98 protein-coding genes and 7 pseudogenes (1 of these 105 running past the window's edge) are annotated in these 115343 nt (G+C 60.2%); 46 read left to right on the top strand and 59 right to left on the bottom strand.

The features are described from left to right. Positions 1 to 1851, top strand: partial view of an FUSC family protein gene (locus JMY24_RS33250; RefSeq protein ID WP_201703660.1) — the 3' portion only. 195 nt of this gene lie to the left of the window's left edge; the window shows 1851 of its 2046 coding nt (coding positions 196-2046); its start codon lies beyond the left edge, outside the window; the stop codon is at positions 1849 to 1851. A gap of 560 nt (positions 1852 to 2411) precedes the next feature. On the opposite strand, the gene JMY24_RS33245 is transcribed toward JMY24_RS33250, so the two are convergent. Continuing rightward, a complete protein-coding gene (locus tag JMY24_RS33245; RefSeq protein WP_128597183.1) occupies positions 2412 to 3788 on the bottom strand; it encodes an FAD-binding oxidoreductase in 1377 nt (458 codons plus the stop codon). A gap of 433 nt (positions 3789 to 4221) precedes the next feature. Further along, entirely contained in the window at positions 4222 to 5241 is a 1020-nt protein-coding gene (locus JMY24_RS33240; protein ID WP_201703659.1) for an SGNH/GDSL hydrolase family protein, read from the bottom strand. A gap of 690 nt (positions 5242 to 5931) precedes the next feature. On the opposite strand from JMY24_RS33240, the gene JMY24_RS33235 reads away from it, so the two are divergent. Both JMY24_RS33235 and JMY24_RS33230 read left to right on the top strand, forming a co-directional pair. After that, entirely contained in the window at positions 5932 to 6237 is a 306-nt protein-coding gene (locus tag JMY24_RS33235; RefSeq protein ID WP_201703657.1) for a hypothetical protein, read from the top strand. Between the two features lie 408 nt (positions 6238 to 6645). Continuing rightward, positions 6646 to 7185 (top strand): DUF4142 domain-containing protein, encoded by a 540-nt coding sequence (locus JMY24_RS33230; protein WP_128597188.1) that lies wholly within the window; start codon positions 6646 to 6648, stop codon positions 7183 to 7185. A gap of 500 nt (positions 7186 to 7685) precedes the next feature. On the opposite strand, the gene JMY24_RS33225 is transcribed toward JMY24_RS33230, so the two are convergent. Both JMY24_RS33225 and JMY24_RS33220 read right to left on the bottom strand, forming a co-directional pair. Then, positions 7686 to 8651, bottom strand: a complete 966-nt coding sequence (locus JMY24_RS33225) for a nitrilase-related carbon-nitrogen hydrolase (RefSeq protein WP_268960832.1) — start codon at positions 8649 to 8651, stop codon at positions 7686 to 7688. A gap of 110 nt (positions 8652 to 8761) precedes the next feature. Continuing rightward, on the bottom strand, positions 8762 to 9271 hold the full coding sequence (locus JMY24_RS33220; protein ID WP_128597191.1) for a lipocalin-like domain-containing protein: 510 nt from the start codon (positions 9269 to 9271) through the stop codon (positions 8762 to 8764). Positions 9272 to 9598: 327 nt separating this feature from the next. On the opposite strand from JMY24_RS33220, the pseudogene JMY24_RS39710 reads away from it, so the two are divergent. The 4 genes and pseudogenes from JMY24_RS39710 to JMY24_RS33205 form a co-directional block, all read left to right on the top strand. After that, positions 9599 to 9820: pseudogene (locus tag JMY24_RS39710) on the top strand (bacterial transcriptional activator domain-containing protein); the annotation flags it as partial. Positions 9821 to 9968: 148 nt separating this feature from the next. Beyond that, positions 9969 to 10247 carry a hypothetical protein gene (locus tag JMY24_RS38720; protein WP_236597639.1) on the top strand — a complete coding sequence of 93 codons (279 nt, stop codon included), beginning with the start codon at positions 9969 to 9971 and terminating at the stop codon, positions 10245 to 10247. A gap of 34 nt (positions 10248 to 10281) precedes the next feature. Further along, on the top strand, positions 10282 to 10917 hold the full coding sequence (locus JMY24_RS33210; protein ID WP_128597193.1) for a tetratricopeptide repeat protein: 636 nt from the start codon (positions 10282 to 10284) through the stop codon (positions 10915 to 10917). 398 nt (positions 10918 to 11315) lie between these two features. After that, positions 11316 to 12359, top strand: coding sequence for an AraC family transcriptional regulator (locus JMY24_RS33205; protein ID WP_128586583.1), 1044 nt, complete (start codon positions 11316 to 11318; stop codon positions 12357 to 12359). A 488-nt stretch (positions 12360 to 12847) separates the two neighbouring features. On the opposite strand, the gene JMY24_RS33200 is transcribed toward JMY24_RS33205, so the two are convergent. The 6 genes from JMY24_RS33200 to JMY24_RS33175 form a co-directional block, all read right to left on the bottom strand. Then, positions 12848 to 13972 carry a porin gene (locus JMY24_RS33200; RefSeq protein ID WP_128597199.1) on the bottom strand — a complete coding sequence of 375 codons (1125 nt, stop codon included), beginning with the start codon at positions 13970 to 13972 and terminating at the stop codon, positions 12848 to 12850. A 49-nt stretch (positions 13973 to 14021) separates the two neighbouring features. After that, complete coding sequence (locus JMY24_RS33195) at positions 14022 to 15638, bottom strand: 3-(methylthio)propionyl-CoA ligase (protein WP_128597201.1); 1617 nt, start codon at positions 15636 to 15638, stop codon at positions 14022 to 14024. Positions 15639 to 15742: 104 nt separating this feature from the next. Then, the gene (locus JMY24_RS33190) at positions 15743 to 17077 is read right to left on the bottom strand and encodes an MFS transporter (protein ID WP_128597203.1); all 1335 of its coding nucleotides are present in this window, start codon (positions 17075 to 17077) and stop codon (positions 15743 to 15745) included. Between the two features lie 109 nt (positions 17078 to 17186). Further along, complete coding sequence (locus JMY24_RS33185) at positions 17187 to 17948, bottom strand: carboxymuconolactone decarboxylase family protein (RefSeq protein ID WP_128597204.1); 762 nt, start codon at positions 17946 to 17948, stop codon at positions 17187 to 17189. A 35-nt stretch (positions 17949 to 17983) separates the two neighbouring features. Then, positions 17984 to 18805, bottom strand: coding sequence for an SDR family NAD(P)-dependent oxidoreductase (locus tag JMY24_RS33180; protein ID WP_128597205.1), 822 nt, complete (start codon positions 18803 to 18805; stop codon positions 17984 to 17986). A 41-nt stretch (positions 18806 to 18846) separates the two neighbouring features. Further along, on the bottom strand, positions 18847 to 19902 hold the full coding sequence (locus tag JMY24_RS33175; RefSeq protein WP_128597206.1) for a beta-keto acid cleavage family enzyme: 1056 nt from the start codon (positions 19900 to 19902) through the stop codon (positions 18847 to 18849). A gap of 373 nt (positions 19903 to 20275) precedes the next feature. Between JMY24_RS33175 and JMY24_RS33170 the strand changes: the two are divergent. After that, positions 20276 to 20895, top strand: a pseudogene (locus tag JMY24_RS33170) (tyrosine-type recombinase/integrase). 268 nt (positions 20896 to 21163) lie between these two features. Further along, positions 21164 to 23428, top strand: a complete 2265-nt coding sequence (locus JMY24_RS33165; protein ID WP_201703655.1) for a two-partner secretion domain-containing protein — start codon at positions 21164 to 21166, stop codon at positions 23426 to 23428. A 1198-nt stretch (positions 23429 to 24626) separates the two neighbouring features. Here the strand turns inward: JMY24_RS33165 and JMY24_RS33160 are convergent. From JMY24_RS33160 to JMY24_RS33140, 5 genes are all read right to left on the bottom strand, one after another. Beyond that, positions 24627 to 25121 (bottom strand): hypothetical protein, encoded by a 495-nt coding sequence (locus JMY24_RS33160; RefSeq protein ID WP_128597207.1) that lies wholly within the window; start codon positions 25119 to 25121, stop codon positions 24627 to 24629. 271 nt (positions 25122 to 25392) lie between these two features. Beyond that, positions 25393 to 25581 carry a hypothetical protein gene (locus tag JMY24_RS33155; protein WP_128590417.1) on the bottom strand — a complete coding sequence of 63 codons (189 nt, stop codon included), beginning with the start codon at positions 25579 to 25581 and terminating at the stop codon, positions 25393 to 25395. A 598-nt stretch (positions 25582 to 26179) separates the two neighbouring features. Then, positions 26180 to 27052, bottom strand: a complete 873-nt coding sequence (locus JMY24_RS33150) for a hypothetical protein (RefSeq protein WP_128597208.1) — start codon at positions 27050 to 27052, stop codon at positions 26180 to 26182. A gap of 630 nt (positions 27053 to 27682) precedes the next feature. Beyond that, entirely contained in the window at positions 27683 to 29161 is a 1479-nt protein-coding gene (locus JMY24_RS33145; RefSeq protein WP_201703653.1) for a YncE family protein, read from the bottom strand. Beyond that, positions 29161 to 29655 carry a DUF305 domain-containing protein gene (locus JMY24_RS33140; RefSeq protein WP_128597209.1) on the bottom strand — a complete coding sequence of 165 codons (495 nt, stop codon included), beginning with the start codon at positions 29653 to 29655 and terminating at the stop codon, positions 29161 to 29163. The genes JMY24_RS33145 and JMY24_RS33140 overlap by 1 nt, the downstream gene beginning before the upstream one ends. A gap of 253 nt (positions 29656 to 29908) precedes the next feature. Here JMY24_RS33140 and JMY24_RS39290 point away from each other — a divergent pair, with 253 nt between their 5' ends. Continuing rightward, positions 29909 to 30031, top strand: coding sequence for a hypothetical protein (locus tag JMY24_RS39290; RefSeq protein WP_268960831.1), 123 nt, complete (start codon positions 29909 to 29911; stop codon positions 30029 to 30031). Between the two features lie 718 nt (positions 30032 to 30749). Here JMY24_RS39290 and JMY24_RS33135 read toward each other — a convergent pair. The 4 genes from JMY24_RS33135 to JMY24_RS33120 all read right to left on the bottom strand — a co-directional run bounded on the left by JMY24_RS33135 (position 30750) and on the right by JMY24_RS33120 (position 34444). Then, positions 30750 to 31643: an NAD(P)-dependent oxidoreductase gene (locus tag JMY24_RS33135; protein WP_201703651.1), complete on the bottom strand. Its 894-nt coding sequence runs from the start codon at positions 31641 to 31643 to the stop codon at positions 30750 to 30752. Next, the gene (locus JMY24_RS33130) at positions 31640 to 31951 is read right to left on the bottom strand and encodes a putative quinol monooxygenase (RefSeq protein WP_128597754.1); all 312 of its coding nucleotides are present in this window, start codon (positions 31949 to 31951) and stop codon (positions 31640 to 31642) included. The genes JMY24_RS33135 and JMY24_RS33130 overlap by 4 nt, the downstream gene beginning before the upstream one ends. Positions 31952 to 31996: 45 nt before the next feature. After that, positions 31997 to 33355 (bottom strand): NAD(P)H-dependent oxidoreductase, encoded by a 1359-nt coding sequence (locus JMY24_RS33125; RefSeq protein ID WP_128597755.1) that lies wholly within the window; start codon positions 33353 to 33355, stop codon positions 31997 to 31999. Positions 33356 to 33535: 180 nt separating this feature from the next. Next, positions 33536 to 34444, bottom strand: coding sequence for a LysR substrate-binding domain-containing protein (locus JMY24_RS33120; RefSeq protein WP_128590286.1), 909 nt, complete (start codon positions 34442 to 34444; stop codon positions 33536 to 33538). Positions 34445 to 34640: 196 nt separating this feature from the next. On the opposite strand from JMY24_RS33120, the gene JMY24_RS33115 reads away from it, so the two are divergent. The 6 genes from JMY24_RS33115 (at position 34641) to JMY24_RS33090 (ending at position 42618) form a co-directional block, all read left to right on the top strand. Continuing rightward, positions 34641 to 35669: a TRAP transporter substrate-binding protein gene (locus JMY24_RS33115; RefSeq protein WP_128597756.1), complete on the top strand. Its 1029-nt coding sequence runs from the start codon at positions 34641 to 34643 to the stop codon at positions 35667 to 35669. After that, positions 35666 to 37555, top strand: coding sequence for a TRAP transporter large permease (locus JMY24_RS33110; RefSeq protein WP_128597757.1), 1890 nt, complete (start codon positions 35666 to 35668; stop codon positions 37553 to 37555). The genes JMY24_RS33115 and JMY24_RS33110 overlap by 4 nt, the downstream gene beginning before the upstream one ends. A gap of 785 nt (positions 37556 to 38340) precedes the next feature. Continuing rightward, the gene (locus JMY24_RS33105; RefSeq protein WP_128584822.1) at positions 38341 to 39543 is read left to right on the top strand and encodes an efflux RND transporter periplasmic adaptor subunit; all 1203 of its coding nucleotides are present in this window, start codon (positions 38341 to 38343) and stop codon (positions 39541 to 39543) included. Between the two features lies 1 nt (position 39544). Continuing rightward, entirely contained in the window at positions 39545 to 40267 is a 723-nt protein-coding gene (locus JMY24_RS33100; protein ID WP_128584821.1) for an ABC transporter ATP-binding protein, read from the top strand. Between the two features lie 21 nt (positions 40268 to 40288). Next, positions 40289 to 41443, top strand: a complete 1155-nt coding sequence (locus JMY24_RS33095; protein WP_128597758.1) for an ABC transporter permease — start codon at positions 40289 to 40291, stop codon at positions 41441 to 41443. A gap of 8 nt (positions 41444 to 41451) precedes the next feature. Then, complete coding sequence (locus JMY24_RS33090; RefSeq protein ID WP_128597759.1) at positions 41452 to 42618, top strand: ABC transporter permease; 1167 nt, start codon at positions 41452 to 41454, stop codon at positions 42616 to 42618. A gap of 275 nt (positions 42619 to 42893) precedes the next feature. Here the strand turns inward: JMY24_RS33090 and JMY24_RS33085 are convergent, their stop codons facing one another. The 4 genes from JMY24_RS33085 to JMY24_RS33070 form a co-directional block, all read right to left on the bottom strand. After that, entirely contained in the window at positions 42894 to 43220 is a 327-nt protein-coding gene (locus JMY24_RS33085) for an SDR family oxidoreductase (protein WP_268960833.1), read from the bottom strand. Between the two features lie 145 nt (positions 43221 to 43365). Continuing rightward, positions 43366 to 44670: an MFS transporter gene (locus JMY24_RS33080; RefSeq protein ID WP_128597760.1), complete on the bottom strand. Its 1305-nt coding sequence runs from the start codon at positions 44668 to 44670 to the stop codon at positions 43366 to 43368. Positions 44671 to 44748: 78 nt separating this feature from the next. Continuing rightward, a complete protein-coding gene (gene ydiJ, locus JMY24_RS33075; RefSeq protein ID WP_201703649.1) occupies positions 44749 to 47799 on the bottom strand; it encodes a D-2-hydroxyglutarate dehydrogenase YdiJ in 3051 nt (1016 codons plus the stop codon). 223 nt (positions 47800 to 48022) lie between these two features. Further along, positions 48023 to 48829, bottom strand: a complete 807-nt coding sequence (locus JMY24_RS33070) for a phytanoyl-CoA dioxygenase family protein (protein ID WP_201703647.1) — start codon at positions 48827 to 48829, stop codon at positions 48023 to 48025. Positions 48830 to 48933: 104 nt separating this feature from the next. Between JMY24_RS33070 and JMY24_RS33065 the strand changes: the two genes are divergently transcribed. After that, complete coding sequence (locus JMY24_RS33065) at positions 48934 to 49842, top strand: LysR family transcriptional regulator (RefSeq protein WP_128597762.1); 909 nt, start codon at positions 48934 to 48936, stop codon at positions 49840 to 49842. A 718-nt stretch (positions 49843 to 50560) separates the two neighbouring features. Here the strand turns inward: JMY24_RS33065 and JMY24_RS33060 are convergent. The 9 genes and pseudogenes from JMY24_RS33060 to JMY24_RS39445 form a co-directional block, all read right to left on the bottom strand. Continuing rightward, positions 50561 to 51328, bottom strand: a complete 768-nt coding sequence (locus tag JMY24_RS33060) for a hypothetical protein (protein WP_128597763.1) — start codon at positions 51326 to 51328, stop codon at positions 50561 to 50563. 563 nt (positions 51329 to 51891) lie between these two features. Further along, positions 51892 to 52728 (bottom strand): c-type cytochrome, encoded by an 837-nt coding sequence (locus tag JMY24_RS33055; protein ID WP_128597764.1) that lies wholly within the window; start codon positions 52726 to 52728, stop codon positions 51892 to 51894. Between the two features lie 425 nt (positions 52729 to 53153). Next, entirely contained in the window at positions 53154 to 54047 is an 894-nt protein-coding gene (gene rarD, locus JMY24_RS33050) for an EamA family transporter RarD (protein ID WP_201703646.1), read from the bottom strand. 157 nt (positions 54048 to 54204) lie between these two features. Then, positions 54205 to 54405, bottom strand: a pseudogene (locus JMY24_RS38715) (carboxymuconolactone decarboxylase family protein); the annotation flags it as partial. A gap of 463 nt (positions 54406 to 54868) precedes the next feature. Continuing rightward, positions 54869 to 54991 (bottom strand): annotated as a pseudogene (locus tag JMY24_RS33045) (IS6 family transposase); the annotation flags it as partial. A gap of 148 nt (positions 54992 to 55139) precedes the next feature. Next, positions 55140 to 56651, bottom strand: coding sequence for an acetyl-CoA hydrolase/transferase family protein (locus JMY24_RS33040; protein ID WP_128593973.1), 1512 nt, complete (start codon positions 56649 to 56651; stop codon positions 55140 to 55142). A 671-nt stretch (positions 56652 to 57322) separates the two neighbouring features. After that, complete coding sequence (locus JMY24_RS33035) at positions 57323 to 58294, bottom strand: glycosyltransferase family 2 protein (RefSeq protein ID WP_201703644.1); 972 nt, start codon at positions 58292 to 58294, stop codon at positions 57323 to 57325. A gap of 432 nt (positions 58295 to 58726) precedes the next feature. Beyond that, complete coding sequence (locus tag JMY24_RS33030; protein WP_236597636.1) at positions 58727 to 59392, bottom strand: class I SAM-dependent methyltransferase; 666 nt, start codon at positions 59390 to 59392, stop codon at positions 58727 to 58729. A gap of 931 nt (positions 59393 to 60323) precedes the next feature. Beyond that, a pseudogene (locus tag JMY24_RS39445) lies at positions 60324 to 60416 on the bottom strand (Fis family transcriptional regulator); the annotation flags it as partial. Positions 60417 to 60695: 279 nt separating this feature from the next. On the opposite strand from JMY24_RS39445, the gene JMY24_RS39440 reads away from it, so the two are divergent. Beyond that, positions 60696 to 62447 carry a methyl-accepting chemotaxis protein gene (locus JMY24_RS39440; protein WP_128593970.1) on the top strand — a complete coding sequence of 584 codons (1752 nt, stop codon included), beginning with the start codon at positions 60696 to 60698 and terminating at the stop codon, positions 62445 to 62447. Between the two features lie 86 nt (positions 62448 to 62533). Here the strand turns inward: JMY24_RS39440 and JMY24_RS38700 are convergent. Next, a pseudogene (locus tag JMY24_RS38700) lies at positions 62534 to 62656 on the bottom strand (LysR family transcriptional regulator); the annotation flags it as partial. A gap of 306 nt (positions 62657 to 62962) precedes the next feature. Between JMY24_RS38700 and JMY24_RS33015 the strand changes: the two are divergent. The 11 genes from JMY24_RS33015 to JMY24_RS32965 all read left to right on the top strand — a co-directional run bounded on the left by JMY24_RS33015 (position 62963) and on the right by JMY24_RS32965 (position 73848). After that, positions 62963 to 64108, top strand: a complete 1146-nt coding sequence (locus JMY24_RS33015; protein WP_128593969.1) for an alpha-hydroxy acid oxidase — start codon at positions 62963 to 62965, stop codon at positions 64106 to 64108. Positions 64109 to 64241: 133 nt separating this feature from the next. Continuing rightward, a complete protein-coding gene (locus tag JMY24_RS33010) occupies positions 64242 to 65450 on the top strand; it encodes an ABC transporter substrate-binding protein (protein WP_201703642.1) in 1209 nt (402 codons plus the stop codon). Positions 65451 to 65512: 62 nt separating this feature from the next. Next, the gene (locus JMY24_RS33005; RefSeq protein ID WP_128593967.1) at positions 65513 to 66454 is read left to right on the top strand and encodes an amidohydrolase family protein; all 942 of its coding nucleotides are present in this window, start codon (positions 65513 to 65515) and stop codon (positions 66452 to 66454) included. 33 nt (positions 66455 to 66487) lie between these two features. Continuing rightward, positions 66488 to 67264 carry an SDR family NAD(P)-dependent oxidoreductase gene (locus tag JMY24_RS33000; RefSeq protein ID WP_236597635.1) on the top strand — a complete coding sequence of 259 codons (777 nt, stop codon included), beginning with the start codon at positions 66488 to 66490 and terminating at the stop codon, positions 67262 to 67264. A 79-nt stretch (positions 67265 to 67343) separates the two neighbouring features. After that, entirely contained in the window at positions 67344 to 68123 is a 780-nt protein-coding gene (locus JMY24_RS32995) for an enoyl-CoA hydratase/isomerase family protein (RefSeq protein ID WP_128585698.1), read from the top strand. Between the two features lie 23 nt (positions 68124 to 68146). Continuing rightward, a complete protein-coding gene (locus JMY24_RS32990) occupies positions 68147 to 69376 on the top strand; it encodes a CaiB/BaiF CoA transferase family protein (protein WP_128585697.1) in 1230 nt (409 codons plus the stop codon). A gap of 61 nt (positions 69377 to 69437) precedes the next feature. Then, positions 69438 to 70292, top strand: a complete 855-nt coding sequence (locus JMY24_RS32985; RefSeq protein WP_128585696.1) for a phytanoyl-CoA dioxygenase family protein — start codon at positions 69438 to 69440, stop codon at positions 70290 to 70292. Between the two features lie 93 nt (positions 70293 to 70385). Continuing rightward, positions 70386 to 71156, top strand: coding sequence for an ABC transporter ATP-binding protein (locus tag JMY24_RS32980; RefSeq protein ID WP_128593965.1), 771 nt, complete (start codon positions 70386 to 70388; stop codon positions 71154 to 71156). Beyond that, positions 71156 to 71914 carry an ABC transporter ATP-binding protein gene (locus tag JMY24_RS32975; RefSeq protein ID WP_128593964.1) on the top strand — a complete coding sequence of 253 codons (759 nt, stop codon included), beginning with the start codon at positions 71156 to 71158 and terminating at the stop codon, positions 71912 to 71914. The genes JMY24_RS32980 and JMY24_RS32975 overlap by 1 nt, the downstream gene beginning before the upstream one ends. A gap of 14 nt (positions 71915 to 71928) precedes the next feature. Further along, positions 71929 to 72807 carry a branched-chain amino acid ABC transporter permease gene (locus tag JMY24_RS32970; protein WP_128585694.1) on the top strand — a complete coding sequence of 293 codons (879 nt, stop codon included), beginning with the start codon at positions 71929 to 71931 and terminating at the stop codon, positions 72805 to 72807. Positions 72808 to 72819: 12 nt separating this feature from the next. Beyond that, the gene (locus tag JMY24_RS32965) at positions 72820 to 73848 is read left to right on the top strand and encodes a branched-chain amino acid ABC transporter permease (protein WP_167375345.1); all 1029 of its coding nucleotides are present in this window, start codon (positions 72820 to 72822) and stop codon (positions 73846 to 73848) included. 62 nt (positions 73849 to 73910) lie between these two features. Here the strand turns inward: JMY24_RS32965 and gcvA are convergent, their stop codons facing one another. From gcvA to JMY24_RS32950, 3 genes are all read right to left on the bottom strand, one after another. Further along, complete coding sequence (gene gcvA / locus JMY24_RS32960; protein WP_128593962.1) at positions 73911 to 74822, bottom strand: transcriptional regulator GcvA; 912 nt, start codon at positions 74820 to 74822, stop codon at positions 73911 to 73913. 120 nt (positions 74823 to 74942) lie between these two features. Continuing rightward, positions 74943 to 75986, bottom strand: a complete 1044-nt coding sequence (dmpG, locus tag JMY24_RS32955) for a 4-hydroxy-2-oxovalerate aldolase (RefSeq protein ID WP_128593961.1) — start codon at positions 75984 to 75986, stop codon at positions 74943 to 74945. Between the two features lie 19 nt (positions 75987 to 76005). Beyond that, entirely contained in the window at positions 76006 to 76971 is a 966-nt protein-coding gene (locus JMY24_RS32950) for an acetaldehyde dehydrogenase (acetylating) (protein ID WP_128593960.1), read from the bottom strand. A 261-nt stretch (positions 76972 to 77232) separates the two neighbouring features. Here JMY24_RS32950 and JMY24_RS38695 point away from each other — a divergent pair, with 261 nt between their 5' ends. After that, complete coding sequence (locus tag JMY24_RS38695; protein WP_236597634.1) at positions 77233 to 77709, top strand: porin family protein; 477 nt, start codon at positions 77233 to 77235, stop codon at positions 77707 to 77709. A gap of 262 nt (positions 77710 to 77971) precedes the next feature. Here JMY24_RS38695 and JMY24_RS32940 read toward each other — a convergent pair whose 3' ends face one another. From JMY24_RS32940 to JMY24_RS32910, 7 genes are read right to left on the bottom strand one after another with little or no spacing between them, the layout of a single operon-like run. After that, positions 77972 to 79549 (bottom strand): tripartite tricarboxylate transporter permease, encoded by a 1578-nt coding sequence (locus JMY24_RS32940; RefSeq protein ID WP_128585689.1) that lies wholly within the window; start codon positions 79547 to 79549, stop codon positions 77972 to 77974. Between the two features lie 3 nt (positions 79550 to 79552). Further along, entirely contained in the window at positions 79553 to 80023 is a 471-nt protein-coding gene (locus JMY24_RS32935; protein WP_128585688.1) for a tripartite tricarboxylate transporter TctB family protein, read from the bottom strand. Between the two features lie 40 nt (positions 80024 to 80063). After that, complete coding sequence (locus JMY24_RS32930; RefSeq protein WP_128585687.1) at positions 80064 to 81047, bottom strand: Bug family tripartite tricarboxylate transporter substrate binding protein; 984 nt, start codon at positions 81045 to 81047, stop codon at positions 80064 to 80066. 47 nt (positions 81048 to 81094) lie between these two features. Next, positions 81095 to 82249 (bottom strand): mandelate racemase/muconate lactonizing enzyme family protein, encoded by a 1155-nt coding sequence (locus JMY24_RS32925; protein ID WP_128593959.1) that lies wholly within the window; start codon positions 82247 to 82249, stop codon positions 81095 to 81097. After that, positions 82246 to 83274 carry a hydroxyacid dehydrogenase gene (locus tag JMY24_RS32920; protein WP_236597633.1) on the bottom strand — a complete coding sequence of 343 codons (1029 nt, stop codon included), beginning with the start codon at positions 83272 to 83274 and terminating at the stop codon, positions 82246 to 82248. The genes JMY24_RS32925 and JMY24_RS32920 overlap by 4 nt, the downstream gene beginning before the upstream one ends. Next, positions 83271 to 84410: a mandelate racemase/muconate lactonizing enzyme family protein gene (locus tag JMY24_RS32915; RefSeq protein ID WP_128585684.1), complete on the bottom strand. Its 1140-nt coding sequence runs from the start codon at positions 84408 to 84410 to the stop codon at positions 83271 to 83273. The genes JMY24_RS32920 and JMY24_RS32915 overlap by 4 nt, the downstream gene beginning before the upstream one ends. 17 nt (positions 84411 to 84427) lie before the next feature. Further along, positions 84428 to 84772: an NIPSNAP family protein gene (locus JMY24_RS32910; protein WP_128585683.1), complete on the bottom strand. Its 345-nt coding sequence runs from the start codon at positions 84770 to 84772 to the stop codon at positions 84428 to 84430. Between the two features lie 187 nt (positions 84773 to 84959). On the opposite strand from JMY24_RS32910, the gene JMY24_RS32905 reads away from it, so the two are divergent. Continuing rightward, on the top strand, positions 84960 to 85718 hold the full coding sequence (locus JMY24_RS32905) for a GntR family transcriptional regulator (protein ID WP_164853360.1): 759 nt from the start codon (positions 84960 to 84962) through the stop codon (positions 85716 to 85718). Positions 85719 to 85887: 169 nt separating this feature from the next. Here JMY24_RS32905 and JMY24_RS32900 read toward each other — a convergent pair. After that, positions 85888 to 86157: pseudogene (locus tag JMY24_RS32900) on the bottom strand (transposase); the annotation flags it as partial. Positions 86158 to 86442: 285 nt separating this feature from the next. On the opposite strand from JMY24_RS32900, the gene JMY24_RS32895 reads away from it, so the two are divergent. Then, positions 86443 to 86751, top strand: coding sequence for a type II toxin-antitoxin system RelE/ParE family toxin (locus JMY24_RS32895; RefSeq protein WP_128593956.1), 309 nt, complete (start codon positions 86443 to 86445; stop codon positions 86749 to 86751). 674 nt (positions 86752 to 87425) lie between these two features. Here JMY24_RS32895 and JMY24_RS32890 read toward each other — a convergent pair. The 4 genes from JMY24_RS32890 to JMY24_RS32875 form a co-directional block, all read right to left on the bottom strand. After that, positions 87426 to 88202 (bottom strand): amino acid ABC transporter permease, encoded by a 777-nt coding sequence (locus JMY24_RS32890; protein WP_201703640.1) that lies wholly within the window; start codon positions 88200 to 88202, stop codon positions 87426 to 87428. Between the two features lie 74 nt (positions 88203 to 88276). Then, entirely contained in the window at positions 88277 to 89035 is a 759-nt protein-coding gene (locus JMY24_RS32885; RefSeq protein WP_128589725.1) for a basic amino acid ABC transporter substrate-binding protein, read from the bottom strand. A 1003-nt stretch (positions 89036 to 90038) separates the two neighbouring features. Beyond that, complete coding sequence (locus tag JMY24_RS39705; protein WP_413231287.1) at positions 90039 to 90326, bottom strand: DUF3331 domain-containing protein; 288 nt, start codon at positions 90324 to 90326, stop codon at positions 90039 to 90041. 88 nt (positions 90327 to 90414) lie between these two features. Then, entirely contained in the window at positions 90415 to 90999 is a 585-nt protein-coding gene (locus tag JMY24_RS32875) for a BON domain-containing protein (protein WP_236597632.1), read from the bottom strand. A gap of 417 nt (positions 91000 to 91416) precedes the next feature. On the opposite strand from JMY24_RS32875, the gene JMY24_RS32870 reads away from it, so the two are divergent. The 4 genes from JMY24_RS32870 (at position 91417) to JMY24_RS32855 (ending at position 94351) form a co-directional block, all read left to right on the top strand. Continuing rightward, positions 91417 to 92622 carry an alcohol dehydrogenase catalytic domain-containing protein gene (locus tag JMY24_RS32870; RefSeq protein WP_201703638.1) on the top strand — a complete coding sequence of 402 codons (1206 nt, stop codon included), beginning with the start codon at positions 91417 to 91419 and terminating at the stop codon, positions 92620 to 92622. Positions 92623 to 92760: 138 nt separating this feature from the next. Further along, positions 92761 to 93093: a hypothetical protein gene (locus JMY24_RS32865; RefSeq protein ID WP_128593953.1), complete on the top strand. Its 333-nt coding sequence runs from the start codon at positions 92761 to 92763 to the stop codon at positions 93091 to 93093. Between the two features lie 51 nt (positions 93094 to 93144). After that, positions 93145 to 93711: a type 1 glutamine amidotransferase domain-containing protein gene (locus JMY24_RS32860; protein ID WP_201703637.1), complete on the top strand. Its 567-nt coding sequence runs from the start codon at positions 93145 to 93147 to the stop codon at positions 93709 to 93711. A 307-nt stretch (positions 93712 to 94018) separates the two neighbouring features. Beyond that, on the top strand, positions 94019 to 94351 hold the full coding sequence (locus JMY24_RS32855) for a Rossmann-fold NAD(P)-binding domain-containing protein (protein ID WP_201703635.1): 333 nt from the start codon (positions 94019 to 94021) through the stop codon (positions 94349 to 94351). Here JMY24_RS32855 and JMY24_RS32850 read toward each other — a convergent pair. From JMY24_RS32850 to JMY24_RS32840, 3 genes are all read right to left on the bottom strand, one after another. Beyond that, positions 94313 to 95599 (bottom strand): MFS transporter, encoded by a 1287-nt coding sequence (locus JMY24_RS32850; protein WP_128593951.1) that lies wholly within the window; start codon positions 95597 to 95599, stop codon positions 94313 to 94315. The two genes, JMY24_RS32855 and JMY24_RS32850, sit on opposite strands and share 39 nt — an antisense overlap. Further along, on the bottom strand, positions 95556 to 95984 hold the full coding sequence (locus tag JMY24_RS32845) for a chromate resistance protein ChrB domain-containing protein (RefSeq protein WP_128593950.1): 429 nt from the start codon (positions 95982 to 95984) through the stop codon (positions 95556 to 95558). The genes JMY24_RS32850 and JMY24_RS32845 overlap by 44 nt, the downstream gene beginning before the upstream one ends. A 72-nt stretch (positions 95985 to 96056) precedes the next feature. Beyond that, a complete protein-coding gene (locus tag JMY24_RS32840; RefSeq protein ID WP_128593949.1) occupies positions 96057 to 96248 on the bottom strand; it encodes a hypothetical protein in 192 nt (63 codons plus the stop codon). 172 nt (positions 96249 to 96420) lie between these two features. Here JMY24_RS32840 and JMY24_RS39285 point away from each other — a divergent pair, with 172 nt between their 5' ends. Then, a complete protein-coding gene (locus tag JMY24_RS39285; protein ID WP_268960830.1) occupies positions 96421 to 96549 on the top strand; it encodes an HU family DNA-binding protein in 129 nt (42 codons plus the stop codon). 24 nt (positions 96550 to 96573) lie between these two features. Here JMY24_RS39285 and JMY24_RS32830 read toward each other — a convergent pair whose 3' ends face one another. After that, a complete protein-coding gene (locus JMY24_RS32830; RefSeq protein ID WP_128585613.1) occupies positions 96574 to 97491 on the bottom strand; it encodes a LysR family transcriptional regulator in 918 nt (305 codons plus the stop codon). Between the two features lie 115 nt (positions 97492 to 97606). Between JMY24_RS32830 and JMY24_RS32825 the strand changes: the two genes are divergently transcribed. Together JMY24_RS32825 and JMY24_RS32820 are read left to right on the top strand one after the other, a co-directional pair. Further along, complete coding sequence (locus tag JMY24_RS32825; RefSeq protein WP_128593948.1) at positions 97607 to 98890, top strand: MFS transporter; 1284 nt, start codon at positions 97607 to 97609, stop codon at positions 98888 to 98890. 50 nt (positions 98891 to 98940) lie between these two features. Beyond that, positions 98941 to 100431, top strand: coding sequence for a M81 family metallopeptidase (locus tag JMY24_RS32820; protein ID WP_128593947.1), 1491 nt, complete (start codon positions 98941 to 98943; stop codon positions 100429 to 100431). 134 nt (positions 100432 to 100565) lie between these two features. On the opposite strand, the gene JMY24_RS32815 is transcribed toward JMY24_RS32820, so the two are convergent. The 7 genes from JMY24_RS32815 to JMY24_RS32785 all read right to left on the bottom strand — a co-directional run bounded on the left by JMY24_RS32815 (position 100566) and on the right by JMY24_RS32785 (position 107494). Beyond that, complete coding sequence (locus JMY24_RS32815; RefSeq protein ID WP_128593946.1) at positions 100566 to 101723, bottom strand: fumarylacetoacetate hydrolase family protein; 1158 nt, start codon at positions 101721 to 101723, stop codon at positions 100566 to 100568. 46 nt (positions 101724 to 101769) lie between these two features. Continuing rightward, positions 101770 to 102993 carry a glycoside hydrolase family 88 protein gene (locus JMY24_RS32810; protein WP_128593945.1) on the bottom strand — a complete coding sequence of 408 codons (1224 nt, stop codon included), beginning with the start codon at positions 102991 to 102993 and terminating at the stop codon, positions 101770 to 101772. A 145-nt stretch (positions 102994 to 103138) separates the two neighbouring features. Next, positions 103139 to 104032, bottom strand: a complete 894-nt coding sequence (locus tag JMY24_RS32805; RefSeq protein ID WP_128593944.1) for a helix-turn-helix domain-containing protein — start codon at positions 104030 to 104032, stop codon at positions 103139 to 103141. A gap of 162 nt (positions 104033 to 104194) precedes the next feature. Further along, a complete protein-coding gene (locus JMY24_RS32800; RefSeq protein WP_128585608.1) occupies positions 104195 to 104638 on the bottom strand; it encodes a MaoC family dehydratase in 444 nt (147 codons plus the stop codon). Continuing rightward, positions 104635 to 105828, bottom strand: a complete 1194-nt coding sequence (locus JMY24_RS32795; protein ID WP_201703633.1) for a CaiB/BaiF CoA transferase family protein — start codon at positions 105826 to 105828, stop codon at positions 104635 to 104637. The genes JMY24_RS32800 and JMY24_RS32795 overlap by 4 nt, the downstream gene beginning before the upstream one ends. A gap of 45 nt (positions 105829 to 105873) precedes the next feature. After that, entirely contained in the window at positions 105874 to 107019 is a 1146-nt protein-coding gene (locus tag JMY24_RS32790) for an acyl-CoA dehydrogenase family protein (protein ID WP_128593943.1), read from the bottom strand. A 49-nt stretch (positions 107020 to 107068) separates the two neighbouring features. Next, positions 107069 to 107494 carry a MaoC family dehydratase gene (locus tag JMY24_RS32785; RefSeq protein ID WP_128585606.1) on the bottom strand — a complete coding sequence of 142 codons (426 nt, stop codon included), beginning with the start codon at positions 107492 to 107494 and terminating at the stop codon, positions 107069 to 107071. 423 nt (positions 107495 to 107917) lie between these two features. Here JMY24_RS32785 and JMY24_RS32780 point away from each other — a divergent pair, with 423 nt between their 5' ends. The 7 genes from JMY24_RS32780 to JMY24_RS38690 all read left to right on the top strand — a co-directional run. Continuing rightward, positions 107918 to 108949 (top strand): TRAP transporter substrate-binding protein, encoded by a 1032-nt coding sequence (locus JMY24_RS32780; protein ID WP_128593942.1) that lies wholly within the window; start codon positions 107918 to 107920, stop codon positions 108947 to 108949. A gap of 12 nt (positions 108950 to 108961) precedes the next feature. Further along, complete coding sequence (locus JMY24_RS32775; protein WP_128585604.1) at positions 108962 to 109495, top strand: TRAP transporter small permease; 534 nt, start codon at positions 108962 to 108964, stop codon at positions 109493 to 109495. 11 nt (positions 109496 to 109506) lie between these two features. Next, positions 109507 to 110778 carry a TRAP transporter large permease gene (locus JMY24_RS32770; RefSeq protein ID WP_128585603.1) on the top strand — a complete coding sequence of 424 codons (1272 nt, stop codon included), beginning with the start codon at positions 109507 to 109509 and terminating at the stop codon, positions 110776 to 110778. A 108-nt stretch (positions 110779 to 110886) separates the two neighbouring features. Next, complete coding sequence (locus JMY24_RS32765) at positions 110887 to 111720, top strand: enoyl-CoA hydratase-related protein (RefSeq protein WP_201703631.1); 834 nt, start codon at positions 110887 to 110889, stop codon at positions 111718 to 111720. 178 nt (positions 111721 to 111898) lie between these two features. After that, complete coding sequence (locus tag JMY24_RS32760; RefSeq protein ID WP_128598272.1) at positions 111899 to 113134, top strand: CaiB/BaiF CoA transferase family protein; 1236 nt, start codon at positions 111899 to 111901, stop codon at positions 113132 to 113134. A gap of 66 nt (positions 113135 to 113200) precedes the next feature. Continuing rightward, on the top strand, positions 113201 to 114925 hold the full coding sequence (locus JMY24_RS32755) for an FAD-binding protein (protein WP_128585601.1): 1725 nt from the start codon (positions 113201 to 113203) through the stop codon (positions 114923 to 114925). Positions 114926 to 114955: 30 nt separating this feature from the next. Beyond that, positions 114956 to 115343 (top strand): mannonate dehydratase (locus JMY24_RS38690; RefSeq protein ID WP_236597630.1); only part of this gene is annotated, 388 nt, incomplete at its 3' end.

Below are 115343 nucleotides of genomic sequence, written 5' to 3'. Positions count from 1 at the left end.
GGCGCGCTTGCCTCCGTCGCCCTCGTGCCGCCATTCGCGGAGACGCCTTATCTGTTGAGCGCGCTCATAGCGCTATGGACGAGCGTGTTCGTGTACATTTCGATCTCGACGCGAGCCGCGCGCAGTTACGTGTTCCTGCTCGCCAGTTATTCGCTGTCCGTCATTGCCCTGCCAGCCTTGTCGAACCCATTGACCATCTTCGATGTTGCAGTGGCGCGGACCGAAGAAATCACGCTTGGCATCGTCTGCGCGAGCATCGTCGGCAGCGTTCTTTTCCCGAACCGGCTCGCGCCAACGCTGATCGAGCGAACCGACTCGTGGTTCCGCGAGGCCACCCTCTACCTGAAAGAGTCGCTGGCTGGCCGAGTCGCGGGAGCACTGGTTTCGGGAAGCCGTCAAAACATGGCGACGAGTGCGCGCGGCTTCGAGTTGCTGTTGAGCCAGCTGGCGTACGATCACGTCAGCCCCGTGATACTCGCTCGCAGCGAGGAACTTCAAGGCCGGATGGAGCTGATACTGCCGATCACGTCGGCGCTCGCGGACATACTCGCGGCCGCGCAGAAATCGGGCTCCGACACGCCCGCAGGCATCGGCGAACTGCTGCGCGATATCGGACGCTGGATGGACGCGCCGCTCAGCGAGGAGCCGGAGCGCGAGGCGCCACTATTGCGGATGCGTATTGCGCAACTGGAATCGGCCCGTAACGAACTGACAACCTGGCAGGCCGCGTTGTTATCCAGCGCGCTCTGGCGGTTGCGGCAGTTGGTGGATCTTTGGGTCGATTGCCGAACCCTGCGCCTTATCATCGTTCACGAACGAGGGAACTGGCGGCCGCGCTTCCGACATTGGCGGGTCGGCACCCGGCACGCGTTTCTCGACCGTGGCCTTGCCTTGTTCTCCGCCTTCTCGGCGGGACTCGTCGTTTTCGTTTTGTCGTGCCTGTGGATCGCTTCCGGCTGGCAGGACGGTGCGGCGGCTGTCTCGTTGGGCGCTATCGGCGTCTGCTTTTTCGCCGCACTCGATGAGCCCGTGCCCATGATGATCACTTTCGTCAGGTGCGCGACGGTGAGCGTTATCATTTCAGCCTTTTATCTGTTTGTCGTGTTACCGAGTGGCCAGGACTTTCCGCTGCTGGTCATTTTCTTTTCTTTCGTCTTTGTTCCACTTGGACTATTGATGCCTCGCCCGAAATGGGCGTTGAGATCGACCCTTGTTTCGCTGACGACCGCGACCTTTCTCGGTATAGATAGCGCCTATGACGCGAACATTCTCAACTTCCTGAATGCCAATCTGGCAGGGCTGGCCGGGGTGCTCTTCGCTTCATTGATGACGGGGGTCATCCGCCCGTTCGGAGCAGATGCCGCGGCGGCGCGACTGACCCGGTCCAACTGGAGGGATGTCATTTTGAGCGGGTCCAAGTTATCAGTCGATCAGCAACGCGAACTGAACGCGCGCATGCTCGACCGGCTCATGCAGCTTATTCCGCGCGTGGAGCCAAGCGAGGACTACACCCATCCGTCGATCGAAAGCCTGCGCGACATGCGCATCGCGCTCAATACACTTGACCTGCGCAGACTCTCGGGCAAGTTTCCCGGAGAGTTGCCAGTCGTGTTAAACCGGGTGCTCGACGACGTTCGGTCGCACTATGAACGGTGCGTCGAATCGGGTCACCGTCAAAGCGTACCGCTGACACTTGCAATCGACGTTGATGCCGCCATCGGGCGGATCATGGCCAACTTCGCGGCCGAGCCGGATGCACCCGGCTACAAGCTGCGCAAAGGTGCGCTGCATGCGCTCATTGGACTCCGGCTGTCGCTGTTTCCGGGTGCGGCGCCTGGCAACGCTTCCTGATCGGCGAGCGGTTAATGGGTGATTGTTGTTCCGCGGGAAGCAGCCTCCTGTCTGGCAGAACCTCGTATGACCGAAGAGGGTCGCGTACAGCTGATCGCCCTTCGCCCGCTGCGCTACCTCGATAAGCAGCAGGCACCAGGCGCTGATCGGCCAATTCTTGCCGCTCGACTATCCCACGAAACGGTCATCCGAACGGCTGGTGCACTTCGAAACCTGCCAGATGCCCTACGGAAGAATCGGCCAAACCTTTCGCGCTGCGCGGCCCCAAGCCATCTCTGAATGTCCGGTTTCAAGGAGGCGGAATAGGGGCCATCCGCCCCTATGTGCAGGTCGTACCGGAGGGGAGGGGCGTGGTCGACCCAGCGGGGGCGCGGTTTACAGCGAGGTCGATCAGCGTAGTTCTGAACGTAGTTTCCGCTGCCGCACGAGGCGGTAGTCGCTTTGGCTTGGGCCACGAGAGTCACCACGAACACTCACGGCCACGTCGAGACCACTCTTTCGATGAAAGAGGTAGCGCTGCGCGCGCTGGTCAGTAGATGACCGGCATCGGGACGATCCCGTCAGGCCAGCGGCCGGATGTTCTGGTTCATGCGGAAGAAGTTCGTCGGATCGTACTTGGCCTTGATCTGCTGAAGCCGTCGGTAATTGGGACCGTACGCAGCTGCAATTGATTCGCCCGTCTCGTCGTCGTCCAGGTAGTTGACATAGCGACCGGCGGCAAAGAAAGGTCGCATCGCTTCGTAGGTTTCGCGAGCCCAAGCGACGCAGGCGCCGGTCTGCGCCGGCTGCATCCATTGAGCGAGCACGAGGAAGTTGTAGCCTTCGCTGCGGTGCGGAAAGGCCGCATCGCTAACATCTACCCGGGTAACCGCACCGTGGAAATGTTCGAGGAGCAGTTGGCCCATTGTCGTCGGGCACCGCGCGAAGCAGCTAATCATGGTGTCAATCGCAGCGTCGCTCAGATCTGTGAGGAAGTTGGACTTCCAGTAGTTGAGAGCTCCTTTCGGGAACGCGGCGTCGAGCATGCTGTTGAGCTGGGTGTAAGGGATCGGCCCAACGGCATCCAAAATGGGAAGCGCGAACTGTTTCAGCGGCCGCATGGCCTTTTCGGCGTCTTCCAACGGCCCGCAATGGCAGGTGACCAGGGCGGCCACTTCCGTGCCGGACCCGTCCGGCGCATGCGTCAGCGATGCGAACAGTGTGTGCTCATCAGGTAGCGATCGTGTGCTGTCGCGGAAGAATTCGAGCAGGGCGCGGGAGCGTTCGATCGGGTGGACGATCGGGCCGCCCGTAATGGTCGGCCCAACCGGGTGGAGTTCATACTCGAAGCTCGTGGCGACCCCGAAGTTTCCGCCGCCGCCGCGAAGCGCCCAGAAAAGCTCGGGCTCCTGGTGCTTGCTCGCCCGCAAGACCTTGCCGTCAGCCGTGACGAGCTCCACCGCGCGCAGATTATCGAGTGCGAGGCCGTATTTGCCCATCAGCCAGCCCACACCGCCCCCGAGGGTAAGCCCGGCAATGCCCGTGCTGGAGACCACGCCCCCGGTGACGGCCAGGCCATGCAACTGCGCCTCGCGATTGAGTTCGCCCCAAGTGACGCCGCCTTGCGCCCAGACTGTTCTGCTCTCCCAATCGACCTGGATGCCCTTCATCGGCGAAAGATCGACCATCACCCCACCATCAATCGTCGCCCGTCCCGCCACGTTGTGGCCGCCGCCGCGAATTGCGACCTCGAGGCCGAGCCTGCGGGTGAGATCGAGGGCTCCGACGACGTCGGCCACGCCGTGGCACCTGGCGATCAAGGCGGGCCGCTTATCGACCAGGCCGTTGTGGACCCTTCTCGCATCCTCATAGCCGGCGTCCGTGGGTTTCAGGAGCTGCCCTCGGAAGGTGGCAGCAAGCTCGGCCGCAGCGTCGGCCAAGGATCCAATCGGCAGCATGACGTTTTCTCCTCGAAGTCGCCCCCAGTCGTCTGCGTTCGCATTGAGCTTGTGTAGCTTGGTTTGTTATACGGCGGCGCCGATAGGACATGCAGACTAATGCGAGGCGCAATCCGCCACGCATTTCTCTGCTCTCAACTTAATTGGCTTCCGTCGAGCAGCAGGTAGTCTGTCCAAAAACCGACAGCGTGCGTGTTTGCGTCGGGCGTAAAAGCGGATATCTCGCTTCCGTGAATTGGCCGGAAACTGCGGTTGTACGTCGAACTTGCAAAGCAGGTACGCGCGCTGAACCTTGCTATAAACGGGAGGACGAAACATGTGTCGGATATCGTCTCCCCGCGATCATTCGCTGCTCGGCGCGATAGCCCAGGCGCGATAGGACAGAATGGCGGAGAACCCGACGATGCTGTCGGTGAGTCATCATTCTCCCGGCTCAGTGACCCAGACCGCGGCTGGCGATCTGCTGCTCCACGTACTGGGCGAACAGCGCGTGCAGATGCGTCGTCGGATGAAGGTCGTCGGCGAACATGTATGTCTGGTCCGCGTTTGCGGTCACGTAGGTCGGCGGCGAGCACAGCAATGCCGTGGCATGGGGCGTTTTCCTGGGGTCGCAGGCGACGCTGGTGTTCGACACGGCGAAGCCATTGGCCTGGAAGTTCGCGACGATCTGGTTCAGCCAGCTGTAAGAATCGATCTGGATGACCTTGCCTTGCAGGCCATTGCTTTGCAAGGCCGCGTTCAGGCTACCGTTGAAGAGTTGCGACAACTGGGCAAGGTTGGCCCCACCGTCGGCCGAGGCAAGCCCTCTGGGCGACAGACCGATGTTTGGAACATTGACCACCACGATATGCGCGGCGCCGTTCTGTGCAATCTGCCCGACAATCCCAGCCAAAGTGGTAGCCGCCGTCTCCACGGTCTGCGCACCGGCCGGCAGCGCCCCGGCGCGAAGCACATCGTTCGCGCCGGCCCAGACGAGCACCAGTTGATTGGCGTTAAAGCTCCCGTGAGCGGCCAGATAGCGCGACACCTGCTGATTGACGGGCATTTCGACGTCGCCGATTACGTCGGCTAGAAAGTCGGACTGGTTCGCCGGCGTTGCCACCGTGGCACCACCTTCCGCATAGCCGAGGCCGCTCTGCGCACTGAGCTTATGCGTGAGGTCGATCGTGTACGCAGCGCTTAGCGTATTTCCGTAGTATTGCGCAACATCCTGAGTCCACACTTGTCCGGGATTGGTCGTGAAACGCCCCCCGCCAACCGCGCTTGCGATCGGTGCATAGGTCCCGACGTCCGAAAGACTGTCGCCGAAAGAGACAATCTGCAGATTAATGCCGCCTGCAGGTGTGGCCGCGCTGCCATTACCCGAACTGCCACCGTTCCCGCCGCATGCCGAAAGCAGTGAGATCGCCACGGCAAAAACTGCAGCACGTACCTTGTCATTTATTCCTCGCATCGCTACGCCTCCTTAACGGCTCGGGGAACTGCGGCCACGTCGCGCCTTATCGCGCGTCGCTCTCCCGATAAGCACTCTGGGAGCAAAAAGTGTGCGCTATCGCGGTTGGACTACCGGCGTGCCACACAAGATGTGAGCCTGGCCGTGAAGGTCGATGCAGAGCAAGACATCATTGCTCGCCGTAAAGCCGAAACGCTGTGAAATGAAACAGGTGCTATCGAAGAGGGACAGGTCGGGGACAAGATCCGTATCAATCTCGCGGGCGGTGAAAAAGGCATTCAACAAGCTTGCGTTGAGGTGTGTTTTCACAATAAACACTGCGCCACAGCCCTGGCGCTTTGCACTGAAAGCGGAAACGCGCACGTCAGCATCATGGTAGGCGCAAGAATGTCGGCTAAGGCAGCATGCGGCGACATGCGTCGGTGTCGCTGAAAGGCCGTTTCTCGAGATGCGCGGACGCCCGAATGTCCGCGAGCTTGCACACGCGAATGACGCCCGCTGGCCGGGTCCTGCCCGTTGGAGATCGGCAGGACGCGACCCGTTCGAGTCAGTGCCGATTCGCAAAATCACACCTCCGATTCAAGACAATCATCTCGGCGGAGTGGTAACGTGGTGTCGACAGGACCCCGCGTTTGTAAGGTCGGTGTGTAACACTTTAATGTCAACCTATCGTCGACGCAGGTGAATGCGATGGATCAGCCACGGACTGTCATTGCCGCCCCCATTCTTTGCGCCGACTCGGCGGTGTGGTTTTCCGCCTATGGGTTCGGCTGGGGATACCGCGCCTTCGCGCTACCATTTGAAGTTGTTTGCGAAGAGCTTGGCGCTGGCAATGAGACCGTACAGCAGGTGCGACTCGCGTTCGAGTTGAACAGACGCCGAATTTTAAGGGCCGTACAACAATATGGCGCGGCATCTGCAACAGGCGAGCGCATAACGCTCTCGGTCGCAGATCTTCAGCGGGTGACGCCCGAACTCGACTACTTCGGAGCATAAATGTGGACAGGTCGCCCTTGGCCCACCTTTGCCTGAAGGTGATCGGCCGCACGCGTTAAGCGTTGTTCGACGCCTGCCCATGTCTGCCGCCGCGTGAGTACACGATGACGCATGCGGGCAGGAGTCGAACAACGCTTAACGAAAGTAGGCCATCCCAGCAACCCTTCCCCGCGAGAGTCGAACCACTGAATATGGCGGCGTCGAGCAACGAACGGACGTACCTGCCGATCCATGCCAGGTAGGCGAGATGCACATCGCGTTTTTGCGTCGACGATCTCGACGCGGTGCTCAAGCGCATCGCGCCTACTGGACGGCATCGGCAGGGGTGCTGCAACTCATTCCTACTGTGGTGTAGACGCGCTCAGTGAACGCTGCGTTAAAGACCGGAACGCGAATTTGAGGAGAGCAATGAACGTTAAACGTACCACTGGAGCGCTGTTGCTGCTCCTCGCATCGACAATTTGCGCATTTGGCGAGGAGGCGGGTCTGACCGATGCACAAATCGTCGGCATCATCCTTGTTGCGAATCAGGCGGAAATCGCGGCCGGCCAAACAGCCTTGCGCAGAACGCAGTCGAGAAGCGTACGATTCTTCGCAAATCGGATGGTTGACGAGCATAAACGGGTCAACCAGGAAACCGCTGGATTGATGCAGAGACTTGCGGCGACTCCACAACGAAGTGCGATTAGCGATGCGCTCGCGCAGCAGAGCTACGACGACCTTGCGAGGCTCAATGCAGTCGAAGCTCACGAGTTCGACGAGGCGTACCTTGATCGCGAGGTGATCTTCCTGCAGCACCTCGTCAATTTGGTAAACACCTTCATTCGGTCCACGACAAACGCGGAATTGAAGGCACTGCTCGTCCGGTCTCGCCTGTCTTTTATTTTCCATCTCGACCAAGCTCACCAATTGCAGTTGGCGCTGGAACACCCGAGGTTTGTACGATGATCCGCGCGACAGGATCAGCGTGAGGACGATTCGATCTGGAGGTGGCGTCCGACGTTCTCGCTCGCTTATTAAGTTTCCGCAAGGGTCGCACGCGTCGGATATGTACGACCGGTTGAATCCGCAGCCAACAAGGGACGTTCGTCTGATGCGTCGCTGTGACATTCGGATAACTGGTGCACTCAACTATCGACCAGTCGCTCGCCGAAGAACGGCATGGCACCGAGATGTCACGACTTACTCTGTCGAGGCAGACCACCTGTCGTAGAGGACCACACCTCGGGCGGCGTTTGTTGCTGAACCCGGGTGAGCGGTTGGCCGTCGTTTGCTGACGCACAATGTTGTCGTAAACGCGCCCAGAATTTGAATTTCAGTGTTTTATAAAGGTTTTGCCGCGGCCTTCACACGTCGCCTTTACTCCTTCTTGAGTGTCTGCATCGCTCTTGCGATGGCGTCTTCATTCAACAACTCGCCCTTTTGTCCAGAGGAAGTGCGAGGTAAAGTCACCGGGTCTGCTCGAAAACGACGGGCACCGTCGCCCCCTCATTCACATGGAGGCGGAATATATCCGGACGTGCATAGTGGCCGACGGCGTCGAAGTCGTATTTCCCCCTTGCGAGGTCTCCAAGATCGAGTTCATGGACCAGTAACGCATCTTCATCAAATACGGGGCCGGCAAGCACTGTACCGAGCGGCGCCACGATGCAACTGCCGCCGCGCATCAGAACGGTGTTCGGGTCATTGCCTTGTACGGCGGCGTAGTTGGCCGGAGCATCGCTACGTCGCAAATGCTGGCACGCGGAGAGAACGAAACAACGGCCTTCCATCGCAATGTGCTGCATTGAAGATACCCATGTCGGTCGACTGTCGGCTGTCGGTGCACAGTAGATCTGGATACCCTTCGCGTACATCGCCATGCGCAATAGCGGCATGTAATTCTCCCAGCAGATCACTGCTCCCAGACGGCCGAAGGGCGTTTCAAATACAGGCAGTGTCGATCCATCTCCGAATCCCCAAATCAACCGCTCAGCCGCGGTGGGCATCAGCTTTCGGTGTTTGCCAAGCAGCCTGCCATCGGGCGCGAGGAAGATCACGGTACAGTAAAGCGTGCCGCCGTCCCGCTCGATCACACCGATGATCAGGTATTGCTTCAGGTCGCCCGCGATCTGGCTGAGCCTGTTTGTCGAGACCGACGGCACTTCGATGGCGCTCTCAAAATAGCGGCGATAGTCCTCTCTGCCCTCAGGCGTCCTCTCGCCGACGGGAGCGCCGAAATGCAGTCCCTTCGGGTAGGCCGAGACAAATGCTTCTGGGAACACGATCAACTGCGAATCCTGTTTCGACGCCGCGACTACGTTCCGCTCGACCTTGGCCAGCGTGAGCTCGACATCGAACATAGCGGACCCCGTTTGTACGACGGCTGCGCGCAAAGCATGCTCCATTCGGACCTCCGGCTCAATCGCGTTCATGCGCTACCTCAAGGGAGCGGACCATTGCTCTGCGATCATCCAGCGCAACTTGTCGTCGGCGCTAAGTGCAGCTGTTGCAATTCGATCCTCCCGTAGCCAGTCCTCGTGCGCTACCTGTTTCTATCGCGCTGCCAAACGGCGGTAGACGCGCCGTAGCCAAAGCTGCCCGGTGTGATGTACGTGAGCCGGTCGCCATCGAGGACAAATGGCCTGGCCTGTGTTTCACCATCCCAGTTTGGGAAAGTTCCCTTCCGAATATGGAATTCGATTTGGTGCGTCGCGAGTTGCACTACGTAAGTTCCGAAATGCGCGACACTTCCCTGCAAAATCCGTTGGCTTTCGTCCGGCGACGCTGAAAGGCGGTTGCCCGAAGCCAGCTTAGGCAAGTTGGAGCGTACAGCGATCAAGGTGTAGCGCCCATCGTCGCCAAACACAAGTTGACCTTCGGCATGGTCGCCCAGAATTTCCACCGGGCTTCCACTTTTCATGACCGTCAGTGAAACGAGCTTCCAGGTGCCAACGACGCTCGTTGCATCTTGCGCGCCGGCATATGGGAAGGCGAAAAGTGTGGAAGCCCCTAACGCGGCACTAGCGATCGAAGCGATCCGGCGACGTTGCATGAGTATCTACCTTTGAAACATTGACGCTCAACGGAATGGCAAAAGCGGGGCATTGATTTGCTAAATTCGCGCAACGGCAAGGCAGCGATCCGCTTACGAGGGAATGCGGGAAGGAAATCTCACGATTCTGATGGCAACAGTCTGAGTCTAGACACGACGACCCACGATGCGATATGCCGTTCGTCATATGTACGGACGACTTGAGCGAGCAACAACGATATAGTGTCGCGGCGAAATGTGCGCTACTCGGAACCGCTCTTGCTCGATCCAACACAACACGGATAGCCAATTCACCCGCACCATTGCCAGCGTCGGGCTCGAACTCCAGTGCCTTCGCAACTGGTCCGCCCTGACCAGCCTTTCGCGACGAGCCGTCGAGAACGACCTGTCGAGGACGACCCGCTCAATGAGGAATTTCATTGTTCGCTGATCTTCTCGCTCAGTGAGCAAGGCCGCATCGCAGAAGCGTTGGACGCATATCGGCATTGCCGGCACATTCTGCCGGTAACACTGGGAATCGAGCCCTCTGAACCGACCCAGACTCTGTACCGGTCGCTCAGACGCGATAGACGCGCCGATAGTCGGCTGCGCTTCAGCGATCGGAAGGCTATCGGAAGGGCGTTCCGGCCGAATCTCCGAGCATGGATGACGGGACTGCTGCAACGACGGCACTCACGGCAAATCGGGAGACCCGGCAATGAAGATCAACGCGTATCAGCTGACAGCGCTGTCGATGGCGGTCGTCGCGGCGTGCGGGTCGGGATTGGCGCACGCCGGCGACATGCCGATAACGGGAGAAGACTCGCTCGATGTCAGCTCGCTGCGGCCGACGGCGGTCAGCGTCTATCGCGCCGTGCCTTCAGTGCGGCTGCCGTCGAGCAGGGCGAGCCTCAGGGATAATCCGGCTTTTGCTCAGTACATGCCCGATCTGTACTGCGCCCTCGCGCCTGCGGACGATAAATCCGGCGCACATTGACCGGCCGCCGCGCGACAGACCCTCGGAAAACGACATGACTCACTCTCTTTATCCGTGGATCACCGCGATGTTCCTGGTCTGGAACGGTGCGCGCATTCTCGCCTCGAACCAAGGTCAACCGAACGCGATGTTCTGGATGAACGCGGGGAGTACGGCGATATGCATGATCGTCTTTGCACTGGTGCTGCGCAAGAAGTACAGCTTACGGTCGGAGCGGGCCATGGAACGCGAAACTCGCGTGCCGCTGTACCCCGAATACGAGCGGTCGCGGGAAGAGGGCAACATGTTGATGCAGCGTCGCCGATATGAAGAAGCCGTCCGTGCGTACGACGTTTTTCTCACCCACGTTCAGGACAATGCCACCGCGTTGAATGAGGCGCTCTGCCTGGAGAAACTTGGCCGCCGTGCAGAAGCGCTGCCGCTGTATCAACAACTTGCAGAGAACGATGTGATACCGGGGCTCGTCAATGGCAGCAACTGTTTGCGGAGTTTCGGCGACATCGCGGGGGCGTTGGAGTATGCGAACCGCGCCACCCGGCTGGCGCCGGACGATCCTGCCGCCTGGATCGACTTGACGTTTCGGTCACCCCCGTCCCGACGGGCCCACGCGCGGCAACCGATGCGTGTTTTCACACAGCCTCGGCCGGCTGCTGCCCGACGGGACTGTTAGGTAAAAGCCGTCGGCGGCGACCCAAGCTGCCGTCGGAAAGAACTGCCGAAACATCCGACATCATGGGCATTCGTCTGCTCTGACAGAGCGACATGTGTAGCTTTTGCAGCCGTAAATGTTGACTCGACCCAAAGGCCGCCGCGCCGACCCGGCACACGAAGGTTCCCGCGATGACTCTCACTTCCCGCTACACCGAAATCCCCGATCTCAGGTTTTTCACCGTTCCTTCGGCGTTAATGGGCGAGTGCGGCTTCCCTGTGGTGATCCTGTGAAAATCTAGGGATGGTGTCACAACAATAAGGCTTGTTCCGCGATTAGACGCGGGACCTGACAGCGGTAAAATGGTGTGAAGTGACGTCAGATTATTCGCCATTCAGCATTGCTCAAAGAGTCAGAACATGAAGCGGGCACCCAAAGCGGAAAAGTCCATCCCGATCGGCGCGCTCAAATCGTTGCCAGCTGTCTTGCGCGAGCATGGTGCGGACCCTTGGGCACTTCTTGAGTCCTTCGGCGTGACAGACGAAGCGTTAGCTTCACCGCTGAGCCCCTTGTCGACCGTCTCACACGGCCGCATTCTCGAATCCGCAGCGAAGCTGATTGACTGCGAGCACCTCGGCCTTCTACTGGGACAAAGAGCGACACTTGACAACGCGGGGCCTCTTCGCTTTCTCGTACTCAACGCAGCCACGGTGCGCGAGGCCGTCGAAAGCCTGATCCGCTTTTGCGGTGTCTGGTATCGCGGGCTGCATGTCAGCATGACGGAAGATGAAGGCTACGCCTGTATGTCGCTGTCGATCGATGGCGGCATTCCCGGCGCGCGGCATCTGCTTACCGCGTATCTCGCGGCGAACGTGAGGATTCTGGAGTTGATTCTCGGTCGCACGTGGCGGCCAACGCTGGTGCGGATCGCATATCGGAAGCCAAAAACCAGCGCGCTGTACGAGCAGTATTTTCAAGCACCTGTATGGTTCGGCCAGGCGCACTACGAGGTCTTGTTTCCGCAGTCCTTGCTCGATCAGCCGAGGTCTAGTCACGACCAGCAGCTTCGCCACTTCCTGCATCAACACATGACCGAGTTGGAGGCGCGCCAGACCGACGACTTCAGCGCGCGGGTCAGGCAGGTGATCGAAACGCTTCTTCCAACCGGATGTACATCGCAGAAAGTCGCGGAATTTTTTGCAGTCCACCGTTTCACGCTCTATCGCCATCTCGACGAACAACATACAAGCTACGAGAAATTGCTCGAAGACGTCAGGCGCGATCTGGCGAATCAGTTGCTGTCGCAGACCGACCTTCAGATTGCCGACATTGCGACGCGGCTCGGCTACGAGAGTCAGGGCAATTTCACCCGCGCGTTCAAACGATGGAATGGACGAACGCCGACCGACCTGCGCAGAAACGCGGCCCGACTAAAGGTAATCAATGCGCATGGTGAGATGTGATGAACAGGTTATGGGATCGCCGGCTTTTGGCGCCGCTAAAGAGAAATCCAAGGCTGACAGTCACGAACCTTTATGAAAGACAACTGGCGATACGCCCGATCAGTTTTCGGGCGAACCGTCGTCGAGTGGTTTCGGACAAAGTAGTTCGGCGACCTGTCGCAGAAGTCCCGTGCGTCGCCAGACAAGAAACTTCGCGTAACAGGTCTGTGGCGATGGGAAGGTCAAGGGAAGGCGATGCCACCTCTCGGAGTTCTACTTAATCCAGAAATGCCATTCAGGATAAGACGAACGTCTCGCCGGGGGCGGCCACGTGTTGGGCCAGGCGCGGCGGATAGATGTTTCACTCGATGCCAGTCAGCGTCTGAAAGAGGTAATTCGATCGACGACTCGAACTGCTGCATAATAAACCTGGTCTTCAAACCGGAGCTCCGTCCATAGACAATGCCACAGACCAGCATCCGTCGAGGCCATCGCCAGCCTGTGCCTGTTTAGAAGTTGTGCCGCAGTCCTATCATGGCTGCAGTCGTCCCCATACCTGGCGCAACAGGTTGTCCGTAGGTGATGGTTTGCGTCATGTCTCCGTGGTTGTTCACCCAACCGACCTGCGCATACAACACACTGGCCTTCGAAAGGCTGTATTCCGCTCCTGCTGCGATCTGCAGTGACTTGTTCGCTGAAACGTTTTTGTCTTTGATGTAGTAGAGACCACTGGTGATCTGGAAGTCGGGGGCGAAGCGATACCCCAACCCGAACGAGTACAGATCCAGGTCGACCAGATTCCTGTGCGCGGGATTCGATCCATTGCTATATGAGCCAGAGATCGAGAACCCTTCATACTTATACAGCGCGCCCAGATACCAGTAGCGGTTGTTGTTGAGCCCGGTCGGGACAGTGGTCGGGCCGGGGTTGGTATCGTGGCCGTTGTAGTAGAGCGCGGAAAGTCGCAGCCCGTACCCCGCATACTTCAGCACGACCGACTCGCGCGTATTGCCCTGCGGCTGCCCCGCAACGCCGCCGAGCGCATATTCAAGTTCAGTGCTCAATCCATAGAAGACCGGCGACCGATAGACCAGCGCGTTACTGTCATACAGCGCGCCAATCGGACCGTTTGTGCTAGTACCTGGCCAGCCTGCCGCCGTGTTCAATCCGAGCCACGCGCTCAGAATGCTGCCGAAATACTGCGATGCGCGGACATCGGTCTCCGCCATCGCATAGATCATCGGCACGATCTGGCGGCCCGCGTTGATCGAACCAAAGGGGCCGCTGACACCAACAGTCGCAATCTGGTTGAAAAAGCCCGGCACGCCCGCCGTATCCGACAGCCCAAGCTTGCCGGTTCCGGTATCGAGCACACCTTGCAATCTGAAGTTGACGGCGTAGCCGCCGCCGATATCCTCTACGCCTTTCAGACCCCAGAAGCTCGAATAGATGCCTGCATCCTTATACCGATAGATCTTGCCGAGATCTTTTGCTGTAGGGCTAAACGACGCTGCCGAGGTACTTTGATACAGCAGGCCGCCGTCGACTGCGCCGTACAACGTGACCGACCCTTGCGCGTGAACCGCTGTGCCAAATGCCATTACCGCTAACCCGACCATCAACTTCAGTCTCATGCTGTCTCCTTTTTCTATGCTGCTTTGTTTGTGAATCTGAAATCGGTGTCTAGTCGCGTATCGGCGCGAGCTGTTCGCGTAGAAGGTTCTTCTGCACCTTGCCGGTTGCGCCGAGAGGAATCGAATCGACGAAGACGACGTCGTCGGGCATCCACCATTTCGCGATCTTGCCGTCCATGAACGTCAACAGCATTTCGCGGGACACGTGGGCATCAGTTTTCCTGACAACGACCAGCAGTGGCCGCTCGTCCCACTTCGGATGTTTGATGCCAATGCAGGCGGCCGTCGCAACGGCTTCATGCGACATCGCCAGATTCTCGATGTCGATGGAACTGATCCATTCGCCACCGGACTTGATGACGTCTTTGCTTCTGTCCGTGATCTGCATAAAACCTTGCGGGTCGATGCGGGCAACATCGCCAGTTGGAAACCAGCCGTCGATGAGCGGTGCCGTGCCTTCGTGACGGAAGTAACCGGCCGCGACCCACGGGCCACGCACGAGCAGGTTCCCCGCACTCTCGCCGTCCCATGCAAGCTCCTGGCCGTCATCCGTGACGAGTTTCATGTCAATGCCGAATACCGCACGCCCCTGTTTGGCCTGTACCGCTTCGCGTTGCTGCCTGGGTTTCGTGCGTTGCGCACCGGTCAAACTGCATACCGTGCCGAGCGGACTCAGTTCAGTCATGCCCCACGCGTGCAGAACCTCCACGTCATAGCGATTCTGGAACCGGCGCAACATGGCCGGTGGACACGCCGCGCCGCCGACGACAGTGCGCCGCATGGTGGTGAATGTGAGGTCATGCTGATCAGCGCATGTCAGCAGGCTTTGCCATACAGTCGGCACACCCGCTGACAACGTGACGCGTTCGGATTCAATCAGGTTGTAAAGCGATTCGCCATCGAGTGCGGGTCCAGGAAACACCAGCTTCGCGCCGACCATGCAAGCGATGTACGGCAAGCCCCATGCGTTCACATGAAACATCGGAACGACTGGCAAAATCACGTCGCCCGACGAGCAGTTGAGCGCATCGGGCAAAGCAGCTGCGTAGGTGTGCAGCACCGTCGACCGCTGGCTGTAGACGACGCCCTTGGGCATACCTGTGGTGCCGGACGTGTAGCACATCGACGCTGCCTGATTTTCGTCGAGCATGGGCCATGCAAAATCGTGAGACTGTGAGTCGAGCAGATCCTCGTAGCACTGCAGGTCCGCGATACTGGAATCCGGCATGTGATCGCGGTTGGTCATCGCGACAAACGTTTTCAGCGAGGTGCTTCGTTTGGCGATTTCCTCCACCTGTGGAAGAAAGGTCAGGTCGAAGAACAGCACGCGATCTTCCGCGTGTTCGACGATATAGAGCAACTGGTCGGGATGCAGACGAGGATTCAGTGTGTGGAGCACGGCGCCGGAACCCGATGCGGCGAAATACAGTTCCATATGCCGATGTCCGTTCCATGCGAGCGTAGCGACACGGTCGGGAGACCTAATGCCGAGCGCGGCAAGCGCGTTGGCAAGTTGTCTCGCACGCTGTGCCAACTGTCGAAACGTCGATCGGTGCACATCGCCTTCGACGCGTCGCGAGACGATCTCCTGGTCGCCGTGATGGCGCTCCGCATGCACGAGCAACGAGGAAATGAGCAGTGGCATCTGCATCATCGAGCTATTCATTCCGTTTTCCTTGGACGAGGCGAGAGCAGCCGTTTCCCTGCACCCGGCAAAATCGCCTGGGCGCATGAGATACCGCTGATGAAGGCAATATGAAATCGAGGGTTCTAGTCCCAGCGTTCTTGAAGAGCCGCGGCTGGGATACCGGTGAGCAGCACAATCACGCCCACCAGTAGGATCACGCCGATTACGTCGAACGCGATGTAGAGACTTCCGGTGTGCATTTTGATTGCGCCGACGGTGACCGGGCTGACTACCGCGGCGATTGACCCCAGGCTGCTCACAAGCGCGATGCCACCCGCCGCTGCACCACCGTTGAAGAATGCCGGCGGAATGGTCCAGAACACGGGCACTGCCGCCAGGCAAGCCGCCGCGCCGACAATCATAAAAACAGTCGATAGCAACGCGTTCGCATGGACGAAATGCATGAGGAGAAAGCCGAATGCCGCCGTCGACATGGCCGCCGCGAGGTGCCAGCGGCGCTCCAGACGACGGTCCGAATTGCGTCCCAACAGATACATGGCGACCGCGCCGAGTAGATACGGTCCACTCGCAATCAAACCGATGCTGCGCATATCGGTGAATCCAGCGTCTTGAAGCAATGACGGCATCCAGTAGGCGACCGTGTTGGTCGCGCAATAAATCGCGAAAAATACAATGCCAGGAATGTAAGAACGGGGATCGCGCATGATGCTCCCGAACGTGCGCGCCGGCGCATTATTCGATTCACGGTCGAGCCGCAGATTGTGGACGACAATCGCCTTCTGTTGATCGGTGAGCCATTTGACGTGCGCGGGCTGATCGTCGAGCCAATACCACGCGAATGCGCCGAGCAACACCGCAGGAATGCCTTCCAGGATGAACAGTGTTTGCCATCCCTTCATCGCATGCCAACCGTCGAGTTCAGTCATGATTGCGCCGGCTAGTGGCCCACTAATCATTCCCGCGACAAAACCCGCCATGAAGAAAATCGACGTGATCCGGCCGCGTTTCCATGACGGAAACCAGTAGGTCATATAAAGAATGACGCCCGGAAAGAAGCCTGCTTCCGCAATACCGAGGACGAATCGCGCGATGTAAAGCTGCACCGGTGTCGAGACCATACAGGTGAGCGCAGTGACGAGTCCCCACAGAACCATGATACGGGTCAGCGTGGCACGTGCGCCAACCCGCTGCATATACAGATTGCTCGGGATTTCGAAGAGAATGTAGCCGGCGAAGAACGCTGTGGCTCCGATGGCGTAGGCGGCATCGGTCAGACCGAGATCCTGCGCCATGCGCAGTTTGGCGAAAGAAATGTTGATCCGGTCGATCGCATTGACTGCGTAGGCCAGGAACAGGAACGGCAGCAGCCGCCAGGTGATCTTGCGATATGTCTCCCGGACTTCGGGCGATGAACGCGATCCGCTGATCGCCTCCGCCTGCAAAGCGGCATGACTCATGGTGTCTCCAGCTGCTACATTCAGTGCGACGGCGCAGAGTCGCCGTCGCGTGGTGAAGTTCCGCGCGCGTGCCTTATGCGACACGTCGCGTGGAAGGCACGGCCCTGCCTTAAGCCGTTTTACACCGGGCTCGGTCGTGCTCTGCACATTCGGCCTGCAGTAAAGGCACGGCGAGCTCGCATGCCTCAATGCCTTGCAGGCTGACTATTTTCAGCACTTCCAGAATCTGCTCACGCGTTGCACCGAGTTCGAGCGCCGCCTTGATGTGACGCCGCGTGCCGTGTGCGTACATATGCGTGACTGCGGCGTCGCCCGCGATGCAAAGGAACTCGATCCACAACCGTGGCAGAACGTTGTCGCGCCACAGACCCAGACCCATCGCGAGAAATTTCTCGAGATATTGCGGGTCCCACCGATAGATCGTCTCCCACAGTGGATTGAACATCCCACTCGCGCGCACATGATCACAAACTGGCGTCGACGTGGCAGGCGCTGGTTCGTCCGGCAGCCCCGCACTCGCGAGTTCTTCGGCAAGAATCGGTACACCCAGCGCGCATGCGTGAATACCCACTACACTCGCAAGCTTGAACACCTCGAGAATCTGTTCTCGCGTGACGCCCAGGCGCAATGCGTCCCGAACATGACGACGCACGCCAGGGCCATACATATGCGTGGCCGTCACGTCGATGTTCAACCGGATCAGCGCCACGAGGCGCGGATCGAGCACGTCGCTGGTCTGGGCGCTCTGGCTGAGCTTCATGAATGTTTCAATCCATGCGGGATCCCAATCGGCGAGCGGGTCGAGCGCGGAGGCAACCAAACCTGCGGCGCGCATTGTGTCGTAGTTCGGTGTGGGCTGTCGATCGATCATGCTTGTTGCCATGTCTGGTTCGGGTGGTTTGGTACTCATATCACCGAGCCCCCGTTCGGGCTGATAACCTGGCCGACGAGATAGTGATTCCCCGCGAGATAGACCACTGTCGACGCATACTCTTCTACCGTGCCAAAACGTCCCAGCGGACAGCTTTGCCACAAGCGGTTGCGGGCGTCTTCGCCGATCTTGTCGAGATACTGGTTGAATGCCGGCGTGGCGACGCCGCCCGGGGCCATCGCGTTCACAAAGATATTGGCGCCGGCCACTTCGAAGGCAACCGACTTCGTGAAGGCGATGACCGCGCCCTTCGTGGCGCAGTAGTGCGGGCTGTGCGCGCTTTTAGTCGACAGTCCGGCAATCGAAGCGATGTTGATGATTTTTCCGTCGCGCTGTGGTTCCATCAGTTTCAACGCTTCACGCGTGCAATAAAACACACCGTGTACGTTGACGCCCCAGTAGCGATGCCATTCTTCGTCGCTGATTTCAGTGGTGAATTTCAGCGACTGACGTGGCATGGGCGTCTGCACGTACGCGTACAGCTTGTTGCGTCGTTCGGTATCGTTAGGACGGTTAGGTGTCAGCGCGGCATTGTTGACGAGGATATGCAACGTGTCGAAGCGCTCGGTGATCTGCGCAAACATATACCTGACCTGTTCGCTCGACGACACATCGCACCGGAGTGCAAGGCATTCAGCGCCGCGTGCTTCGACAGCAGCGCGGGCCACCGCCAACGCGTTCTCGTCGACGTCGCATATGACGACGCTGGCGCCTTCGGCGGCAAGTGCGTCCGCGCATGCAAGACCGAGTCCTGGGCCTACGCCAGTGACCAGCGCAATCCTGTTACGTAGTGTCATGCTCATTCCAGTCTAAAGGTGGAAAGATGTATACCGTTGATTCAGGCGCGGCCCGGTATCGTGAAGCCGCGTTGAGTAGGTTTGCGATTCGGCGCCATGCCGAGGGCGGCGATTGTTTCGTCGGCGCTGCGGTACTGCTCGCCGATCTGATAGATGCGCTTTGCGTCTTCGCCCGTTGCGATGTCGCGGCCGAGCTCGCGGGCGATGCGCACGGTCTGCTCTATCTGCTGCACCGACGTCATGCGCTCGCCCTTGCGGCCCCAGAGGTTGTCCTCGATTCCCACGCGCACATGCAGCCCCATCGCGATGGCCATCACGTTCATCGGCAACACGGCGCGCATTGCGCTTTCGATCGTCAGAACCGCACCATCGGGCGTGCGGCGAACGAATTCGATCAGGTCGGCCGGATGCAGACCCGCCGCGCCGCCGCCGATCGCGACATAGTTGAGCACCAGCGGACCGGTGTAGAGACCGCGGCGGATCAGGCGCTCGACGCTTTCAAGCTGGTGCACGTGGCCCAGCATGAAGTGAGGTTGAATGCCGGCCGCCTGCAGGCGGCGCAGGTGTTCGATGAAGAATGACGGCTTGGCATCGACGACCATTTCCGAGTAAGCGTTGAAGTATTCAGGCTTCTCGAGAATGGTGCCCACCACGTCGTCCGGCGTGAGCAACTCGCAGATGTTCATCTGGCTGGAGTTGATCGCAATCGTGACCTGGTCGGGCTTGGGATAGAGTTCCGCGAGCATGTGCCGCGTGTCGTAGTCGAGCCACTGGGCTTCCTGGCCCTCGCACTCCGGTGCGAACGAGATTGAGCCGCCTACCTGCAGGATCATATCGGGCACCGCTTCGCGCAACCGGGCGAGACTCTCGTTGAACTTGGACAGGCGCTTGGAACCTTTGCCGTCTTCCTCGCGCACATGCACGTGCAGCACCGTGGCGCCGGCGTTGTAGCAGTCCACTGCCTTCTGGATCTGTTCGTCCATCGTGATTGGGATGTCGTCCGAGTCGCTCGGAATCCACTGCGGGCCGAACGGCGCGACCTGAATCACAAGTTTTTCCTGAACTTCGGGGAAGAGGCTATCGTCGAGAAAATTCATTGGGCATCTCCAAACTTGATTGGTGGCCGGTTGCGCTAAGGCGAATCCGTTGATTGAAACTTTAGGGAAAGTGAGCGAACCGCCTTTATCACTTTGTCACCCGCTTTTATCATTCCGTCACTTTCGATACCGGGATTAACCCTTTCGATCGCGCGACGCGTGGAAATATCTGCCCGACTGCGTCTGAATGCACTCAGGCGGCGTTTGGCGGTGAAGAAGGCAGCGATGGGGGACTTCAGAGGGTACTTACTATGAATCGGCAACTGCTGATCCATAGCCTTGTCTTCATCTTGTTGATTTCGACATGAGCTTCTATTCCGCCGGGCTTAAGGGACCAGTGCCAATTTTCGCCTTCCGGCGATCATTCGACCGACTGGAAGCTTCTTCCGGCGCTCGCAGGGTGCCATGGAACAAAGGGAGGTTGACCGGCCTTCAACCTCCGTTGAAGCTTCGGGAAATATGGGCGATTCGAACGAGACTGCAGATGTCGTCCAACGCCCGCGAGTTGGAGATGTTCAAACTTGCGATCGACAGTAGGCTTCGGGCGGCCAATTTGACGCGGTTGCAGGTTCGAGACGTTTGCATGGGAGGTCATGTAGTCTCGCGAGCAACGTTCCTGCAGCAGAAGACGCAGCGACCAGTCCAGTTCGAAATCACGGAGCAAACCCGGCAGAGTGTCGCGGCCTGGATTTCAGCACGGGGCTGAAGCCCGCCGACTATCTGTCTCCGAGTCGCCTGCACGCTTCAGCACACGTGTCGACGCGCCGGTATGCACGCATCGTGCATCGTTTGGTCGCATCAATCGGACTGGATGACGCCGCGTATGGGACTCACACGATGCGCCGCACGAAGGCAGCCCTGATCTATCGACGCACGAGGAACCTGCGCGCGGTTCAGTTACTCTTGGGCCATACGAAGCTTGAGAGCACAGTCCGATACCTCGGTATCGAGGTGGACGACGCGCTCGAGATGGCCGAGCAGACCGAAGTCTGATAACTGTTGGCCGGTGAGCGGGCGCTTGCCTGCCCACAGCCCGTGTCATCAACCAACTGAAAAATCGGATTTCGTAGGCGCAGCATAAGTCCTGCCACACGACGAAAGTGGCACAACAGGTCCCACAGGAAGGCACAAAACGCTGAGATATCGGCGTGCATCCGCGACGCCAACTGCTCTATTCTTCAGATGCTGCCACTCACGCGTTTCCGGTCGGCTCTGCTGGTCGTCGGCAGCATTCCGCGTCCCGCGCGGAAAGGGGGGGTGTATGTCACGTCCAAAACCATCTCGGCCCGCGCGGCGCGCACTGCGTCGTCGGCAGTTAACCGGACGCATGTGGCTCGCCATCGGCAGTTCCCTTATCGGGTTGTCTTTCGCACATGCGACGCTCGCGGCGGGCGTCCTTCCAAAAGGCGGCACGTACGTGGCCGGCACCGGCGCGATAGCAAGCCAGGGCAACGGCCTCGTGATCACACAGCCAGGTTCGACGCGCGGCGTGATCGACTGGAACAGCTTCTCGATCGGCAAAACCAACAGCGTGACGTTCGACAACGGCTCGGGCGCGACGCTGAACCGGGTGACGGGTGGTTCGCCTTCGGCCATCCTCGGCAGGCTCAGTGCGACGGGCAGCCTCTATGTGATCAATCCGCAGGGAGTCGTAATCGGGCCATCGGGCGTGATTACCACCGGCGGACGTTTCGTTGCGTCGACGCTGGACATCTGCAACGACGCGTTTATGCAGGGCAGCGGCTCGCTCACGCTGTCGGGCAACTCGAACGCAGCCGTGATCAATCTCGGCAAGATCAGTTCGGGCGGCGGCGATGTGTTCCTGATTGCGCGACACCGCGTCATCAACGCAGGCACCGTCGCAGCGCCCAACGGCACGGCAGAACTGGCCGTGGGCGAGCAGGTACTGCTGCAGGACTCGGCCGGCAGCAGGCAGGTGTTTGTGCAGACAGGCAGTCAGGGCACGGTCGTCAACAAGGGGCGGATAACCGCCGCGCAGATCAGTCTGCAGGCTGCTGACGGCAACGTGTATGCGCTCGCAGGCAGCGGGACGCGCATCCGGGCGACGGGCACGGCGAGCCGCGACGGCCATGTGTGGCTGGTCGCCGACAGCGGCCGTGTCGAACAGTACGGCACGATCACCGCAAACAACGCGGACGGCAGTGGCGGAACCGTCGATACGCAAGCGGCACAACTCACTTTCGGCAGGCACGCAGCGGTTCACGCGGGGAAATGGAATCTGTCGACGCCCGACTTCACGATCGACGACTCGACCGCGCATACATTGCAGCGCAGCCTGAACGCGGGCACCTCGATCGATGTGACGGCCACAGGCGCCAACGGCGCAACGGGCGACCTCGGCGTCGCGTCGAGTCTGCGCTGGAGCGGCCCGGCTTCGCTCACGCTCGCCGCGTACCGCGATGTCTCCGTCGCGAACGGCACGACGATCGCGAACAGCGGCGCGGGCAATCTGAGCTTGCGCGCCGACGCATCCGGCATCGACAACGGCGGCAGTGTCCACAACAACGGCACCATCGACTGGTCGAAAGGCACGGGCATCGTCAGCGCGCTCTACGATATGAACGGCAGTTTCAGCCCCGGCACGCTCGTCAGCAATGCGACCTGGCAAGCGCCGCTCTACAGCGGAATCGTCACGCAGATAACAGGCTATCAACTCGTCAATTCGGTCACGGACCTTCAGAACATCGGAAACAATCTTGCCGGCAATTACGCGCTAGGCAAAGACCTCGACGCCGGCAATTCCGCGTTCCAGACGCTTGGTTTCGCTGCCGGCATTCCATTCACGGGGCAGTTCGACGGTATGTGGCATACGATTTCCAACCTCTTGCCGAGCTTCGATGCGGTGTTTGGCGATATCGGTCCAAGCGGCGTCGTGCGCGACGTGAACGTCAACGCGAACGTCGGCCAAGTGGATTTTTTCTTTGATAACGGGACCGCGATACTGGCCATTCAGAATCACGGCACCATTGCCAACGTGTTTACGTCCGGGGTCATTGCCTCAAGGAACCTTGGCAACGAGTACGCCGGGCTTGTCGCCACCAACTTCGGGTTAATCGCGCGATCGGGCAGCAGCGCTGCCGTCACGGCGGATGGTAATGTCGGTGGACTGGTTATCGGTAACGAAGGTACGATCACCGAGTCATACGCCACTGGCCCAGTCTTGGGACTTACCTCGCACGGTCCGGCGGGAGGACTAGTCGGGGGGGGCAGCGGCGGAACGATCACACAGTCCTTCGCGTCGGGCCCCGTGACGGCTGTATCGCCTCAGACCGGCGGTATCTGCGCCAGCAGCTGCGGTGGTCTTGGGAACGACGTTTACTGGAACGTCCAGACGACGGGCCAACCGTCGAGCGGCGGCAATCTGCCGGCGTCGAACGGGCTCACTACCGCCCAGATGAGCGACCCGACAAGTTTTGCCGGGTGGGACTTCGGTCCTAACGGCGTGTGGGTGATGCTACCCGGTGCGACCCATCCCGTTCTCGCCTGGCAAGTCGCCCCGCACTGAACCCTGGGTTCGTCTTGCGGAGCATCAATAGCACAGCCTCAGTCGCTTAGTCGGATTGCGGGCACCACGGTCATTGGATGAGTCGGAAATGCGGGAAGTGAAAATGCGTTCTCTCCGGAACTGGCCGGTTGACCCATCGTCTTCGACCGAATGATTGCTGCTCTAATTGAGGAGTTGTCAGGGGAAGTGGGCACGGACGAGATTGTGATAGCTTCACGGATCTCGCTCGACGGCGAAGTCATCCGAGATGACGCCTGTGTGCCTTGGCGTGATGCTCACCGAGAACGCTCTTGTGGACGCGTATCGCATCGCCGATTACCGGTCGCCGGCAGCAACGCGCGGACGTCTCAAAGACTTCGATTTTTCCCCAGACCGGTCAGTCTGCCAAATTCAAGTTTTGCAAACTGGAGCGCCACTAAGCGGCCGTCGGCGACCTCACACAATCGGCCAGTAGTGGCCGTTCGAGCAACTGAGGAAGCCGTCATTCCAGTGACCGGTTCACTTTGAAACTTGCCGGACACCTGAGGACCGAAAATCCGCCGAACCAGTTAATGGCGCTAGAGCCATCGAATGGACGGAGGTGAGGCATCATCTCGCGGAACGCCTTTCGAGTTAACACAACTCAGGTGTTGAGGGAACGCCGCGGCCGCCTCAACCTGGCAGGCCCCGCTGCCTTGAACTCATCAGACAGGGTGGAGAGCCACTTGGCGAACATTGAGAAGCCAGAAACTGCAAGGCAAGGGCAGCGTTGTTGGCGTAAATCGCATAGGGGCCGTGGACGACGCGACATTCGTTCAAATGTGGCGTCTGCGCATCTGCGGCACGGCCGCCACGCCGGGCATGCTCAGAGTTGCCAGTCCGTTTATTGCCTGATCCGATTTTAAAGGCGCGCGCCTCGAGAAAAGATCGAATCGCGTGGTCTTACTCGCCGAAGTTCGGAACGTCTGCCTCGTGGTCGCGGGAGGTGAACCCCCTCACACCTGGCCGCGAAACACTAACCACTATCCGACCTTCTATCTCTGCTCCGATATTTGCTTGGGTACCCGCTGGTCATGGCAGAGGGTACACATGGGCTACCGATCACGAGCACCTTACACGAAGTCAAGTCGCTCGTGGCTGCGGCCCTCCCGCCTGGGCGATGGAACTTATCTTGCTGTGAGACGTGATCGGGGCGGATGCTCACCAAGACGCGGCAGCCTCAGGGGTGGAAGAGGCTACGATTGTGACTGGCGCCGAGTTCGGTCATAAACAGTCGCGCGAACTTCTGGCAGTTGTTGTGCAGCAGCTTGTAGTCCGGCCCACACATCAGCCTCGTTTTGAGGAACGCCTGCTGCAGCGCCTCCGCCGTCACGGATACCGGGTTAGGGCTGTAGGTATCGCTTTGGGTGTACCACTGGATATTTTTGGCCTCGTCAGTGGCGAATTCCACCGTGTCGTTGGCGCCCATCCACAAGCCGAAGTTGAGCACGAGGAAGCCGTTGCTGCGATTGCTGACGAAAATCTGGCTGTGATGAGTAATGGCGCCGCGGGCGACTTTGCGCCACATGTGGTGGACGTTGCAAGGCGTGTTCGCGTTGACGAGCGCTTGAATGTGTCCTTCGATGCCACTCGGGTCGAGGCCGCCGCCACCAGCGTCAGAGTTCTGGCTGGACTCGCTGGGGGTCTGCGCACTTCTAGAACCGATACCAAACATGGAATACCCCTCCTTCGTGGGGTTTCAATATTCTCGCTGTACACGCTTCATTAGGCCGGTGATGCGGCGTCCAGCTAGTCTTCTCATCAGGAGTTCAAGTGTAGGCAACTTCCTCAACCAGTGCCAGACTGATCGATCCCGGATAAGGCGGCGCCACATGTGTATTCGGCGTTGAGGCGTGGGCTATTTGCACTTTTTCATCGATCTGCTCAAAGCGTTCTTCTGACTGTCCGCACGCACGCCTAAGAGTTTTACCGATGACGTGCATCGATCAACTCAGCGGAGCGGGCGTCAGGTGCCGCGCGAACAGCGGCCGTTGCGGCGGCGCGTCCCCGAAAGACGGCTCGGGGTCGGGAAGGGAAGCTCGCCGGTCGGCGCGATCAGCGGCGACGCGCATCTCACAAACTTCCGGGGTCGGCGAAAAGCAGCCAATCGACAGGCGTCCCTGGATCGTCAACATTTCGAATCGTTCCTCCCTTCTCATTCGATCCGTTACTGTCGTGGTTTCAGTCTGCGATCCTTAGGTTAGCGAGACTTGTCGAGACAGGCGAGCATTTCGTTGATCCTGGCGACATCGACGATCTCATCCTGGTGATCGTTCGCGCAAAGCCGTATCAAACCTTGGCAGGCACTTCCTGAAAGTTCGAGCGGGAGTGGCTGATCGACTAGCCCAAGCCTCACCGACGCGAGTCCTGCGGATGCGTTTCCTTCAGGTCGATTCAGGTACTTTGCCCTTGTCGGCCGTTCGATTCAACGAGTGCGACATCTTTGTCGACATCGGTAACCAGAGGGCAGAGGAAAGTGCAGCTGGCAGGTCATGTTTTCCGTTTCAATTCGGCCACACAGGTTGCGTGGATCGCACTCACAACAGGCGATCGATAGTCCAGTCTCCAGCCGTCAGTGAACAGTCTGGCGATGTATACATCTACTACGCTTTGCTACAAGCGCGTTGGCTTTACTGGAGGAGGTACATCACGGTACGGTCGCCTGCATGGGTGTTCTTCGGATTGAGCTCTCGAAGTCGCGAAACGACCCAGTCCTATTGTGAGAAAAATGCTTCAGATCACTCCAGCTAGCCACAGTGCGACGTTGACAGAGTAGCGGTGGGCGTCCCACAGGGCTTGCTGCTCGGTCTGCATCCCGTTCCCAGGAGGTTCAGTCACAAAGCTCGGGCAGCCAAGCCGCGTGTCCCAGTTGTAGTCGGCAAAATGGTGAAAGGTGCTTTGGGCGACTGCGGGGCCTCCCCGGTTCGAGGGTTCGAAAGCGACCGCAAGATTGAAACTCTTTCCTGTTACTTTGCTTTTACCTCGCGCGATCACTCGAGCCGGTTCATCGTCAGGAGCGTCAACGGCGCCCTCATGCGGGTGTGCTGGCAGGTACCGGATTGCGCCGGTGGGAGAGTCAGGGTCCGCCAATACTGGATGTGTGGGTCCGACAATAGCGACTTCCTGAAAGTCTCCGTTTGCGCCCGAGTGAAAATTAGGCCAGGAGATGTCGGTTGAGAACGGGTCGTCGATCACTCGTCTGGATTGCTCCGGGTCTAAATTGCGCGTGTGAAAGTGGTGTGCCTTGCCCACCCCGCCCAAGCTGCATAGCGAACTGCCCACATCCATGTGATCCCTGGTGACGAATAGGCCGCGACCTGCACGTCGGAATCGCGAGATTCCCCCGCAGTCCTCGGGGGTCAGACCGTCCCCTTCGTCAACGGCAAACAGCCACAACTCGTCGAACTCGGTTTCATCGAGACGAGAAAGAATCGAGTCTGGCTGCCCGAGCCGCTCACGATCCCGAGCAACGACGTTGAACATTACGCGCCCGTCAGAATCTCGATGTGTCCGCAGTAATTCTGTCAAGCGGCTGAACCGCGCAATCGACCAGTTCTCGCCCATAGGCGGGATGGTCGTTTGAAGCAGGATCTGGATGGTATGCACGATGGTCGGTTAGTCGCGTCAATCAATCACTGAGCGGAAGGAGCCGTCGGGTGGACGTTTCCAAGATAGCTGCAGGCATGAAATTGTCAAACTCGGCGTACGCTATGAGCAGTGCCATAAGACGGCAAGCGGTTGCTGGACTGGTGCTTTCGTTCACCGGACGCCGTTTCTGAAAGGAATACCGTCCGCGGGAGACGTGATCTTGTCGGAGTCGCCGATGCGAAGCCATGAATTCTCCGGCGACAAGACCTTCATATTCATTGCATCAAATCGTGTAGCGAGATGGCAATGACCGAGGATTTGCCGATCAACTCGAACGAATGAAGGCCCCTTGCAACCCTAAAAAGCCGCCGTTATTATCGCGGTCGCTCGTACGGCCGGAGTGGGGTCGCGGGCTGCCGAACGGGCCTTGCGACGGGAAGTATGTATGCCAGTCGCATGAGTCGGGAACCGGCCATGATGCGTCATTAGCTCGCACTCTCGCTCCGGCATTCAGACGACGATTCCACTCAGGAACCGGTCATTCAATACGCCGCCGGCACAGCATCGTTGCTGTGGCTGTCAGGATCAGATAGCCCTGCCGCGTGCACCTTCTGCCGTCGCGAATGACATCTGGCGGCGGCAATCCGATTACAGCGCCTGCACCTGCACGGGAGCCCCGGGCTTACCCGATACCTGGGGGGCGACCACGAGGTAGCGGCGCTTGTCTCCGGCGGTGCTCAGTCCGGGTGTGACCAGTTGGCGAATCTGGCCGAGAGCAATGACGATCGCCGAGCCGGCCGGATTGGACATGAAATTGGCAAGCACCTGCACGTCACCCGAGCCATCCGGGTTATCGGCAAGACCGAGTACGTAGGGCTGCCTCGGTTGCAGGCCGGTGACAGCGGCCTGGAGAACCTGCACGAGTCCCTGGTCGAACAGCGCAACAGTCGTAGGTGCATTTGCGACATCTGCCGTCTTGGCCGCCCCCACCAGCATCAGTGCAATATGGACGCTCTGGCCAGCCAGACCGAGTGCCTGCAGGTTCTGCGTCCCATCACCTTCCGGCACCGCATTCGGCACATAGGTGACAGCCTGCGGCGCCTGGCCGATGGGCACGGTCGCGATGACCGAGTTGGTCAGTGTGTCGATCGCAGTCATCGCATCGGCGTTCTCGAGACCGACATAGATGCGGCTGCCGTCGCCGGACGGCCATAGCCCATGAGGCAGGTTGCCGACAGGTATCGTCGCCACCTGCGAAAAGTTGTCAGTTCGAAACACCTTGATCACATTCAGGCCTCCAACGGAGACGTACGCGAACGTGCCCTTGTCGTTATGCACGATGTTCACGTGATTCGTGATTGGGCCTGTGTCGAGTGTCCTGATCAGCGCGAATGGCGGCCTTGCATCGAACACCTGGACGTTGCCGGTGTCCTTGAGCGTGAACCAGACCTGCTTGCCGTCGGGCGTCGCCGCCAGGTCGGGACAGAAGGGGCTCGCCTGCCTGACCGTGCCCACGATCTTGTGATCGGCCACGGACACCACCTCAGTCTCCGGATTGAAAGACGAACAGACATAACCATACTTCCCGTCCGGTGAGAAGATCTGCATGCCGGGGCCAGCCGGGACGGTAATGCGAGTTTTCTCCTCGTACGTCATGCCGTCGAGTACCGCGACGTAGTTTTCGCCTCGCACAGTTACCCAGACTTCCTTTCCATCGGGAGTGAAAAAAGCCTCATGAGGCGAACGGCCGACGTAGGTGACGTGCTTGACGGCATTAGTCTGCGTGTCAATGAATGAAACTGAGTTCGATCCGATCGAGACAACCGCAATCGTGCGATGGTCCGGCGAGTAACCCATGCCGTGCACGAGCAGTTGGCCTTTGTACAACGGACTGAAATTGCCGGGCGAAGGATCGCCGAGACGAATCAGGCCAACCAGCCTGTTGTCGGCCGGGTCGATCACCGACACCGTGTTCGAAAACTGCTCGGCAGCGTAGACGCGATCGTGGTGGCTTACCGGAATGTCGCGATCGGACAGCGATCCCGGGGCCTGTCCGGCCCAGGCGAACTGCGCCGCGGCCAGCGCGCCCGCCGACAACGTGATGGCAATTATCGGTTGGAGTTTCATCACTGCTCCGCGCGCACAGGGTTGGGCATGTTCAATTGCATGCCGTGGTCGGATCTGGGTTGGGCAGGTGCGGCTGGTATAGAAGCCGGCTTTTGCTGGTCCGGAGCGGGGGCCGGTAGCGGCAGTGGCTGCCTGAGGGCGAAACGCATGGCGACGATTTCCTGTTGTTGCTCGACGACGATCTCTTGCGCGATGCGGCGTAACTGTTCGTTGTGCCCGTACCGCAGTTCTGCCTGCGCCATGTCGATGGCACCTTGATGGTGAGGCACCATCATTGCGACAAAATCGAGATCGACGTCGCCCATTGGCTTCGCGGACATGCCGTCCATCATCCTCGTCATGGCGGCATTGTTCTCTGCCAGAAAGGGCGCTTCGTCGGAAGCGGCAGTTTGCAAACGCGCAGCGAAGGCAGGCGCGCGGCAAAGCGCCGAGATCGTCAGGACAATGACAACGCTCAGGACCGTCCGGTCGGTATGAGGACTTGGGGTACGCACGATGATTCTCCCGTTGTGGCAAACAGGCGTTTCATAGCAGTCAACCTATCAGGTGCGAAGTTATTCCGCGTGTCACGCAGATTTCGCGCAGATGAAGGTTCGAAGCGCGATGGGCAGCAGCGGCGTCGCCCGTCGATGATCGTCTCGGCAATGCCCGCGATGCTCCTGCACCGGCGTCGGCTTTGAGTGCCGTGTCTGAGCCGCCCCAACAGGCTGGGGACAATCGCTAGCGATCGCTGACAGGAGAACCAGTATGCCATCGAACGTTGCCCAGTTAGCTATCGCGTCAAGCTCATCAAAACCTGAAGAAATGGTGATGCGCGAGGTGATCGATATGAAGATGACCTTCCGCGGCGGTATGGCCGTTCCACTCTGATACCTGCTGTTGGAACCGCGACGACCCGACCGTCGGTAACGGGTCGACACGGGTCCTTGCTTCTTGCTGGATGATCGCGCGGCGGATCAAATACTCAGGCGGCAGGCCGATCGTCAGTATTATTCCTTTGTCGTTTTCGGTTGCTGAGGTTGATGCTGTGGGTCAGGTCCGCGTTGCGTCGGAGCCCTTGTACATGCGTCCGGGGGCGATACATAGCGCACGTCGTCGCAGCAGCAGGCATAGACCGGAAATCCGTACACGTTCGTGCGGATGATATTCGTTGGCCCGTGCAGCGGGCACACCGCTTTCATGGCGCCTCCTGAGACTCACCTATGAACTGTCTATGGTACCCGCGGCCCGTCACTTCGACACGGGCAAACACCGGTTCGCGCGTGCGGCAGCTGGTTTTCCCGAGCGACGGTGCGCGGCCATGAAGCGACGTTCGTCCGACGCGCCGCCCGGACGCTCAGAGGTCGCTTCCGCCCCGTAAGCGGCCGCGCGATTGACGGACTAGCTTCGTGGTCATTGCGGCCATCCGACGAGCCGTAGAACGCGTCCCTTATGAGTGGATGGCTTCATGAACGTTCTCCAACCGGGAAATAAGCCGCGCGTGGGTACGCGGCGCAAGCGTGCGGATACAGCTTGGTATATATCAATACCGGCCTAATCGTCCAACGACACAGGGTGCGTTTTGAATCAAAATCCGTTCGTCACAATGTCATGACACCGGCAAACCGTTGCGCCTGCGCAGTTCTCGAATAAGTGCGCTGTGGTCCAGATCGCCGTCGCCATGCTCGACCATGTCGGTGAAGAGGCCATCGACGAGCCCCAGTACCGGCAACTCCAACCCCACGCTCTGCGCAAAACCGAGCGCGGTCTTCGTATCCTTGATTTGATACTTGGCCGGGCCGCCCGGCGCAAAGTCTCGCGCGATCATGCGTGCCGCGTGCTGGCGGAGTATCGTCGAGTCGGCGAACCCGCCGAGCAGCGCCGCGCGGACTTGCGCGGGATCGGCGCCGCCGCTTTCCGCGAGCAGCATCGCTTCGGCGACGGTAGCGATCGTGCTCGCTACCATCATCTGGTTGACAAGCTTCGCGAGCTGGCCCGTGCCCGCCGGGCCGATGCGCGTCGGACGGCCCATCGTCTGCAGCACGGAGCGCACGCGTTCGAACACCTCCACCTCGCCGCCGGCCATGATCGCGAGCGTGCCGTCCTGCGCGCCTTTCTCCCCGCCTGAAACGGGCGCGTCGAGATAGCCGATTTCGCGTGCCGCCGCGGCCCCGGCGTGGCGTTGCGCCGTCTCAACAGGAATCGAGCTCATCACGATCAGCACGCTGCCCGCACGCATGTTGGCGATGATCCCGTCGTCGCCGAGCAGGAGGTCGTCGCATGCGGGACCCGAGCTCAGCATGCAGATGACGACATCCGCGTCGCGCGCGGCTTCGCTTGCATGACCGACCACCTCGATTCCCACCGAGAAGAGCGGCACCGCCTTGTCTCGGGTGCGGTTCCACGCCGCGACCCGGTACCCGGCGCCTGCCACGCGCCGGGCCATGGGCAAGCCCATGATGCCGGTGCCGATAAAGCCCACAGCAAGACTCGCGCGCATCATGCAGGCTCGCGACGGCCGAAGCGCACCGGGCGCTCCGCCACAATCAGCGCGGGAAAGCCGGCCCGAAAGCGATGGAGGTGCGGCGTCCGCAAGTGCGCGTCGAACGCGGCTCGATCGTCGTACACCTCGTAGAACATGACGCGCGCCGGCAGTTCGTCGAGCTGGACGATATCGAACTGCCGGCATCCCGGCTCGTCGGCCAGTGAGTGCCGCGCGTCGTCGCGCGCGAGCGCGAGGAAGTCACCAACACACTCGGCCTTCACTTCGAACTCGGCGACGACCACGAACGCTTCGGTTCCGCTATCCATGCTGGACTCTCCACTCTCTCGAACCGATGCCATGATGTGCGCGCCTCACGCTGCCTTCGCCGGCTTACCGAGCGCGCTCTGCTCCATCTCGCGACGCAGCGCGACGACATCGAGATCGCGTTCGAGTTCGACGTCCTCGAAGCGCACGATCGTGTCCTTGGCGACCGGGCGCTTCAGCCTGACGTTGTGCGCAAGCCCAATCGGCAGACCGCCGATAGCAAGGCTCTTCGATGCCGGGATCGCATTGGCCCAGACCGCGTATCCGCCTTCGCCGTCGAGCATCTCGCCCGGTTTGAGGTCGCGCTTGGCGGTCGCCACGGCGTCGCCGCGGAACTCCTTCGACGAGCCCGTCGCCTCGCCGCGCAGCACGGCGGACAGCACGCTCACGCTGGTTTCGAGGCCGATCATGTGGAACGGGCGCCACATCGAGCCGTACCAGCCGGTCGGATCGACGAGCAGGCCGTACTGCTTGAAGCACGCACGCGCGTATTCGTTCGGTGCCTTGAACGTGACAAAGACACCATAGCGGATGTTGTTGAACACTTCGCGGCCGTCCGGTTCCTGGCTGGCGGCGATGTCCACGAGACCGCTTCGCGAAAGGCGACCGCCGTCTTCCGCTGGCCGGAAGACGCGCGCGAGATCGTGCAGGCCTGCGGGCGGAAAGGCGAGGCCGTCGTCCGGGCAGTCGAGGCCCGTGCCGTTCGCAACCGCAGCCATTTCGATCGCGGCCTTGGTGCCATCGGTAAACGAGTTGTACATCTTCGGGTTGAAATCGCCCTTGGCGACTTCTTCGTCGGTCCAGCCGAAGAAGCTCCACACGGTGTCCGGGGTCGAGTAGCGGTAGCGCGGCTCGAAGTTCATGCCCTTGCCAGCCGATGTCAGTTCGAAGCCGCAGGAGCGCACCCAGTCCACGAGCTCACAGATGATCGCGGGCTGGTCGCCGTACGCCATGCTGTAGACGAGACCACGCTCGCGAGCACGCGCGGCGAGCAGCGGGCCGCACATCGCGTCGGCCTCGACGTTGACCATGACCACATGCTTGTTGGCTTCGATTGCGGCCAGCGCGTGACGCACGCCCGCGATCGGGTGGCCCGTCGCTTCGATGATGCATTCGATCTCGCCGCAGGCGGCGAGCGCGGCGGCATCGTCGAGCACACAGGTGGCGCCGGTCTTCGCAGCGTCGGAGAGCGTGCGTGCGCCGTATTGCTCGGCCGGCCAGCCAACCCGTGCAAGCGATGCGCGCGCCTTGCCGACGTCGAGATCGGCGACGCCCACGACGTGCAGTCCTTCGATATGGCGCGCCTGCGATAGCACCATCGAGCCGAACTTGCCGGCACCGATCAGGCCGACGCGAACGGGACGTCCAGAAGCGTTGCGTGCCTGGAGCAGACTGGAGAGATTCATTTGCAATCCTTTGTGGTCGAGACTATGGATCGTGGCCGCGAGCGCGGCGCGCGGTGAGTGGCCGGGGTGGCGTGATCGAAGGCAGAACAGCGGTGCGCCTTACTTGCGAGCAAGTGTAGTCAGGGCCTTGCGCCAGAACAATTAACATTTCCGAGTCGATTTGTTAGCCAGGCTTCAACATCACCGGGAGGCGGGAAGTTGGGAACCGGATTGCCAGGCGGTGCGCTCGGCGCGCAGCCAATCGAGGAACAGAGTCACTTTTTTCTTGTGGAGGTGCTCGAGCGGGCAGACGATCCACTGCGTCGTCAGGCGGATGGCGGGCGGCTCGCGCACAGGACAGATCAGCGTCCCGTCGCGCAGCTCCCGCCACATCATGAGCGTGCTCTCCAGCGCGATGCCCATGCCGTCGACGGCGGCATCGATTGCCATGTGACTGCGGTCGAACAGGACGCGTTGTCCGGGATCGAGCGGCGCCGCGCGCGCCAACGAGAACCAGTGCGGCCACTGGACTTGCGACTTGATCGAGTAGATCAGGCGGTGCCGCTGCAGATCGGCGGCGTCGAGACTCGCCGGCGCGCAGTAGGCGGGCGAGCAGACCGGCAGGAACGACTCCTCGGTCAGCGCCTCCACATAGACGCCCGGCCATTGCCCGGTGCCGTGACGGATCTCGATATCGACTGCTTCTTGCGCGAAGTCGGTCATTTCATTGGTGCCGTTCAGCCGCACTTCGAGATCGGGATGGCCGTCGAGGAACGAGCGCAGACGCGGCAGAAGAAACTTGGTGGAGAGCGTTGGCGTGGCTCGCACGGTCAAGAGCGTAACGGAGCGCAACCCGCGTATCCGCTGAGTCGCGTCCGCGATGCGGTCAATCTCCTCTGAAATCATCGCGAAGTAGCGCTCGCCCGCTTCGGTCAATGCAACGCCTCGCCCGACCTTAGTCATCAACGCCGTGCCCAGATGCGTTTCAAGCGACTGGATTTGCTGGCTGACGGCCGATGGCGTGACGTTTAATTCCGCTGCTGCCCGAGAGATGCTTCCCGAACTCGCCGCAGCATGAAAAACACTGATGGCCCGCAGTGGCAGATACATGATCACCCTTTAGATTGGCTACACCTTTTCGCAAAATAATTGAATTGTCCTTCACCAACAAGCCTCTTATATTTTGCACATGCAGGACCGGCGGTGCCTGGACAAACAGTCAACTAGCTAAGCATCCCGACGTGCCTCGACGCCATACCGACAAAGTGGCGCGCCACGGTAAGTTCATATAAATGGAGACAGCATCATGAGCACGTCGAACTCGCCGCGCCGCATTTCGCGACGCGCGGTGTTGAAGGCTGCGGCCGCCCTTCCGCTGGTAACGATATGGACCCGGCCTGCACGCGCTGCCGAGTTCACCTACAAGCTCGCTACCGGGCAATCCCTTAATCAACCGATCAATGCGCGGCTGAAGGAAGCCGTTGATCGCATTCGCGAGGCGAGCAGCGGCAGGCTCGAGATCCGCTTCTTCCCCGCATCGCAACTCGGCTCGGACACCGACCTGTTGTCGCAGACGCGCTCGGGCGCCGTCGAGTTGCTCAACATATCGGGCTCGGTGCTCTCGACGGTGATTCCGCTCGCGGCCATCACCAATCTCGGCTTCGCCTTCTCCGGATACGACCAGGTCTGGCGCGGCATCGATGGGGATCTCGGCAAGCTCATCCGCGCGCAGATCGACAAGAGCGGGTACGTGTCGGTGTCCAAGGCAGCGGACAACGGCTTTCGGCAGATCACGTCCGCAACGAAACCGATCAAGGCGCCCGAGGACTTGCGCGGCTACCGGATTCGAGTGCCGGTCTCGCCGATGTTCACGTCGCTCTTCCAGACGCTAGGTGCGAACCCTACGTCGATTAACTTCAACGAGCTCTACACCGCGTTGCAGACCCATCTCGTGGACGGCCAGGAAAACGGCCTCGTCACGATCGAGGCGGGCAAGCTCTATGAAGTGCAGAAGTACGTGGCCGAGACCAATCACATCTGGGACCCGTTCTGGCTGCTCGCCAATCCGCGCGCGTTCAATGCGCTGCCCGACGACCTCAAGACGATCGTGAGGCGCGAGTTCGACCGCGCGAGCGTCGAGCAGCGCGCGGACGTCGCGCGTTTGAATACGTCGCTGAAGTCGCAACTCTCCGGCAAGGGACTAACGTTCGTGCCCGCGGACAGGGAAGCGTTTCGCGCAGCGCTCTCGAAGGCCGGCTTCTATACACAATGGCGCGACAAGTTCGGTGCTGGCCCGTGGAGTGCCCTCGAAGCGGTGACGGGGAAAATATCATGAGCGCGGCACACAATCTTGAAGTGCCAGGGCCGGCACTCGTGCGCGACGCGCACGGCGAGACCGCCATCGAACGCTGGTTGCGGCGAGGGATCGAGGTGCTCGCCGCGGCGGCGGTCGTGGGCGAGGTGGCGCTGCTGTTCATCGGCATCGTTGCGCGTGCAGTGTTTCACCAACCGCTGATCTGGTCGGACGAACTCGCGTCGATCCTTTTCCTCTGGCTTGCGATGCTGGGCAGCGCGCTTGCGGTGCAGCGTTCGTGTCACATGCGGTTGTCCTTCTTCGTATCGCACGTGACACCGCGCGCGCAGGCATGGGCCGAGACGCTGGCGGTCGCTGCTGCGGCCGCGTTCTTCGCGCTTGTCATGCATCCCGCGTTCGACTATGTGCAGGACCAGGCGTTCGTGGAGACGCCGGCGCTCGGCTGGTCGGGCTCGGTCAGGGCACTGGCGATTCCGTTCGGTTGCGCGGCGGCGCTGGTGAGTTGCGGGCTGCGCCTGGCGCGCCATGATCGACGCCACATCGTCGGTGCGATTGTGCTGATGTTGCTGATTGCGTTGGGCTGCTATCTTGCCAAGGCACCCTTGACGCACATGGGGCAGGGCGCGCTGCTGGTGTTCTTCGTCGGCCTCCTCGGTGCGGGGGTGATGGCGGGTGTGCCAATCGCCTTCGCGTTCTCGCTCGCGACGAGCGCCTTTTTGCTGACGACTACATCGACGCCGCTCAGCGTGGTGGTCGGACGCATGGACGAAGGCATGAGCACGCTGATCCTGCTCGCCGTGCCGATGTTCGTGCTGCTCGGGCAACTCGTGCATGTGACGGGCGTGGCGCGCGTGATGGTGGCGTTTCTCGCGTCGCTGCTTGGGCACGTGCGTGGCGGCATGTCGTATGTGCTGCTCGGCGCCATGCTGCTGATATCGGGGATCTCGGGCTCCAAGACGGCCGACATGGCGGCGGTTGCGCCCGTGCTTTTCCCGGAGATGCGCAAGCGCGGAATGAAGGACGGCGAACTGGTATCGCTGCTCGCGGCGGCCGGTGCGATGAGCGAAACGATTCCACCGTCGCTAGTGCTGATCGCGATCGCATCGGTGACCGGCATATCGATCGCGGCGTTGTTTACCGCAGGCATCCTGCCGGCCATCGTGCTTGCTTTCGTGCTGGGCGTCGTCGCGTGGTGGCGTGCAGGGCGTGAGGACGAAACGGACGAGAGCCGCGCGGGAGCGGTGAGGGCACCCTGGTCGCACGTGCGCCGTACCTTCGTGATCGCATTGCCGGCGCTGCTGCTTCCATTCCTGATCCGCAGCGCGGTGGTCGAAGGGATCGCGACCGCGACGGAGGTATCGACGATCGGCATTGCCTACTCGCTCGTGATCGGCCTGTTGATCTATCGCGGCGGCCTGAAGTGGAAAGCCATCATGCCGATGCTGCTGCAGACGGCGGCATTGTCCGGTGCCATTCTGTTCATCGTGGGGGCGGCGAGTGCGATGGGCTGGGCGTTGACGCAGTCGGGTTTCTCGCACGACCTCGCCAACATGATGACGAGAGTCCCGGGCGGTGCTGCCGGTTTCCTGCTGGTATCGATCGTTGCGTTCATCGTGCTCGGTAGCGTGCTGGAAGGCATTCCGGCCATCGTGCTGTTTGGGCCGCTGTTGTTTCCAGTTGCACATCAGCTCGGGATACACGAAGTGCACTATGCGATGGTCGTCGTCCTCGCAATGGGACTCGGGGTGTTCGCGCCGCCTTTCGGCCTGTGTTATTACGCGGCGTGCATCATCGGTGAGGTATCGCCTGAAGCGGGACTCAAGCGCATCTGGATTTATCTCGGCATGCTGCTTCTCGGGCTGATCGCGATAGCCTTCGTTCCTTGGATTTCGATCGGCTTTCTTTGAACTTATCGAGTAGATGTGGTGTTTAGCGCTGACCACACTTGCCGGTTCCGGCGGTGTGGTTTCGCCCTCGCCCTCGCCCTCGTGCGAGTGGCGATCCGTGTTGTCTCAAGCAATTGTTGGAGGCACGCAGCGCGCTAAGTTAAGTTAGGCCGCTTCAACGCCGTCCAGATAACCGAGCTCCCGTCTCCCGGAGTGAACGCCATGGTTCGGAGCTGTAGCGATCCATGCACACGAAAAATGGCGATCCTTGCTGTGAGCGGCGCAACGTGCGAGGACCGCCAGACTTCAACATGTCGCCCTCGATACCACGTCCGATCGGCCCATCATTGCACCCGCTCGTCACCGGAACTACGGTATTGCGACGCCGATAGCCGATGTGAGAAGTGGCAGCCGTGCTCATGTCCGCCCCATGTTCTTTCAGATACCGAAGACGTGCCGGAGTTCGCGCGCGCGAGCGACCCGACACACTCAGCGCAGTGCGTACAAACTTCAGTTTAGCCAATAGCGGCGCGCGCATGGTGCCTGTTCCTCGCTTCGTCAATCATCCAGCGAGCCAGCCCTGAATGCGAACGCTCGGTCGTCGCAGTGCAGCACTGGGCGCTGACAGGGAACGCGCCGTCCGCGCAGGCGCAAGCGTCTCGTCCGCATGACGCGAGCGGGGCCAGGCACGGCGCTATACTGTGGGCCCGTCTACAGGACAAGTAGCCGGCGTGGCGAGGCGTCGCGATGCCGTTTCTGTGCGGTGTCCGCAAAGCGCGAATGCCAGCCGGCGAAGACATAAAAAATTGGCAGATCACGATCTGAAGAGGCTGAAAATCGACCGGCCCGCCGTCGCTGCCGGACGGCGGCACAACTGGTTCGCTTACGGGGTCGTCGCGCTGCTGCTCGTCGGTGCGGCGGTCGCCGGCCTCAAGCTGGCCGGTCCGCAGGCCGTCGAAACCACCACCGTGGTGTCCGCTTACCCCTCGCAGACCTATACGCTGCTCAACGCGACCGGCTACGTCGTGCCGCAGCGCAAGGCCGCGGTGGCCTCGAAAGGGCAGGGGCGCCTTGAGTGGCTCGGCGTGCTGGAGGGTACGCGCGTCAAGAAAGACGAGGTGATTGCGCGGCTCGAAAGCGCGGACGTCGAGGCCGCGCTCGCGCAGGCCAAGGCGCAAATCAAGGTGGCGCAGGCCAATCTCGCGCTGCAGGTGGCCGAACTGAAGAACGCCCAAATCAACCTGCGCCGCTCCGCGATACTCGCGCCGCAGGGCGCCATGCCCGCCACCCAGTACGACTCCGATCTCGCCCGTTACGACAAGGCCCGAGCGTCGATCGACAACAGCCGTGCGGCGATCGCGTCTGCGCAGGCCAATGCGCAGGCCGCCCAGGTGGCCGTCGATCAAACTGTGATTCGCGCGCCGTTCGATGGCGTGGTGATCGAGAAGCACGCAAACGTCGGCGACAACATCACGCCGTTCTCGCAGGCATCCGACAGCAAGGGCGCCGTCGTGACGATCGCCGATATGGAAACGCTCGAAGTCGAAGCCGATGTCGCGGAATCGAACATCGCGAAGATCACCGTGAACGAGCCTTGCGAGATCCAGCTCGATGCGCTGCCCGAACTCAGACTGGCTGGCCGCGTGTCGCGCATCGTGCCGACTGTCGACCGTTCGAAAGCAACCGTCCTCGTCAAAGTGCGCTTCGTCGATCGCGATGAGCGCGTGCTGCCCGACATGAGCGCTAAGATTGCGTTTCTGACGAAGCCTGTTCCGCCGCGGGACCGGGAGCCGGTGGTCGCGGTGCAGCCCGCGGCGATCGTCGAGCGCGATGGCCGCAAGGTCGCTTTCGTGATCAAGGACGATACCGTGCGCGAAGAGCCCGTCACGACCGGCGCGGCGCTCGGCGACCTCGTGGCCGTCAGCGGCGTGCATCCCGGCGATGTGCTCGTACGCGCGCCGAACGAGCACATCAAGGACGGCGCCAAAGTCACCGTGGCGAAGAAATAGTGTGAGCACTGTGGACAACGTGAAGCGCGTGAGCGATACAGAGCCGCTCGTCGACATCAGGCACCTCGTCAAATCGTACCGGCGCGGCGTTCAGACGGTGCCCGTTCTCTCCGACATCACGCTCTCGATCGGCGAAGGCGACTTCGTTGCGCTGATGGGGCCGTCGGGGTCGGGGAAGAGCACGCTGCTCAATCTGATCGCGGGCATCGACCGGCCGGATGGCGGCGAACTACGCGTCGGCGGACTCGACATCACGCGGCTGTCGGAGTCGGTGCTGGCGGAATGGCGCGCGGCCCATGTCGGATTCATCTTCCAGTTCTACAACCTGATGCCCGTGCTGACTGCATTCGAGAACATCGAATTGCCGTTGATGCTCACGCGCCTATCGCGCAAGGAGCGGCGCGAGCGCGTGAGCCTCGTCCTCGACATGGTGAATCTGTCGGATCGCGCGCAGCATTACCCGTCCGAGCTTTCCGGCGGCCAGCAGCAACGCGTCGCGATCGCTCGCGCGCTGATCACCGATCCGACGCTGATCGTCGCCGACGAACCGACAGGCGACCTGGACCGCACGTCCGCCGAGGAGGTGCTGACGATGATGCAGCGGCTCAACCGCGAACTCGGCAAGACCATCATCATGGTGACCCACGACGCGCATGCGGCGGGTGCGGCGAAGGCGCTCGTGCATCTGGAGAAGGGGGAACTGATCGATGGAACCACTCGCTGAAGCGCGCCACGGCCGATCGTCATGTACCTGTTCAAGCTAATCACGAGAAACGCGTTGCGGCACAAGCTGCGCACGTTGCTGACCGTGTTCGGACTCCTGATCGCGGTGCTCGCGTACGGGCTGCTGCATACCGTGGTCGACGCATGGTATGCGGGCGCCGCGGCGGCGTCGAACGCAAGGCTCGTGACGCGCAATGCGATTTCACTCGTCTTTCCGCTGCCGTTGAGCTACGAGAACCGCATACGCGGCGTGGAAGGCGTGACGATGGTCGCGCGCTCCAACTGGTTCGGTGGGGTGTATCGCGAGCCGAAGAACTTCTTCGCGCAGTTCGCCGTATCGGACAACTATCTCGACCTGTACCCGGAATTCATCTTGCCCGCGCAGCAGCGCAACGACTACGAGCGGGACCGCAAGGGCTGTCTGATCGGCCGGCAGCTCGCGAGCCAGTTCGGCTTCAAGATTGGCGACGTGATTCCGATCAAGGGCACGATCTATCCGGGCACCTGGGAGTTTGTCGTACGCGGCATTCTCGACGGTCGCGACGAATCGACGATTACGCGCCAACTGATTTTTCACTGGGAGTACCTGAACGAAGCGGTACGCAAGACGCCCGGCCGGAAAGCGGATCAGGTCGGGGTCTACGTGCTCGGTATCGCGAACCCGGACGAAGCCGCTGCGATCTCGCGCAATGTCGACAACGTCTTCAGGAACTCGCTCGCCGAGACCCTCACCGAAACCGAGCAGGCGTTCCAGCTTGGCTTCGTGGCGATGTCGAATCAGATCATTGCGGCGATCCGACTGGTGTCGTATGTGGTCATCGTCATCATCATGGCCGTGATGGCCAATGCGATGGCGATGAGCGCGCGCGAGCGCACCGTTGAATATGCGACGCTCAAGGCACTCGGTTTCGGCCCGGGGTTTCTCGCGGTGCTGATGTTCGGCGAGTCGGTGACGATCTGCTCGGTGGGCGGCGGTCTCGGCATACTCGCCACGCCGCCCGCCGCAAGTCTCTTCAAGCAGGCGACGGCAGGCGTGTTCCCGGTGTTCCACGTGTCGCGCGAAACGATGCTGTTGCAGGCGGCGTGCGCGCTCGTCGTCGGGATCACGGCCGCGATCATTCCGGCGCTGCAGGCGGCGCGGGTGCGGATCGTCGACGGCCTGCGGGCTATTGGCTAGAGGCTCACGTGGCGATCCCGCTCTCGTATATCGCTCGCAATCTGTGGATGCGCCGGCTGACCACCGCGCTCACGGCCGGTGGGCTCGCGCTTGTCGTGTTCGTGTTCGCGACCGTGCTGATGCTCGATGCGGGCCTCAAGAAGACGCTCGTGTCCACCGGTGAAGAGGACAACGTCGTGGTGATCCGCAAGGGCGCGGAAACGGAAGTGCAGAGCGCGATCGACCGCGGCCAGGCGAACGTGATCGAAATGCACCCGGCGGTGGCGATCGGTGGCGACGGGCGACGCATGGCGTCGAAGGAGTCCGTCGTGCTGATCTCTCTGACGAAGCTCGCCTCGGGCAAGCCATCGAACGTCGTGATTCGCGGAGTCTCGCCCGCGGGCATGAGCTTGCGGCCGCAAGTGAAGCTCGCGTCGGGGCGCATGTTCAATCCGGGATCGTCTGAAATCATCGTCGGCAGCAGCATTGCGAAGGGCTTCAGCGGTACGCAGCCAGGCGAGCATTTGCGCCTCGCGCAGCGCGACTGGACCGTGGTTGGGACTTTCGACGCGGGCGGCAGCGGCTTCGATTCGGAAATCTGGGGCGATGTTGATCAGTTGATGCAGTCATTTCGCCGCACGAGTTATTCGTCGATGGTAGTGCGGCTCGCGCAGTCCGACCGGTTCGGCGGCTTCAAGTCCGACATCGACGTCGATCCGCGCCTCTCCGATGAAGCGAAGCGCGAACAGACGTTCTATAGCGACCAGTCGAAGGCGCTCTCGACGTTCATCAACATTCTCGGCTTGACGCTATCGACGATCTTTTCGATAGCCGCAATGATCGGCGCGATGATCACGATGTACGCGTCCGTGGCCAACCGGGTCGCGGAGATCGGCACGTTGCGTGCGCTCGGCTTCCGGCGCACCAACGTGCTCGCTGCGTTTCTCGTCGAAGCGATGCTGCTGGGGCTCGTCGGCGGACTGGCGGGGCTGGGCTGCGCGGCGTTCATGCAGTTCGCGTCGTTTTCGACTACCAACTTCCAGACCTTTGCGGACCTGTCGTTCCGCTTTATCCTCACCCCGGCCATCGTCGTGAAGACGCTCACATTTTCGATGACGATGGGCCTCCTTGGCGGGTTTCTGCCTGCGATGCGCGCGGCCCGTATGAAGATCGTCGATGCATTGCGCGCGCGTTGAGCACATGCAGTCGCGCCGACCGACTCGGTGTGCAACCTGACGCGCGATGTAACGTCGACGCCGGTGAAGCCCGGCTTGCCCTCGAGTTCGTCGTGCCCACTTGCGCGATTCAGTTCGAGGTAGTGCGCGTGTTCCACGGCAGCCGCGGCAGGTCAACCCGGTCGTGATGGCTGAGATTAAATGAGCCGCGTTTGAGCCCACAACGTCAACCCGAACGCGCGGTATGGGTCACTTCCACAATGTTCTTCGTGTCATGGCCAAACCGCATTACTGATCTAAGTCAGCAAGCCCCCGTCGACCGTGAGAATTGTTCCAGTGACATGCCTTGCCGCCGGGCTTGCAAGAAAAGTGACGGCCGCAGAGATGTCATCCGGTGCAGCGAAGCGTCCCAACGGCGTGAGGCTGCGTTGGAATTCCGCGCTTTCGCCGCTAGCCGGGTTCATTTCGGTATCAGTCGAGCCCGGTTGAGCCAGATTGGCAGTGATGTCCTTCGGGCCCAGCTCCTGAGCCAGCCCCCGTGTGAACGACTGCAGCGCGGACTTGGTCATGTAGTAGACCGTTCCTGCTGCGCCCACGATGCGATCAGCTCCGGCGGAGCCGATCGTGTCGCTTCGGGCAGTTCTTCCACCTGATCCTTGATGAATTCCAGATCCTTTCTCGTCGTGAGGAGGCGCACGCCAAATGAAAGAAAGTCTTTCCGTGTGCCGGAAATCTTATGGAACGGTTATACCGGCCTGCGCAAACTGGTTACGTCGCGAGCGGCGGTGTCGACACGGCGACCTTCGGTTCGTCGACGCGCTTTCCAACCATCAGTGCGTAGACGAGCGCAGCCAGAAGCGCGATTCCAGCACTGATAAGGAACGCGTCGACAAACGAATGCGTCCGATCGACGACAACACCGGTGACAAAAGGCGCGAACGAGCCGCCGAAATAACCGCCGAAGTTTTGAATGCTCGCAAGGGATGCCGCCATGTGCCGCGGCGCAGCCACAGACACAAGCGCCCAACTCGCACCACATGCCATCTGGACAAAGAACATCGCTACGCTGAGATAGAGAATCGCAAGTGTCAGATTCGGCGTGAACGCGGCGGGAACCGTAAATAAAGCCCCACCAATCAGACCGATACAAATAGGCCATTTTCGGCTTCGAATCGGTGCGATACCGCGGGCCTGCAACGCATCAGCAACGAAGCCGCTCGATAACATGCCAATCGTGCCGAAAAGATACGGTATCGACACCAGCCATCCGGTGCTTGCGAGCGACAAATGACGCTCACGCTCAAGATATGCAGGCAGCCACGTCAGGTATAGCCACAGCATATAGATGATGCCCGCATTGCCGAGAATCATGCCCCAGGTGGTACGCGTCAGAAACAGATTGCGCCATTCCGACATGGTCATCTTTCGCTCGACCCTGGTGTCACTTGCACCTTCGTTCAGATAGGCAGCTTCTCTGTCCGAGAGCGTCACGTTTTTGCGGTCACGATAGATCAAGTACCAGCCGATCGACACCGCAATTCCGAAGCCGCCCATGATCATGAACATTTGTCGCCAACCGCACGACAGCATCATGACGGTCAGAATCGGCGGCGCAAGAGCCGGCCCAATCGTCGATGAAGTAATGAAGATGCCCGTCGGCCGACCTCGCTCACGAATTCCAAACCACTCGCTGACCACTTTCGCGCCAGCCGGAAAGTTTGGCGATTCACCTACTCCGAGCGCGATACGCGCAATGATGAACTGATGGAGATTAGTTATCAGCCCGCCACTAAACTGAGCGGCGGACCAGACGAACATTCCCAGTCCGAGCATCACTCGCGAACCACGTTTGTCGAGAAGCACCCCGACCGGCAGTTGCGCAAAGGCGTAAGCGAACGAAAAGGCAGACAGCAATATTCCCATCTGAGATGCCGACAACCCGAGTTCACTGCTGACGGAATGGTTCGCGATAGACAATGTGCTCCGATCGAGATAGTTGACAATCCCGGCCAGCGTCAGAAGCGCTATTGATGCCACCTGTATGCGCTTTAATTTCTTCGACTTCTCGATCATTCCGTCTCCTTATATTTTCGAAAAACAGGTATTTGCTTTCACATTGAACACTGCTAGGTCCGGAGCTACATCTAATGACTATCGGCGGTAGATATCCGCAAGCACCTGCACAGGGTGACGAAGCGTCTTGCCTCGCAGACGCTTCACCTGACAGCGACAGGAATAGCCTGTCGCCAGGACCTCTGGGCTTTCCTCGTTGCTGACCGGGCAATCGGATTCAGGAATCTGGTGCGCCCACGACAGCGCGAAGATGTCGGTCGATGTAGTCACGTTCCTCGCTTCATGGCCGTAAGTGCCTGACATCCCGCAACACCCTGTTGAGGGCATCGCCACGTCCAGACCTGCCGCGGCAAAAACCGCTTTCCAAAGCGCTGTAGCTTGCCCGGCATTGGTCTTCTCCGTGCAATGAGGTAGTAACGTGAACGACACGCGTGCCGCTTTGGGCATGTGCGACGAACTGATCGCAGTCGCGAGCCACTCCTGTGGCAACAACACGTTCGGGACATTTTCGCTCCCGAGTACTTTGGAATATTCCTGGCGATACGTCAGCGTCATGGCCGGGTCGACCCCAACCAGCGTGACACCCGTGTTTGCAATATCGAGCAGTGTCTGGGCGTTCTTCCGCGCGGCCCGCGCGAACCGTGCCAGAAAGCCCAGAACGTGGAGAGGCTTCCCATTCGGATGAAAGGGCGCGAAAAATACGCGAAATCCCAAAGCATCTGCAAGCTCGACAAATGCGGTTTCGACGTCGCCACTAAAAAAACTCGTGAAGGTGTCGCGGACCATGACCACGCAACGTTTCCGTTCGCTTGCGTTCATCCGCATCAGAATCTCAGGCGTCGCGATAGCGCATCGGTTCGACTTGCTGGCTTCGCTCCGGGTAATAATCGGTGTGTCGACTACTTCAACAACGTGCTTGAGCAATAGTCGCGCGAACCGGCTTTCCACAACGCCGTTGTAAAACTGTCGCCCCCCGGGCACGGAGACCAGCCGTGGAATCGTGTATTCGAGAGAAGCAATCATGTAGTCGCGAGCCGGGCGAAGATATCGCGTGTGGTAATGCTCCAGGAATCGTGATCGGAACTCCGGCACGTTCACCTTGACAGGACACTGAGCGACGCAAGATTTGCAGGCGAGGCAGCCGCTCATCGCCTCATACACCTCGTGCGAAAAATCATCTTTGTTTCGACCGCGACGCAGCGAATTCAAGAAACGTACGGGCAAGCGCTTCGCACGCGGTCGAGCGATCAGATCGGTACCTGCAGCTACCTGCAGACGTAGCCACTCACGCATCAACGACGCACGGCCTTTCGGAGAATGAATGCGTTGACGTGTCGCTTTCCATGAAGGACACATCGAATCGTCCGGATCGAAATTAAAGCAAGCGCCATTGCCGTTACATTGGACGGCGTCACCGTTCGCTTCCCACACAGCGTCGCTGATCTCGCGATCGAGTTCACCTCGCCAAGTGGTGGAGTCAATCTTGAGAAGTGTGCTATCCACGCCTGCCGGTACGGCGATCTTTCCGGGATTTAGCTGGTTATATGGGTCAAACGCTGCCTTGATTAGCTGCAAGGACGGGTAGAGGCTCCCGAAGAAGGCCGGTGCGTATTCCGAGCGCACGCCTTTCCCGTGCTCTCCCCAAAGAAGTCCTCCGTACTTCATCGTGAGCGCCGAGACTGCATCCGAGATGGGCCTGATCAAGGCAGCATCCTCGGGGGCTCTCAGATCGAGCGCAGGACGCACGTGCAGCACGCCAGCGTCAACATGCCCGAACATCCCATACTTCAAGCCATAGGAATCGAGCAACGCGCGAAACTCTGCGATGTACTCCGCAAGTTGCTCCGGAGGGACAGCTGTGTCCTCGACAAACGGCTGCGGCCGCCTTTTTCCGCGTACGTTGCCAAGAAGGCCGACTGCGCGCTTTCGCATTGCATAAACACGGCTAATCGCCACATCGCCCCAGGCGATCGTGTGGCCGAGACGCCGAACGCTCTGGTCCGTGCTGATGTGCCCGACAAATTCAGCGACACGGCTTTGCAGCTGACCGAGATCATCGGCGCTGAATTCAACGAGGTTGATACCTTGAGCGCTTCGCTCGTCGTTATAGTCCGGGAAGAACTCGGATATCGAAGTCCAGACAACGTCATCGCGGGCTAGCGCGAGTACCGTGGAGTCCACCGTCTCGATGGACAGCGGTCGATGTTCCATCAGAGCGCGCGCATCCCTCAGCGCATCCATGAATCCTTCATACTGGATGTTCACCAGCGCAGAATGAAGCGGTATCGGCAACACGTTCAATGTCGCCTCTACAACGAAGCCGAGCGTACCCTCTGCGCCGCAAATCAGGCTTTTCAGGTTCAGCCTTCCGTCACGTTCGCGAAGATGCACGAGATCGTAGCCCGTCAGGCAGCGATTAAGCGGCGGGAAAGTGTCTCGTATGAGTTCAGCCTGGTTGTCGGAAATCTCGCGGGCGGTTTTGTAGGCCCGTCCGACAATATCCGTCCGTGCGCAAAGCTGTTCCAGTGCTGCATCGTCGACCGGCTCGGAGACGAGCGGAACGCCTCCAAGCAACACGCTCTTCAGAGCGATGACGTGGTCGCGCGTTTTTCCATAGGTGCAGCTGCCTTGTCCGCTGGCGTCCGTGCTGATCATTCCGCCAATCGTGGCGCGATTCGACGTGGACAGTTCCGGAGCAAAGAATAATCCGTGCGGTTTGAGAGCCGCATTCAATTGATCCTTGACGACGCCTGCCTGAACCCTTGCCGTGCGTTTAACCGGATCGATTTCAATGATGCGGTTCATGTGGCGGGACAGGTCGACGACGATACCGTCGGTCAATGACTGGCCGTTGGTGCCGGTGCCACCGCCTCGGGGCGATACCACGACGCTTCGAAATCGCTCCTCGGCGAGCAGCCGCGCGATGCGCTCAACGTCAGCGGCGTTGCGAGGGAAAATCGCAGCCGTGGGTCTGCGCTGATAGATCGAATTGTCCGTTGCGAGTACCGTGCGCGTCGCATGGCTGACGTCGATCTCGCCCTCCAGTCCCGCAACCCGCAGAGCTTCGAGAAACGCTGCTTCAGAAGTAGTGTCTCGTGCTTCTTCTAGTTTTATCTTTATGACCTTCATGTCGCTTACCTTTCATGCGTCCTTGCGCGGCACTCTGCGGACGTATTGCTTCACCTGCGTCCATCAGAGCAACAGGCCTGATGCGTCGTCGTGATGGCCGCATCCGGAGAGAAAACGCGAGGTCACGCGTCGGCGACATTCAGGAGATAAGGCTTACCCTGTTGATGTGACTTGCCGCTGCTCGCCAGGTACATGCGTCCCGGCGAGCGACGCGCGCGCAAGTTCAGCCGATCTGAACTCTGTCGAGAATCTCGTCTGAGCCAACCTCGAGAGGAACGAAATTGGTCGAGCGCACATAATCCGGTCGCGGCTGCTCGACCTGTTCAGGCTTGTTCTTCACCTGGTTGTAGACGACATAGGCCTGCCATCGATCGTCCCCGGACAGGTTGTGACCCGAGGAATGCACGATGTTGGCGTCGAAGAACACGACTGTTCCCGGGCGGCCGATGATAGGCACGGCCTTGGGATGACTGGACAAAATATCGAGCATCGTCGGCTTGGGTACGACGTAGAAGCGGTAACCGGTTGCCTCATCGAACGTCGGATCGAGTGAACCAAGCTTGTGGCTTCCCGGGATGAAGTAGAGACATCCGCCCATTTCGGTCGGCTCGTCGAGCATGACCAACGCGGTTGTCATCTGCGGTTCTTTCACGCCGTCGATATGCCAGGTGCCGAAGTCCTGATGCCATTGCCAGACGGAGCCGTCGATAGCCGTCTTCAGATTGCACTTCGTGTGATAGATGTAGAGTTCGGGATCGTCGATCAGTTGTTGTGCCGGCTCGAGCAATCTGGGGGAGCGCACGGCGGAGTGAAAGACCGCCGATGCCGTCGGACTTTCGGTTTCGTGAACTTTGTAGATCGTCTTCGCGATGCCGCCCGTTTTTTCACGGACGAGATGGTCGGTGTCGATCTTCTGGATCCGGCGCAACTCGCTCTTCATATGCTCGACTTCTTCTTCCGAGAAAAGCTCCGGCAGAACAACGAATCCATCGCGCTCGTACGCTTCCAATTGTGACGCGGTAAGTTTCATGAGGGCATCTCCTGACTTATTGGTGTGATGTCATGATCCTAAGACCCGTCGCGTCCAATGTAAAAGATATAATAAGTTGCGTATCGATACCTAAAAGGTTTCAAATGGAACTGCGGCATCTTCGCTACTTTTTGACGGTGGCACGCACACTCAACTTCACGAAAGCGGCGGAAGAACTGCACATGGCCCAGCCGCCGTTGAGCCGGCAGATACGGGAACTGGAAGAGGAACTCGGCGTGGCGCTTTTCGAGCGCCGGGGCAAACGCGTTTTCCTTTCATCGGCGGGCCAGGTTTTCGAAGAACGGGCCAGGCGAATTCTGGCGGACACGAACTCCGCGATCGTGGATTCGCAACGCGCAGCAAGAGGGGAAATCGGCCGGGTGGCGGTCGGGTTCTTTGAGCACATCGCGTACACGCTGCTGCCGCCGCTCTTGCGTGAATTCCAGCAGCGTTACCCCGCGGTGACAGTCGAACTTCGATGGTTTTCCTCTGCGGAACAGATCAATGCGCTGGATCGAGGGGACGTCGATCTGGCCTTCGTTCGCTCTTTGCCGTCGGATACCAAACTGAACAGCGTCTTGTTGCTTCAGGAGCCGTTTTACGTTGCCATCGCGAAGGACAACCCTCTCGCAGCGAAGCGGCAGATTTCCATCAAGGACTGTATGCACCTGCGCGTCATCAATTACCGGAAAGATGTCGCGCCGGACTATCACGCCACCATCAACCAGTTGTGCGCACTGGCAGGCTTCTCTCCTTCCACGAGCTTCGAAATGGGACAGATCTACGCGTCCCTTGGCCTCGTAAGCGCCGGGTTTGGTGTGACGCTCGTACCTGCGTCGGTTCAACGAACGCACATGGACAACGTCGTTTATCGTCCGCTGCGTGAACAGCACGCGCAAAGCGAACTCTACCTCGCGTGGAAGGAACCCAACCCGCCCGCTGCGCTAGGCGCTTTTGTTCAACTCGCGTGCGAAATAGCCGCGCGCGCACCGGGCAAAGCGAAGGTCGAGTAAGGCAAGTGGTACGACTTCAATTGCGATGAACAGGTTAGTTTTCCGGTTGAACTGTCAGCACAACTGCTTTGATTTGTGGCCGCCGTATGTAGCGTTGATTTGACTGCTTGTCCGGTCGCGTTAGAAGGAAGTGTGAAGCCGCTGAAGCAGCTCATTTAACGTCATGTCTCGCTTTGGCACGATCCGCATTAGCTAGGACAGCGGCCAAATTATTGGGGGATATGTTCGACGCACGGAGATGTCTTGATCACAATAGCTGGGTGACGGACAGCTATACGGTGCAAAGCCGCCGTTCGGCTGCCCTTTCATGCCGTGGAAACCAACGACTGCGCATGGCCGAACCCTGCCCGATGGCGACGCGCGCCAGAACTCAAAAACCGCACGTCGCGCAGAGGACCGTAACCGACCCTGATGCGACTCGGATCGTTGTTCCAGCAGTGACCGGCTTTTATGCCCAAGGGACGTGGACTTAGGCGAGATCCACTGCCACGACTCGCTCGACTGCGTTCGTCAATCAAGTCATACAGACGCGTTTGCCGAGAGGCATCGAGAAGCCCTTCAGATAGCGGGCATGACGATGGGTTGCGATGCAATACCACACCGGTGAGAAACTTCAGCCCTTCGAGACGTCCTCCGCAAGTAGGGCGACGGGCTGTACCGTACACGAAATGGCGTAATGCAAACGCTCCACCAATCATTGCCCTAGGAGAATCGGCCTTTATTGAGCCGACAAATAGAACGCGTGGTCCCGTTGTGACGTCACGCCGACGACAGTGAGCAGGCCGTTCACGACGGTTGCTTCGACGGGCATCGACACGTTGTTGAGAGAACACAAAGCGCCAGCGAAGTTCAGCGTGCCGTCGAGCAAATGCTTGCCGGTCGAACGTGGCTTGAAGCTGCCGGTAAACGCGCAGGCGCTCTGCGTGCCCGTTGCCGTGCCGTCCGCAGCGAACGTGATCGTGGAGATCGGCGCGACGCCCGCGCCGCTGCTCCACGTGCGCGCGACGGCGCTGAGAGCGATCGGTGTGTCGTACGTGACGTTGTAGTTGCCGTTAAAGCTCGTGGCTGTCGTATCGGGACTGACGAAGAGGCTCGTCGTCGCGGTGAGCGTAGTCTTGTTTGTGAAGTTGCCGGTCAGCGTTCCCGCGCGAATCGCGCCCAAAGAATGGAAGCCGACCGTCGCCGGATCGGTGAACGCGCCGCCGGTCGCCGTCATGATGCCCTCGATCAACCAGAGGAACGAGCCATCCTGCGTATAGATGCTGAAATACTGTCCCGATTCGAGGACGATGGTTTGCGCTGCGAGCGACTGCCCCGAATTCACCGACCCGTACCAGAGACCTTCGGGCAGTGCGGGTGAGGGGTTGGTGACGCACGACTTGGTCAGCGTGCCGAGGTCGGTCGTACAGGTCTTGCCGTCGCCACCGCCGCCACAGGCGGCGAGTACGGGCAGGGTCAGCAGTACGAGCTTTGAGGACAGTTTCATGAAAGGTTTTTGTTTTCGTTGTCTTCAGAATGAGCACAGGTCGCCATTCTTTGCGGCGAACCGACACTTAGATAACGGAGTATTGCGGGAAAACTTTAGTGCAGAAAAACGAGGCGTGGATGCTCATCCGGCGAAACGTTTTCGCGACGCGCTCGATGAACGTCTTTCATCCAGATGATTGACACACAGTCTTGAAGACCGGAGCGCTGACGATCGAATAAGCGTCGGCGTGTGGGGAAAACGAAGACACGCGCATCGCTCGTCTCTTGCCCGTCCTGATGCGAGAGGCAAACTCGCGATGGACCAGTGGGCGCGTCCGACCCACTATCGACGTGATACGGTCACTGAGGATTGCCTATTTCGCCAAGCCTCGATTCGATTGTTCATCGCGGTCCGATACACGCGGAATACCGGTCGTTCGAAGGTCTATTGATCGCATGACCAGAATGTCGCCTCATGGCCCGATCTCCGCCCGCGACAGCGGCCGCCTGATGAAACAAATTCCACTTTGCGCAGGCCGGTGAAAGACTACTTCGCATCGCCCAAACCTGAACTCGCATGCCTTACCGTCCAACCTTCCGCTGCGCCATGTGCGCAAGATAAGCGACGATCAGATCGATCTCGCGATCGCTCAGCTGGTCCCGCGGGAAAGCGGGCATGGTCCGGCCGGGCCAGTCTCGAACCGATGCCGGATTGCGAATGTAGCGGCGCAATGCAGCGGGCTGGAAGTACTCGACTGGATTCATCGGCACGTTGAGGTCGGGGCCAGTGTCGGCGCTGCCCGCGTGGTTGAGCCGATGACAGGCGAGACATTGAGTGATGAACAGGCCTTGGCCCGCGCGGACCGGATCGGTTGCCGGCAGCGCCGGATCGACGGCGAGCACTGGCCAACGCGCGGATGGAGATGGTTGCGTAGCAAGTCGTGCGATCTGGTAAGGCCACTGCTCGCTGCGCACGGATGCCGCTTCCTTGCCGACCCAGACCAGGTAGAACGGTCCCGCACTGACCGCCTTGCCCGGTAGGTTCGGCCATGGCTCCACCGGGTCCTCGACCGCGAGCCATGCGACGGCTGTCGCGGGATCACGGTTACTCACAAGGTCCATCGGCAGTTGCGCGGCGAAGCCGTCGGTTGCACGTGCCTCGAGCACGCTGTTCGCAAGTAACTCGGCACTGTTGAGCAGGTCGGCCAGCGGCACTGCGCGGTAGGTCGTCGACGTACCGTAGGCGACATCTCGCGGAACGTGAATCACGGCGGCATCCGGGCGCGCCAGCAATGCCGCCCGGCTAAACGACTGGGTACTGCCGCCTATCGTAAGTTCGATCATGGGTTGCGCGGCCGCACAATGCCCAATTAAGCCAAGCGTCAGCAGCAATACCGCAAACAACACGCGTTTCGACATTTGTCCTCCGTGCATTGTTGTCGCCGGCGACGTCGGCGGCGAAATCGCCGAAGGCGCCAATTCATTCGGCACCAGTGAGCGGATTATGTCAGCTGCGGCGAATCGTCGGTAGCGCGCGCGTGCCGTCTGTGCAAGCCGGGGAGCTTCGAGCCGTGAGATGCGAGTCCCGCCACGGGTCTATCTTGCTTTCCGGCCTCGCATGACATCACAGCAGCCGCTATGCTCCACGTTCGCCGGCCGCGCCCGGACCCGTTGCCGACGGTCGAGTCGTCCGAGGCGCAACGGCAGGTATCAGAGTCAAACGACCCCTCGCTACGGCCACCCGAGGACAAGTATTCGGCCATGGCTGACATTCAGGTATCCGCGTCCACTCATCTCGCCGTCGTGAACGCTTCTTACAAGCCCTGGCGGTGGCGCCCCGCCATTCAAGCTCCCCTGCGCGCCTGCCGCGCCGCGGCCATCGTGCCGCGCAGTCCTTCGGACGAGTAGAGCGCGAGCGCCACCCAGATTGCGCCGTAGCCGATCGCGCGCACCGACCCGAACGGCTCGCCGTAGATCAGCACGCCAGTGAGGAGCTGGAGCGTGGGCGTCACGTACTGGATCAGCCCGAGCATCGAGAGCGGGATGCGTCGCGCCGCAGCCGCGAAGAGCAGCAGCGGCACGGCCGTGATAGGTCCGGCGGCGGCCAGCAGCAGTTGCAGCCCGAGCGGCGCATGCGTGAAATGGCTCGCGCCGGCCACGCCGATAATCGTCAGATAGACAATCGCCACGGGAAAGAGCAGCACCGTTTCGAGCGCCAGGCCTTCGAGCGCGCCAAGCGTTGCGGTCTTGCGCAAGAGGCCGTAGCCGCCGAACGTCAGCGCGAGCGCGAGGCTGATCCATGGCGGCGCGCCGTTTTGCCAGGTGAGCCAGGCCACGCCGAGCGCCGCAAGCGCCACCGCGCACCATTGCAGCGGGCGCATCCGCTCATGCAGGAAGGCGAAGCCGAACAACACGTTGATGAGCGGATTGATGAAGTAGCCGAGGCTCGCCTCGACGATATGCCCCGCGTTCACGGCCCAGATGTAAATGCCCCAGTTGGCCGAGAGCAGCGCGGCGCTCGCGGCGAAGCGCGCGATAAGGCGCCTGTCGCGCAGCGCGGGGCGCAGCCACGCCCAGTGGTGGCGCACGAGGAGGGCGGCGAGGATGAACACGAGCGACCACGCCATGCGGTGGGCGAGCATCTCAAGGGCGGGAATCTGGTGGAGCGTCTTGAAGTAGACGGGAAAGAGCCCCCAGATGACAAAGGCGGAAAAGGCGTAGACGATGCCGCGATTCATGGTTCGTTGTAGTTGGTCGGTGCGCGTGGTCCGTGCGAGGCGGCGTCGCTGGTAAAAATTTCGCGCCCATTTCATCCGACCCTGCGCTGATCGGCCGGTTTGCGAGAATAGCGAATTTTGCCGCCAGCCTTTGCCGCTGTCCAGCCTGACGCGACGCTTACGATGAACAGTAGGCGCGCGCAGGATACGCGTTCATTAAACCTATCGCGATGGTGAGATCCACGATTTCACGTTCGTCAAATATCTTGCGCGCGGCTTAGAACGCGTCGTCTGGAACGCCCGCGTCAGCCACACGCGTCACGGGTTCCGTCCACGCCAAGGCTGCACGCTCGCGCTCGTCGAAGAGCATGCCGGCTTCCGTAGAGCGAAGTAATGTTGTCACCGGCCAATGCCCTCCAGGACAGGCTGGAAGCTCCGAGTTGACAATATTACTTCGTTCGGCAGCGAAGTAATGTCGTCAACTCGCACCAGTGCGAAGTAAACTTGTCAATTCGCGTTCGGCCTCGACCATGAAATCCTCGAGCAGGTGACGCCGCAAGCCGTTCGCAAACGTCACATCGTTAATTCGCCTCACTACTGAGGCGAAGGGCGCTGAACCGTAGCCCAACCGGTCACTCACAAGCTTCCCTTCGTTTGAATCTCAGGTGCTGGCCCGCGACTGCTGCACCACGAACAAGGGGGCGCCCTTTCAGGTCGGGTCGTTTCGTATCGATTTACGTGACGAAATATCCGAAGGCGACGGAAACGATGAAGAAGGACCGGGAGGGTTCTGCCGCAATCATTAAAGTGCGTTGAACAATGGCAGGCATGCTGAGGCCTACTTATACCGATAACGAGTAGAACTGCTCCGCGGGAGTCTGTCCGATACCGCGGTCTTTCATCTGCCCTTTGGCGATCATATGCATAAGTTCAATGCCGCTTAACAAGATGCGCGCACAACGAAATAGGCCGATCGGCGATTTGGCGTCGACATCTCGGCAGGGGCGCTCTTTCTTCAGGTTTGTCCAACGCCGGCCGGCCGCTCCGCAGCGTGCTCACAGTCACGCGTTAAGGGCTGTAAGCGCCTTCTGCACTGACAGATGGGCTAGGTATTCACGGTTTCATCCGGCCGGTTTCGATGAACCGCTCATGCCATGACAAGGCTTCGCCAAGGAGGTGAGGCGTATGCTTTCCCGGACTGTCACGGAGCGCACGCTCGAAATAGTCATCGAGTAGCGGACGGTAATCAGGATGAGCGCAATTGTCGATGACAACGCGCGCGCGTTGTTTGGGCGACAAGCCACGCAGGTCTGCGAGCCCCTGCTCGGTGACCACTACGGCTACATCATGCTCGGTGTGGTCAACGTGGCTAACCATCGGGACGAGACAGGATATCGCGCCATTTTTGGCGGTACTCGGCGTGACGAAGCACGAGAGAAACCCATTGCGAGCGAAATCTCCTGATCCGCCGATGCCATTGATAATCGAGGTGCCTGCCACATGGGTTGAGTTGACGTTGCCATAGATATCGGCTTCGACCATGCCGTTGATGGCGATACAGCCCAACCTGCGAACCAGTTCGGCATGGTTTGAAATTTCCTGAGGGCGCAACACGATGCGGCTGCGGTAGAGCTCGATATTTCGGCCGAATTCCTCGACACCCTCGGGGCTCAGCGACAGCGCGGTCGCCGATGCGGTCAGGATGGTTCCGGTCCTGATCAGATCCAGCATTCCATCCTGGATGACTTCTGTGAAGGCTGTAAGCCCTTCGAATCCCCCATCCCGCAGCCCGCGCAACACCGCATTGGCGATGTTCCCCACGCCGGACTGCAACGGCAGCAACTGCTGTGTGAGCCGCCCCATCGCTATCTCGCGCCGGAAAAACTCGACCAGGTGATTCGCAATCCGGATGCTGGTTTCATCAGGCGGAGAAAATCGGCTCAGACGATCGGGACCGTGAGTTTCCACGACGGCGATCACCTTCGCTGGATCGACCCGCAAGTACGGCTCCCCAATACGGTCTCCAGGCCGGACTAATGGAATAGGCTTGCGGTCCGGGGGAAGGGCGGTGCCGTAATAGACGTCATGCATGCCATCCAGCCCGGCTGGTTGAGCCGAATTCACTTCGATGATCACCTTGTCAGCCAGGTCAAGCCACGTCTTGTTGTTGCCTATGGAGGTCGATGGAATCAGACGGCCGTCAGGCAATATTCCGGCAACCTCAATGATTGCCACATCCAGCTTACCCAGGAAGCCAAACCAGGTGTACTGCGCTACCTGTCCCAGGTGGATATCCATATACTCGATCTCGCCGCGATTGATTCGGGCACGCAATTCCGGATCGGACTGATAGGGCAGGCGAAATTCAATGCCTCCCACCTTCGCGAGCGCGCCATCGAGTTCAGGAGCGGTGGAGGCGCCGGTCAGTATTCGAAGTGCAAACTTTTCTCCAAGGGCATGCGCGGCTTCGATCTGTCCGGCCAATGCCAAAGGCACCGCTTTTGGATATCCCGCTCCGGTAAACCCACTCATCGCGACGGTCATGCCCGGTCGAATCAGAGTCGCCGCCTGCTCGGCCGGCATCACTTTGGATGCGAGATATGGATGATGGATACGCTTTTCCATTGCGACTCCCAGTCTAAAAAAGCTCCAGACCTGCCGACGGTCCCACGGGCTGGATCGTTTGAAGTTAACGATAGTCTCTTTTGCCTCGGAGCTTCACCGGAAAGGCGGATCTCCCGCGTCGTTGGTCATAAGGCGATCAACGGCCCTTGTTCGGCGGCCATTGCGGTCACCCGGGGCACGCCAGCTAGTTATGCGGGGCGGACGCGTGTGGTCGGCCAACAACGGACCTTCGCGCACGCTTGCGCACGGACGTTCTTGCGTCGGCTTCGCCCCAGGAAACTCACATTAGCGTGCCAATAGCGGCGGCTGTGTCGCCGGACGAAGCCGACATTGGGGGCCGAGCGGTGCGACATTATCGAGTGTCCGCTATCAAGATACAGAATGCGCTCGACTGTTCGGCGTGAAGTCTGCGGAGGAACTCAACCTCTGCCTTCCGGTGCTGCCAGCCCACGAAGGTTCCACAGGCGAACAACTCAAGTCGCGCGTCGATCGGAAAATAGTACGGAAACAGGCGCAGTAGGGTTTGGGTTCTTCATGTCGCACTCTGCCAGCACATTCGGTTTCTCCGACAATGCCGTCGTGACCCATGCCGGCCAGCGTCGACTCACGTATCGCTGCGCCAGAGCAAGGAAAGTGACGCGCGTAGATTTTCAGTACAAATGAGGTGGTCTTTAGCGGTAGGGTCGGCCTTCGGCCTTGAATCTGTACAGTTCTGGCACCAGCGCAAGCAGAAGACGTTTGGGCGTTAAGAGCCGCGCCGAGACGTGTGTCGCGACATGCCACGTGGCAGCAACGTTCATTCTACGCAGCCTCATGTCGGGACCGACGAGCGCGCTGACAAAGTGCAGATCCCCGAGCGCATTGCCGATGATCTCTTCTCTTATCACCGCCCGTTCCGGTGGCTCGAGTGCACCAAACGACAACCCCGACATTTCTCGAAGTATTCGATACATGCTGTTGTAATGGTGGAGTGTTTTTTCTGTAACCATCGTTGAATCCGCCCGCAACCGTCTTTTGTATAGTCTTTGGTTCAGCACGGCGACTTTAAGCCTTTGTTTCAGCATCAACGACACAAAAAAACAATTGTCTTCATACACCATGCCATCCGTGAACCGCAGGTCGCCTATAGCGGACCGTCGTGCGATAAGGCAGCATGGCGATACGCAATACCGCCCCTGTCGCAGCGATTCGACGACGAAATCTCCCGACCATATGGGTGAGTCTCCCAGCGGCCGCTGGTAGTAGTGTTCTTCGAGCCTGTACACCGGTGAGTCGGGTGGGAACACCACAGCCTCGAAGACGACCACGTCAACGTCCTGGTTCTTGAATTCCCGATAGCAGACACTCAAGGTATCCTTATCGATGATGTCATCGCTGTCCATGTAATAAAGATAAGAGCCAACTGCGACTGATGTGCCTAAGTTGCGCGCAGCGGACTGGCCGCGGTTTTGCTGGCGGATATATCTGAAACGGGGATCGATTGCACACAGCTTTTTCGCAATCGCGCCTGTGGCGTCTGTCGATCCGTCGTCTACGATAATCGCCTCCAAGTCGGTAAACGACTGTCCGGCAATGCTTTGCAGCGCTTCCTCGATGTAGTCCTGCACATTGTAGGCCGGCACAATGATTGAAAAGGCGGGCATAGATAGTTCCCTTGGCTAGTAGTCCCAACGGGCATATGTCGACCGCTGCCATACCCGCGATCGCAGGAGAACGGTCCGCTACGGCGACTTTCGTAAGAAGGTTGGATTGACGCCGACGAGGTCGACGAGTGCCTGCCGCGTTGACGGGCGGCGAAAGAATGGAAACGAGGCCCATGTTGTCACGCGCGCGCAATCGAAAACGGTGGGAAACCCTGGCCGCTATCGTTGGATTATCGAACGCGCCCGTAGTGGCTTGGCCCGGTTCGGCCAGCTCATATCTGATTGGGCCGAGGGCTCGATACTCATGCAACCTTGCTCGCCTTGACCCTCGCTCTCGGCTTTGTGAACCATTTGTCTGCATCGCTCCGTAACGACGAAAGCTCGATTGACTGGACGAGTTCTATGCATTAACGCGTGGGCCGGTTGATACATTCATCGTAGTCTCAGCACGGCCACATCCCATCTCAGTCCAGACGGGACGTGCACAATACGGATACGATCAAGTTCCTCAAACCCGGCCCTCAACCGTTTCCATGTGCGTACGCCATCGGCGTGATGCCACATGCTGACGACAAGTATTCCACCGGGCGCAAGATAACGTGCGAATCGCCTGAGATATTCTTCTGGATTCCTGAGGTAATAGAGTACTTCGTTAAAGACGATGACGTCGAACGGCTGTGAGGTCTTGAACGCGGTGACATCCGCTACAGCGAACTCCGCTCCCTGAATGTTCGACTGGCGTGCCTTCTCAATGGCGGCTTCCGACAGGTCGATACCGAGATAACTGGATATTGCGGCACCCGAAAGCCAGCGTGCAAGGATCCCCGTGCCGCACCCAACGTCCAGAACGCGGGCCGCCGGTTTGAAGTGCAGGCAATATCCCACGATCACACTGTACCGGCCGACTTCCTTTGTAGTGGAAAGAAACTCCCAAGCTCCGGAATCGTACTCGTCATTCCATGTCTTATTCGAGATCGAGGTGTTGTTAGGCGGCGTAATCATAGCCTTGATTGCAACCGGCAAGAGCTTATGAATAGGCCATTCCAGAATCCTTTTAAGTCGTCTCGCAGTGCTTACAATCGCATTGGCATTGGACAAAGCTACCTCCTTCCATAAATCAACATCAGCAACGCGGATGCAGAGTGTCCGAACTGGTGTCACGGGCAGGCGCCTATCAATGGTTGCAGAAACCATGCTAACGGGTGGACTGTACATGCATCGATGACGCTCCTTGATAGGGCGTACTGCGGCGGACAAATGGCGGAGAGTCACTTGCCGGCGTGGGGTGCGAATTGGAGCGAAGGCGGCGTTGCCCGGCGCGCTCGCATCGATATTCTTGTCGAGCGCGTAGTGCCGGTGAGATCACGCGCGACGTTTCCCAGGTAGGTCAGAGAATTGAGCAGCTTATATGCGGTGATTTGCGTCACTGGCTACCGAACGCGCCCGTGCTTTTTGATCAGTCGAGCCCCCGTGGTCCCGTGATGCGGGGATGACCGCGCTTTCGATGGACGGACTACGGAGCCCGTCGAAGCACTCGGGAAAATTTGTCGCCCAGGGATGCGCAGGGCGGATTAATCCGATGCGCTTGCCCGTAAGCGGTGACTGCGGCCGAGATACCATGCGTCATAAAAATCGGACCCGGCTCCAAGGCCAGATCGGCGGTCGATGCGTCAGGGACGCGAGAAGCGGAACCACGTGAGCTAAGGTCTTTCAGTGTGCGGACAGGTCGTGCGGAAAATTCATAAAGCTATACGAAAACAGGTCGCTTTCGGTTGAAGTATTCTCCAAAGACCGCGGAAACCGGGCTCTTTCATGATTCAGCGCCGGCGCGCTCGGTCGGGGGCAAAACGAGGGCTCTTAGAGTGCATTGATGTTCTAGCTGCGTATTACAAGTGCGGCACGCTCACACCAGCCTCCTGCAGAGCGTATTAAGCGCTGAACCTGCCATAAGGGGTGAGCGGGGGGTGAGCGGCCGCGAGCCTAATGAAAAAGGGCGCCGAAGCGCCTTTGCATGAACTGCCGAAGATCGGGCCGCGAGTAGCTCGAACCTGCATTTGTTGTCTGGCGCAGTGGCGGCGCTCGCAAGCGTCGTCAACGTCAGGCTGGTATCTGTCTCGTCGAGCCAGAGGTCCACTCTAACTCAACAGCGCACGGGATCTAGAGTTTGTCTGTGTCGAGGCCAGATCGGGTATTCGGCGCGGAAACAGGTATAGCCGGCATACGAACGGATTGAAAGCGGCTCAACGCAAGTCGGCTGACAACCGTGCCGGCCATGAGCCGATCGACTTATCTTTTATGTGTACGCTTCAGATTCCCAAATCGTTGCCGATAAGTTTCCTATCACGATGGCATGTTAATGGTGGGGCCTTGCCTCGCACCTGATTGGAAATGGATAGTAATGATGGCAAGAATTTCGATGAGCCGAAAATTGTGGATGACTGTGGGCTTCGTCTGGGCCGCGCTGACGCTCCTCGCCACTCTGAACGCCTGGACGGACCGCCAGGGAATGCTCCGAACCCGTCAGCAATCGCTCGCGGAGCAGGTCCAGGCCGCCGTGAGCATCGCGGCTCACTTTCAGAATGCTGTGGCCGCAGGAAAACTTACGGACGACGAAGCTAAGCATGAAGCGATCGCTGCCCTGCGAGATTTCAAGTACGGTACGAGCGGGTACATCTCGATCGCCAGTTCCAACGTTGTCCAGTTGCTGCTGCCGACAAAACCCGCGCTTGAAAATACTGACGTCAGTAGCCTTGCCGACGTTGATGGAAAACGCATTATCGTAAACATCGTGAAGTCCGACACCGACGGCACGCATGTGTCCTATTACAAGTGGCCCAAGCCCGGTCAGACCATGCCGGTTCGCAAGATGACCGTATCGGGGGTACTTGCAGGGTGGGACTGGCACATTTATACCGGGGCGTACCTGGATGATATCGATGACGATTTTCGGGCAAATCTGATCCGCTCGCTGGGCGCAGTTATTCTTGTGGGCGCGCTTCTGACCGGGTTCATGGCTTTCATCATCCGTCAGGTTCTCCGAAACCTTGGGGCAGACCCCGACTACGCGAAGGAAGTCTGCAGCCGTATTGCGGCAGGCGATCTTCGTACCCCGCCGGAAGTGAAGGGCAACGACACATCCAGCCTGTTGTTTTCACTGCGCTCGATGCAGGACAACCTTGCCAATACCGTCGGTGATATCAAACAGTCGGCCGGGTCGATAACGGTTGCTGCGGCCGAAATCGCGTCGGGAAATCATGATCTCTCGGCACGCACCGAGGCGCAGGCGGCGTCTCTTGAAGAGACGGCATCGAGCATGACGGAGCTGACGCATACGGTCCGCCAGAACGCGGACAGTGCGCGTCAGGCCAATGAGCTTGCCGAACGTGCCAGCCAGATCGCCGACAAGGGTCACAATGCTGTGCAGGCAATGGTGGCAACGATCGGTGACATCAGCGACAGCTCGGCGAAGATCTCGGAAATCACGACCCTCATCGAAGGCATCGCGTTTCAGACGAACATCCTGGCGCTGAACGCCGCTGTCGAAGCAGCCCGCGCAGGCGATCAGGGGCGCGGATTCGCGGTAGTTGCGGGCGAGGTTCGCACCCTGGCGCAACGCTCGTCTTCCGCCGCGAAGGAAATCAAGGACCTGATCGAAGAGTCTGTGAGCAAGGTTGCCGATGGCTCGAAACGCGCCCTTCAGGTTGGCGCAACCATGGGCGAAGTGAAACAGTCGATCAAGGACGTCTCAAGCATCGTCAGCGAGATTGCGGCGGCATCCGAAGAGCAGAGCACTGGCATTGAGCAGGTGAACCGTGCTGTTGTCCAGATGGACGAAGTCACGCAACAAAACGCTGCACTGGTCGAAGAAGCCGCCGCTGCAGCTCAGTCGCTCGAAGAACAGGCCATCAGACTGGAGACGGCGGTCTCGATTTTTTCAGTGGACGGCAAGTCGCAGGTCGCGCCTGCCGTGAAGACGAGGACGATGGCCGGACGTGCGACACCGGATGCCACAAGGAGGATAGAGCCGGCCGCGACGGCTTCGCCGCCGGCACGGTCCAACTCTCAATCGCCTGGCAAATTAATGACTTCGACCAGACGCCAGCACGCTATTGCTGACGGGGTGGCTAGCGCCGTCGATTGGGAAACCTTCTGAGCGGGTGATCAGCGCAGGCATTTCGGGGGGGGGGGCTCAGGCTTTCGACTCCGATGATGCACGTGCTTTGCTGCATCGCGCGGCAGATGACCGCGTACCAGCAACTGGACGCCCAGCGCGTCCTCTAGCGAACGGATCTGGCGGGTCACAGCACCCGGCGTGAGATGGAGTTCGTCTGCGGCGACAGTGATGCTCGGGCGTCGCCCCACTGCCTAGAAGGCACATACGGCTGTGAGAGGGGGCAATCGGTTCATCGCGGGGAGTCTGGCATACGCTTGAGATCATCTCAAGCTAAGGGCGGCACCCGCGCATCTCAAATCCTGCGCGAAACGCGGCATCGCAAACGCTTGCGCCGGCGCCGGCCAGAACGATGGCGCCGGCGGGCGGCAAGTGGCCAAAGGTTTTCTTTTCCCCGCTGTTAGAAATAGTGCGTTGACCGGACTATTGGCGAACCCTAGACTCGTTTTCAACCTGTTCTGTAGGGATGCCATGCTGACCACGCCACGGTTGAGAACATGACTGTCATTGCCACCATAGAAGACTTGCGCGTGCTCGCCGAGAAGAGGGTGCCGCGGATGTTCTACGAATACGTCGATTCCGGCTCATGGTCCGAGTCGACGTATCGCGCCAATACAGCGGACTTCGGCCACATGAAATTCAGGCAGCGCGTTGCTGTCAACGTCGAACGCCGCAATCTGAAGACGCGAATGGCCGGCCAGGAAGTGACGATGCCCTTGGCGATCGCGCCCACTGGCATTGCCGGCATGCAACGGGCGGACGGCGAAATATTAGGTGCAAGAGCGGCCGAGAAGTTCGGTATCCCATTCGTTCTATCGACAATGAGCGTCTGCTCGATCGAAGACATTGCGGAACATACCTCCGCGCCGTTCTGGTTCCAGCTATATGTAATGCGAGACCGGGACTTCATGGTTCGTCTGATCGACCGCGCCGCGGCTGCAAAATGTGCGGCGCTTGTAGTGACCGTCGATTTGCAGTTTCACGGCGTGCGACTGAAGGAGATCAGAAACGGACTTTCGGTGCCGCCAAAAATGACTGTGTCGAATCTTGTGAGCCTGTTGTCAAAGCCGCGATGGTGTCTGGATATGGCGGGGACGAAGCGCCGTACGTTTGGCAATATCGTCGGGCATGCTGCGAACGTCAAGGACATTACGTCGATGTCGTCGTGGGTGTCCCAGCAATTCGATCCGACGCTATCCTGGGACGACGTAAAATGGATCAGGCGGCGCTGGCCGGGAAAATTGATCATCAAGGGAATCATGTGCGCGGAGGATGCGCGACTCGCGGTTGACAGCGGCGCGGACGCCGTTGTCGTGTCGAACCATGGGGGCCGGCAGATGGACCACGCGCCGTCCACCATATCGGCGTTGCCGGCCGTCGTCGATGCCGTCGGGGGCGAGACCGAGGTTCATATCGACGGTGGAATCCGCTCAGGTCAGGACTTGCTCAAAGCGCTTGCGCTGGGGGCGAAGGCGGGATATATCGGCCGATCGTTTCTTTATGGACTGGCCGCGCGAGGTGAAAGCGGCGTCACACGTTGCTTGGAAATCATCCGCCAGGATCTGGATCTCACGCTGGCTTTTGTCGGTCTTGACGATGTGAAGGCTGTCGATTCCAGCATCCTGGTCGCAGGCACCTATTGAAACGGAGTCAGGCATCTTTAAGGTAGGCGAGTAGTGGAAGGACAACTGACCGACCCGATCAAGAGGTCCGGCAGACGGCATGCGAGCAGCACATAAATGATACGCACCGAAAAAATCAATGGAGACAGCAGTAATGAAAACAGAATCGAAAAAAGCGCTCGCTATTGCCAGTTTCACGTTGCTGGCCGCTGGTTGTTCGAGTTACGCCGCCGCAGCGGGAAATACCATAAAGATCGGGTTTATTACCGACCTGTCGGGCGACTATGCGGACCTCGATGGCCCGGGCGGCGTCAAAGCGATCCAGATGGCGATCGCGGATGCGGGTGGCAGCGTCAGCGGAAAGAAGATCGAACTGCTGGTGGCAGACCATCAGAACAAGGCTGATATCGCGGCCAGCAAAGCGCGCGAATGGTTCGACGTCCAGGGCATCGACTTGCTGGTGGGCGGAACCAACTCTTCGGCTACGCTGGCGATGGCGGGCATTGCCGCTCAAAAGAAAAAAGTCTTTATTTCCGTCGGTTCGGGCACGATGCAGCTGACCAACGAGGAATGCAATCCGTACACCATCCAGTATGTATTCGACACCGCGGCCGTGGCGCGGGGCACGGGTGCGGCACTCGTCAAGCAAGGCGGCAAGTCCTGGTATTTTCTGACGGCTGACCTCGCATTCGGCATTTCGCTAGAAAAAGAAACGTCAGCGACCATCAAGGCCAATGGCGGAAAAGTTATCGGCGAAGCCCGACATCCGCTAGGGGCGTCGGACTTCTCGTCGTTTCTTTTGCAGGCACAGGCTTCGAAGGCTGAAGTTCTTGGCCTCGCCAATTCCGGTACGGATTTCGTCAACGCGATTAAGGGTGCGCACGAGTTTCAGATCAACAGGACGATGAAGCTGGCGGGCATCGTCATGCCGATCAGTCAGATCAATTCGCTGGGACTGGATCTCGCCCAGAACATGTATTTCACCGACGCATGGTACTGGGATCAGAGCGACGCATCGCGCAAATGGGCGCGCCGTTACTTTGCCACGGTCAAAAAGATGCCCGGCATGTTTCAGGCGGGAGACGCGTCGGCGGTGTCGAACTATCTAAATGCGGTCAGCCTGGTGGGCACCGATCCCGACAAGGTGATGGCGAAACTGCGAGCAACGAAGATCGACGACTTCTTCACGACCAATGGTGTGATCCGTCCCGACGGCAGCATGGTGCACGACATGTATCTGATGCGTGTCAAAACCCCGGCCGAGTCCAAGTATCCGTGGGATTACGAAAAGTGGGTTCAGACGATTCCGGGCGATCAGGCCTTCATCTCCAAGGGCGAATCGAAGTGCGCGTTGTGGAAGTGAGCCAGCTGCGCGACCACGCTCGTATCGCGAACTAGCACGCGTTCAATATCGGAGAGCGCCACATGATTCGTTTGCGTCAACAGCGGATTCTAGACGCCCATCACCACTTTTGGGATCTCGAGTCCGCGCACTATCCGTGGCTGTCGACGGCGGTCGATCCGCATTTCTTTCTTTCGGACTACTCGTCACTGCGCGCCCGCAACTATCTGCCGGATGATTACCGCGCCGCATCGGCAAAGTTCACAGTCATCGGGACCGTGCATATCGAAGCGGAGCGCGAGCGTACCGATCAGGTCGGGGAAACGCGCTGGCTGACCGAATTGAATCGCACCACGGGCTTACCGAGTGCCATCGTCGGTCACGTCTGGTTCGATCGGCCCGAATGCGAAGAACGGTTGCTCGCTCATCTTGAATCGCCGTTGTTCCGCGGCGTTCGCTCAAAACCGGTCTGCGCACCGAGCCGTGAAGAGATGTCGCCGGGGCGACCGGGCTCGATGCAGGACGAACGATGGCTACGGGGATTTGCGCTGCTGGAGAAGTACGGGCTTTCATGGGACCTGCGTGTGCCGTGCTGGCATCTGCACGAGGCGGCGGCCGTGGCGCGTGACTTCCCAGCGACGGCGATCGTATTGAACCACACGGGTTTTCCATGGGACCGCAGCCCGGAAGGGCTCGCCGCGTGGCGCAGCGGCATGGAAGCGGTCGCTGCCCATCCCAATGTGTGGCTGAAGGTATCTGAACTGGGTTTGCCTGCTGCGCCGTGGAGTATCGAGGGGAACCGGCAAGTGGTGCGGGAGGCGATTGAGATCTTCGGCATCGAGCGTTGTATGTTCGGTAGCAACTGGCCGGTTTCTACATTGCGCGCTTCCTATGAAACGATCGTCGATGGACTCCTGACCATTCTCAGCGATTTTTCGGAGAGCGATCTCGATCGGTTCTTCTGCGGCAACGCCGCCAGGTTTTACAGGATCGACGCGCAAACAGTCACGCGCGACGATTGCTGACCGGGGTTTATTCTGGCATTGGAGTGAATGGCAGTGGGCAATCGAATCAAAGACAAGGTCGCCATCGTGACCGGCGGCGCAGGCGGGATCGGCTCAGCGACGGGAACGGTTTTCTGCGAAGAGGGCGGCAAAGTCGTACTCGTGGATCGCGATGGAGCGGCACTGGATGACGCGGCCGCGAGGATCCGCGACACCGTTCCCGGCGCAACCGTTCTCACCGTGATTGCCGACGTCGCTAACGAGATATCGGCCACGGATATCGCAGCAAAGACACTGGACGGGTTCGGGCGCATCGATGTACTCGTAAACAACGCAGGGATCCGCAGTTACTCGCCACTTGCGGAAGCATCGGCGCAATCCTGGCAGGACATTCTCGGCGTCAACTTGCTGAGTTATGCGTTCATGTCGAAGGCGGTGATTCCGGCGATGCGAGCATCCCGGCAAGGCAGCATCATCAATATTTCTTCGACGTATGCGGTGACCGGCCGGCCCGGCATGGGCCAATACGATGCTACCAAGGCTGCGATCCTGGCCCTGACGCGCACGCTCGCGTTCGAAGAGACACCTAACGGTATCCGTGCCAACGCCGTATGTCCTGGCTTCACGTTGACGCCGTTTCATGTCGCAAAGGCGCAAGCCAACGGGCAGTCCGCTGAAGATTTGCGTACCGCTGACATCGACGGTTGCCTGATGCGACGTTGGGCCGATCCGCGCGAGGTTGCCTATCCCATTCTTTGGCTGGCGTCGGACGAGGCTTCGTATATAACCGCAAGCACGTTGATGGTCGACGGTGGCCGTCCGGTCGTCTAACGACTACGCATTCTGTGGCGGCGATGAACTGATGGTAAATCAGTCCATTGCCCCGTGATCCGTCTTCAGAGGAGAAGCTATGTCTGATTTCATCAAGGTCGAGCGCAGCGGTGCGGTGGCGACGGTCGTGCTCAACCGGCCCGAAAGGCTTAACGCGGTATCAAAGCCGATGTGGAAAGCGATCGACGTGGCCTTTACCGCATTGTCGTCCGACGATTCTTTGCGCTGCATCATTGTGCGTGGCGCGGGTGAAAAGGCGTTCAGCGCCGGGGCCGATATCTCGGAGTTTGCAACCGATCGATGCGACAAGGCTCGTGCAGCTGACTACGGCCGTGTGGTTCACGCAGCGGCCGCCGCGATAGAAAACTGCCGTCATCCGATCGTCGCGCAGATTCACGGCGTGTGCGTTGGCGGCGGCCTGGTGCTCGCCGCGCTATGCGACATGCGCATCTGCGGGGAGTCGAGCCGGTTCGGCGCGCCGGTAAAAAACCTCGGGTTGGTCGAAGCGTATACGGAGATGGCGCCGATGATCCGCCTCACGGGTCCAGATGTCGGACTCGAAATCCTGCTGGAGGGCCGCGTGTTCGGCGCCGCCGAGGCAAAAGAAAAGCGACTCGTGTCGCGCGTGGTCGCCGACGACAGGGTCGCAGAGGAAGCATGGGCAACGGCGCAGCGGGTCGCCGAAGGGGCGCCCCTGGCCGCGCGCTGGCACAAGAAATTCGTGCGCCGTCTGGCGGCGCCCGTGGCCATCTCCGACGCCGAATACGACGAATGCTTCGACTGCTTCGACACGGAGGACTTCCGCATCGGCTATCAGGCGTTTCTCGCCAAGCAACGTCCCGACTTCGTCGGCAGATAACCCCCAATGGAACGAAGGAAACCATGACAACGAATTCCTCACACGCCGGACCGCTTGCCGGAATGCGGGTGTTAGAGCTGGCCCAGATCATGGCGGGGCCTACCTGCGGAATGATGCTGGCGGATATGGGCGCTGACGTCATCAAGGTCGAAAAGCTGCCTGGTGGCGACGACTCGCGTGGCTATGGCGAACCGCGCGTGAACGGCGTGTCGGCGGCCTTCATGATGCTCAACCGGAACAAGCGTGGCGTGGCGGTCAACCTGAAGCACGCGCAAGGCAAAGAGATCCTGAAGCGAATGGTGGCCGACACTGACGTACTGATCGAAAACTACCGGCGTGGCACGCTCGAGAAGTTCGGGCTTGGATACGACGTACTGTCCAAAATCAATAGCGGCCTGATCTATTGCGCGATCTCAGGCTATGGCCGGGATGGGCCATACGGAGACAAAGGCGGTTTCGATCTGGTGGCGCAAGGCTTCTCCGGCCTTATGTCGGTAACTGGCGAGCCCGGCAGACCGCCGGCGAAGACCGGTAATTCGATCGCGGATATTAACGCCGGCGTGCTCAGTGTCGTCGGCATCGCGGCCGCCTACGCGCACAAGCTGAAAACCGGCCAGGGGCAGATCGTCGACACCTCGCTGATCGAGGCGGCGCTCCAGCAAATGTACTGGCATGCGGCGATCTACTTTGCCACAGGCAAGTCGGCTGGCCCGACGGGTTCGGCTCATCTTCTGACCGCGCCGTATCAGGCGTTTCGCGCAAGCGACGGCTGGATCAACATCGGTGGGGCAAATCAGGCGAATTGGGAGCGTATTGCCGATGTGCTCGAGCGTCCGCAATGGCGAGCCGATCCGCGGTTCGCCACCAATATGGCGCGAATGGAAAATCTCGAGGTGCTGGTTGCCGAGATGACGTGCGTTCTCGTCACGCGTACCCGCGACGAATGGATCGCGGCTTTCGATAAGGCAGGTGTGCCGGTCGGTCCCGTGCATACAGTGGAGGAAGCGCTCGAGCATCCGCAGACGCTGGCGCGCAACATGGTCGTCGACCTGGTGCATCCGCAGGCCGGACCGACGCGAGCGCTGGGCTGCCCGGTCCACTTTTCCGAAACCCCGACGCAGATCACTCGTCCGTCGCCGCTGCTCGGCGAACACACGCGTGAACTGCTGCGCGAATACAACTATACCGATGACCAAATCGACGCTTTCGTGGCTGACGGCGTCGTGGAGGAGGCGGCCGCGGTGACGACCTGAAAAAGGCGTTTCGCGGTCAGTGACGTGGATGGGTACCTGTTTGCATTAATTAGGAGGACATATGCCAAAACTATTGAGCCAGACGGAGATCGACCGTTATAAGGAAGAAGGGGTGCATTTTCCGGTGAAGGCTATGACGCCGGCCGATGCGAACGATCTTCTCGGGCGCTTCATGGATCTGCAGGAGCGCTATGGCGCGAAGATGTCGCGCAACAACAATCAGTTGCACAACTCGCACATGCTGGTGACCTGGCTTGCGGAGCTAGTACGCCATCCGACAATCCTCGACGCGGTTGAAGATATTCTCGGTCCGGACATTCTGTGCTGGAACTCGCAGTTCTTTGCCAAGAAGCCGCACGATCCGCGCTTCGTGTCCTGGCATCAGGACTCCACCTACTACGGCATGTCAACCAATGAAGTGCTAACCGTATGGCTTGCGCTGACGCCCAGTGTGGTCGAGAACGGCTGTCTGCGCGTGGTGCCCGGCAGTCACAAAACGCAGGTGCCGCATATCGATACCTTCGACGAAAACAATTTCCTGACCCGTGGCCAGGAAATCGCTGTTGAGGTCAACGAAGATGATGTGCTGGACGTCATCCTGCAGCCGGGCGAAGCATCGATTCACAATGTGCGGCTCTTTCACGGCTCCGAGCCTAACAAAGCGGACTTTCCGCGAGTCGGCTTTGCGATCCGCTATATCCCCACGCACGCTTACCAGACCACTGGTTTGCCGGACAGTGCGACGTTGGTGCGCGGCGAAGACAGGCACGGTAATTTCGTCCTCGCGCCGGCGCCGGAATCGGACTTTCATCCGGAGGCGATGGCGCGCCACGCCGCTGCTGTCGATATGCAATTGCAGATTCTGTATGCAGGCGCGGCCGAAGCGGGCAAGCGCGCGACCGCACCGGCGCAATAGCCGGCTCACCGCAGGCGGCGTACAAACGCAACGCAGCGCAACGGGGCGTCGTCGCCGACGCCTCACGGTATAAACGAACAACTGGAGCAGCCAGTGGTCGACGTCATTCTCGAGACGCGAAACCTGACCCGGCATTTCAACGGATTTACTGCCGTGAATGATGTCAGCGTCAAAGTCCGCCGCGGACATATCCATGCCCTGATCGGTCCGAACGGCGCCGGCAAAACGACGTTCTTCAATTTGCTGTCCAAATTCCTCACCCCGAGCGCCGGGGCGATTGTATTCAAAGGGCGCGACATCACGGATGCCACGCCCGCGCAGATCGCTCGACAAGGGGTCATCCGCTCGTTTCAGATCTCCGCGGTCTTCCCGCATCTTTCGGTTCTCGACAACGTGCGCATTGGCTTGCAGCGCAAGCTCGGCACGTCGTTTCATTTCTGGCGCAGCGAACGCAGCATCGCTTGCCTGAACGATCGCGCCATGGACCTGCTTGCCTCGGTGAATCTGGTTGCATTCGCGCACGATATCGCCGCTGATTTGCCTTACGGCCGCAAGCGTGCGCTCGAAATCGCGACGACCTTGGCCATGGACCCGGAACTGATGCTTCTGGACGAGCCGACCCAGGGAATGGGACACGAGGACGTCGACCGGATTGCCGAGCTGGTCAAAAAGATTTCTGCGGACCGCACGATCCTGATGGTCGAACACAATCTCACGGTCGTCGCGGGTATTTGCGACAGGATCTCGGTGCTGCAGCGCGGCAGCGTGCTGGCCGAAGGCACCTATGCGGAAGTTTCCGCGGACGAGCGCGTGATTGAAGCTTATATGGGCAGCGGCCCGCAGACGCTCGCGGGGGTGCACTGATGCTGGATATCGATGTCCGTTCGGCCGCGTCACGCGGTGCGACTCGCGTTTCGGGCTATGCGCTCGACGTATCGAACCTCGATGCCTGGTACGCTGAGTCGCACATCCTGCATAACGTCGGCATGCAGGTGAAGCATGGTGAAGTGGTCGCGCTGCTTGGACGTAACGGTGCTGGCCGCACCACGCTGCTACGGGCCATCATGGGGCTGACGGGAGCTCGCGAGGGTTCGGTCCGGATCGACGGCACGGAGGTAATCAATCTTCCGACCTACAGCATTGCACATCTGGGCGTCGGCTATTGCCCAGAGGAACGAGGCATCTTCTCGGGACTGTCGACAGAGGAGAACCTGATGCTGCCACCGCCGCTTTCCAAGGTCCATCCGGGCATGACGCTTGAAGAAATCTACGCAATGTTCCCGAACCTCGCGGACAGAAGAGCGAGCCGGGGAACGCTTCTTTCTGGCGGCGAGCAGCAGATGCTAGCGGTCGCGCGGATCCTTCGCACTGGCGCGAGACTGCTGTTGCTGGACGAGATTTCCGAGGGTTTGGCGCCGGTTATCGTGCAAGCGCTCGCGCGAATGATCGTCACGCTCAAGCGTGCCGGCTACACCATTTTGCTGGTGGAGCAGAACTTCCGGTTCGCGGCGCCTTTGACCGACCGGTTCTACGTCATGGAGCACGGGGAGATCGTGGAGTCGTTCGATGCGTCGGATCTTCCGTCGAAGATGTCCGCATTGCACACATTACTCGGCGTATAAATGAAAGGGCGAATATGTTCGGCATGCCGCTACCGGTGATTCTGAGCCAGTTGCTCCTTGGGCTGGTGAATGGCTCGTTTTACGTAGTACTCGCGTTGGGACTTGCAGTTATCTTCGGCCTGTTGAATGTGATCAACTTTGCGCACGGGGCGTTGTATATGCTGGGCGCGTTCGTGGCGTGGATGGGCCTCAGTTATGCGGGCGTGGGCTATTGGACGATGTTGTTCGTCGCGCCAATATTAGTGGCCGCTTTCGGGATGATCGTGGAGCGTGTGCTGTTACGGCGGCTCTACAAGCTCGATCCGCTTTACGGGTTGCTGCTGACGTTCGGCCTCTCGCTCATGGTGGAAGGGCTGTTCCGGTCGGCCTACGGTGTGTCTGGAGAGCGCTACGCGGTTCCACCGTCACTGTCTGGCGTATTCGATATCGGCTTCATGATCCTGCCGGTCTACCGTGCATGGGTTGTCGCTGCATCCCTGTTCGTTTGCTTCGGCAGCTGGTTCCTGATCGAGAAAACGCGCCTGGGCGGCCGGCTGCGCGCGGGCACGGAGAACCCGAAGCTGGTGGAAGCATTCGGCATCAACGTGCCACGCATGGTGACGCTCACCTATGGGTTCGGTGCATTGCTGGCAGCGTTTTCCGGCGTACTCGCGGCGCCGGTGGTACAGGTCTCTCCATTGATGGGCTCGAACCTCATCGTTATTGTGTTTGCGGTCGTCGTTATCGGGGGGATGGGCTCGATCGTTGGCGCCATCGTGACGGGACTCGGTCTGGGCGTGATCGAGGGACTGACACGTCTTGTCTACCCCCCGTTATCGGATGTGGTGGTTTTCATCGTCATGGCGATTGTCCTGATTGTCCGGCCTGCAGGCCTGTTCGGAAAAAGAAACTAGGAGAGGCGCGAAATGGATATGAAGTTCAAGTACACGATCATGCTGGCGATCGCGTTGGCCGCGCCAGCGGTCGTTTATCCTGTACTGCTAATGAAAATGCTGTGCTTCGCGTTGTTTGCGTGCGCGTTCAATCTGTTGCTCGGATTTGCAGGCCTGCTGTCTTTTGGTCATGCTGCATTTTTCGGCGTCGCTGGCTATGTGTTCGGTTATCTGCTCGGCCCGATGGGTTGGCCGCTCGAAGCGGCACTGCTGGCGGCGGTCGGCGGCGCGGCCGCGATTGGCGCTGTAATGGGCGTGCTGGCGATCCGCCGGCAGGGCATTTATTTCACGATGATTACGCTGGCACTCGCCCAACTGGTGTATTTCGCGTGCCTGCATACGCCTGCAACCGGTGGTGAAGAGGGCATGCAGGGTGTGCCGCGCGGACATTTGCTCGGCGTGATCGGCCTGTCGAACGACACCACTTTTTATTACGTGGTGTTGGCGTTCACGGCAGGCGCCTTCGCGTTGATCTTTCGCATCGTGCATTCGCCGTTCGGCAAGGTATTGAAGGCCGTCAAAGAGAACGAGCCGCGAGCCATCTCGCTGGGTTACGACGTTGACCGGTACAAGCTGCTCGCGTTTGTTCTTTCCGCTGCGTTGTCGGGTCTTGCTGGCGCATTGCAGGCGGAAGTGCTGGGTTTTGAAACACTAACGGACGTGCATTGGGGTACGTCGGGTCTCGTGCTGCTGATGACGGTGATCGGCGGGGTCGGCACGATCGACGGTCCGATCATCGGCGCGGTGCTCATCGTCGCGCTTCAGAACAAACTGGACAGTCTCGGCAATTGGCTATCGGTACTGACAAATATCGACTCGTTCAGGTCGCTCGGCGAGTCGGTCACTATCGTCACCGGCTTTCTCTTCGTGGTCTGCGTGCTGGCATTCAGGCGCGGGATAGTAGGCGAGGGCGCTGCGCTGATGCGGCGCTTGCATGACAATACCAGGCGCGGGCGCGCGCAGCGCTCGAAGCTGTCCATGCAGGAGCCTCAGCGACGGTGAAGGCAGTGGGGCGGCCGGGGCTCTGAGCCCAGCGCGCCATTGTGCGGCTCAGCGGCATACGGCTAGCTGTCCGCCGCGACCTCGTGATGGAGCCAGGCCACGAACTGGAGAGTCGAAGTGTCGGCCACCCGTGACTCGGGGTAAATGACGTAGTACGCAAACTCGACCGGCAGGCTGCGCTCAAACGGCCTGACCAGAACTCCGCTAGCGAGGTCGTCCGTTACCCAGCTGTTCTTGACCAATGCCACTCCACGCCCGTCAATCGCTGCGTTGATCACCAGATGGCTTGGCGAAAAGGATGGGCCGCGGGTGGCATCCACGCCTTCCACGCCAGCCGAGCGCAGCCAGGTGGCCCAGTCCGGGTTGGTGCTGCCGTCGCTGTACGTGCTTTCGTCGTGCAGCAGAGTGTGATGTTTCAGGTCGCCGGGCGTGCGCAGAGGATAGTCCCCTTCTAGTAGCGCGCGGCTGCAGACAGGGAAAACCTCGACGGAAAGACATTGCTCGGAATGGAAACCCGGATAGACGCCCTTGCCGAACCGGATGGCCAGGTCGAAATCGACCCGGGCGAAATCGATAGGCTCGGCGGATGTCGTGACTTTCGTGTCGAAGTCGGGGCACGCCTTCATCAGCCGCTCAAGGCGAGGCAAAAACCATTTCACCGCGAACGTAGGCGGCATGCTGATCTTGAGTGTCGGCCGTTTCCGTTTTTGATGAAGCAGATGCGTTGCTTCGGCGATCTGCTGGAATGCACCTTGGATTGCAGGAAGATAGCCTTTGCCCGCGTCGGTCAATTCAAGCGATTTCGGCCTGCGGTGAAACAGCGGGAAACCCAGTGCATCTTCAAGGAGTTTGATCTGCTGGCCCACGGCCGCAGCGGTCACGCAAAGCTCCTCCCCCGCTCGCGTAAAACTCAGATGCCGGGCGGCGACTTCAAACGCCCTAAGCGCGTTAAGAGGAGGGAGCGGCCGTGACATTGAAATCATCTCTTCGTTTCGTTCCAGGCGTCACATTACCATAACGGATATGCAGTAAAGCGCGCGGAGCCGCACGCAACCGCAGCACGCAACGGCTGGAGAAACGAAGCGGGCTTCACCTCAGGCGGATGGGCGGGGATCCCCCGAAATCGGGCCGTGCTTCAGCAGGTCGAGTGCGACGTCGAGGATCATGTCTTCCTGCCCTCCGACCATGCGGCGGCGGCCCAATTCCACGAGGATATCGACGGTTTTCAGACCATACGTCGCGGCGGCAGACTCGGCGTGCCGCAGGAAGGAAGAGTAGACCCCCGCATAGCCGAGCGCCAATGTCTCGCGGTCGACGCGGACTGGCCGGTCCTGCAGCGGGCGAACGATGTCGTCGGCAGCGTCCATCAGTTTGTAAAGGTCGCAGCCGTGATTCCAGCCGAGCCGCTCGGCGGCGGCAATGAACACCTCGATCGGCGCGTTGCCAGCGCCGGCGCCCATGCCTGCCAGACTCGCATCGACGCGCAGACATCCTTCTTCAACCGCCACAATCGAGTTCGCGACACCAAGGCTCAAATTATGGTGAGCGTGCATGCCGGTCACCGTCTCGGGCTCGAGTACGTCCCTGAGCGCGATGAATCTTTCGCGCACGTCGTTCATGCTAAGCGCCCCGCCCGAATCCACCACGTAGATGCAAGTCGCGCCATATTTCTCCATGAGTTTGGCCTGTTGCGCGAGACCCTGCGGCGTATTCATGTGACTCATCATCAGAAAGCCAACGGTGTCCATACCGAGATTTCTGGCCGTTTCGATATGCTGCCTGCTGACATCGGCCTCGGTGCAGTGAGTGGCGACGCGCACCACGCGCGCCCCTGCCGCGTAGGCGGACTTCAGGTCGTGCACGGTGCCGACGCCTGGCAGAAGGAGGGTAGCGACCGTTGCGTGTTTGACGGTCTCAGCCACCGCCTCGATCCAGGCGAGATCCGTATGTGCGCCGAACCCGTAATTGAAACTTGAGCCTGCCAGGCCGTCGCCGTGTGCGACTTCGATGGAGTCGACTTTCGCTTCATCCAGAGCGCGGGCAATATCCCTGACCTGCTTCAGGCTGTATTGGTGGCGAATAGCGTGACTGCCGTCGCGCAAGGTGACGTCGGAAATATAGAGTTTCTTGTGCTTCACGATTGATATCCCATTCCTGTCATGCGATTGCCGTGCCGGTGCGTACAATGCGGCTCGCGACGCGCTCCGCGGTGGCGAGTGCTGCGCTGGTCATGATGTCGAGATTTCCGGCGTAGGCGGGCAGATAGTGCGCGGCGCCTTCCACTTCGAGAAATACGCTGACTTTCAGGCCGGAAAGCGGTCCGATGCCCGGAACGTTGACGGGCTTCGCCGCACCGATCACCTCGAACTGCACCTGTTGATTCAGACGGTATCCCGGCACATAGGCCTGTACATCGCGAACCGTCTGCGCGATTGATTCGGCGATGCGGGCCTGGGTGCGCGCGATGTCGTCACCAGGCTCAGCGAGGCAAAATACCGTGTCACGCATGATCAGCGGCGGCTCGGCCGGGTTGAGAACAATGATGGCTTTACCCCGCCGCGCACCACCGACCATTTCGATTGCTCGCGATGTGGTTTCGGTGAATTCGTCGATGTTGGCCCGGGTACCCGGTCCTGCCGATTTGCTCGCGATCGAGGCGACGATCTCGCCATAGTGAACTGGCGTCACACGCGAAACCGCCCAGATGACAGGAATCGTCGCTTGCCCACCGCATGTGACCATATTGAGGTTGGGCCGATGCACGTGCGTATCGAGATTGACTACCGGCACACAATACGGACCGACAGCCGCCGGGGTGAGATCGATGATACGGATATCGGGCTTGTGGCTTCTCAGGCATGCTTCGTTCCTGATATGAGCCGACGCGCTGGTCGCATCGAACACGATGCCGATATCATTGAACTCCGGCATGCGAACGAGTCCTTCGACGCCGGCCGACGTGGTGCTCACGCCCATACGAGCGGCGCGCGCCAGTCCGTCCGAGTCGGGATCAATGCCGACCATCACGCTCATCTCGAGATCCTGGCCGTACCTAAGGATCTTGATCATCAGATCGGTGCCGATATTTCCAGAACCAATAATGGCGACTTTTGTTTTTGACATGTGTTCCCCAAAAAGAATGGATCGCGAAACGGGATTACGTATCTCTCATGCGAGCAGCCATCTCCGTCGCGCCAACCTCGATTGATTCGCGACCATGGTCAACGGCGTATCTGTCCCTGGTACAGCAGACTAGGCCGGAGCAGGTATTGGAACAAGTCATTTTTTCTTGGGAGTGTATGAAGTATTTCTAGGCCCGCTGGTAGGTCGAATACCTGATACGCGCACTCTCAGGGTAACTGGATATGCAGGTAGAGTGAGACGATGAAGAACTCGGAGCCGCCCTATTACCGTCACCGCTTTCCAGGCGTCGTCATCCATTGCGCGGTGCGTTGGTATTTCAGGTTTCAGTTGAGCCTGCGCTCCGTGGGCCGCAACCAGATCTACTGCGTCGGCGGCGGCTACACCTACGGGCCGTTCGCGCCGGGCGGCGCGTACTTCAACGCCCACAACCCGAACGTGTGGTACTTCGGCGCGGCCGCAACGGTGGCTGCGACGATCAACGGGGTGCCGGGTTCGAATCTGGGTACTGCGCCGTCGCTGTCCCGATTCGCCTCCCCGTCCACGTATCAGTCGATCGCGGCGGGCGGCGCTTATCTGTTAGGGCCGGCGCGCGCCGGCATCACTGGGACGAACACGGCGTTCAAGGGTCTCGGCGACACGAGTTCGGGACCGACCCGCTCGGCTTCGCCGGCAGCACGCATTACAACGACACCGAAGTCAACGGCGAGTACCACCTGACGCCATCGCGGTTGATCGGCGCTGCGTACGATTATAAGAAGGGCAGCCGCATCAGCAGCACGAACCGCGGACGGCTCGGAGGCGCGACGTATCACCAGGTGTCGCTCGGCGCCGACAAACCATCAGGGCGTCGTGCGAATTGGAATGCGGCATCGCTACTGATGCCTCGAAAGCGTGAGCCGGGCGGGCCCCGCTCACGCATGGCGTCGTCGCTCGGTGGCTGATGTCATCGAGTTAGCGGATGGACCGAATTCCGCCCGCTTCAGCCACGAGTCGACGAGTGCGTGTGCAGGGATTCGGTCCCGTTCAACGAATTTCGTAGTCTGTTTTCTTCACGCTCCTTCCTGCTCGTCCAGCTTCGACGCAGCGCCAGCGCGAACTGCGCGAGTACCAGCAGCAGGCAAACGCCGAGGAACGCTGCACTGATCGGCTTGTGCACAAAGATGGCAAGGTCCCCATGCGACAGCAAAAGAGAGCGACGGAAATCTTCTTCGGCCATCGGACCCAGGACATAACCAAGAAGAATCGGCGCGATGGGAAAGTCGAGTGCCAGGAAGATTGCACCCGCTACGCCGAACACGAGTACTTCGCTTACTTCGAAAAGGCTGTTGTTAGTGCTGTAGACCCCGACAGCAATAAAAAACAGCGCGGTCGGAAAGAGATAGCGATAAGGCACGCGCAGCAGCTTGACCCAGACACCGATCAATGGAACGTTCAACAGTATCAACAGCACGTTGCCGACCCAGAAGCTGGCGACCAATCCCCAGAAGAGATCAGCGTGTTCGGTAATAAGCTGCGGTCCAGGCTGAATGCCTTGGATCAGCAATGCTCCGAGTAACAGCGCCATGACCGCATCGCCCGGAATGCCCAGACTCATGGTCGGAATGAAATCGACCTGGGTCTTTGAATGCGATGCCGCCTCCGGCGCGGCGACGCCTTCAAGCGCACCATGTCCGAAGCGCTCCGGCGTCTTAGATATCTTCTTTTCGAACGCGTACGCAATGAAGGTCGTAATGGTTGGTCCAGTGCCGGGCAGTGCGCCGAACAGGCTGCCGATTATCGTACCGCGCAGCATCGGAAAGAACGCGCGCTTCAGATCCTGGCGATCGGGCCGCATGTCGCGCAACCTTACCTTGGCGGCACTTCCCACTACATCCATCCGGTTGACGCCGCGCAGGAACTCGCCGACTCCGAATAATCCCATGGCGAGTGCGACGAGTTCCACTTTGTCGGAGAGCTCTGTAAACCCGAACGTGAAACGCGCCACGCCCGTGTTCACATCGGTGCCCGCCACGCCAACCAGTAGCCCGACTGCGGTCATGGCGACGCCCTTGAGCTTCGAGCCCTTGCTCATCGTCGCGCCGACCAGCAGGCCGAGCAACATGATCGAAAAGATGTCAGTCGGGCCGAACTGGAATGCGAAGCGTACGAGTACGGGCGACGCAAACACCATGACCATGATGCCGAACGACGCAGCAAAGAACGATGCGATCATCGTAATGCCGAGCGCCGCTCCGCCGCGGCCTTGCCGGGTCATCGGATACCCGTCGAGGCAGGTGACGGCATGAGGCGGGTGGCAGGGCAGGTTCAGCAGGATCGCTCCGATCGCACCGCCATACTGGGATCCGTAGAAGATGCCGGCCAGCATCAGGATCGCGGGAATAGGATGCAGCGCATAAGTGAGCGGCAGCAGCATCGAGATGGCCGACAGCGCTCCCATGCCGGGCAGCACACCGATCAGGTTGCCGACCAGCACGCCGAAAAACGACCACATCAGGTTGTGCGGTTCGAGCGCAACCCCGAACCCCTGCCATAGATCCACCAACGATTGATAAAGCATGTCTCAACCCCAATGAACGAGCGGCAACTGGATCTTCAATCCCCACCAGAACACGATCACGCACACGACGCAAACCGCAATCGCCAGCCAGAAAGCGTTTTTCACCGTGTTGCGTTGATCGCCCAGCGCTGATACGAAGACAATCGCGAAGGTCGCGGGCAACAGCCCAATGTAGGCGGCACAGACAATGAAGAGGGCGATGCCGAGCACGATGCAGATCCATCCACGCCATTGCGGCGCGGCATCGCCGCTGGTGCGCGATGCCGCCGCGCCCGCCGACTGGCCCGCGAACGCGATCGCGATCCCCGTCACGGCAAGAATGACGCCGATCGCGGCGGGGGTGAAGCCGGGTCCCATATCGGCAAGGTTGCCGATACCGTAGCTTGTACCGCGCACCGTCGCCGCCATGCCCAGCAGAAACATCAACGCGCCACCGACATAGTCGCGAGTGCGTGGGTTGTGCAGACCTTCCATGTCTGTTTCCTCGTGAGGTGCTGTTTAAGCTGAATGCGCGTTATTGCGGCTTGATTGCAGCCCATTTGACGACCTTGCCCGCGAGCGCCATCTGGTCCTTGATGAACTGCGCGAACTGGTCGGGCGTACTGCCGACCACGACGAGGCCGACGCCGGTCAGCGTGTCGTGAGCGGTCGGTGTCTGCAGTGCCTTGACGATGCCGGCGTTCAGCTTCGCGAGCACGTCCTTCGGCAGATTCGCGGGGGCGACGAATCCGTACCACGACGACGCCTCGAAACCCGGAACACCGGACTCGGCCACGGTCGGCAGGTTCGGGAAAGCGGGTACGCGTTTGGAGGCCGCGACGCCGAGTGCGATCAACTGGCCGGATTTGATGTAAGGCATGGCAGCCGTGAAGGCATCGAATTCGACTTTCACGCGGCCGCCCAGCAGATCCGTGTACGAGTTCGCCGAACCCTTGTACGGCACATGCGTCATTGAAATGCCGGCCATGTGATCGAACAGTTCCATCGCCAGATGCTGCGATGAGCCTATGCCGCCCGATGCATAGCTGATCTTTCCAGGACTGGCTTTCGCACTCGCGATCAACTCCTGCACGGTCTTGACCTGCAACGACGGATGCGCAACGAGCACGAGCGGCGCGTTAACCGCTAATGTGATCGGTGTGAAGCTCTTGACCGTGTCGTAGGGCAGATGCGTGTAGAGGCTCGCGTTGGCCGCGTGCGTGCCGGGAGACGCAATGCCGATCACATAGCCATCGGCAGGTGCCTTCGCAACCAGATCGGCACCGATGATCCCGTTGGCTCCCGGGTGATTCTCAACGATAACGGGCTGCCCCCATTGCGCGGTCAGTTGCTTCGCGACGACGCGTGCAAGCAAATCCGTCGAGCCGCCCGGGACATACGGCACGATAATGCGGATGGGTTTGTCGGGGAAGGTGTCCGCGTGCGCGACGGACGTCGCGCAGAGCGTGGAAAGTGCCAATGCAGCGAACGCAGCGAAAACGCGCCGAAGGAATTGCATGTTTGTCTCCTGTTTTATCTGATTTTGGCCGGTCGATGTCGCGGCTCTTAAACGTACGCGGGACCGTCGATTACCGGATGAGCGGCAAGAAACGCTTCGTCCACTTCGATTCCCAGTCCGGGCGCGTCGCTAACGATCACGCAGCCGTTTGCGTCAAGGCGGTCAGGGCGATTAGTCAGGCTGTCGCGGAAGGCGTTTTCGCGCGCCACGTCGGCTTCGAAGAAACCGCCGTTGTCGATCGCGCTCAGCATGTGGATACTGGCCGCCATGTTGAGCCCGCTTGCGGAGGTGTGCGGATGGATTCGCAGCTTGTACGCCGATGCCATTGCGGCGATGCGGACGCCTTCCGTGATGCCGCCCGTCTTCGAGAGATCCGGTTGCAAGATACGAATCGCGCCATCTTCGATCACGCGATTGAACTCGAAGCGCGTAAAGTGGTTTTCGCCGGCGGCAAGCGGAACGTGTCCGAACTGGCTCGCTTCCCGATAGCTTCGGTGATCGTGCGGCGGGAACGGCTCTTCGAGCCACAGCACGCGATTCGCTTCGAGCGCGGGCATCGCGAGACGCACGTCGTCCATGCTGTAGCCCGTATTCGCGTCGACCATGATATCGATGTCGTCGCCGAATGCTTTGCGCACCGCTTCCAGTCGTTCGACATCGCGTCGTACGGTGTCGCCGAAGCGTAGCTTGAGGGCGCGATAGCCCTGCACGACGAGTGCGCGTGCCTCCTCGACGAGTTCCTCGGCCGGCTGGAAGCCGAGCGAGATGCCGCCCGCGTATGCCCGGATCGGGCTCGGCGATCCACCAAGCAGCTTGTAGACCGGCCAGCCGACGGCCTTGCCACGAACGTCCCACAGGGCCAGGTCAATTCCGCTCATCGCCAGCGCAGCCGCTCCGGCCATGCCGTGACTCGCGAGCTGGCGGGAGTAGATGCGAGACCAGACGCCGACTACATCGGCGGCATCCATGCCGACGACGAGCTGGCTCAGCGTCGTGTTGATCAGGTGCGCGATGGCGCCAGGGCAACGCCCATGATGCGCCTCGCCCCAGCCCGTCAGCCCACTAGCTGTCTCGACCTTGACGATCACGCAGTCACGCTTCACAGCGCGGCCGATACCGAGCGTTACGCCGTTTTTGACGGGCACTGACGTGGCATAAGCGTGGATCCGCTCGATGCGCAGGTTTGCGTCGAATTGGCTCATAAGGACACTCCGGAATCAGTTACCGCGCTGCCCGCATTGGAGCGCGCAGAATGCTTGCCCCAAACTTCGGGGTTGACCAGATGGTCGGGCCGCTCACCCTTCAGCAACTGGACGACCTGGCGTGCCGCGCCCAGACTCATGCGCGCCGTGCTTTCCTGCGTCAGTGCAGCGGCGTGCGGCGTGAGCACGACATTGTCGAGCTGGCGGAACGGATGGCCGGGCGGCAACGGTTGTTCGGTGAACACGTCGAGCATTGCGCCCTTGATAACACGCCGGCTGAGCGCGTCGACGAGCGCGGCATCGTCGATCACCGCACCGCGAGACGCGTTGACGAGGACCGCATGCGGCTTCATCAGTTCGAGGCGCTGGGCGTTGACGAGATGACGGGTCGCGTCGGTGAGCGGGCAGTTCAGCGAAATGAAATCGCTGCGCGCAAACAGGGTGTCGATATCCACGGGTTCGACGAAGGCCGGCAGTGCGTCGAGGCGCGGCTGCGAGCCAATCACGCGCATGCCGAAACCATAGTGGCACGCGTGTGCGAGCGACGCACCGATCGTCCCCACGCCGACGATGCCGACTGTCTTGCCCGACAGCTCCGACGTGCTCGCAGACAGCGCGCGCGCCGCGGCCCAGCCGTCGCGGCGCAATCCGCTATCCATCTCCGCAAAGCGGCGCGAGAGGAGCAGGAATCCGCCGATACAGTATTCGACGACAGCCTGCGAGTTGGCGCCCGGCACATTCGCGACGGGAATGCCGTGCAAACTCGCTGACGCGACGGGGATGAAATCGAGGCCGGTGCCGTTGCGCACTACGCCACGCAACCGGTTCGGCTGTTCGAACAGATCGGCGGGCAGTTGCGTGCGCACGACGAGCACGTCGGCGTCGCCTATCATTCGCCGCAACGTGTCGGCCGACGGGTCGGGCGCGACCACCACGTGCGCAATGCCTTCGAGTAACGAGAGTCCCGCAGGATCGAGCGGCAGTGTGCACAGGACGACAGGCAGATTGGGCGCGGCCATGTTCATGCGACCTTGTAGCGTTCGAGCACTTCGCGATTGATTTCGATGCCGAGGCCGGCGCCCGTCGGCACCTTGACCATGCCTTCGCGATGCGTCAGGTCAGCCGAACTCAGTTCATCGCGGAACGGGTTGAACGTCTGTTCGTACTCGAGCATGGGCGGCGTCGGCACCAGGCAAGGAGGTGTGAATGGCAGCGATGCAAGGAAGTGCATTGTGGCTGCAAGGCCGATTGCCGTGCCCCATGCGTGCGGTACGCATTGAACCGAATTTGCCTGCGCGAGCGCAGCGATCTTCTTGCATTCGGTGATACCGCCCGCTGCGCAGACGTCGGGTTGCACGATGTCCATCGCGCGCCGTTCGAGGATTCGGCGGAAGCCGAATTTGGTGAATTCGTTCTCGCCGCCCGCGACGGCCATGTCGAGACTTCGCGACACCTCGACATAGCCATCCAGGTCTTCAGGGGAAATGGGTTCTTCGAACCAATGCACGTCGAGCTTTTCCAGCTCGCGGCCGATGTTGATCGCTTGTGGAACGTTGAAGCAATGGTTGGCGTCGACCATGAGCGCGATGTCCGAGCCGATTGCATCGCGCACGGCTGCCACGCGCTCGATATCTTTTTTCAGCGAGCCGAGGCCGATCTTCATCTTGATCGCCTTGAAGCCTTGCGACTTGTAGCCGAGCGCCTCTTCGACCGCTTCTTCGTTGAGGCGGTCCATGTTCCTGAAGTACAGCCCGGTTGCGTACGCCTGCAACGAATTCCGGAAGCTGCCGCCGATCAGCTTGTGTATGGGCTGACCGGTAGACTTGCCGATGATGTCCCACAGGGCGATGTCGACGCCGCTGATAGACGAAATGGTCATGCCGCTCAGGCCGTAGTCCTTGACCTTGTTATAGAGTTCCTCCCACAGCACTTCGACGTCGAACGGGTCGCGTCCGATCAGCGAGGGCCGCAGCAGCGATTCGACGATGGATCGATTGACGGCCGCTGGCCCGTAGCAATCGCCCCAGCCGACGATGCCGTCGTCGGTGCGGATCTCGACGACCAGTGCGCCCTTGGTCTTGTAGATCCAGCCGCGGGACGAGGTGAACGGCTCGTCGACATTGACGAGCAACTGATGGGCGATGACTTCTGTGATCTTCATGGTTACGTGTTCGAACGTTACTGGTTAACAGACGGATGTGGTGCGCCATTCGCCCAGGGCGAGAACGGCGTAGGGATGAGAATCTTGTTTTCCTGGTTGAGCACCAGCGGCTGGACCTTCGCGGCGTATGCCTTCCATTCGGGATGCGCAAGGAGCCGTGCGCGGCGCGCGGCTCGGTCCTGCAGGTCTTCATAGGCCCACAGATGGACCACCTGATTCAGCACGCCGAGTTCGCTGGTGAAATAGCCCACCAGGTTGCCGAGAATCGGCCGCTGGATGGCAAGGCCTTCTTCCTGATACATCTTCACGTACTGCTGGGCCTTGCCGCAGTAGCAGGTATAGATGCGCTCTTCAATGATCATCCGTCGTCTCCAGGGCAAGCTTTTGCTATAATTCCTAAAACTGTAGAGCTCTAGTCCTATATAGGACATCCTACGAAGCCACTGATGCGATGTCAATCGAGGGTAATCACCAGGCTCCCGTGAATCTGATGCGCCCAGTAAAGTGGGGCAATGTCCGCGCACGGTCGGGCGCATGAAAGAGACGTATATGGACCACATCAACGATCAAACGACGGTTCCGGCGCTGCGATTGCCGCAGCAAAATGGAGTGCCGAAATACCTGCTGCTGCGTAACTATCTATCCGACGAGATCGCGAGCGGCCGGCTGGAGGCTGGTGCAAAGCTTCCTCCGGAAGATGCGCTTGCGGAAATGATGCAATTGAGTCTTGGCACCGTGCAGCGCTCCCTGCGCATGCTCGTCGACGAGGGCAAGCTGGTCCGCAAGCACGGTACAGGCACTTTCGTCGCGGATGGATCGACGATGATGCATGCGCCGTTTCAGCACTGCCGGTTCATCGACGAAGCGACGGGACAGTTGTTGCCAATCTTTTCGAAGGTAGTGCGGCGGCGCGCGGTGAAGGAGCGCGGCCTCTGGTCTACGCGGTTGCTGGCGGCGAGGCCCGTGTGTATCGAGCGGTTGTTTTCCATCGCCAATGAATTCTCGATCTACACGCACCTGTACTTCGACGCCGACGTGTTTCCCGAACTCGCAACCCTCGATACGGAAAAACTGAATGGCGCGAATTTCAAGGATCTGCTTGCTCGCGAGTTTCATCACCCACTCACGAAGTTCAGCGAGCAACTCACGGTACGCGTCTTCCCGGCATACGTGTGCAAGGCTTTGCGTCTGAAGGCGGAGACCTCGGGTGCCGTGCTGGAAATCTTCGCCTACGACCGACGCGGCGAGGTCGGGTATTTTCAGGACCTTTATATTCCGCCCAACAGCCGTCCGCTACAGATCAGCTGAGTCCGGCGTTTCGTGAATGTCTTGAGCATCGCCTCGGGGTGGTATGAAAGCCCGCCGGTGACGGAGAAGAATGCTTTGCGTGCGGCTGTCACATTAAACTAAACGCTTTATTTCGTTCATCCCCTCGCGACGATTCGTTCGACCCAGTCTTTAAAGTTCCCTCCGTTAGGAACAGGCGCGACAGCACACGTACTGGCAGGAAGAAGCCGGGCCGGCAGGCAACCCACCGCTCACCGTTTGGCGAGAGGCCTCCGCCGGGAACGATGCCGTGTACGTGAGGATGGTGCGTGAGCGCCGAGCCCCACGTGTGCGGCACGAGTGTCGCGCCGATCTGCGCGCCCAGATGCTTTGTGTCGGCGGCGATGGTTGGGAGGGTATCGGCGGCAACATCGAACAGCAGGCCGTAGAGCACTGCCTTGTTGAACCAGGCGATAAACGCTTAAGGCGGTATCGATCGCTTGTGCAAGCGTGTTCTGTCGGTTTATCCCGGAGGTTCGCAGGTAACTTTCTGCCACCCGCCCCGTCGCAAACGCGGCGCTTGATGAAATGCGTGTAGTAGCTGTGAAGCACGCCGACGCGACAGGCCGGCACAGTTCGCTCGGTGTTCTGCATTTCGACAGCGGCGGGGCCACATGATTGCCCTGAACCCCGAAGAGGGTACTTACTGGGGGGCGGCGCAACATTGTCTTCTATCGACGTGATCTGCAGCCCCCAAGGTTAAGAGATGGCGTGGATAATACTCGCGCCTGAAATCCGCGACGACTTTGACCGTATCTTCGATTTTCTGTGCGAGCATGCCCCCGAGACCGCGTCGACCCGCATTGATGACGTTGTTCGGTTCGCTGGACGCTCTTCAGTCCGGTCCGCAAATGGACGACCGGTCAGCGCTGCGAGCCCGCTGCGAGAGTTGGCGTTTTCGAATGGAACTCACGGCTACCTTGCGCTTTACAGATGCGTCGCGGAGCTGGATCTTGTGCTCGTCGTCGCAATCCGCAGCCAGCGCGAATTACCATACCGACGCTTGAGCAGCTGACGAGGATGCCCAGAGGCGGAGCGCATGGTAAGTACGGCAGAAGGCCGACCTCTGGTCGCGTGGCGCGACAATTGAAATAATTAAAGTGATCACCCGTTTGTATGTAAGAGCAATATGAGAATGTCGTGTTCTAGCAAGATACAAATGTCGTGTTTTACAACTGGCAAGCTGGCGGTTCACTGCAGCACTGTAGGAGCCGTCCATGAAGTCAGCGACGCTTGTGACACTGAACATGCGCGAACAGTTGGGCCGGGCAGGGACTTCAAGCACGAGCGGGCAATTGTAGGGATCGCCTTAATGCGGGGAGCTTTCGCAGAAGCTGAATAGGCGATGTCGCGAAAGCGCTTGTCAACCGTTGGTGCGGGTAGAGTCGTCGCTGTTCTGGCGACATAGTCAGAGCGGAACAGTCGTTCCGTCATTCCGTCAAAAGTTCTGCATGGGCGCGTCCGAGCCTGAAGAACCTCCACTGCCGGATACATCAAGAACTACTGCCTTCACAGAACTAGCCCGCACTCTTGCAGCGGTCGTGAGAAATTTGTCCCGTCTCGGTCAGCGCCTGGTTGCATGCCGTGCATGGCGCTTGGTCCGCGATAGCGCTCGCGTCAGGAAGACACGTGCGCCATCAAACCATTGATGGCCCGGATGGAAGCGGATTGAAAATCCCGCCTTTTTCACTACACGCGATCCGTCCGCGCGAGATGGACCTCAAGTCTGTGCAAGCCGATCGACAGCACGAATGTCATCAGCCAATATGCTGCCGCAATCGCCAAGTACGGCTCCCAATACCGGCCATACGCCCCCGCTACTGTGCGCGCCGCATAGGCCAGCTCGGCGAGTCCGATCGCGGACACCAGCGAAGTATCCTTCAGAAGCGCAATCATGTTGTTGCCGAGCGCTGGCAGCATGCGCCGGAACGCCTGCGGGATGACCACATAACGCATCATCTGCATTTGCGTGAGACCCAGTGAAAGGCTTGCCTGTCGTTGCCCAATTTCAATAGACTGGATGCCGCCACGGAACACTTCCGAAATATAGGCTGCGGAGTTCAGCGTCAGCGCAGCGACGCCCGAAATGAGTGCGCCGTAATCCTGCTTCAGCGTGCGCGCGAGGTCGCCTCTAATCAGCAATCCGGTAACCGGATGGATAAAGAGCGGCATTACTGCGAAATGCATTAGCAGAATCTGCACGAACAGCGGCGTGCCACGAAAAAAGCTGACGTAGACCGTAGACGGCCAGCGCAAAAGGTAATGGCACACGGCCTTCCACGGCTCGTGCCGCGCGTCGGCGAGTCGCGCCAGCGCGATCAGCAAGCCGAGCATGCAACCCATCAGTACACAGGCCACTGTCATACCGATGGTGACGAGCGTGCCTTGCCAGAAAAGCTGCTTGTACTCCGTAAGAATGTCCGGGCGGAACCAACCGAACCATACCGTCGGGTTGCTGTCTTCCATGCTTGCCTTTTAGAAAGCGAAATGCATCGCGGCGAGATCGTCGTGCGTCCCGCACGACCGGGCCCTCGCACGCGTCACTGCGGCTTGAAATCCTGATTGAACCATTTCTTGTAGATCTGGTTGTAGGTGCCGTTCGCGCGAATCGCGCCAAGGCCGGCGTTGATCCTCTCGAGCAGCGCCTTCTCGCCCTTGCGCACGACGATGCCATAGTATTCCTTCGGAAAATTGGCGTCTTCGACGGTCTTGAGGCCGGGGTTCTGCGACACGCGGTAAGCGATGACGCCGTTGTCGCCGATCGCGGCATCGACGCCACCCGAAGCCAGTTCGGAAATGATGAGCGGCGTGCTCTCAAAGCGGCGAATATTCGGATTCGTTTTGCCGACTTCACGGCTCATCACGTCGTCTGCCGTCGAGCCGCTGACCACGGACACCTTCTTGCCGTCGAGATCTTTCAGCGATTTCACGGTGCTGCTTTTAGGTACGGCAATCAGTTGCCGTGCATCGAAGTACGGCGCCGAGAAGTCGAAGCTTTGTTTGCGCTTCTCGTTGATCGTCACGCCGGAGATTACGAGGTCGACGTCGCCATTGTTGAGCGACGCGAAGATGCTCGTGAACGGTGTGTTCACGATACGCAGTTTCATGTGCTGCTGTTTGGCGACGGCATCGATAATGTCAATGTCGAAGCCCACGATCTGCTTGTCCTTGTTCTCGAATGCGAACGGTGTGTAGGTGGCGCTGGACGCCACCACCAGTTCGCGGTCTTGCGCCTGCGCGCCGGCCGTTCCCAAAGCGCAGAACGCCACCGAAGCCAGAGTGAGGATCAACTTCTTCATAGCTGCATCGCCCGATAAGAAAAGCAGGATTATAGGGTGAACGCGGCAGTGTCCAATTTTCCGTCGGACATGCGGCGAGCCCGTGGTGTAGAAGCGGCACCTCCAACCTGTCTTGCAGGAGTGGTAGTCGGAATTTGAGCGGCCTCAACTGTACTTTCCAAGCGGATTGACCTCCGCACCGTTACGAGCGTTATTGAAATAGTCAACCACGGTTATGCCGCATCCGGCGAAGGCGACGCTCGAGTGCCGACGCGTTACGCCCAGGCCGCCGGTGGTCAAACGAACTTGACAAGCGGTAGGAGACCGGCGCCGGATGCTTCGAGAAACGCGACAGGCAGATTTTCCTTCTCGCGAGTTGCAATCACAGAGGCGCTAGCCGTGAGCCTGGCTCATAGGATCACAGGAGGTGGTTCGCTGATAGAGGCGAGGATTGTCACGAAGCGGAATGTCCCACGCCATGAAATCCTCAGGTAGGTGGTACTCAGGGTCGACCGTTTGCGAAGCTTCGGTCCGCTCACGCTGTCGCATCCTCGTGGCGCGCATCGTTACGACCTCTTCAGTCCAAAGCTGGGGCGACGCCTGACGCTTTATAGCGCGCAGCGCTTTGAGGCATGACTATGCTCGAAGCGGATGATCCGCACGAACGCTTGGCGCCGATATGCGATGCGACGCAGGCGGCTGCCGCGTCGGGAAGGTGTTGAGTGCTTCACTCCTTGACGCCGGCCAGCGGGGAAGGCATCACTCAGCGCTCCGGTATTGCAGGCAGTGCATATCGTTTGGCGCAGAGCGTTACGTATCAGATGTCCGGTGAAAACCGCTGTCCCGCCGCCGACAGAGTAGCGAAAAATCGATAGTGAGAACGAGTGTCATATCGAACAGGGTCGCATAATCGGGCACCGTCGTCGACGGAAGACTGAAGGGGCACACTTTGACATTTGTCGGGAAGATTCCTGTCCATCAAAATCTCTTGGTGCTTGACCCGTGACCTACCGGAGCAGAACTGTCAGATGCCTTCTTCCACAGAGACCGTTTCCAGCACTGCGGCGAGAATCATTGCTTCGACGTTTCGTGGTATAGGTTGAACACGTCTGGGCCGATATACGGCGTCGCCTCTTGCAATGGTCTGGCCACTCAGGGAGCAGACCCCGACTTTCTTCGCGACGCAGCGCCGCCATAGCTGTGCGCCGTAGAAGCAGGAGGTCGAGTCGCTCCACGCAACAGTTGCCGAGGTCGGACTATCACGTTCGATGAGCCGGATGACACATTTCCCAAAGTAGCTATCACCGCGCATCGGGCGGACACGACTGGTCACAATGGGCAGATGCATTTCGCCTTCGCCCGACAGGAGGGCTATTGTTGATTGCCTCGCTCTGTGTTCTTCAACGGGGGCTTGCATGAGTTTCCACCGCGCAGGACGACCTTATTGCCTTCGGCCTCGACCGTGATGTGCTGTGCTGTGCGTCGACTTCCGCGTTGCGCTTGAGCGCGTCGTCGATCTTGCGCTTGAGGTCCTCCGGCTCGACCTTCGGGTTGATCTCGATCTCGTTCGTCAGGCCGGTCACGCCGCTCACCCGCAGCGCCGTGTCGGCCGCGCGGCGGCGCTGATAGTCCCATTCGACTTCGCCCTTCAGCGTCACGTGTCCGTCCCTGACGACTGTCTTGATATCTTCCGCCGCATAAGGCACCTCGGCCTTCAGTTCGGCAATGATCTCGCGCACGATCTCCGGATCGGGCCGCTTGTTGATCAGCGGCAACCGCACCTCCAAATCGTTTGCCGACCCTCGCACGCCGCGCACACGCGTCGCGTTGTCTTCGGCCTTGCGCCTTTGCCGGAAGCTGCGCGCGAAACCGGACGATGTGACCGCGCCGTCCCTGACCGCAACCCCGATATCTGATGGATCGATGTCCGGATCCCACATCAGTTCGTAGTCCACGTCCCGCTTGATGTCGTCGTCGGTTCTCATCGCTGCTCCTCCTTGGCTTGCTGAGGGACTAACGCGTGCACGCGGGCCACGCGCGGCGCCGAGCGCATCCGTCCAAGGTAGGACAACGGTAGGGCCGCGCGGTGCAGATTTTCTTCCGTTCGCCTGCGCAGTTTTTGCGGAATGCTGCCGTACGTTTACAGCTGAAAGCCGCGCAGCAGGAGCGCAGGGATCCGACACGTCTTTGCAGGAATGAGGAAGAAGTGCAACCGGCAAGAGCCTAGTCTTGATGCCATCGTCATCGGGTCAATGGACACGTGACGAGATCGGCGTCATATCTTAGCCTGCATACGTGTTCGGGATCGCAATGATCGGCAGGCTCCATTCGAGCGTGACGCCTTACCCAGGCCGCGATGGGAACATCGATCGGACCTCGCACGCCCAACAAGGAGACATATCATGGCTGGGAGCGGCAATCGCGTCATAACGTTCATGGGTCCGATGAAGATGGAGCTGCAGACTTTCGACTATCCGAAGCTGGTCACGCCGACAGGCAAGAAAGCCAATCACGGCGCTATCCTCAAGATCGTGACGACGAATATCTGTGGCAGCGACCAGCACATCTACCACGGCCGCTTTGCCGCGCCTAAGGGGATGGTGATGGGACATGAGATGACCGGGGAAGTCATCGAGGTCGGGCCGGACGTCGAGTTCATCAAGAAGGGCGACATATGTTCGGTCCCGTTCAACGTCTCTTGCGGGCGCTGCCGAAATTGCAAGGAGCGGCATACCGATGTGTGCATGAACGTCAATGACGCCGTCGATTGCGGCGCCTATGGCTTCAATCTCGGCGGCTGGCAGGGTGGCCAGTCCGACTACCTCATGGTGCCTTACGCCGATTGGAACCTGTTGCCTTTCCCGGACAAGGACCAGGCGATGGAGAAGATCCGGGACCTCACGCTGTTGTCGGACATCCTGCCGACCGGTTTCCATGGTCTGATGGAGGCCGGCGCCAAGGTTGGCTCGACGGTCTATATAGCCGGGGCAGGGCCGGTAGGCCGGTGTGCCGCGGCGGGCGCTCGCCTGATCGGCGCGTCCTGCATCATCGTGGCCGATACCAACCGGGCGCGGCTGGACCTGCTGAAGAATAATGGCTGCGAGGTGGTCGATCTCACTAGGGACACGCCGGTGGCCGACCAGATCGAAGCGATTCTGGGCAAGCGGGAGGTGGATTGCGGCGTGGATTGTGTCGGGCTGGAGGCGCACGGCTGTGGTCCGGAGGCGAACACCGAGCACTCGGAGGCGGTGATTAACACGCTTATCGAAGTAGTGCGGGCCGGTGGGGCGATGGGCGTCCCCGGCATCTATACCGACGCCGACCCGAAGGCGAGCACCGATCTGACGAAGAAGGGCAAGCTTCCCATCGACTTCGGCAAGGCCTGGATCAAGTCGCCGAAACTAACGGCGGGGCAGGCGCCGATCATGCACTACAACCACGACCTGATGATGGCGATCCTGTGGGATCGGATGCCCTATCTTAGCGCCATGCTGAACACTGAGATCATCACGCTGGAGCAGGCGCCTGAGGCGTACAAGACGTTCAGCGAGGGCTCGCCGAAGAAATTCGTCATCGACCCGCACGGCAGCGTGAAGAAAGCCGCATAGAGCCTGCAGACATACGGGGCGCTGGACTGCTCCTCCCGTTCAGGCGCCCCGATCCGTCACATGAAGCGGGTGAGATAACCTGAGGTGTCATCGCCTCGCGAGGGCGCCGCAGATAGATCCGTAACATCACGCCGGAACATGGAGCAGGAAATCTTGGCAAGCAATCGCGGCGTCGTCTATCGAGGTCTCGGCAAAGTCGCCGGCGAGACCCTCCCTTACCCGCAATTCGAGACCGCGCTCGGGCGCAAGCTCGATCATGGGGTCATCCTGAAAGTCTATTCGATCGATATTTGTGGCTCGGACCAGCATAGAGTGCGCGGCCGTACGACTGCGCCCGTCGGCATGGTCTTGGGGCGCGAGATCACCCGCGAGATCTTCAACCTGCTCAGGTTTCCTGACAAGGAGCAGACGAAGGAGAAGATCCGCGACCTGACGGCGCGATCACTGCCGGAGCGCGGGCCAGACGGTTAGCCGCACGCGAAGCGGATTTCTAAGCGAAAGCTCATCATAGGAGATCGAAACATGACGAATGAAACTCTCAAGGGACTGAAGATCGCGATCCTGATCGAGGATGGATTTGAGCAAGTCGAAATGGTCGAGCCTCGTAAGGCGCTCGACGAAGCCGGCGCCGAGACGCGCATCGTCTCGCCCAAGAATAAGCACGTCCGCGCTTGGAATTTCACGAAATGGGGAGACGAGTTCCCGGTCGACGTCGTCCTCGACCACGCCAAGCCGCAAGATTTCGACGCGCTCCTGCTGCCGGGCGGCGTCTTGAACCCGGACGCGCTTCGGACGGAGCCGAAAGCGGTGGCTTTCGCAAAGGCTTTTTTCGATGACGGCAGGCCGGTGGCAGCGATCTGCCACGGCCCGTGGACCATCATCGAGACCGGCGCGGCGCACGGCCGGCGCATGACCTCGTGGCCATCGCTCAAAACCGACCTTAGGAATGCCGGAGCGGACTGGGTGGATCAGGAAGTCGTCGTCGACCAAAACCTGGTCACGAGCCGCAACCCCGACGATATCCCCGCATTCAATCGGGAAATGATCAAGCTGTTCAGCACTGCACGCGGGCGGCGGCATGCTGCGTGATATCGCGGGAGCGCAAGCGAGAACATGGAACTACGCCGGTTCGGTTCCACGATGCGCGCCGTCGCGGTAATCGGCGTGCTTGGCTGACATTCTATTTGCGAATCGTTGGAGAGCAGACGAACATGAAGACAGTAGTCGTAGCAGGCGCGGTCGGAGTTATCGGACGCGGAGTACTCGCACACTGTGAAACCAAGGGCGTCGATCTGGTCGCCGTTTCCCGACGCGCGCAAGGTATTTGGCGGTTGACCTATTGGACAGAGAGTCCTGCGAGGCGCTACTTGCACAAGTGCGGGAAGCGACGCATCTCGTGTTCGCAGCCTATCAGGAGAAGCCGACGCCTGCGGAACTGGTCGAGGTGAATCTGCGAATGTTGAAGAACATGGGTAAGGTCATGGAGAAGCACGCGCCGAACCTGCAGCACGTCACGCTGATGCAGGGAGGCAAGGCATACGGCGTGCATATTGGCCCGATTCCGTCGCCCGCGAAGGAGAGCGACCCGCGCCATATGCCGCCGAACTTCTATTACGACCAGGAGGATTTTCTTCGGGAAAGTTCATTCGGCAAATCGGGCCGAGTCCAAAGTGCATTCACGATGCGAAATTTAATCAGTGAGTTTCACCCGTCGGAATGCCCCAAGTAGCGCAAGGTCGTAGCCAATCTTGAGCAAACCACAGGCGACAAGCGGAGCGCCGGTCCAGCCCATAGCCAGCAGCGCGCCGGCCAGCGTGGGACCGAGCGCCGAAGCCAGACTTCTCGGTACTGCCGTAAAACTTGCAGCTGCCGGGCGCTCGGGCGGCGTCACCACCGCCATCACGTAAGCGGTCCGGGTTGGTACGTCCATCTGCGACAACGCGCTGCGCACGAGCAGCAGCGCCAGCGTTAGTGCCAGGGAAGGTGCGAACGCTGCGGCAATCAGGCAGAGGCTGGACGGGATATGGGTGAACACCATCGTGTTCAGCAAACCGATCTTGCGAGCCAGTGGCACGGCAGCGAGCTGCGACCCTGCGGTCAGCAGACCCGCCCAAAAGAAGAACTCACCGGCTGCGCCCAGCGAAAGGCCGAAGCGCTGCATCAACCACAGCGAGAGCAACGAGTTCACGACTAGGCCGCCTGCAAATGCGTCCACGCTGAAAAGCAGCGCAAGGCGCGTGACGATCCCGCGCGACGGACCTAGCGGTGCAGTGCGGGACCGTTCGTGCGCCTGCGGTTCGGGCAATCGGCGATAGAGGAACCACAGCGCGATACCGGCCAGCGCATAGACACCGAACATCACCCGCAGGGCTGCGAGCAGTGGCAGGCCGGCATGCGCGACGAGCACCCCCGGGATCGCTGCCGCCAAAGCGCCTACCGCGGCGGACACCGCGCCAACCAGACTGTAACGGGCGAATAGCGCCGTGCGGGCGTCGCCAGTGGCCGAACCAGCGAGACGCGCCAGTTCCAGCGGCAGAAACAGGCTGACGTCCCCGGAACTGGGATTCAGTGTTCCGACAAACGCGACGAGGAGTAGCGGCCACAGTGCGGACAGTCCGGCGAAGCCCATACCCGTCGCGGCCATCAAGCCTGCCGCCAGGGCGAGCATGCGACGCAGCGGATGGCGCCCAGCGAAGAATCCGACCAGGATCGTCGCCACCGCCGAGCCGATCAGCGTGACACTGCTGACCAGCCCCACGTCCAGTTGGCTAAAACCGAGCGTCAGCAGGTACGCCGGCAGCAGCACGGCGACAAATCCGTCGCAGAAGCCGCGTACCCCACGACCGATGAGCAGAGGCAACGCGCTTGGGTCCGCCCCGGCGGGCAGCATCAGGCGTGAGAGCGCACCGCGACCCGCGATCGGGGCCGCTGTCCTAGGTGTGCGCATCGCCCTGACACCACGCATACAGCGCGTCATACACAACCATGCCGTACCGCAGTTGTTCGTGATCGTCGTCGAAATTGCGCGATAAGCCCACGGAAATCGCATAGAGTCCGCTTGCTTCGGGCACGAGGTCGAGCCGGCTGGTGTCCGCCCCGCGCACGATCTGCTCGAGTTTCAGCAGAGCCGGGTCGGTCAGCTGATACTTCTGCAGGAACGCGTCAAAGCTGCACAACTCGCCGTGATGACCCAGTTCGACGTTCGGCACGTCGTAGGGAATGGCACCGGTCTCCTGTGCCACGCGCAACACGTCATCACGCGGCACATAAATGAACTCGGCTTCCCTGTCGATGAAGTTGACGATCAGCCATGGACAGGCGATCCGGTCGACCTTCGGGCGTTCGCGCGTGATCCATTTCATGGTGTTCTCCGTGCATCAGTGGTGTGCGAGCGGTCCTCGCTCAATCGTCGTCCTCGCCCGCGTTGGTGGCAATCACCTTTCCGCCTTCGTCGATGAGCAACTCTGCTTCTGGTTGCCAGAACCCAGCGCGACGGCATAGCGAGTCGTGCCCTTCGCGGTCTGCCTTTCGAGTTCGCCGACACTGCGGCCCTGAGCCTGCTGCTCGCTCGTTGCTTTGACGGGCGCCGGTACCTGCGCGAGGCCGACGGCTTCCTGATAGCGCATCGAACGGTTTCCCCTTGCACCCGGCTCACGAGGCCTGCAGCCAGCATCAGACTGGCTAGAGCCAGCGGATGAATACGAACCGACATGACATGCTCCCGGTTGTATGGCGATGCGCCGTCGACCTTGATCAGAGGCCCAGTGCGTGTGAGCGGGCTGCACGGCGAAGCCGTGAGTGACGGGCGAGAGAGGTATGTATCCGTCGTGGCTCAGGTCAACCGACGCCGAGATTCAGAACCCGGCGGCAACGACAGTTGAATTCACCGTCGGCAAGGCATTGAAGGATGCCGTGAAGGGTGGCTGAGGCAGCGACGCCGCTTCGCACATATCACGAGCCGCGGGCGAACACCGTCATTCGTTCAACAATCCATTCCAGCAGTTGCTCCGCTGCAACCGAAAGCGGTCTGCGCGCTTTGACGAGCACCCGAGCTTTGGCGGTCTCGAAGATCGGGTGTGAGATCGGCAACGCCACCAGTTCTCCCGCATCGATTTCCCGATAAACAGAAAACGCGCTGATGAGCGTTGCCCCATTGCCGCGCGTCACGAACTGGCGCAACACCTGAAGCGAGTTTGTCGTGAGTGTCGGACGGATGTCGAGGTTTTCCGCGTAGGCGAGCATGTCAACGATCTGCCCTAGACCGAACGCTGGCGGCATCAACGCAAGCGGACAGGCGAGCATCTCGTCGACGGTGACCGGGCCGCCCCGCACCGCAAGTGGATGCTGCGCATTGACGAGCAGCACCACCGGCATTGGCGACGTCGCCCGGTATTCGACTTCTGGATGCGCTGGCGGGTTGTATGCAAGGCCAATATGCGCGCGGCTCTCGATAATTTCGTCGAGGACGTTGTTGACCGGCATTACGTCCACCACGACGTCGAGCTTCGGGTACTGCGTACAGAATTCCTGCAGCACTTCTTCCATCAAGCCGTCGATGTAGCCTTCGCTGATGGCGAGCCGGATATGCCCACGTTGCAACCCCCGCAACGCCTGCAGGCGATCTTCCAGTTGCTCCTGCTGCGCTTGGCATCCGCGCCAGTACTCAAGCACATGGGCCGCCGCTTCGGTTGGCCGCACGCCGCGCGCGCGCCGCTCGAAGAGTGTCGCGCCCACTTCTTCTTCCAGAAGGCGGATCTGCCGCGTGATCACGGAAGCCGCCGTGTTGAGACTGTCAGCGGCGGCGCGTATTGAGCCGTGCGTAAGCACTTCGTGGAAATATCGCAGGCGCCGCTGATTGAGTTCGCGCATCCGTTAGGTTTGGTGAGTGTTGCCTGAACAGCAACGATAGCAAACTTCAGTTGCTCTTGCTCGCTGGTTTTTGGCTATCGAACATGGCTCACCCCAAGTACCACGGAGAAAGCCCTTGTCCGCCATTTCTTCCACGCTCGTCGCTGAGCGGCATGCGAACCTCTATCGCAAGCTCAACTGGCGCCTGTTGCCGTTCCTGCTGCTGTGCTATACGTTCGCGTACCTGGATCGCGTCAACATCGGTTTCGCCAAACTGCAGATGCAAGCCGATCTAGGCTTCTCCGACGCCGTCTACGGCCTGGGTGCGGGTATCTTTTTTCTTGGCTACGTGTTGTTCGAGATACCGAGCAATCTGCTGCTGCCCCGGATCGGGGCGCGCAAGACCATCAGCCGCATCATGGTGCTGTGGGGCATTACGTCAGCGGCAATGCTGTTTGTGCGCAACGAGCCCGTGTTCTACGCGATGCGCTTTCTGCTCGGCGTGTTCGAAGCGGGTTTCGCACCGGGCATGATTTTCTATCTCACGTACTGGTACGGCCGCGCGCGTATGGCGCAGGTGATGGCGATTGTCATGCTCGCCGGACCGATCGGCGGCATGTTCGGCGGCCCGCTCTCGACCTGGGTTATGACTTCGTTTTCCGGGGCGCACGGTCTCGACGGCTGGCAGTGGATGTTTCTCATCGAAGGGCTGCCGTGTGTGATTCTGGGTGTGCTCGCGCTGTTCGTCCTGGACGACCGGCCCGCCGACGCGAGCTGGCTTAGCGACGACGAAAAGCACCTACTTGCCTCCGAACTCGACACATCAGGTTCGCATCATTCGTTTGCGCAGGTTGCGAAAGACCCGCGCGTGTATCTGATGGCGGTGCCTTACTTCTGCTTTATCTGCGGCATCTACGCGGTGAGCTTCTGGCTGCCCTCCATCATCAAGGCGGCGGGCGTCAAGGACACGATGCAGATAGGTCTTTATTCCGCCATCCCCTATCTCGCCTCGGCCATTGCAATGACGCTGATAGGTCGCAGTTCGGACCGGCGTGGTGAGCGTCGCTATCACAGCGCGATCCCGGCGCTGATGGGCTCGGCGGCACTCGCGCTGGCAACGTTTTTCGGCGATCAACTCTCCATTGCGCTCACTTGCATCACGATCGCCACGGCGATGATGTGGGTCGCCTACACGGTGTTCTGGGCGATGCCCTCCGAGTACCTCAAGGGTGATGCGGCATCGGGAGGCATCGCGCTCATTAACACGCTCGGGCTGATCGGCGGCTTTCTCAGCCCAACGATCATCGGCTGGGCGCAGACGGCCACCGGTAGCCTGCATGCCGGCTTATACGTGATGGTCGCGCTTCTCGCAATCGGCGCTCTGGTGCTGATCGCGATGCGCCCGGTGCGGGGCAGCTAACTTCCCATCCATGCGCTAGTCGCGTTCAAATCAGAAAACGAGGTTTTCACTTGTCCACCATTCTCATTGCAGGCTTCCAGCACGAAACCAATACGTTCGCGCCGTCGCAAGCCACCTATGAAAATTTCCAGCGCGGTGAAGGTTTTCCGCTGATGTCGCGCGGCAACGACGTGCTCGCGCTGCGCGACGTGAACATTCCTGCGGGCGGCTTCATCCGTTCGGCCGAAGCGCAAGGGCATGTTCTCGTGCCGGTCATCTGGGCAGGGGCGAGCCCCTCCGCGCACGTCACGCGCGACGCGTTCGAACGCATCGCCGGAGAGATCGTCGACGCGGCACGGACGCACGTCTTCGACGCGGTGTATCTGGACCTCCACGGCGCGATGGTTGCCGAGCACGTCGACGACGGCGAGGGTGAATTGCTCGCACGCGTGCGCGAAGCCGTCGGCACGGATGTGCCCATCGTCGCTTCGCTCGATCTGCATGCAAACGTCACCGAAGACATGCTGCGTCATGCAGATGCGCTGGTCGCCTATCGCACCTATCCGCACATCGATATGGCCGAGACAGGCGCGCGCGCCTTTGCGTTGCTCGAACGGCTACTGGCAGGCGAACGCCTGCAGCACGCATCGCGGCGGCTGCCGTTCCTGATTCCGATCAACGGCATGTGCACGATGCTGGAACCCTCGCGCGGCATGTACGCGAGCGTCGCGGCGCTCGAACAGGGCGATGTCGTATCGGTGTCGTTCACACCCGGCTTCCCAGCGGCGGACTTTCCCGAATGTGGTCCGGTGATCTGGGCGTATAGCAACGGGCCCAAAGCCGCCCAAGCAGCGGTGGATATGCTCTATCACCGCATGATCGACGACGAGGCCGCGTGGCGCGTGCCCTTTCTTTCCCCCGATGAGGCCGTGCGGGAAGCGATACGGCTGTCCGCCGATGCATGCCGCCCGGTTGTCATTGCCGATACGCAGGACAACCCCGGCGCGGGCGGCGACGCGAACACCATGGAGATGCTGCACGCACTCGTGCGAAATGGGGCGAAGGGCGCGGCGTTCGGCCTGATCTACGATCCAGCCGTGGCGCTCGCCGCACATCGCGCGGGGTTGGGCGCGCGGCTCGAATTGTCGTTGGGAGGACAGTCGCGCGTGCCAGGCGACCGACCATTCGACGGTGCTTTCGAGGTCGTTGCATTGTCTGACGGACACCTGCGCTATGACGGCCCGATGATGAACGGCATGCAGGCCGAACTCGGCCCCGTGGCGTGTCTGCGCGTCGATGACGTGCTGATCGCGGTAAGTTCGAGCAAAGCGCAAATGCTCGACCGCAATCTGTATCGCGTGGCTGGCATTCAGCCCGAGGACATGAAGATTCTCGTCAACAAGAGTTCGGTGCATTTCCGGGCGGATTTCGAGCCGATCGCCGAGGCGATTCTCGTGGCAAAGGCGCCCGGCCCGATGACGGCGGATCCCGCCGATCTGCCATGGACGCGGCTCGCGCCCGGCATCCGCATGAGTCCCGGTGGAGAAGCCTTTGCCGGTTAGCGAAGTGCGGGCACAACTACGCGTGTCGATGTTGGCTTCCCCGCGCCGTGTGTCTTCACGTCATTCCGTAAGGTCCCACAGCATACCGGCCCCGCTATTGCAACAGAACAGCGCCGGCTTTACGCATCGCTTGTCTACGCCGCGGCGCGCGTAAGCGCCCGCCGTTTTGCAAGGGTCTCGTAAAGAGCGCGTACGCCGAATCGCCAAGGCGCGATTTCGGTTGACAACTGCACGGTGTTGACAAGTGCGCCGAGCTCCGGTGTTGCAATCGTAACCTTGTCCCCGAGGTGATGCGTGAAGCCGCTGCCCGGAGCATGCCGGTCTTCAATTGGAGAGAACATCGTGCCGAGGAACAGCATGAAGCCGTCTGGATACTGGTGATGCGGCCCGGCCGTCTGGGCGACAAGTTCCTCTGGATCGCGGCTGATCTCGCGCATGTGGCTCACGCCGTCGAGAATAAATCCGTCGTCAGCGCCTTCTATCCTGAGCGACACGCTGGCCGCCCGGACCGAGTCCATGGTGAAGCGTTCATCGAACAACCGAATAAAAGGACCAATCGCGCACGAGCCGTTGTTGTCTTTCGCTTTGCCGAGCAGCAACGCACTGCGGCCCTCAATGTCGCGGAGATTGACGTCGTTGCCGAGGGTCGCGCCGACGATCGTTCCGCGGCTGTTTACCGCCAGCACAATTTCTGGCTCGGGATTGTTCCAGCGGGACGCTGGGTGCAGCCCAACATCCGCGCCGTAGCCGACCGCCGACATCGGTTGAGACTTGGTGAACACCTCTGCGTCCGGGCCAATGCCGACCTCCATGTATTGCGACCACGCGCCGCGCCGTTCCAGTTCCCGCTTCAGACAGTCGGCAGCTGCCGTGCCGGGGCGAATCCTGGAGAGATCAGTGCCGGTCAGTCGCGCGATTGTCGCCCGGACCGTGTCGGCTTGAGTCGCGTCGCCGTTAGCCTGTTCTTCAATGACCCGTTCGAGCAGGCTCACGGCAAAAGTCACGCCGCATGCCTTGATGGCCTGAAGATCGCACGGCGCCAGCAATGCGCGGGCGATGTTCTCGACGGGACCGAGCGCCTCGCCCTCGACATGATGCGCAAACTCGACGAGGTCCACGCGCTCGAACAGATCGGAGGTCGTCGGCGCCGACGCCGTGATGTCGAAGACCTGACCGGCACGAACAACGACGACCGACGGCCCGTCTATCGGCGCTTTTCGCCAGATGCGTCCGACCAGCAGAGCGTCGGGCAGGTCAGCAGGTACGAAATGCGGAAGATCGTTCGAAGTCATGGAGGCCTTGGCTAGCGAGAGTTGGGAACCGAGAGGGAGGTGCGCTTCAAGCGAGCGATACCCGTTGCGTATCGGCTGGCCGAAGCCTGCCTGGCAGCATCACGCGACACAGCGCTTCGGCGAAGAAGAAATCGCCGAACATCGTCGCGCCATCGACGCCTTCATTGTGCGGCCTGGAATAGCAGGAATTCCTCAAAAGTCCGCGCTGCGCCGGTTCGTAGGCGAACTCGTCACGACATAGAGCTTCGAGCATCGCGATTCCATGTTCGCGCCAGCGAACCGCATCAGCCGGGTCGGGATGCAGACGGCCCATTTCGATCAGCGCTGACGCCATGACCGCTGCGGCAGCAGTGTCCTTGATTTGCGCGTCCGCGCCGGTGGCGTCGAAATCCCACGGTGGGACCTGAGCTCCATCGAGCCGGCGCAGATAGTACCCCGCTAGCCGGCCGGCAAGGTCCAGCCAGCTGCGCTTGCCCGTTTCACGCGCGGTGTTCACGTAGCCATAGACGGCCCACGCCTGGCCCCGGCTCCACGCCGATTCGTCGAATGCGCCTTGAAACGTGTAGCCGCGCTTGCGCGCACCGGTTCTCACGTCGTACTCGACCGCGTGATAAGTCGAATCGTCGGGACGGATAAACGCGTTGGCGGTCATGACGGCGTGCGCTTCGGCGGCGAGGCGATAACTGCCGTCCCCGGAATGATTCGCCGCCCAATAAAGCAACGATAGATTCGCCATCGTGTCGATAGCCGAGGCGCTGCGTCCGCGCGGATCGTCGAGCGGGCCCCAGGAAGCGAGGTAGGCGCCGCTGCGCGTGGTGACAAGACGCGCGCGCAGTTTGTCCGCGGCTTCCATTGCAATTTGCGCGTACCAGGAGTCGCCGGTGATGTCGTAGCCGGGCACGGCACTGCTGTCGAAGATAAAGCCGATGTCGTGCGTGTTGCGGTCCTGTGCGCGCTGCGCGACGAGACGCATGCGCTCGCGGGCCCACGAGAGGTATTTGTCCTTGCCCGTGTGCAAATACGAAGTCAGCAACAGTCCGACCCAAAACCCGCAAAACCAGTTGCCGTGGCTCCACGCTGAGCCGTTGTAGCCTGCCGACAGCGACGCCGGCAGCAGCACCCATTTTCCACCGGGCGCTGTTAGCTGAGGGAATTCGACGCCGAGCGTCGGCTCGTCCTCTGCAACTTTGGTCGCAATGCGATCGAGGATATTGGTGAAGAGAGCGGACCGCTCAGAGGACAGTCCTTGGTCTTTGTACGAAGCATTCACGCCTTTGTCTCCTGATAACTTTCGTGTTTCCCGAGTGACGGGGGCACACAAATTCTAGGAGTGCGGCGGTTCCAGCGGTTAGGACGAAGCGCGGCTTATATAGGACTTTCCTACGTCGCACCCGGACGCCTATCGTCCCACTGCTTCAAATGCTCAGTTTCTCGAGGCTGCGACGGAAGTCGATTGGCGAGCGGCCCGTGTGCTTGCGAAAACATCGGCTAAAGTAGGCTGGGTCGTCGAAGGCAAGCTGTGTGGCGATCTCCGCCACATTGACCTCGGAATGTAGCAAAAGACGCTTCGCTTCCAGCATAACGCGTTCACGAATCAGCTTGGCCGCGGTGCTGCCGAGCGCCTGGCGGGTTGCATCGTTCAGCGCGCGCTCTGTGACGTTCAGCAGGCATGCGTAGCGAGCGACGTCGTGGACCGTAGCGAAATGTTTTTCCAGCAGGCTTTTGAAGCGTCGCGACAACAGCACGCTACGCGATGAATTGACATCGGTCACGGCCTCGCCGCCCAGGCGCGCGGACTTGATGAGCAGAACGCGCAGATACGACCAGATCACGTCCTCGTAGCCTGCCTCTTCGCCTCGATATTCCGCATCGATTCCATCCAGCACACGATGAAGGTCCTGAGCTTGCGCGTCGCTCATATAAACCGTGTTTGGAATTCGCTCGAAATCGTAGACCGGAATCTCGGTCTGCGAATGGCGGTTCTGCACTTTGAAGGCGAAAAATTCGGACGAGAAACTGATTGCGTGCCCGACGGTGTCTTCGGACAACACGAAATCGTGGATCTGGCCGGGCGCCATGAAGAACAGCGTATTGGGCCGCACCTCGTAGCGAATCGAGTCGATGATGTGATGACCGCTGCCCGACACGACCCAGACGATGTGATAGAACTCGTGCCGATGAGGATACGGCAACGTCGATTTCATATCTTCAAGGGGCGCGAAATGAAAGTCGATCGACTTGATTCGCGACCCGTACTCATAGTTGGCGATCTTGAAGACCGGCAACTGACAATTGCAACCGCTAAGCATTTAATTTGTCTCCTGCATCCAGCTCGCTGCCTAGCTAATCAAGCGTGCTGTTTCTCCTTCTCCGGTTCAGCATAGAACATAGTGTAATTCTAATTAGCAAAGCGGCCTCACGGCTGTTGTCGAAAACCCGCACAGGTGTGGCCTGGCCTGTTGATCGTCAGATCATTGGAAACGCAATTCCTTCAGAGCCGACAGTCCGGTCAGCACTGGCTTGCCGTCCTGGTTGCGAACCATGGTGTCCATCACGAGAATGCGCTTGGCGGGTTTCTTCTCGACTACGGTCACATGGATCCTGATTGTATCGCCGATAAAGACGGGGCCGAGAAAGCGCAACTCCTGGCCGACGTAGACGAAGCCGGGACCGGTCAACCCGGTATGGGTCGTCGATACCAATGCCGCGGTCAGGAGGCCGTGTGCGACGCGCTGGCCGAATGGCGTGCGCGCCGCGAAGTGCTGATCCATGTGCAAGGGGTTCAGGTCGCCCGACAGATGGCCGAAGGCGTTCACGTCACTTTCCGCGACGGTATGCACGAGCACCTGAGAGCGGCCAATCTGGATATCGTCAAAGCGCAACATCTCGTGGCACTGGTTCAGATGAGTGTTCATGAGGTTCTCCGCCCGGTCAGCGCCGCACCCGCTTCGACCAGCGTATCGATTTCGTCCGGCTCGTAGCCCAGTTCAGCGAGCACCTCGCGGGTATGTTCGCCTTGCCGCGGCGGCTGACGGGTGAGCGGCGGTGCCGTGCCGTCGTATCGGACTGGATGCGCGAGCAAACGAATCGGCCCGGCCTGCGGATGGTCGACCTCCATGATGATGCGGTTGTGCGCTACTTGCGGATCGGCCTCGACCTGATCGTAGTCGTTCACCGGCGCGTACCAGATGTCGTGCTCGTCGAAGCTCGTCATCCAGTCGGCCGTCGTGCGCGTGGTCAGCGCGTCGTAAACAATGCGGTTCAATTCGTCGCGGCGGCGCACGTTGTCCTTCGGGTGCGAGAACGCGGCCAGCAAGGGCTGGGACAAGGCCGCCGCCAGCTTCTCGGTCGGCGTGAGCGAAACGGCGATCCAGCCGTCGAGAGTCCGGTAAACCCCGTAGGGCGACGGATGGAACCGGCTGCCGGTCGGCGGGCTCGTGCGCGGCCACAATGGTCCCTTGTTCAGGTAATAAGTGAACGGCTCGATCTGAAGATCGAGCGCCGCGTTGAGCAGGTTGCTTTCGACCAGCGTGCCTTTACCGGTCCGTTCGCGCGCCTGCAAAGCCGCGACGACGCCGAAGGCTGCCAACGCCGCCGCGTGCTGGTCGACGATCGCGGATCCGACTGGCGTGGGCGGGGAATCGGCCTCGCCGGAGAGCATCGTCATGCCGCTGATGGCCTGTAGCAACAGGTCCTGCCCCGGCCGCTTGAGATACGGTCCCGATGACCCATAGCCGGTGCACGAACAGTACACGAGCCGCGGGTTGACCTCCCGGACATCGTCGTAACCGAACCCCATGCGCTGCAGGACGCCGGGCCGGTAGTTTTCGATCAGCACATCGGCTTCCTTGATCAGCCGCCAGACGATCTCTCTCGCGCGCTCGTCGCGCAGATCCAGCGAGATGCTGCGCTGATTGCGGTTGCCGAGCAAAAAAAACATGCTCACACCTTCGACATACGCATCGAAGCCGGTCCAACTGCGTTCGAACGCGCCGCCCGGCGGTTCGATCTTGATCACGTCGGCGCCGACGTCGGCCAACATCTGCACGGCCGCGGGGCCCTGCAAAAAGTGAGTAAAACTTAACACCTTGATACCTTCCAGCATGACTTGTCTCCTGCCTCGCGTGTCCGTACGTGTTTGGCTGATGGCTCAGGCAAGCAGGTTTCGCGAGATGATCATTCTCTGAATCTCCGAGGTGCCCTCGACGATCTCCAGCACCTTGGCGTCGCCGAATGCGCGCGACACCGGGTACTCGCTCATCACGCCGTAGCCGCCATGTATCTGCAACGCCTGATGAGCCGCCTCCATCGCGCGCTCGGTGGCGAAGAGCTTGGCCATCGACGCCTGCTGATCGAAGCGAACGCCTGCATCTTTCAGCGCGGCGGCATCGTAAAGCATGAGTCGCGCGGCGTGCGCGTGGGCTGCCATGTCGGCGATCTTGAACTGCAGCGACTGGAACTCGGCGATCGGCTTGCCGAATGCGCGCCGCTCCTTCATATAAGCGATCGACCGGTCCAGCGAACCTTGCAGGATGCCCAGCGCGAGCGCGCCGATCAGGATTCGGCCCGTGCTGATCTGCGCAAGCGTCTGTCGCAAGCCTGCACCGCGTTCGCCCAGCAGGTTGGCGGCCGGGATCGTGCAGCGCTCGAAGAACAGCTCGTAGGTGCTCGATGCGCGCCAGCCGATTTTGCGCAATTTGCGTCCGTAGCTGAAACCGGGAGTGCCATTGGGTACGATGAAGTTGGAAATTTCCTTGCGACCGTCGGGGCGCGTGCCCGTTACCGCGGCGATGACGACCGGTCCGGTCACTTCCGTGCCGGAATTGCTAATGAAGGTCTTTGATCCATCGATGATCCATTGGCCGCCTTCCAGCGTCGCACGCGTCGCGATGTTGGCGGCATCGGAGCCCGCGTTGGGCTCCGATAATCCGATCGCGCCCACCTTGCGGCCGTCGAGAATAGGGCGCAAATAGCGGTCCTTTTGCTCATCCGTGCCATAGTTGGAGAGCAGGCTCGCGACCGTCGAATTGGCCATGAGCGAGTTGGCGATCGCGCAATCTACCCGTGCGAGTTCTTCTAACACGATCACATAGGAAAGCCATTCGCCACCGCCGCCGCCCCAACTCTCCGGATAGGGCAGGCCAGCGAAGCCGAGTTCGCCGGCACGCTTCCAGATGTCGTAAGGAAAGGCTTCCGCTTCCCAAAGCTCTTCCGAGACAGGAGCGATTTCGTTTTCCGCGAAACGGCGCACGGCGTCGCGTATCGCGGTGTGTTGTTCGTTTAACCAATGCGGCATGTTCGACTCTGTGAAAAAGCGGGAGATGGGTTGAATCCGGGGCGCTGGGTTACAGCACCTTCAGATAGGTATCGCCAGATGCGACCACCGTGCCGTCCTGGCGCGTGACTTCTGCCCGGAACACGCACACATTGCGATCGTCGTTCTTCTCGCGCAGCGTGAGCCGGGCAGTGACCGTGTCGCCGATGAATACCGGCGCGTTGAACGTGATGTCGTAGCGGTAAGAAACAGCGCCGGGGCTCGGCGCCTTTTGCGCCATATAGCCCATCACAGTCGACAGGAATCCGACAGACAGACAGCCTTGCGCAATGCGCTTCTCGAAGCGCGTGGTTTTGGCGAATTCCTCATTCACATGCACGGCATAGAAATCGCCGACGATCCCGGCGAAGCCGTAGATATCGAATTCAGTTACGGTCTTGGCGAAATCGGCAGTGTCGCCGACCGCGTAGCAATCCATGTGCGGGCGTTTGGCCATTGTGGTCGTGGAAGTGGTTGTCGGTTGTGGAGCCGGCCTTTTCTTTGCGGATTGGGCCCGGCAGGCGTGACTCAAATTTAATGAGTGCGCGTTGCGGACCGTTAGGACGGTTTGGGCGAATGCTTGGACTTTTTTGACTGCATGCGAGCAGTGATTGCAGTCTTCGGCCGGCCCGCAAGCGGCCCGCAGATTGACCGCTGTCAGCCATTAGTCGATACCACCGGGGGTTTTCCCCCGTCTGTGCCGGATGGACTTCCACGCAGTCTGTAAAACGCCTGCTATCGAAGACGCCGTAAAAAAGTACAAGAAATCGGGCGCCCGGTCCTAACGCCCGTTGGGTGCGCTCACGAATACTTGGAACGCCTGCAGACGGATCTACCTGACGCAGCGCGAAGACTACATTCCAGTACGGAAGGAGACGAGATGAAATCATTCTTTAGCGCGCGCCGCGCATGGCGCGCCATGATGGTGGGTACGCTGCTCGCAGCAGGCGTCGTTGTCGCAAGCAGTGCCCGTGCCGACGACCCCATCGTCATGAAGCTAGGCCATACCCTCGCGCCGAACAACCACTATCAGCTGACTGCCCAGGTGTTTGCAAAGGAGGTCGCGCAGCGAACCCACGGTAAGGTGAAGATCGAGGTCTTCCCGCAGTCACAGCTCGGCGGCGAAGTGCAGATGGCGCAAGCGCTGCGCACCGGCACGCAGGAGCTCATGATTTCCGCACAGGCACCGATCGGAAACACGATCAAGCAGTGGCAGATCTTCGATACGCCTTATCTGTTTAGCAGCATCGACGACGCGAACCGAGTTCTGCAAGGACCGGTCGGCCGCAAGTTCCTCGACATGATGCCGGCGGCCAACATGATCGGCCTGACGTGGCTGTCGGTGGGCGAACGCAATCTGTTCACGGCTAAAAGGCCCGTCACCTCGCTCGATGACATGAAGGATATGAAAGTGCGAGTGATGCAGAGTCGCGGCTATATTGCGGGCTATAAGGCACTCGGCGCGAACCCCACGCCGCTGCCTTATAACCAGTTATTTCTAGCGCTTTCGCAAGGCCTCGTCGACGGCGGCGATACGTCACCGGAGCAGTTCATCCAGGACAAATTCTCCGATGTCGCGAAGCATTACTACCTGACCCATGTGAACTACTTGCCCGTGGTGCTGGCAATGAGCAAGAGTGCCTGGACGCGTCTTTCGCCTGACGAGCAGAAGGCGTTCCAGGCCGCTGCCGCCGTCGCCGCGGACTACGACATGAAAGAGTACAAGCACGAGTACGACGACGCGCTTGCAACGATGAAGAAGAATGGCATTCAGGTGACCGAGATAAACACGGCGCCGTGGGCCGCCACGACCGAAAAGGCGCGCCAGAGCCTGCTCAGCGACATTCCCGATGGCCAAGCGCTTTACCAGGAAATCAAGGCGGCCGACAAGTCCGCTGTCGCTTCGAAATGAAGGGAGAGTGCGATGGAAAAGCTTGCCCGTAATCTCCTGTTTATCGACGACCTGGTCCTGAAGATCACGCTGTTCCTATGCGGTGCGCTGCTGCTCACGATGGTGTGCATCGCAGGCCTCGGGGTGGTCTTTCGCTTCATCCTGCACGACTCGCTGTCGTGGTCTGACGAGCTCGCGGCTTATCTGTTCGTGTGGCTCACGTGCCTCGGTGCGGCGGCGGGAGCCAAGCTGCGGGTTCATCCGGAGGTGCGGGTACTGGCCGACCGTTGTCCGCCCGTCTTCGCGCAGACACTGGCGGACCTCACGGACTGCGTAGTCCTCGCGCTCGGCGTGGTGTTCGTTATGTACGGCGGCGACATGCTCGAACTGATGGGCACGGAAACCGCGACCTCTCTGCCGTTCTCCATGGTCTACCCGTATCTCTCGATTCCCGTGTGCGGTGCGTTGCTGGTGTTTCATTCCGCCGTGCGAATCGCGGTTTCCCATCTCGCGCCCGGCGCGCAAACGAGGCCGTCTCTGTTGCAGGGCGTCTCCGAACATATTTGAGGTGAATCAACATGTGGGCACTCGCTCTAGGCGCCGGGTTCCTCGGCTTGGGTGTACCGGTGGCCATTTGCATCGGCATTGCGGCGACGATTGCATTGACGCTGAATGGAACCCCGCTGCTGGTGATTCCGCAGCAACTGTTTTCGAACCTGAATAACGTCGGCCTGCTGGCCATCCCGTTCTTCATGTTGACCGGCGCAATCATGGATGCGGGCGGCGTCTCGCGCCGGATCATCGACTTTTCGCAGGCGCTTGTCGGGTTCATGCGCGGCGGAATCGGGCAGGTGACGATCGTTGCGAGCATGTTCTTCGCCGACCTGTCCGGTTCGGCGACTGCGGATACCGCAGCGATCGGCTCGGTCATGATCCCCGGGATGGTCAAGCAGGGATACTCACGCGCGTTCGCAGTAGCGCTGCAGTCGGCGGCGGGCTCACTCGGATTGCTGTCGCCCGTGTCGATGAGCATGCTGGTGTACGCCTACACCGCCAACGTTTCGGTAGGGACGATGTTCGTCGCGGGAATCGTGCCGATGCTGCTGGTGGTCGTTTCCTTCATGCTCGTCAACTACGTGACTGCCGTGCGCCAGAACTATACGGCGGTCGAAGCGTTCTCGGCCAAGCGGCTGTGGACCACGTTCAGACAGGCGATCTGGGCGTTGCTGACGCCCGTGATCATTCTGGGCGGCATCCTCGGCGGCGTCTTCACGCCGGTTGAAGCAGGCGTCGTCGCGGCGCTCTATGTGACGCTGGTGAGCGCCTTCATCTTCAAGTCGCTCAAGCTGTCGCAGTTCAGCGAAATACTCACACGCACGGCCATCAATACCACGCGGGTGTCGTTTCTTCTCGGCCTCGCGTTCGTGCTTGGCCGCTATCTGATCGAGGCGCAAATTCCGTTACACGTCGCCAACAGCTTCCTGGCCGTGACGACCAGCGCGTTCGTATTGCTGATCCTGATCAATCTCTTCCTGCTGGCAGCCCATACCGTACTGGAAACGATCTCCAGTATCGCGGTAGTGATCCCCGTGTTCCTGCCGCTCGTCGTGCAGATGCATATCGACCCGGTGGTGTTCGGCGTCATCGTACTGGTCAACTCGGCCATCGGCATCAACCTGCCGCCGATCGGCTTTTGCCTCTTTACGGCTGCGTCCATCGGCGGCGTGTCGGTCGAAAAAGCGACTCGGGCGATCCTGCCGTTCATCTTCGCGCTGGCGGTCGACTTGCTGCTGATCATCGTCTTCCCGCATATCCCGCGCTTCCTGCCGAACCTGCTGGCCATCAAATAACCCGACAACGATGGGCCGCTGGCTGCGCGCCACTGGCCCTATCTCTATGACTCCGTATGCGTCGACTGTTCGCACGCGAAAAGCGATCGGACTACCGAGAGGCTCATCATGAACACGACTCACATCGAGCGAAGCGGGGCGGCGCCGGTCCCGCTGGCCGCATTCGACGACCTGCAGTACATCAAGCTCGAACAACCCATTGGCTTCGTCTGGTTGATCACGTTGAATCATCACGACAAGCGCAATGCGCTCTGTATACCGCTGCTGGTGGAACTGGCGCGCGTGCTCGCGGCCGCGGAAGCCAGCGACGAAGTCAGGGCTGTCGTGCTCACCGGCGGGGAGCGTTTCTTCAGCGCCGGTGCGGATATTGCCGACATGGCGGCACGCGGCGTCGCAGGGTATGCGGACCCGGTGCGCCTCGCGAGCTGGAAGGCGATTGAAGCCTTTCCGAAGCCGCTGATCGCCGCGGTCAACGGCTTTGCCATCGGTGGTGGCCACGAGCTGGTGATGCTGGCCGATATCGTCATCGCGGCGGACGACGCTAGCTTCTCCCAGCGGGAGATCGTCATCGGCGCACTCCCGGGCGATGGCGCGACGCAGCGCCTGCCGCGCGTGCTCGGCAAGACACTGGCGATGAAACTGGTGCTCACCGGCGAGCCGCTGACGGCAGCCGATGCCGAGCGCCACGGACTCGTGACCGAGGTCGTCGCGCCGGCGCGCAGCATCGCGCGCGCTGTTGAACTCGCGTCGCTGATCGCCGCCCGCGCGCCGCTCGCGGTCCGACTGGCCAAGCGCGCCGTGCTCGATTCGTTCGAAACCAACCTTCAGCAAGGCCTGAAGTGCGAGCATCAGGCAAATCTCGACGTGTTCAAGACCGAGGATCGCGCCGAAGGCCATCGCGCATTCGTCGAAAAGCGACCGCCGCATTTCAAGGGTCGCTGATCACTGGTGCGTCGCGCATGCGCCTCTCGACAGCGATCGGCAACGTTGCCGTGGTTTTGACCGGGATCGATGCAGGTATCCACGCCGCGGTCTTGCGGATGTTCCGGCTAACGCGGAGTTCAGTAGGGTTCTGGTCAGTCTCACCGGATAGCCGGACCCACGACGTAACGGAGATCATATGAACGGGCTGAATGGTATCCGCATTCTCAGCTTCAATCATTTTCTGATGGGCCCTTTGGGCGTGCAGCACCTCGCCGATTGCGGGGCCGACGTCATCTCGGTTGAACCTGTCGACGGCGCGTTTCAGCGCAAGTGGGGCGGCGCGAACCGCGCCATCGATGGACAGACAATGCTGCTTCTGATGGGTAATCGCAATAAGCGCAGTCTGGCGCTCAATCTCAAGGACCCGCGGGCGATCGACATCATCATGAGCTTGCTGCCTGAAATCGACGTGGTCGCCGAGAATTACCGTCCCGGTGTGATGGAACAGCTGGGGTTGGGTTACGAGGCACTCAAGGCAGTCAAGCCGGACATCATCTATGCGTCCGGCTCTGGATTCGGTCCGGATGGACCGTATGCCAGCCGGCCGGGACAGGACCTGATCATCCAGGCAATGTCGGGTATCGCGACAATCACCGGAACCGTGCAGGACGGTCCGCGCGCGGTGGGCGTGTCGGTCGTCGATCATCACGGCGCCGCGCTGTATGCGAACGGCATCCTGACGGCACTGCTCAACCGCGAGCGTACGGGTCAGGGCTGCCGGGTCGACGTAAGCCTGCTGGCGGCTGCGCTCGATCTGCAACAGGAGTCTCTCACCTGTTTCCTGAACGGCGACGGCCGTGACGACGTGCGACAGGCGGGGCGTGTATCAGGTTGGTACTTCCCCGCACCGTACGGCATCTATGCGACTGCCGACGGTTTCATCGCACTGTCGCTAAGTCCTCTCGACATCATTTATCAGATCCTCGAGATCCCCGAAAACGAGTGGATTCCCACGAAGCGGGCATTCGACGCGCAGCAGGAAATCTCCGCCTTGCTCGGGCGCCGGCTTGCGCAGCACACGACGGCGCACTGGTTGCCGCTGTTCGAGCGGCATCATGTCTGGCACGCGAGCGTCAACGATTATGCGCAGGTCGTCGCCGATCCGCAGGTGCGCCACTTGAAGAGCTTCGAGACGGTCGAAGGGGCATCAGGTAGCCCAGTGACGCTCGTGAATCATCCTGTGCGCTACGACGGGAGCGCGCCGGCCATTCGCACGCCGCCGCCGCGATTGGGCGCGCATACGATCGACATCCTGTCAGAGGCGGGAATGAACCGGCCGATGATCGACTCGCTGCTGGCGGACGGCGTAATCGGCGTTGCTGAGGACGCCCGAGCCGTTGCGGCGGACCCGGCGAAAAGCGGAGTGGCGTGAAGCGGTGATCTAGCGATCCATGCGGCGAGTGTGCGGTACTCGTCGATGAAAACAGGGGAAGCAGGCATGAGTGACAGATACAGGGAAGTCAGTACGGATGTGCTGGTCGTTGGCAGCGGTGGCGCTGCGCTGCGGGCAGCGCTCGAGGCTGAGTCCAGCGGCGCTGATGTGCTGGTCGTGATCAAAGGAGAGTTTCGCAAAAGCGGCGCGACGTTTCATAGCGTAGCTGAAGTGGGGGCCTTCAACGTGCCGGACGGAGCAGGCGATCCCAGCGATAATCCAGATGTTTTTCTCGCCGATATCCTGCATGCCGCTCAAGGCATGGCCGACCCGCGCTTGAGCGCGATTCTCGCGAACGAAGCGCACGACTCCCTGCGCTACCTCGAACAGTACGGCGTAAAGTTTGAGCGCGAGGATGACCACTACCTGGTTTTTCGCGCGTGCTTTTCTTCCAGGCCGCGCTCACATGTGATTCATGAGCACTTCAAACCCATCGTGAAATCGCTGGGCACCGAAGCGTCCCGGCGTGGCATCAAGGTCATGGACCGGTTGATGATCGTCGACCTGCTTTCGCAGGACGGCGAATGTCTCGGCGCATACGCGATCGATTCCGATGGAAACCCGCTGCTGATCCGTGCCAAGTCGACGATTCTTACCACTGGCGGCGCAAGTCAGCTGTTCGCCCAAAACCTGTACCCATCCGACATTACCGGCGACGGCTATGCAATGGCTTATCGCGCGGGCGCGAGACTGGTCAACATGGAGTTCATGCAGGCCGGTGTGAGCGTGCTGACGCCTTTCGTCAACCTGTTTGGCAACTACCTGTGGGACGCGCAGCCGAATCTCACCGACCGCGATGGCAGGGCCTTCGTACCTGACTATCTGCCGGCCGGGCTCGCTCAGGCTGATGTCATTCGGCAAAAAGAGCGGCACTTTCCGTTCAGCTCGAGCGACATCTCGCGCTACGTCGAAATTTCGATTCAGAAGGCACTCAACGATGGTCGCGGCACGGCTGAAGGCGGGGTGTTCCTCGACTTCGCCGGGTGCAATTTCGAATCGATACTGGCTGACAAAAGCCGAAGCATCGCAAGGATGTGGCCGCTCACCTGCCAATGGTATAAGGAGCACGGCGTCGACCTGTACCGGGACAGAGTGCAGATCACCTGTTCCGCCCATGCGATCAACGGCGGTTTATATATCGACGAGAACGCGCAGTCCAATCTGAAGGGTCTGTTCGCCGCGGGCGAGGTGGCAGCGGGTCCACATGGCGCCGACCGTCTCGGCGGCAATATGGCCGTTACCTGCCAGGTCTTCGGCCGCCGGGCGGGCCTCGCCGCGGCCGAACGCGCCAAAAAGATGACGCACCGCGCGATAACCGGGGCCTTGGACGACAACCGCACGGTCGCCTCGCAATTCCGCCGAAATGGCAGGCACACGCTGGACGAACTGAAAGCACGGATTCAGCAGTGTGCAAACCGGTATTTGCTGATCGTGCGCGAGGAAGCCGGGCTCCATACCTTCAGGCGTGTCTGCAGGGAGACGCGAAACCAGTTGTTTCAGGACACGGTGATCGGCACGCCGGCTGAACTCATGCGGGGCATCGAATTGGCGAACTTGATCCAGGTGGGTGAATTGATGGCTTCGGCATCGCTTGTCAGGCGCGAGAGCCGGGGTGGTCATTACCGCGAAGACTTTCCCGAGCGCAACGCGGACTTCGCCTGCAACATATTCCTCGAGCGGAACGTGCCTGAAGGTCTGTGGTTAGGGCGGCTGGCGGATCTGTCGTCGTGAGTCGGTGGCTCGGCGATCTACGACGTGCCTGTGGGCGAGGTGTGGCCAATCGACAGGATCCTGTCGCTGAAGGAGAAGATAGAGGCTCACGGGCTGACACTGGAAGTGATCGAAAGCGTGCCGGTGCACGAGGACATCAAGCTCGGCAAACCGACGCGCGACAGGCTCATCGCCAACTATGGCGAGACCTGGCGTAACCTCAGTTCCTGCGGCGTGAAGGTGGTCTGCTACAACTCCATGCCGGTTTTCGACTGGACCCGCACCTCGGTCGGCCGTCCGGCTGTGCGCGAAGCGCTGCAAACCCTGCAGCGCTCCGGCATCGTCGAGATCGTGCACGGCGAGCGCGCCCGCGTCGTGGTGCCCACCGCGGATCGTCTGATCGGGCAACTTGCGGGCGGGGCGATGCATCTGCTGCGCA

The sequence above is a fragment of the Paraburkholderia kirstenboschensis genome (genome assembly GCF_904848585.1).
Lineage (GTDB): Bacteria > Pseudomonadota > Gammaproteobacteria > Burkholderiales > Burkholderiaceae > Paraburkholderia > Paraburkholderia kirstenboschensis.
This window is presented reverse-complemented; position numbering and strand designations above follow the sequence as displayed.

What these genes read in the sequence shown, in the direction of transcription:
- JMY24_RS33070 (WP_201703647.1), bottom strand. Translation starts at nt 48,829, where the DNA reads ATGAAACTTACCGCGTCACAATTGGAAGCGTACGAGCGCGATGGATTC.
- JMY24_RS32985 (WP_128585696.1), top strand. Translation starts at nt 69,438, where the DNA reads ATGCCAAAACTATTGAGCCAGACGGAGATCGACCGTTATAAGGAAGAA.
- JMY24_RS39705 (WP_413231287.1), bottom strand. Translation starts at nt 90,326, where the DNA reads ATGCGCGGTGATAGCTACTTTGGGAAATGTGTCATCCGGCTCATCGAA.
- JMY24_RS32830 (WP_128585613.1), bottom strand. Translation starts at nt 97,491, where the DNA reads ATGCGCGAACTCAATCAGCGGCGCCTGCGATATTTCCACGAAGTGCTT.
- JMY24_RS32885 (WP_128589725.1), bottom strand. Translation starts at nt 89,035, where the DNA reads ATGAAGAAGTTGATCCTCACTCTGGCTTCGGTGGCGTTCTGCGCTTTG.
- JMY24_RS32875 (WP_236597632.1), bottom strand. Translation starts at nt 90,999, where the DNA reads ATGAGAACCGACGACGACATCAAGCGGGACGTGGACTACGAACTGATG.
- JMY24_RS33040 (WP_128593973.1), bottom strand. Translation starts at nt 56,651, where the DNA reads ATGGAAAAGCGTATCCATCATCCATATCTCGCATCCAAAGTGATGCCG.
- JMY24_RS32925 (WP_128593959.1), bottom strand. Translation starts at nt 82,249, where the DNA reads ATGAGCCAATTCGACGCAAACCTGCGCATCGAGCGGATCCACGCTTAT.
- ydiJ (WP_201703649.1), bottom strand. Translation starts at nt 47,799, where the DNA reads ATGAAGGTCATAAAGATAAAACTAGAAGAAGCACGAGACACTACTTCT.
- JMY24_RS32770 (WP_128585603.1), top strand. Translation starts at nt 109,507, where the DNA reads ATGTGGGCACTCGCTCTAGGCGCCGGGTTCCTCGGCTTGGGTGTACCG.
- JMY24_RS32765 (WP_201703631.1), top strand. Translation starts at nt 110,887, where the DNA reads ATGAACACGACTCACATCGAGCGAAGCGGGGCGGCGCCGGTCCCGCTG.
- JMY24_RS32915 (WP_128585684.1), bottom strand. Translation starts at nt 84,410, where the DNA reads ATGAAGATCACAGAAGTCATCGCCCATCAGTTGCTCGTCAATGTCGAC.
- JMY24_RS39290 (WP_268960831.1), top strand. Translation starts at nt 29,909, where the DNA reads ATGCCATCGAACGTTGCCCAGTTAGCTATCGCGTCAAGCTCATCAAAA.
- JMY24_RS33115 (WP_128597756.1), top strand. Translation starts at nt 34,641, where the DNA reads ATGAGCACGTCGAACTCGCCGCGCCGCATTTCGCGACGCGCGGTGTTG.
- JMY24_RS32805 (WP_128593944.1), bottom strand. Translation starts at nt 104,032, where the DNA reads ATGCTTAGCGGTTGCAATTGTCAGTTGCCGGTCTTCAAGATCGCCAAC.
- JMY24_RS32845 (WP_128593950.1), bottom strand. Translation starts at nt 95,984, where the DNA reads ATGAAATGGATCACGCGCGAACGCCCGAAGGTCGACCGGATCGCCTGT.
- JMY24_RS32760 (WP_128598272.1), top strand. Translation starts at nt 111,899, where the DNA reads ATGAACGGGCTGAATGGTATCCGCATTCTCAGCTTCAATCATTTTCTG.
- JMY24_RS32860 (WP_201703637.1), top strand. Translation starts at nt 93,145, where the DNA reads ATGACGAATGAAACTCTCAAGGGACTGAAGATCGCGATCCTGATCGAG.
- JMY24_RS32815 (WP_128593946.1), bottom strand. Translation starts at nt 101,723, where the DNA reads ATGACTTCGAACGATCTTCCGCATTTCGTACCTGCTGACCTGCCCGAC.
- JMY24_RS32930 (WP_128585687.1), bottom strand. Translation starts at nt 81,047, where the DNA reads ATGCAATTCCTTCGGCGCGTTTTCGCTGCGTTCGCTGCATTGGCACTT.
- JMY24_RS32775 (WP_128585604.1), top strand. Translation starts at nt 108,962, where the DNA reads ATGGAAAAGCTTGCCCGTAATCTCCTGTTTATCGACGACCTGGTCCTG.
- JMY24_RS32995 (WP_128585698.1), top strand. Translation starts at nt 67,344, where the DNA reads ATGTCTGATTTCATCAAGGTCGAGCGCAGCGGTGCGGTGGCGACGGTC.
- JMY24_RS32950 (WP_128593960.1), bottom strand. Translation starts at nt 76,971, where the DNA reads ATGTCAAAAACAAAAGTCGCCATTATTGGTTCTGGAAATATCGGCACC.
- JMY24_RS33095 (WP_128597758.1), top strand. Translation starts at nt 40,289, where the DNA reads ATGTACCTGTTCAAGCTAATCACGAGAAACGCGTTGCGGCACAAGCTG.
- JMY24_RS33225 (WP_268960832.1), bottom strand. Translation starts at nt 8,651, where the DNA reads ATGAACGCGATTGAGCCGGAGGTCCGAATGGAGCATGCTTTGCGCGCA.
- JMY24_RS33210 (WP_128597193.1), top strand. Translation starts at nt 10,282, where the DNA reads ATGACTCACTCTCTTTATCCGTGGATCACCGCGATGTTCCTGGTCTGG.
- JMY24_RS33230 (WP_128597188.1), top strand. Translation starts at nt 6,646, where the DNA reads ATGAACGTTAAACGTACCACTGGAGCGCTGTTGCTGCTCCTCGCATCG.
- JMY24_RS32895 (WP_128593956.1), top strand. Translation starts at nt 86,443, where the DNA reads ATGGCGTGGATAATACTCGCGCCTGAAATCCGCGACGACTTTGACCGT.
- JMY24_RS32850 (WP_128593951.1), bottom strand. Translation starts at nt 95,599, where the DNA reads ATGACGCGCTGTATGCGTGGTGTCAGGGCGATGCGCACACCTAGGACA.
- JMY24_RS32790 (WP_128593943.1), bottom strand. Translation starts at nt 107,019, where the DNA reads ATGCCGCATTGGTTAAACGAACAACACACCGCGATACGCGACGCCGTG.
- JMY24_RS33180 (WP_128597205.1), bottom strand. Translation starts at nt 18,805, where the DNA reads ATGACACTACGTAACAGGATTGCGCTGGTCACTGGCGTAGGCCCAGGA.
- JMY24_RS32910 (WP_128585683.1), bottom strand. Translation starts at nt 84,772, where the DNA reads ATGATCATTGAAGAGCGCATCTATACCTGCTACTGCGGCAAGGCCCAG.
- JMY24_RS33005 (WP_128593967.1), top strand. Translation starts at nt 65,513, where the DNA reads ATGATTCGTTTGCGTCAACAGCGGATTCTAGACGCCCATCACCACTTT.
- JMY24_RS32905 (WP_164853360.1), top strand. Translation starts at nt 84,960, where the DNA reads ATGGACCACATCAACGATCAAACGACGGTTCCGGCGCTGCGATTGCCG.
- JMY24_RS32840 (WP_128593949.1), bottom strand. Translation starts at nt 96,248, where the DNA reads ATGCGCTATCAGGAAGCCGTCGGCCTCGCGCAGGTACCGGCGCCCGTC.
- JMY24_RS33035 (WP_201703644.1), bottom strand. Translation starts at nt 58,294, where the DNA reads ATGCCCGCCTTTTCAATCATTGTGCCGGCCTACAATGTGCAGGACTAC.
- JMY24_RS39440 (WP_128593970.1), top strand. Translation starts at nt 60,696, where the DNA reads ATGGCAAGAATTTCGATGAGCCGAAAATTGTGGATGACTGTGGGCTTC.
- JMY24_RS33125 (WP_128597755.1), bottom strand. Translation starts at nt 33,355, where the DNA reads ATGAATCTCTCCAGTCTGCTCCAGGCACGCAACGCTTCTGGACGTCCC.
- JMY24_RS32780 (WP_128593942.1), top strand. Translation starts at nt 107,918, where the DNA reads ATGAAATCATTCTTTAGCGCGCGCCGCGCATGGCGCGCCATGATGGTG.
- JMY24_RS33065 (WP_128597762.1), top strand. Translation starts at nt 48,934, where the DNA reads ATGGAACTGCGGCATCTTCGCTACTTTTTGACGGTGGCACGCACACTC.
- JMY24_RS33155 (WP_128590417.1), bottom strand. Translation starts at nt 25,581, where the DNA reads ATGTTGACGATCCAGGGACGCCTGTCGATTGGCTGCTTTTCGCCGACC.
- JMY24_RS32940 (WP_128585689.1), bottom strand. Translation starts at nt 79,549, where the DNA reads ATGCTTTATCAATCGTTGGTGGATCTATGGCAGGGGTTCGGGGTTGCG.
- JMY24_RS33145 (WP_201703653.1), bottom strand. Translation starts at nt 29,161, where the DNA reads ATGAAACTCCAACCGATAATTGCCATCACGTTGTCGGCGGGCGCGCTG.
- JMY24_RS33060 (WP_128597763.1), bottom strand. Translation starts at nt 51,328, where the DNA reads ATGAAACTGTCCTCAAAGCTCGTACTGCTGACCCTGCCCGTACTCGCC.
- JMY24_RS33130 (WP_128597754.1), bottom strand. Translation starts at nt 31,951, where the DNA reads ATGGATAGCGGAACCGAAGCGTTCGTGGTCGTCGCCGAGTTCGAAGTG.
- JMY24_RS32920 (WP_236597633.1), bottom strand. Translation starts at nt 83,274, where the DNA reads ATGAACATGGCCGCGCCCAATCTGCCTGTCGTCCTGTGCACACTGCCG.
- JMY24_RS32795 (WP_201703633.1), bottom strand. Translation starts at nt 105,828, where the DNA reads ATGCTGGAAGGTATCAAGGTGTTAAGTTTTACTCACTTTTTGCAGGGC.
- JMY24_RS32800 (WP_128585608.1), bottom strand. Translation starts at nt 104,638, where the DNA reads ATGAACACTCATCTGAACCAGTGCCACGAGATGTTGCGCTTTGACGAT.
- JMY24_RS32870 (WP_201703638.1), top strand. Translation starts at nt 91,417, where the DNA reads ATGGCTGGGAGCGGCAATCGCGTCATAACGTTCATGGGTCCGATGAAG.
- JMY24_RS33175 (WP_128597206.1), bottom strand. Translation starts at nt 19,902, where the DNA reads ATGAATTTTCTCGACGATAGCCTCTTCCCCGAAGTTCAGGAAAAACTT.
- JMY24_RS33195 (WP_128597201.1), bottom strand. Translation starts at nt 15,638, where the DNA reads ATGAATAGCTCGATGATGCAGATGCCACTGCTCATTTCCTCGTTGCTC.
- JMY24_RS33080 (WP_128597760.1), bottom strand. Translation starts at nt 44,670, where the DNA reads ATGATCGAGAAGTCGAAGAAATTAAAGCGCATACAGGTGGCATCAATA.
- rarD (WP_201703646.1), bottom strand. Translation starts at nt 54,047, where the DNA reads ATGAATCGCGGCATCGTCTACGCCTTTTCCGCCTTTGTCATCTGGGGG.
- JMY24_RS33205 (WP_128586583.1), top strand. Translation starts at nt 11,316, where the DNA reads ATGAAGCGGGCACCCAAAGCGGAAAAGTCCATCCCGATCGGCGCGCTC.
- JMY24_RS38695 (WP_236597634.1), top strand. Translation starts at nt 77,233, where the DNA reads ATGAAGAACTCGGAGCCGCCCTATTACCGTCACCGCTTTCCAGGCGTC.
- JMY24_RS33235 (WP_201703657.1), top strand. Translation starts at nt 5,932, where the DNA reads ATGGATCAGCCACGGACTGTCATTGCCGCCCCCATTCTTTGCGCCGAC.
- JMY24_RS32890 (WP_201703640.1), bottom strand. Translation starts at nt 88,202, where the DNA reads ATGGAAGACAGCAACCCGACGGTATGGTTCGGTTGGTTCCGCCCGGAC.
- JMY24_RS33055 (WP_128597764.1), bottom strand. Translation starts at nt 52,728, where the DNA reads ATGTCGAAACGCGTGTTGTTTGCGGTATTGCTGCTGACGCTTGGCTTA.
- JMY24_RS33245 (WP_128597183.1), bottom strand. Translation starts at nt 3,788, where the DNA reads ATGCTGCCGATTGGATCCTTGGCCGACGCTGCGGCCGAGCTTGCTGCC.
- JMY24_RS32755 (WP_128585601.1), top strand. Translation starts at nt 113,201, where the DNA reads ATGAGTGACAGATACAGGGAAGTCAGTACGGATGTGCTGGTCGTTGGC.
- JMY24_RS32970 (WP_128585694.1), top strand. Translation starts at nt 71,929, where the DNA reads ATGTTCGGCATGCCGCTACCGGTGATTCTGAGCCAGTTGCTCCTTGGG.
- JMY24_RS33220 (WP_128597191.1), bottom strand. Translation starts at nt 9,271, where the DNA reads ATGCAACGTCGCCGGATCGCTTCGATCGCTAGTGCCGCGTTAGGGGCT.
- gcvA (WP_128593962.1), bottom strand. Translation starts at nt 74,822, where the DNA reads ATGTCACGGCCGCTCCCTCCTCTTAACGCGCTTAGGGCGTTTGAAGTC.
- JMY24_RS32975 (WP_128593964.1), top strand. Translation starts at nt 71,156, where the DNA reads ATGCTGGATATCGATGTCCGTTCGGCCGCGTCACGCGGTGCGACTCGC.
- JMY24_RS33135 (WP_201703651.1), bottom strand. Translation starts at nt 31,643, where the DNA reads ATGATGCGCGCGAGTCTTGCTGTGGGCTTTATCGGCACCGGCATCATG.
- JMY24_RS33160 (WP_128597207.1), bottom strand. Translation starts at nt 25,121, where the DNA reads ATGTTTGGTATCGGTTCTAGAAGTGCGCAGACCCCCAGCGAGTCCAGC.
- JMY24_RS32865 (WP_128593953.1), top strand. Translation starts at nt 92,761, where the DNA reads ATGGAGCAGGAAATCTTGGCAAGCAATCGCGGCGTCGTCTATCGAGGT.
- JMY24_RS32990 (WP_128585697.1), top strand. Translation starts at nt 68,147, where the DNA reads ATGACAACGAATTCCTCACACGCCGGACCGCTTGCCGGAATGCGGGTG.
- JMY24_RS32935 (WP_128585688.1), bottom strand. Translation starts at nt 80,023, where the DNA reads ATGGAAGGTCTGCACAACCCACGCACTCGCGACTATGTCGGTGGCGCG.
- JMY24_RS33200 (WP_128597199.1), bottom strand. Translation starts at nt 13,972, where the DNA reads ATGAGACTGAAGTTGATGGTCGGGTTAGCGGTAATGGCATTTGGCACA.
- JMY24_RS33165 (WP_201703655.1), top strand. Translation starts at nt 21,164, where the DNA reads ATGTCACGTCCAAAACCATCTCGGCCCGCGCGGCGCGCACTGCGTCGT.
- JMY24_RS38720 (WP_236597639.1), top strand. Translation starts at nt 9,969, where the DNA reads ATGAAGATCAACGCGTATCAGCTGACAGCGCTGTCGATGGCGGTCGTC.
- JMY24_RS33185 (WP_128597204.1), bottom strand. Translation starts at nt 17,948, where the DNA reads ATGATCGATCGACAGCCCACACCGAACTACGACACAATGCGCGCCGCA.
- JMY24_RS32965 (WP_167375345.1), top strand. Translation starts at nt 72,820, where the DNA reads ATGGATATGAAGTTCAAGTACACGATCATGCTGGCGATCGCGTTGGCC.
- JMY24_RS33010 (WP_201703642.1), top strand. Translation starts at nt 64,242, where the DNA reads ATGAAAACAGAATCGAAAAAAGCGCTCGCTATTGCCAGTTTCACGTTG.
- JMY24_RS33190 (WP_128597203.1), bottom strand. Translation starts at nt 17,077, where the DNA reads ATGAGTCATGCCGCTTTGCAGGCGGAGGCGATCAGCGGATCGCGTTCA.
- JMY24_RS33120 (WP_128590286.1), bottom strand. Translation starts at nt 34,444, where the DNA reads ATGTATCTGCCACTGCGGGCCATCAGTGTTTTTCATGCTGCGGCGAGT.
- JMY24_RS33240 (WP_201703659.1), bottom strand. Translation starts at nt 5,241, where the DNA reads ATGCGAGGAATAAATGACAAGGTACGTGCTGCAGTTTTTGCCGTGGCG.
- JMY24_RS33015 (WP_128593969.1), top strand. Translation starts at nt 62,963, where the DNA reads ATGACTGTCATTGCCACCATAGAAGACTTGCGCGTGCTCGCCGAGAAG.
- JMY24_RS32785 (WP_128585606.1), bottom strand. Translation starts at nt 107,494, where the DNA reads ATGGCCAAACGCCCGCACATGGATTGCTACGCGGTCGGCGACACTGCC.
- JMY24_RS33110 (WP_128597757.1), top strand. Translation starts at nt 35,666, where the DNA reads ATGAGCGCGGCACACAATCTTGAAGTGCCAGGGCCGGCACTCGTGCGC.